Origin of the sequence: Pseudomonas sp. AA-38, assembly GCF_029457475.1 — a bacterium.
Classification (GTDB): domain Bacteria; phylum Pseudomonadota; class Gammaproteobacteria; order Pseudomonadales; family Pseudomonadaceae; genus Aquipseudomonas.
In genome coordinates this window covers 2,747,233-2,860,321 of sequence record NZ_CP120359.1, presented here as the reverse complement: position 1 = coordinate 2,860,321, position 113,089 = coordinate 2,747,233, and the positions used below count along the sequence as shown (strand labels likewise).

At 64.5% G+C, this 113,089-nt stretch carries 101 protein-coding genes, 1 other RNA gene and 2 pseudogenes (2 of these 104 running past the window's edge); 61 read left to right on the top strand and 43 right to left on the bottom strand.

Going from position 1 to position 113,089, the window contains the following annotated elements; all coding sequences use genetic code 11:
- A protein-coding gene (locus PVE35_RS13030; protein WP_277372040.1) for a DTW domain-containing protein crosses the window boundary here: on the top strand, positions 1–303 show its 3' portion. 294 nt of this gene lie to the left of the window's left edge; 303 of the gene's 597 nt are visible here — the last part of the coding sequence; its start codon lies off the left edge, out of view; its stop codon occupies positions 301–303.
- 9 nt (positions 304–312) lie between these two features.
- Here the strand turns inward: PVE35_RS13030 and PVE35_RS13025 are convergent, their stop codons facing one another.
- From PVE35_RS13025 to PVE35_RS13005, 5 genes are all read right to left on the bottom strand, one after another.
- Positions 313–681, bottom strand: coding sequence for a glutathione S-transferase N-terminal domain-containing protein (locus PVE35_RS13025; RefSeq protein ID WP_268183558.1), 369 nt, complete (start codon positions 679–681; stop codon positions 313–315).
- A 56-nt stretch (positions 682–737) separates the two neighbouring features.
- On the bottom strand, positions 738–1,283 hold the full coding sequence (gene folE / locus PVE35_RS13020; RefSeq protein ID WP_268183559.1) for a GTP cyclohydrolase I FolE: 546 nt from the start codon (positions 1,281–1,283) through the stop codon (positions 738–740).
- Between the two features lie 64 nt (positions 1,284–1,347).
- On the bottom strand, positions 1,348–1,908 hold the full coding sequence (locus PVE35_RS13015; protein WP_277372039.1) for a Smr/MutS family protein: 561 nt from the start codon (positions 1,906–1,908) through the stop codon (positions 1,348–1,350).
- A 137-nt stretch (positions 1,909–2,045) separates the two neighbouring features.
- Positions 2,046–2,366 carry a hypothetical protein gene (locus tag PVE35_RS13010; RefSeq protein ID WP_268183564.1) on the bottom strand — a complete coding sequence of 107 codons (321 nt, stop codon included), beginning with the start codon at positions 2,364–2,366 and terminating at the stop codon, positions 2,046–2,048.
- A gap of 266 nt (positions 2,367–2,632) precedes the next feature.
- Positions 2,633–3,229: a cysteine hydrolase family protein gene (locus tag PVE35_RS13005; RefSeq protein WP_268183566.1), complete on the bottom strand. Its 597-nt coding sequence runs from the start codon at positions 3,227–3,229 to the stop codon at positions 2,633–2,635.
- Between the two features lie 153 nt (positions 3,230–3,382).
- On the opposite strand from PVE35_RS13005, the gene PVE35_RS13000 reads away from it, so the two are divergent.
- Complete coding sequence (locus PVE35_RS13000) at positions 3,383–3,508, top strand: hypothetical protein (RefSeq protein WP_268183568.1); 126 nt, start codon at positions 3,383–3,385, stop codon at positions 3,506–3,508.
- A gap of 60 nt (positions 3,509–3,568) precedes the next feature.
- Positions 3,569–4,489, top strand: coding sequence for a 50S ribosomal protein L3 N(5)-glutamine methyltransferase (prmB, locus tag PVE35_RS12995; RefSeq protein ID WP_268183570.1), 921 nt, complete (start codon positions 3,569–3,571; stop codon positions 4,487–4,489).
- Positions 4,490–4,673: 184 nt separating this feature from the next.
- Here the strand turns inward: prmB and PVE35_RS12990 are convergent, their stop codons facing one another.
- Positions 4,674–5,471 carry a hypothetical protein gene (locus tag PVE35_RS12990; protein WP_277372038.1) on the bottom strand — a complete coding sequence of 266 codons (798 nt, stop codon included), beginning with the start codon at positions 5,469–5,471 and terminating at the stop codon, positions 4,674–4,676.
- Positions 5,472–5,505: 34 nt separating this feature from the next.
- Positions 5,506–6,498: an alpha/beta fold hydrolase gene (locus PVE35_RS12985; protein ID WP_277372037.1), complete on the bottom strand. Its 993-nt coding sequence runs from the start codon at positions 6,496–6,498 to the stop codon at positions 5,506–5,508.
- 124 nt (positions 6,499–6,622) lie between these two features.
- On the opposite strand from PVE35_RS12985, the gene aroC reads away from it, so the two are divergent.
- The 5 genes from aroC (at position 6,623) to PVE35_RS12960 (ending at position 10,308) form a co-directional block, all read left to right on the top strand.
- Complete coding sequence (gene aroC / locus PVE35_RS12980; RefSeq protein WP_277372036.1) at positions 6,623–7,714, top strand: chorismate synthase; 1,092 nt, start codon at positions 6,623–6,625, stop codon at positions 7,712–7,714.
- An 80-nt stretch (positions 7,715–7,794) separates the two neighbouring features.
- The gene (locus PVE35_RS12975) at positions 7,795–8,946 is read left to right on the top strand and encodes an MFS transporter (protein ID WP_277372035.1); all 1,152 of its coding nucleotides are present in this window, start codon (positions 7,795–7,797) and stop codon (positions 8,944–8,946) included.
- 16 nt (positions 8,947–8,962) lie between these two features.
- Positions 8,963–9,502 carry an acireductone dioxygenase gene (locus PVE35_RS12970; RefSeq protein ID WP_277372034.1) on the top strand — a complete coding sequence of 180 codons (540 nt, stop codon included), beginning with the start codon at positions 8,963–8,965 and terminating at the stop codon, positions 9,500–9,502.
- 63 nt (positions 9,503–9,565) lie between these two features.
- A complete protein-coding gene (locus PVE35_RS12965; RefSeq protein WP_268183583.1) occupies positions 9,566–9,757 on the top strand; it encodes a PLDc N-terminal domain-containing protein in 192 nt (63 codons plus the stop codon).
- Positions 9,754–10,308, top strand: coding sequence for a histidine phosphatase family protein (locus PVE35_RS12960; RefSeq protein ID WP_277372033.1), 555 nt, complete (start codon positions 9,754–9,756; stop codon positions 10,306–10,308). Before PVE35_RS12965 ends, PVE35_RS12960 begins: the two co-directional genes overlap by 4 nt.
- On the opposite strand, the gene guaD is transcribed toward PVE35_RS12960, so the two are convergent.
- From guaD to PVE35_RS12935, 5 genes are all read right to left on the bottom strand, one after another.
- On the bottom strand, positions 10,305–11,609 hold the full coding sequence (gene guaD / locus PVE35_RS12955) for a guanine deaminase (RefSeq protein WP_277372032.1): 1,305 nt from the start codon (positions 11,607–11,609) through the stop codon (positions 10,305–10,307). The two genes, PVE35_RS12960 and guaD, sit on opposite strands and share 4 nt — an antisense overlap.
- A gap of 87 nt (positions 11,610–11,696) precedes the next feature.
- A complete protein-coding gene (gene xdhC / locus PVE35_RS12950) occupies positions 11,697–12,527 on the bottom strand; it encodes a xanthine dehydrogenase accessory protein XdhC (RefSeq protein ID WP_277372031.1) in 831 nt (276 codons plus the stop codon).
- 34 nt (positions 12,528–12,561) lie between these two features.
- On the bottom strand, positions 12,562–14,955 hold the full coding sequence (gene xdhB, locus PVE35_RS12945) for a xanthine dehydrogenase molybdopterin binding subunit (protein WP_277372030.1): 2,394 nt from the start codon (positions 14,953–14,955) through the stop codon (positions 12,562–12,564).
- Entirely contained in the window at positions 14,948–16,387 is a 1,440-nt protein-coding gene (xdhA, locus tag PVE35_RS12940) for a xanthine dehydrogenase small subunit (RefSeq protein ID WP_277372029.1), read from the bottom strand. Before xdhA ends, xdhB begins: the two co-directional genes overlap by 8 nt.
- A 1,157-nt stretch (positions 16,388–17,544) precedes the next feature.
- The gene (locus tag PVE35_RS12935) at positions 17,545–18,684 is read right to left on the bottom strand and encodes an alkane 1-monooxygenase (RefSeq protein WP_277372028.1); all 1,140 of its coding nucleotides are present in this window, start codon (positions 18,682–18,684) and stop codon (positions 17,545–17,547) included.
- 307 nt (positions 18,685–18,991) lie between these two features.
- On the opposite strand from PVE35_RS12935, the gene PVE35_RS12930 reads away from it, so the two are divergent.
- The 4 genes from PVE35_RS12930 to ligA all read left to right on the top strand — a co-directional run bounded on the left by PVE35_RS12930 (position 18,992) and on the right by ligA (position 26,599).
- Positions 18,992–19,651, top strand: a complete 660-nt coding sequence (locus PVE35_RS12930) for a GntR family transcriptional regulator (protein WP_268183597.1) — start codon at positions 18,992–18,994, stop codon at positions 19,649–19,651.
- A 6-nt stretch (positions 19,652–19,657) separates the two neighbouring features.
- Positions 19,658–23,146, top strand: a complete 3,489-nt coding sequence (gene smc, locus PVE35_RS12925; RefSeq protein ID WP_277372027.1) for a chromosome segregation protein SMC — start codon at positions 19,658–19,660, stop codon at positions 23,144–23,146.
- 170 nt (positions 23,147–23,316) lie between these two features.
- Positions 23,317–24,138, top strand: a complete 822-nt coding sequence (gene zipA, locus PVE35_RS12920; RefSeq protein ID WP_277372026.1) for a cell division protein ZipA — start codon at positions 23,317–23,319, stop codon at positions 24,136–24,138.
- Between the two features lie 100 nt (positions 24,139–24,238).
- Complete coding sequence (gene ligA, locus PVE35_RS12915; RefSeq protein WP_277372025.1) at positions 24,239–26,599, top strand: NAD-dependent DNA ligase LigA; 2,361 nt, start codon at positions 24,239–24,241, stop codon at positions 26,597–26,599.
- Positions 26,600–26,746: 147 nt separating this feature from the next.
- On the opposite strand, the gene PVE35_RS12910 is transcribed toward ligA, so the two are convergent.
- Both PVE35_RS12910 and PVE35_RS12905 read right to left on the bottom strand, forming a co-directional pair.
- The gene (locus PVE35_RS12910) at positions 26,747–27,157 is read right to left on the bottom strand and encodes a YbaN family protein (RefSeq protein ID WP_277372024.1); all 411 of its coding nucleotides are present in this window, start codon (positions 27,155–27,157) and stop codon (positions 26,747–26,749) included.
- A gap of 16 nt (positions 27,158–27,173) precedes the next feature.
- Complete coding sequence (locus tag PVE35_RS12905; RefSeq protein ID WP_277372023.1) at positions 27,174–27,758, bottom strand: YecA family protein; 585 nt, start codon at positions 27,756–27,758, stop codon at positions 27,174–27,176.
- A gap of 151 nt (positions 27,759–27,909) precedes the next feature.
- On the opposite strand from PVE35_RS12905, the gene recQ reads away from it, so the two are divergent.
- From recQ to PVE35_RS12885, 4 genes are all read left to right on the top strand, one after another.
- On the top strand, positions 27,910–30,048 hold the full coding sequence (recQ, locus tag PVE35_RS12900) for a DNA helicase RecQ (RefSeq protein WP_277372022.1): 2,139 nt from the start codon (positions 27,910–27,912) through the stop codon (positions 30,046–30,048).
- A gap of 124 nt (positions 30,049–30,172) precedes the next feature.
- A complete protein-coding gene (locus PVE35_RS12895; protein ID WP_268184273.1) occupies positions 30,173–31,270 on the top strand; it encodes a GGDEF domain-containing protein in 1,098 nt (365 codons plus the stop codon).
- Positions 31,271–31,380: 110 nt separating this feature from the next.
- Positions 31,381–31,815: a MarR family transcriptional regulator gene (locus PVE35_RS12890; protein WP_268183611.1), complete on the top strand. Its 435-nt coding sequence runs from the start codon at positions 31,381–31,383 to the stop codon at positions 31,813–31,815.
- A gap of 305 nt (positions 31,816–32,120) precedes the next feature.
- Positions 32,121–34,274 (top strand): FimV/HubP family polar landmark protein, encoded by a 2,154-nt coding sequence (locus PVE35_RS12885; protein WP_277372021.1) that lies wholly within the window; start codon positions 32,121–32,123, stop codon positions 34,272–34,274.
- A gap of 1,066 nt (positions 34,275–35,340) precedes the next feature.
- On the opposite strand, the gene PVE35_RS12880 is transcribed toward PVE35_RS12885, so the two are convergent.
- Positions 35,341–37,527: a patatin-like phospholipase family protein gene (locus PVE35_RS12880; protein WP_268183615.1), complete on the bottom strand. Its 2,187-nt coding sequence runs from the start codon at positions 37,525–37,527 to the stop codon at positions 35,341–35,343.
- 71 nt (positions 37,528–37,598) lie between these two features.
- Between PVE35_RS12880 and PVE35_RS12875 the strand changes: the two genes are divergently transcribed.
- A complete protein-coding gene (locus PVE35_RS12875) occupies positions 37,599–37,889 on the top strand; it encodes a SelT/SelW/SelH family protein (protein WP_268183617.1) in 291 nt (96 codons plus the stop codon).
- A gap of 321 nt (positions 37,890–38,210) precedes the next feature.
- Here the strand turns inward: PVE35_RS12875 and PVE35_RS12870 are convergent, their stop codons facing one another.
- Genes PVE35_RS12870 through PVE35_RS12855 form a run of 4 tightly spaced genes read right to left on the bottom strand, consistent with a single transcriptional unit; the run spans position 38,211 to position 42,518 of the window.
- Positions 38,211–38,822: a hypothetical protein gene (locus PVE35_RS12870; RefSeq protein WP_277372020.1), complete on the bottom strand. Its 612-nt coding sequence runs from the start codon at positions 38,820–38,822 to the stop codon at positions 38,211–38,213.
- Between the two features lie 2 nt (positions 38,823–38,824).
- Positions 38,825–40,291 carry an aminotransferase class III-fold pyridoxal phosphate-dependent enzyme gene (locus tag PVE35_RS12865; protein ID WP_277372019.1) on the bottom strand — a complete coding sequence of 489 codons (1,467 nt, stop codon included), beginning with the start codon at positions 40,289–40,291 and terminating at the stop codon, positions 38,825–38,827.
- A gap of 15 nt (positions 40,292–40,306) precedes the next feature.
- Positions 40,307–40,936 (bottom strand): class II aldolase/adducin family protein, encoded by a 630-nt coding sequence (locus tag PVE35_RS12860; RefSeq protein ID WP_277372018.1) that lies wholly within the window; start codon positions 40,934–40,936, stop codon positions 40,307–40,309.
- Positions 40,926–42,518, bottom strand: coding sequence for an FGGY-family carbohydrate kinase (locus PVE35_RS12855; protein ID WP_277372017.1), 1,593 nt, complete (start codon positions 42,516–42,518; stop codon positions 40,926–40,928). The genes PVE35_RS12860 and PVE35_RS12855 overlap by 11 nt, the downstream gene beginning before the upstream one ends.
- A gap of 89 nt (positions 42,519–42,607) precedes the next feature.
- On the opposite strand from PVE35_RS12855, the gene PVE35_RS12850 reads away from it, so the two are divergent.
- The 5 genes from PVE35_RS12850 (at position 42,608) to PVE35_RS12830 (ending at position 48,401) form a co-directional block, all read left to right on the top strand.
- Positions 42,608–43,276 carry a TetR/AcrR family transcriptional regulator gene (locus PVE35_RS12850; RefSeq protein ID WP_268183623.1) on the top strand — a complete coding sequence of 223 codons (669 nt, stop codon included), beginning with the start codon at positions 42,608–42,610 and terminating at the stop codon, positions 43,274–43,276.
- An 87-nt stretch (positions 43,277–43,363) separates the two neighbouring features.
- Positions 43,364–45,172 carry a DUF1302 domain-containing protein gene (locus tag PVE35_RS12845; RefSeq protein ID WP_268183626.1) on the top strand — a complete coding sequence of 603 codons (1,809 nt, stop codon included), beginning with the start codon at positions 43,364–43,366 and terminating at the stop codon, positions 45,170–45,172.
- Positions 45,173–45,187: 15 nt separating this feature from the next.
- The gene (locus PVE35_RS12840) at positions 45,188–46,549 is read left to right on the top strand and encodes a DUF1329 domain-containing protein (protein WP_277372016.1); all 1,362 of its coding nucleotides are present in this window, start codon (positions 45,188–45,190) and stop codon (positions 46,547–46,549) included.
- A gap of 248 nt (positions 46,550–46,797) precedes the next feature.
- The gene (locus tag PVE35_RS12835; protein WP_277372015.1) at positions 46,798–47,913 is read left to right on the top strand and encodes an extracellular solute-binding protein; all 1,116 of its coding nucleotides are present in this window, start codon (positions 46,798–46,800) and stop codon (positions 47,911–47,913) included.
- Positions 47,910–48,401, top strand: coding sequence for a DUF3237 domain-containing protein (locus PVE35_RS12830; protein ID WP_277372014.1), 492 nt, complete (start codon positions 47,910–47,912; stop codon positions 48,399–48,401). The genes PVE35_RS12835 and PVE35_RS12830 overlap by 4 nt, the downstream gene beginning before the upstream one ends.
- Before the next feature lie 1,046 nt (positions 48,402–49,447).
- On the opposite strand, the gene PVE35_RS12825 is transcribed toward PVE35_RS12830, so the two are convergent.
- Entirely contained in the window at positions 49,448–50,062 is a 615-nt protein-coding gene (locus tag PVE35_RS12825; protein WP_268183634.1) for a TetR/AcrR family transcriptional regulator, read from the bottom strand.
- A 251-nt stretch (positions 50,063–50,313) separates the two neighbouring features.
- On the opposite strand from PVE35_RS12825, the gene PVE35_RS12820 reads away from it, so the two are divergent.
- The 7 genes from PVE35_RS12820 (at position 50,314) to PVE35_RS12790 (ending at position 60,425) form a co-directional block, all read left to right on the top strand.
- On the top strand, positions 50,314–51,486 hold the full coding sequence (locus PVE35_RS12820; RefSeq protein WP_268184275.1) for a serine hydrolase: 1,173 nt from the start codon (positions 50,314–50,316) through the stop codon (positions 51,484–51,486).
- 135 nt (positions 51,487–51,621) lie between these two features.
- Positions 51,622–52,950 carry an alginate export family protein gene (locus PVE35_RS12815; protein WP_277372013.1) on the top strand — a complete coding sequence of 443 codons (1,329 nt, stop codon included), beginning with the start codon at positions 51,622–51,624 and terminating at the stop codon, positions 52,948–52,950.
- Positions 52,951–52,979: 29 nt separating this feature from the next.
- Positions 52,980–54,068 (top strand): polyamine ABC transporter substrate-binding protein, encoded by a 1,089-nt coding sequence (locus PVE35_RS12810; RefSeq protein ID WP_277374886.1) that lies wholly within the window; start codon positions 52,980–52,982, stop codon positions 54,066–54,068.
- A 61-nt stretch (positions 54,069–54,129) separates the two neighbouring features.
- Positions 54,130–55,080: an aldo/keto reductase gene (locus PVE35_RS12805; protein WP_277372012.1), complete on the top strand. Its 951-nt coding sequence runs from the start codon at positions 54,130–54,132 to the stop codon at positions 55,078–55,080.
- A gap of 217 nt (positions 55,081–55,297) precedes the next feature.
- The gene (locus tag PVE35_RS12800; RefSeq protein ID WP_277372011.1) at positions 55,298–56,482 is read left to right on the top strand and encodes an MFS transporter; all 1,185 of its coding nucleotides are present in this window, start codon (positions 55,298–55,300) and stop codon (positions 56,480–56,482) included.
- Between the two features lie 102 nt (positions 56,483–56,584).
- Entirely contained in the window at positions 56,585–58,963 is a 2,379-nt protein-coding gene (gene pqqF / locus PVE35_RS12795; RefSeq protein ID WP_277372010.1) for a pyrroloquinoline quinone biosynthesis protein PqqF, read from the top strand.
- A gap of 277 nt (positions 58,964–59,240) precedes the next feature.
- A complete protein-coding gene (locus PVE35_RS12790) occupies positions 59,241–60,425 on the top strand; it encodes a porin (protein WP_268183644.1) in 1,185 nt (394 codons plus the stop codon).
- A 55-nt stretch (positions 60,426–60,480) separates the two neighbouring features.
- Here PVE35_RS12790 and PVE35_RS12785 read toward each other — a convergent pair whose 3' ends face one another.
- The 7 genes and pseudogenes from PVE35_RS12785 to PVE35_RS12755 form a co-directional block, all read right to left on the bottom strand.
- Complete coding sequence (locus tag PVE35_RS12785) at positions 60,481–61,305, bottom strand: NAD(P)-dependent oxidoreductase (RefSeq protein ID WP_277372009.1); 825 nt, start codon at positions 61,303–61,305, stop codon at positions 60,481–60,483.
- A gap of 93 nt (positions 61,306–61,398) precedes the next feature.
- Positions 61,399–63,384 carry a geranyl-CoA carboxylase subunit apha gene (gene atuF, locus PVE35_RS12780; RefSeq protein WP_277372008.1) on the bottom strand — a complete coding sequence of 662 codons (1,986 nt, stop codon included), beginning with the start codon at positions 63,382–63,384 and terminating at the stop codon, positions 61,399–61,401.
- Between the two features lie 191 nt (positions 63,385–63,575).
- A pseudogene (locus PVE35_RS12775) lies at positions 63,576–64,371 on the bottom strand (enoyl-CoA hydratase-related protein).
- Positions 64,372–64,426: 55 nt separating this feature from the next.
- Positions 64,427–65,587: a citronellyl-CoA dehydrogenase gene (gene atuD / locus PVE35_RS12770; protein ID WP_277372007.1), complete on the bottom strand. Its 1,161-nt coding sequence runs from the start codon at positions 65,585–65,587 to the stop codon at positions 64,427–64,429.
- Positions 65,588–65,635: 48 nt separating this feature from the next.
- Entirely contained in the window at positions 65,636–67,252 is a 1,617-nt protein-coding gene (gene atuC / locus PVE35_RS12765; RefSeq protein ID WP_277372006.1) for a geranyl-CoA carboxylase subunit beta, read from the bottom strand.
- A gap of 4 nt (positions 67,253–67,256) precedes the next feature.
- Entirely contained in the window at positions 67,257–68,126 is an 870-nt protein-coding gene (locus PVE35_RS12760; protein WP_277372005.1) for an SDR family oxidoreductase, read from the bottom strand.
- A 38-nt stretch (positions 68,127–68,164) separates the two neighbouring features.
- Positions 68,165–69,982 (bottom strand): acyclic terpene utilization AtuA family protein, encoded by a 1,818-nt coding sequence (locus PVE35_RS12755; protein ID WP_277372004.1) that lies wholly within the window; start codon positions 69,980–69,982, stop codon positions 68,165–68,167.
- 220 nt (positions 69,983–70,202) lie between these two features.
- On the opposite strand from PVE35_RS12755, the gene PVE35_RS12750 reads away from it, so the two are divergent.
- The 3 genes from PVE35_RS12750 (at position 70,203) to PVE35_RS12740 (ending at position 72,736) form a co-directional block, all read left to right on the top strand.
- Positions 70,203–70,826, top strand: a complete 624-nt coding sequence (locus PVE35_RS12750; protein ID WP_268183659.1) for a TetR/AcrR family transcriptional regulator — start codon at positions 70,203–70,205, stop codon at positions 70,824–70,826.
- Positions 70,827–71,061: 235 nt separating this feature from the next.
- Positions 71,062–71,844 (top strand): transporter substrate-binding domain-containing protein, encoded by a 783-nt coding sequence (locus tag PVE35_RS12745; RefSeq protein ID WP_277372003.1) that lies wholly within the window; start codon positions 71,062–71,064, stop codon positions 71,842–71,844.
- Between the two features lie 73 nt (positions 71,845–71,917).
- Positions 71,918–72,736 (top strand): transporter substrate-binding domain-containing protein, encoded by an 819-nt coding sequence (locus PVE35_RS12740; protein ID WP_277372002.1) that lies wholly within the window; start codon positions 71,918–71,920, stop codon positions 72,734–72,736.
- On the opposite strand, the gene PVE35_RS12735 is transcribed toward PVE35_RS12740, so the two are convergent.
- Together PVE35_RS12735 and PVE35_RS12730 are read right to left on the bottom strand one after the other, a co-directional pair.
- A complete protein-coding gene (locus PVE35_RS12735) occupies positions 72,687–73,445 on the bottom strand; it encodes a CPBP family intramembrane glutamic endopeptidase (RefSeq protein ID WP_277374885.1) in 759 nt (252 codons plus the stop codon). The two genes, PVE35_RS12740 and PVE35_RS12735, sit on opposite strands and share 50 nt — an antisense overlap.
- A gap of 26 nt (positions 73,446–73,471) precedes the next feature.
- Entirely contained in the window at positions 73,472–73,639 is a 168-nt protein-coding gene (locus PVE35_RS12730; protein ID WP_268183664.1) for a DUF2897 family protein, read from the bottom strand.
- A 143-nt stretch (positions 73,640–73,782) separates the two neighbouring features.
- On the opposite strand from PVE35_RS12730, the gene PVE35_RS12725 reads away from it, so the two are divergent.
- From PVE35_RS12725 to PVE35_RS12710, 4 genes are all read left to right on the top strand, one after another.
- Positions 73,783–75,087 (top strand): ATP-binding protein, encoded by a 1,305-nt coding sequence (locus PVE35_RS12725; protein WP_268183666.1) that lies wholly within the window; start codon positions 73,783–73,785, stop codon positions 75,085–75,087.
- Between the two features lies 1 nt (position 75,088).
- Positions 75,089–76,003 carry a response regulator gene (locus PVE35_RS12720; RefSeq protein ID WP_268183668.1) on the top strand — a complete coding sequence of 305 codons (915 nt, stop codon included), beginning with the start codon at positions 75,089–75,091 and terminating at the stop codon, positions 76,001–76,003.
- A gap of 108 nt (positions 76,004–76,111) precedes the next feature.
- Positions 76,112–76,813 (top strand): orotidine-5'-phosphate decarboxylase, encoded by a 702-nt coding sequence (gene pyrF / locus PVE35_RS12715; protein WP_277372001.1) that lies wholly within the window; start codon positions 76,112–76,114, stop codon positions 76,811–76,813.
- 119 nt (positions 76,814–76,932) lie between these two features.
- Positions 76,933–77,694 (top strand): SDR family oxidoreductase, encoded by a 762-nt coding sequence (locus PVE35_RS12710; protein WP_277372000.1) that lies wholly within the window; start codon positions 76,933–76,935, stop codon positions 77,692–77,694.
- 59 nt (positions 77,695–77,753) lie between these two features.
- On the opposite strand, the gene PVE35_RS12705 is transcribed toward PVE35_RS12710, so the two are convergent.
- Positions 77,754–78,950, bottom strand: coding sequence for a benzoate/H(+) symporter BenE family transporter (locus tag PVE35_RS12705; protein WP_277371999.1), 1,197 nt, complete (start codon positions 78,948–78,950; stop codon positions 77,754–77,756).
- Entirely contained in the window at positions 78,950–79,561 is a 612-nt protein-coding gene (locus tag PVE35_RS12700; protein ID WP_268183675.1) for a LysE family translocator, read from the bottom strand. Before PVE35_RS12700 ends, PVE35_RS12705 begins: the two co-directional genes overlap by 1 nt.
- A gap of 142 nt (positions 79,562–79,703) precedes the next feature.
- Between PVE35_RS12700 and PVE35_RS12695 the strand changes: the two genes are divergently transcribed.
- Positions 79,704–80,339 (top strand): hypothetical protein, encoded by a 636-nt coding sequence (locus PVE35_RS12695; protein WP_277371998.1) that lies wholly within the window; start codon positions 79,704–79,706, stop codon positions 80,337–80,339.
- Between the two features lie 12 nt (positions 80,340–80,351).
- On the opposite strand, the gene PVE35_RS12690 is transcribed toward PVE35_RS12695, so the two are convergent.
- Positions 80,352–80,864 carry a MarR family transcriptional regulator gene (locus tag PVE35_RS12690; RefSeq protein ID WP_268183679.1) on the bottom strand — a complete coding sequence of 171 codons (513 nt, stop codon included), beginning with the start codon at positions 80,862–80,864 and terminating at the stop codon, positions 80,352–80,354.
- Positions 80,865–80,946: 82 nt separating this feature from the next.
- On the opposite strand from PVE35_RS12690, the gene PVE35_RS12685 reads away from it, so the two are divergent.
- The 8 genes from PVE35_RS12685 to PVE35_RS12650 all read left to right on the top strand — a co-directional run bounded on the left by PVE35_RS12685 (position 80,947) and on the right by PVE35_RS12650 (position 87,400).
- Positions 80,947–82,104: a PLP-dependent aminotransferase family protein gene (locus tag PVE35_RS12685; RefSeq protein WP_277371997.1), complete on the top strand. Its 1,158-nt coding sequence runs from the start codon at positions 80,947–80,949 to the stop codon at positions 82,102–82,104.
- 131 nt (positions 82,105–82,235) lie between these two features.
- Positions 82,236–82,838: a glutathione S-transferase family protein gene (locus PVE35_RS12680; RefSeq protein WP_277371996.1), complete on the top strand. Its 603-nt coding sequence runs from the start codon at positions 82,236–82,238 to the stop codon at positions 82,836–82,838.
- A gap of 98 nt (positions 82,839–82,936) precedes the next feature.
- Positions 82,937–83,338 (top strand): hypothetical protein, encoded by a 402-nt coding sequence (locus PVE35_RS12675; RefSeq protein WP_268183683.1) that lies wholly within the window; start codon positions 82,937–82,939, stop codon positions 83,336–83,338.
- Between the two features lie 74 nt (positions 83,339–83,412).
- A complete protein-coding gene (locus tag PVE35_RS12670) occupies positions 83,413–83,712 on the top strand; it encodes a hypothetical protein (protein WP_277371995.1) in 300 nt (99 codons plus the stop codon).
- Positions 83,699–85,099 (top strand): TolC family protein, encoded by a 1,401-nt coding sequence (locus PVE35_RS12665; RefSeq protein ID WP_277371994.1) that lies wholly within the window; start codon positions 83,699–83,701, stop codon positions 85,097–85,099. The genes PVE35_RS12670 and PVE35_RS12665 overlap by 14 nt, the downstream gene beginning before the upstream one ends.
- 16 nt (positions 85,100–85,115) lie before the next feature.
- On the top strand, positions 85,116–86,528 hold the full coding sequence (locus PVE35_RS12660; RefSeq protein ID WP_277374841.1) for a copper oxidase: 1,413 nt from the start codon (positions 85,116–85,118) through the stop codon (positions 86,526–86,528).
- 57 nt (positions 86,529–86,585) lie between these two features.
- Positions 86,586–87,086, top strand: a complete 501-nt coding sequence (locus tag PVE35_RS12655) for a cupredoxin family protein (RefSeq protein WP_277374840.1) — start codon at positions 86,586–86,588, stop codon at positions 87,084–87,086.
- Positions 87,087–87,106: 20 nt separating this feature from the next.
- A complete protein-coding gene (locus tag PVE35_RS12650; RefSeq protein WP_277374839.1) occupies positions 87,107–87,400 on the top strand; it encodes a copper-binding protein in 294 nt (97 codons plus the stop codon).
- A 49-nt stretch (positions 87,401–87,449) separates the two neighbouring features.
- On the opposite strand, the gene PVE35_RS12645 is transcribed toward PVE35_RS12650, so the two are convergent.
- Positions 87,450–87,728, bottom strand: a complete 279-nt coding sequence (locus PVE35_RS12645; protein WP_268183695.1) for an HU family DNA-binding protein — start codon at positions 87,726–87,728, stop codon at positions 87,450–87,452.
- Positions 87,729–87,981: 253 nt separating this feature from the next.
- Here PVE35_RS12645 and PVE35_RS12640 point away from each other — a divergent pair, with 253 nt between their 5' ends.
- Positions 87,982–89,616: a methyl-accepting chemotaxis protein gene (locus PVE35_RS12640; RefSeq protein ID WP_277374838.1), complete on the top strand. Its 1,635-nt coding sequence runs from the start codon at positions 87,982–87,984 to the stop codon at positions 89,614–89,616.
- Between the two features lie 104 nt (positions 89,617–89,720).
- An RNA gene (gene ffs, locus PVE35_RS12635) (signal recognition particle sRNA small type) lies at positions 89,721–89,817 on the top strand.
- Positions 89,818–90,830: 1,013 nt separating this feature from the next.
- On the opposite strand, the gene PVE35_RS12630 is transcribed toward ffs, so the two are convergent.
- The 3 genes from PVE35_RS12630 to PVE35_RS12620 form a co-directional block, all read right to left on the bottom strand.
- Positions 90,831–91,787 carry a fumarylacetoacetate hydrolase family protein gene (locus tag PVE35_RS12630; protein ID WP_277374884.1) on the bottom strand — a complete coding sequence of 319 codons (957 nt, stop codon included), beginning with the start codon at positions 91,785–91,787 and terminating at the stop codon, positions 90,831–90,833.
- 154 nt (positions 91,788–91,941) lie between these two features.
- A complete protein-coding gene (locus PVE35_RS12625) occupies positions 91,942–93,033 on the bottom strand; it encodes a VOC family protein (protein WP_277374837.1) in 1,092 nt (363 codons plus the stop codon).
- Positions 93,034–93,110: 77 nt separating this feature from the next.
- A complete protein-coding gene (locus PVE35_RS12620; RefSeq protein ID WP_277374883.1) occupies positions 93,111–93,725 on the bottom strand; it encodes a TetR/AcrR family transcriptional regulator in 615 nt (204 codons plus the stop codon).
- A gap of 464 nt (positions 93,726–94,189) precedes the next feature.
- Here PVE35_RS12620 and PVE35_RS12615 point away from each other — a divergent pair, with 464 nt between their 5' ends.
- Positions 94,190–95,422: an NADH:flavin oxidoreductase/NADH oxidase family protein gene (locus PVE35_RS12615; protein WP_277374836.1), complete on the top strand. Its 1,233-nt coding sequence runs from the start codon at positions 94,190–94,192 to the stop codon at positions 95,420–95,422.
- Between the two features lie 2 nt (positions 95,423–95,424).
- Here the strand turns inward: PVE35_RS12615 and PVE35_RS12610 are convergent, their stop codons facing one another.
- A complete protein-coding gene (locus tag PVE35_RS12610; protein WP_268183705.1) occupies positions 95,425–96,075 on the bottom strand; it encodes a TetR/AcrR family transcriptional regulator in 651 nt (216 codons plus the stop codon).
- A gap of 57 nt (positions 96,076–96,132) precedes the next feature.
- Complete coding sequence (locus tag PVE35_RS12605) at positions 96,133–97,722, bottom strand: bifunctional 3-(3-hydroxy-phenyl)propionate/3-hydroxycinnamic acid hydroxylase (RefSeq protein WP_277374835.1); 1,590 nt, start codon at positions 97,720–97,722, stop codon at positions 96,133–96,135.
- Positions 97,723–97,859: 137 nt separating this feature from the next.
- Here PVE35_RS12605 and PVE35_RS12600 point away from each other — a divergent pair, with 137 nt between their 5' ends.
- Positions 97,860–98,834 carry a phytanoyl-CoA dioxygenase family protein gene (locus PVE35_RS12600; protein ID WP_268183710.1) on the top strand — a complete coding sequence of 325 codons (975 nt, stop codon included), beginning with the start codon at positions 97,860–97,862 and terminating at the stop codon, positions 98,832–98,834.
- An 81-nt stretch (positions 98,835–98,915) separates the two neighbouring features.
- Here PVE35_RS12600 and PVE35_RS12595 read toward each other — a convergent pair whose 3' ends face one another.
- Together PVE35_RS12595 and PVE35_RS12590 are read right to left on the bottom strand one after the other, a co-directional pair.
- Positions 98,916–99,203 (bottom strand): DUF3509 domain-containing protein, encoded by a 288-nt coding sequence (locus PVE35_RS12595; RefSeq protein WP_268183711.1) that lies wholly within the window; start codon positions 99,201–99,203, stop codon positions 98,916–98,918.
- Between the two features lie 53 nt (positions 99,204–99,256).
- A complete protein-coding gene (locus PVE35_RS12590) occupies positions 99,257–99,478 on the bottom strand; it encodes a hypothetical protein (RefSeq protein WP_268183713.1) in 222 nt (73 codons plus the stop codon).
- A gap of 470 nt (positions 99,479–99,948) precedes the next feature.
- Between PVE35_RS12590 and dnaX the strand changes: the two genes are divergently transcribed.
- The 6 genes and pseudogenes from dnaX to PVE35_RS12560 all read left to right on the top strand — a co-directional run.
- Positions 99,949–102,030: a DNA polymerase III subunit gamma/tau gene (gene dnaX, locus PVE35_RS12585; RefSeq protein ID WP_277374834.1), complete on the top strand. Its 2,082-nt coding sequence runs from the start codon at positions 99,949–99,951 to the stop codon at positions 102,028–102,030.
- A gap of 24 nt (positions 102,031–102,054) precedes the next feature.
- Positions 102,055–102,381 (top strand): YbaB/EbfC family nucleoid-associated protein, encoded by a 327-nt coding sequence (locus tag PVE35_RS12580; protein ID WP_003240957.1) that lies wholly within the window; start codon positions 102,055–102,057, stop codon positions 102,379–102,381.
- A 229-nt stretch (positions 102,382–102,610) separates the two neighbouring features.
- Positions 102,611–103,210 (top strand): recombination mediator RecR, encoded by a 600-nt coding sequence (gene recR, locus PVE35_RS12575; protein WP_277374833.1) that lies wholly within the window; start codon positions 102,611–102,613, stop codon positions 103,208–103,210.
- Positions 103,211–103,237: 27 nt separating this feature from the next.
- Positions 103,238–103,819 carry a DUF4157 domain-containing protein gene (locus PVE35_RS12570; protein WP_268183721.1) on the top strand — a complete coding sequence of 194 codons (582 nt, stop codon included), beginning with the start codon at positions 103,238–103,240 and terminating at the stop codon, positions 103,817–103,819.
- A gap of 66 nt (positions 103,820–103,885) precedes the next feature.
- On the top strand, positions 103,886–105,034 hold the full coding sequence (locus PVE35_RS12565) for an acyl-CoA dehydrogenase family protein (protein WP_277374832.1): 1,149 nt from the start codon (positions 103,886–103,888) through the stop codon (positions 105,032–105,034).
- Between the two features lie 105 nt (positions 105,035–105,139).
- Positions 105,140–105,250, top strand: a pseudogene (locus PVE35_RS12560) (acyl-CoA dehydrogenase family protein); the annotation flags it as partial.
- A 33-nt stretch (positions 105,251–105,283) separates the two neighbouring features.
- On the opposite strand, the gene PVE35_RS12555 reads toward PVE35_RS12560, so the two are convergent.
- Positions 105,284–106,231: an AraC family transcriptional regulator gene (locus tag PVE35_RS12555; RefSeq protein WP_277374831.1), complete on the bottom strand. Its 948-nt coding sequence runs from the start codon at positions 106,229–106,231 to the stop codon at positions 105,284–105,286.
- Positions 106,232–106,550: 319 nt separating this feature from the next.
- Here PVE35_RS12555 and PVE35_RS12550 point away from each other — a divergent pair, with 319 nt between their 5' ends.
- The 6 genes from PVE35_RS12550 to PVE35_RS12525 all read left to right on the top strand — a co-directional run bounded on the left by PVE35_RS12550 (position 106,551) and on the right by PVE35_RS12525 (position 111,768).
- Positions 106,551–106,697, top strand: a complete 147-nt coding sequence (locus tag PVE35_RS12550; protein WP_277374830.1) for a hypothetical protein — start codon at positions 106,551–106,553, stop codon at positions 106,695–106,697.
- 20 nt (positions 106,698–106,717) lie between these two features.
- Positions 106,718–107,017, top strand: coding sequence for an antibiotic biosynthesis monooxygenase (locus PVE35_RS12545; protein WP_277374829.1), 300 nt, complete (start codon positions 106,718–106,720; stop codon positions 107,015–107,017).
- A 111-nt stretch (positions 107,018–107,128) separates the two neighbouring features.
- A complete protein-coding gene (locus tag PVE35_RS12540; protein ID WP_277374828.1) occupies positions 107,129–108,418 on the top strand; it encodes an FAD-binding oxidoreductase in 1,290 nt (429 codons plus the stop codon).
- A 16-nt stretch (positions 108,419–108,434) separates the two neighbouring features.
- Complete coding sequence (locus PVE35_RS12535) at positions 108,435–108,992, top strand: XRE family transcriptional regulator (protein WP_268183733.1); 558 nt, start codon at positions 108,435–108,437, stop codon at positions 108,990–108,992.
- 26 nt (positions 108,993–109,018) lie between these two features.
- Positions 109,019–110,365 (top strand): glutamine synthetase family protein, encoded by a 1,347-nt coding sequence (locus PVE35_RS12530; protein WP_277374827.1) that lies wholly within the window; start codon positions 109,019–109,021, stop codon positions 110,363–110,365.
- A 23-nt stretch (positions 110,366–110,388) separates the two neighbouring features.
- Positions 110,389–111,768: an aspartate aminotransferase family protein gene (locus PVE35_RS12525; protein ID WP_277374826.1), complete on the top strand. Its 1,380-nt coding sequence runs from the start codon at positions 110,389–110,391 to the stop codon at positions 111,766–111,768.
- Positions 111,769–111,901: 133 nt separating this feature from the next.
- On the opposite strand, the gene PVE35_RS12520 is transcribed toward PVE35_RS12525, so the two are convergent.
- Together PVE35_RS12520 and PVE35_RS12515 are read right to left on the bottom strand one after the other, a co-directional pair.
- Positions 111,902–112,918, bottom strand: coding sequence for an alpha/beta hydrolase (locus PVE35_RS12520; protein WP_277374825.1), 1,017 nt, complete (start codon positions 112,916–112,918; stop codon positions 111,902–111,904).
- Between the two features lie 49 nt (positions 112,919–112,967).
- Positions 112,968–113,089, bottom strand: the 3' end of a protein-coding gene (locus PVE35_RS12515; protein WP_268183741.1) for an organic hydroperoxide resistance protein. It continues 304 nt past the right edge of the window; only the last 122 of its 426 coding nucleotides appear in the window; its start codon lies off the right edge, out of view; the stop codon is at positions 112,968–112,970.

Genomic DNA, 113,089 nt, shown 5'->3' with positions numbered 1-113,089 from the left:
CCGTTGCTGTTGGTGGTGCCGGACGGCACCTGGCGCAAGGCGCGCAAGCTCTTGCATCTCAATCCGCTGCTGGCGGCCTTGCCGCGTGTCAGCCTGAGCAATGCGCCGACATCGCGCTACCGCTTGCGCAAGGCACCGCAGGCGGACGCGTTGTCGACCATCGAAGCCATCGTCAGCGCGCTGGAGACGCTCGAAGCGCCGAGCTGCTTCCAGGCGCTGCTACGGCCCTTCGATGCCCTGATCGAAGGGCAGATCGCGGCCATGGGCGAGCAGACCTACAGACGTAATCACGTCAGGGACTGAGCCTGGCGCTCAGGCGGCGAAGCGCTGCTCCAGATAGGCGATGATCGCCTTGGACTCGTACAGCCAGGTGCTCTGGCCGTTTTCCTCGATGCGCAGGCAAGGCACCTTGATGCGACCGCCTTGCTGTTCCAGCGCCTGGCGATGCTGGGCGTCGTGCTTGGCATCGCGCAGCTCTACCGGCAGGTCGAGGCGGTGCAGGGTGCGCCGTACCTTGACGCAGAAGGGGCAGGCGCGGAATTGATACAGCGCCAGGTCGGCCGTGGCGCGTTGCACCTCGGCCTGGGCCTCGGCACTGCGTTTGAGCTTGCGCGGGCGGCTGATCCAGTCGGCGAAGATCACCAACTGACCCAGGCCATTGCGAAGGGCCTTGAGCAACATGTTCGGACTCCTGAAATGCGAACGGCCGCGCGCAGGGCGAGCGGCCGGGGAAGGGCTCAGCGAACCAGATTGAGGAATTCGCCGCGGGTCGCCGGGTTGCTGCGGAACTCGCCGAGCATCACCGAGGTGACCATGGAGGAGTTCTGCTTCTCCACGCCGCGCATCATCATGCACATGTGCTGGGCTTCGATGACCACCGCCACACCCAGGGCGCCGGTGACCTGCTCGATCGCCTCGGCGATCTGCCGGCTGAGATTTTCCTGGATCTGCAGGCGGCGGGCGTACATGTCGACGATACGGGCCACCTTGGACAGGCCGAGCACCTTGCCGTTGGGCAGGTAGGCGACATGAGCCTTGCCGATGAACGGCAGCATGTGATGCTCGCACAGGGAATACAGCTCGATGTTCTTGACCAGCACCATCTCGCTATTGTCGGAGCTGAACAGGGCGCCGTTGGTGACTTCCTCCAGCGTCTGCTGGTAGCCGCGGCAGAGGTACTGCATGGCTTTGGCGGCACGCTTTGGCGTGTCCAGCAGACCCTCGCGGGAGACGTCCTCGCCGAGCTGGCCGAGGATGGCGGTGTAGTGGTTTTCCAGGGACATGGCGCTTCCTGTTGAGTAACGAAGGGCGCAGGGTAGGGTGCCGCTGCGTGCCTGGCAAGGGCGATCAGTATTCGTCGCGGCCATCCATCATGGTGCGCTTGAGGATCACGTACACCGCGCCAGTGCCGCCGTGTTTGGCCTGGCAGGAGGTGAAACCGAGCACCTGTGGATGCTGGCGCAGCCAGGTGTTGACGTGGCTCTTGATCAGCGGTTTGCGCCCGTCCATGCGCGCGGCCTTGCCGTGGGTCACGCGTACGCAGCGCACTTCCAGCTTGGTGGCCTCGGCGATGAACTCCCAGAGGGTGTCTCGCGCTTTCTCCACGCTCATGCCGTGCAGGTCGAGGCTGCCGTCGAAGGGTATCTGGCCGAGCTTGAGTTTACGCATCTGGCCTTCCTGCATGCCGTTGGCGGCCCAGTACAGGGCGTCCTCGGCGCCGACGTCGATGACGAACTGATCGGACAGGCCGTCCACCTTGATCTCGCCCTGGCTGATGGTCGCCGCCTGGCGCAAGGCGCCCAGTTGCTTGCGATCAGCTTTGGGCTTGCCGGTATCGGCGCGGTCGTACTTGATGGGCTTAACGCCACGCAGTTCGGCCTGGAAGAGGGAAAGATCGTCGTCTTGCATGGAAGGGCTCCGCGAATCAGGCGGCCATTTTATGGCCTGCCGCTCCTGGCGGCCAGTCTGAGGGGCTTGGGGGGCAAGACCAATACCCCAGGCATTCCACGAATGAACCCAAAAAAATTCAGGCAATGTCTTGCCTTTCAGTCACGCTTCTTCAGCAAGTGAGGAGACATGTCCAGCCCACCCGGCCGGCGTAGGCGGCGCCGGCAACGGCGCCAGAAGGCGATCCCGGCCCAGAACAACAGCAGACCAAGCCCCAGAACCACCAGTGCTTCGCCAACGGTGTCGTTGAGCGAGCCAAGGCGCGGAGCGCGCCCGGCCAGGGAGGCGACGCCGGCCATCGCCAGGAGCGTGCCGAGCGCGGCGAACAGCGCGCCCAGGGCTGCGCCGATACGCAAGCGCCAAGGCTTGGCATGGCGCGGGCGCAGCCGGCTTGCATCGAAATCGTCGGACAGTTTCATTGCGGCCTTCCTCGCAGACTGTCGGCGGTAAGACCCCACAGGCCTTACCGGGGTTCCGCACTGGTGGGCACCTCTAAAAACTACCTGCGTTGCCATCGCGGCGTTAAAAACAGGCTGGAACGCCAGCCCGGTCAAATGCTCATTTACAACACGTAAACCCGAATGCGGGCCCAGTGCTTTCTTCGCCTGTTTTTTGCGGGGCCGCCATCGGTATTGCGCTGACTGCCTCGCCTACGTTTTTAGAGGTGCCCTGGTGGGCCTGCAGCTCAGACCAGCGACTTGGCGTTTGGCACCAGGGTGGCGAAGTTGTCACCCAGGGCGATCATCTCGATCCGGTGCACTTCGTCAGCGGCGATCACGCTGCCGTCCGGTGCCGGCAGATCACGGGTGGCGCAGGCGGCATCGACCAGAGTACAGCGATAACCATAGTCCTTGGCAGCGCGCACCGTGGTGCTGATGCTCGAATGGGTCATGAAACCGCAGACGATGAGGTTCAGATGGCCGAGGCTCTGCAGGCGGTCATGCAGCTCGGTACCGGCAAAGGCGTTGGGTAGGCGTTTTTCCACCACGATCTCGCCGGGTAGCGGCTCGGCTTCCGGCAGATGGCGGCCGCGTGGGCCGCTGGGGTCGAGCAGGCCGCCGGGAATGCCCAGGTGCTTGACGTGGACGATGGGCGTGCCGGCACTGCGCGCGGCGGCCAGCAGCGTGGCGATCTCCTCCAGGGCGGCATCCAGGCCCGGCAGGGCGAGCACGCCGCTGCGATATTCTTCTTGAGCATCGATGATCACCAGGGTCGCATTGCTCAGGCTGGCCGCTGCATGGCCACGGCCGGTGAGCTGGAACATGGTTTGCGGACGGGACATCTCGGGCTCCTGGTCGATGGTGATGATGTGCCATTGTCCGCTTGCCAGCGCGGGATGTGAACCTCTTGCGCGGCATTACTTGCTGAGGTAAAGAGCAAGGGTGGTTCGGAACCTGCCAGGAAAGCAGGTGGTCACAGGCAAAAGGAGTTGCTCATGTCCTTCATCTCTCATCTATCCCCCTATCTCTGGCTGCTGTTCTCGCTGGCGGTGTCCATAGCGGTGCTGCGTGAGTTGCGGCGCCCGTCGCAGGAGCGACGTTCGTCTTCCGAGCGCGAGTAAGCGGGCACAGTGTGATCCGGTTGGGCTAGACTGCGTGATTTTTTCACCCGGAGGCTGCCCATGACCGCTCCCAACACCCGTTTACGCACCCTGCGCGACTATATCCGCTGGGCTGTCAGCCGCTTCCAGGCCAATCAGTTGTTCTTCGGCCATGGCACCGACAATGCCTGGGACGAGGCGCGTCAACTGGTGCTCGGTGCCCTGCATCTACCCTGGGAAATCAACGATGCCTACCTCGACTGCCGGCTCGAGGATGACGAGCATGCCCATCTGCAGGCCTTGCTCAAACGTCGTATCGAGGAACGTGTGCCCACCGCTTACCTGCTGGGCGAGGCCTGGTTCTGCGGTTTGCCATTCATCGTCGACGAGCGCGTGCTGGTGCCGCGTTCGCCCATTGCCGAACTGATCGACCGGCATTTCGCCCCCTGGTTGCCCACCGAGCCGGCGCGGGTGCTCGACCTGTGCACGGGTTCCGGTTGCATCGGCATCGCTTGCGCCTACGAGTTCCCCGAGGCGGAAGTGGTGCTGGCCGACCTGTCGTTCGACGCGCTGGAGGTGGCCAACCAGAACATCGAGCATCATGGCCTGCAAGAGCGCGTCTATTGCGTGCAGGGCGACGGTTTCGCCGGACTGCCGGGGCAGCGTTTCGACCTGATCGTCTCCAACCCGCCTTATGTCGACGCCGAGGATTTCGCCGACATGCCCGCCGAATACCAGCACGAGCCGGCCATGGGCCTGGCCTGCGGCGACGATGGCCTGGATCTGGTGCGGCGCATGCTGGCCGAGGCGGCCGATCATCTGACCGAACGTGGTGTACTGATCGTCGAGGTGGGCAACAGCCAGGTGCATGTCGAAGCGCTGTACCCGGAGGTGGACTTCACCTGGCTGGACTTCCAGCGCGGTGGTCATGGTGTGTTCCTGCTGGCGGCCAAGCAGTGCCGGGAGCATCAGGCGCTGTTCCGTTCGCGCCTCGCAGGCTGATTCCCCGGTGCGCACGGCGCACCCTACGGTAGAGCGAACACAGAGCGTAGGGTGGATGTCGCTTTTCACATCCACCAAAACGGTGGATCGATAAAGCGCGATCCACCCTACGGTACTTGGTGCGCACGGCGCACCCTACGGGCGTTGCGGATGACGTAGGGTGCGCTGTGCGCACCACGAGTCTCTAACGCGTGGCAATCCAGATCAGCAGCCCGGCCTGAAACAGGCTGAAGGCCACCAGGCAGGTGATGGTGAAGCGCAGGCTGCTGTCTTCACGTTTGAGACGATCCACGTGTGCCTGCAGCTTGCGCAGCGCTTTGTCCTGCTCCTGCAGGTTCTGGTCGGCCTGCTGGAGCATGGCCGCCGCGTCCAATGGTTCGACGATCTGCACCTTCTCGGTGTGCCAGTCGCCGTGCAGCGAGCTGACCCGCGGCGCGCTGTAGAAAGGCTTGAGCTGCAGCGGATCGCTGTACTCGATGGTGAAGCCCTGCGCCTTCAGTGCGTGATCGCGGCGGGCGATGGCGGCTGCGTTGAAGTTGTCCTTGGTTGGCAGGGCGCCGCCTTCGACGCTGTAGTGGGCGAAACGCTTGCGCGCCCAGGTGATGCCCTGAGCCAGCATGAAGCGTCCCAGGCCTCGGTTGGCCGGCTCGACGCTAAGGCCCTTGTCCGGGCCGAAGCGCACTTCCTTGAGCTGGTGGTCGGCCCAGACTTCCAGCAGATTCTGTTCGCCGTGCAGGCGTTGCCCCGGCACCTGCAGGGTCAGACGCAGCAGGCTGATGCTGCGTGAATGGCGCTCGACCCGGCCAAGCTGGACGAAGCGCAGAGGGCGGGCGCCGGTTTCGCGATCCACCGGCAGGGGCGCCAGGCGCAGCAGCTTGAAGTGCTCGGCCGGCAGATTGGCCCAGGGATGAGTGCTGGGCGCTTCGCTGGCGGCTTCTTCAGCAGGCGTGGGTTCGGCCTCTGGGGCTGGGTTTTCGCTCATGGGCGTCCTGCGTGTGATCAATGCGTTCAGCGGGTTATCGGCCGTTTTCCTCCGCGCTGGAGCGAATGAAGGTGACGATGCGTTCACCCAGCGCACGGGCCAAGGGTAGCTGCGGATCGTCGTAGGATGCCAGTTGTTCCTTCCAGGGCGCTGGGGTGATGCGCATGACGTGGTTCATGCCGGGGATCAGTGCCAGCTCGGCATCGGGTTTGGCCTGCTTGAGCAGTTCGGCGTTTTCTGGGCTGACCTGGGCGTCGTGGGTGCCCTGCACGATCAGCGCGGGGATGTGCAGGGCGGCGAAGTTCGCCGCCGGATCCTGGCGCAGCAGGCTGATCAGATAGGGCTGCACGCTGGGGCGATAGATCGCTTGCAGCTCTTTGGGCACCTGCGACTGCAGTTTGCCGCGAATCAGATTGGCGAGGATGTGCCGGCTCTCGTCCAGCAAGGGCGGTGGCAGACGCATGGCCAGTTGCATGTCCAGCACCTGGCCGATGGGCAGGGCAGGGCCGGCGATGGACACCAGGGCATCGGCCTGGCCATCCTGCGCGGCCAGGCTGGCGATCAGCGCGCCTTCGCTGTGGCCGATGAGGATGAGCCGGTCGAAACGCGGATCGTCCTTGAGCAGCCTGGCCCAGCCCTGGGCGTCGGCCACGTAGCGTTCGACGCTGAGGTCGCGCTCGTCCGGCGTGGCGGCGCGGCTGGCGGCCACACCGCGCTTGTCGTAGCGCAGGCTGGCGATGCCATGGCGCGCCAGCACCTGGGCCAGTTTCTTCAAGGCGTCGTTGTGGCCGCCTTCGGGGTTGTTGCCGTTGCGGTCGGTGGGGCCGGAGCCAGCGATCAGCAGCGCCACCGGCACCGGCTTGTCGCTCTGTGGCAACAGCAGGCTGCCGTACAGGGTGCCCTGGTCGGTGTCGAGGCTGATGGGCAATTGCCGGGTGGTGCTGGCCTGGGCCAGGCCGGTGATCAGGGTGAGGGTCAAGAGCAGGGCTCGTAGCATGATGAGGTGGCTGTAGTGGCAGACTGGCATTGGACGTATCCGAACGGCCAAGGTTCGGGATGAACTGCAAGTTCTCGGCAGGTATACTCGCCCACCTTGTGAATCGGGCCTGCGCAGCGCCAGGCCTGAGCTGAATTTCGCGGAGCCTCGTCCCATGTCCGGCAATACCTACGGCAAGCTGTTCACCGTCACCACCGCTGGCGAAAGCCATGGCCCGGCCCTGGTCGCCATCGTCGACGGTTGCCCGCCGGGCCTGGAGCTGTCGCTGGAGGACATGCAGCGTGACCTTGACCGGCGCAAGCCGGGCACCAGCCGCCATACCACGCAGCGCCAGGAAGCCGACGAGGTGGAAATCCTCTCCGGGGTGTTCGAGGGCAAGACCACCGGCTGCGCCATCGGCTTGCTGATCCGCAACACCGACCAGAAGTCCAAGGACTATTCGGCGATCAAGGACCTGTTCCGCCCGGCCCACGCCGACTATACCTACCACCACAAATACGGCATCCGTGACTACCGTGGCGGCGGCCGCAGCTCGGCGCGGGAAACCGCCATGCGCGTGGCGGCCGGCGCCATCGCCAAGAAGTACCTGGCCACCCAGGGCATCGTCGTGCGTGGCTACATGAGCCAGCTCGGCCCCATCGAAATCCCGTTCAAGACCTGGGACAGCGTCGAGGACAACGCCTTCTTCAGCCCTGATCCGGCCAAGGTGCCGGAGCTGGAGGCCTACATGGATCAACTGCGTCGCGACCAGGATTCGGTCGGTGCGAAGATCACCGTGGTCGCCGAAGGGGTGATGCCGGGCCTCGGCGAGCCGATCTTCGACCGCCTCGATGCCGAGTTGGCCCACGCGCTGATGAGCATCAACGCGGTCAAGGGCGTGGAGATCGGTGCCGGTTTCGCCTGCGTCGCCCAGCGCGGTACCGAGCACCGCGACGAGCTGACCCCGGAGGGTTTCCTCTCCAACAACGCCGGCGGCATTCTCGGCGGTATCTCCAGCGGCCAGCCCATCGTCGCCCACCTGGCGCTCAAGCCGACCTCCAGCATCACCACGCCGGGGCGTTCCATCGACGTCGACGGTAACCCGGTGGACGTGATCACCAAGGGCCGTCACGACCCCTGCGTGGGCATCCGCGCCACGCCGATCGCCGAGGCGATGATGGCCATGGTGCTGATGGATCATTTGCTGCGGCACCGCGCGCAGAACGCCGACGTGCGCGTGACCACGCCAGTACTGGGCCAGCTATGAGCAGCAAGCTGCAAGCCACAAGCTGCAAGTTACCAACGGCGGTGCCGATGCTTCTGCTTGCCGCTTGAAGCTTGTCGCTTATGACTGCTTCTCTGCCGTATTGGCGCCTGTCCGGCTTCTATTTCTTCTACTTCGCCCTGCTTGGGGGGACAGCGCCGTTCCTGGCACTGTACTTCGACCACCTGGGTTTTTCCCCGGCGCGCATCGGCGAGCTGATCGCCATTCCCATGCTGATGCGCTGCCTGGCGCCGAATCTGTGGGGCTGGCTGGGCGACCGTAGCGGCCAGCGCCTGTTGATCGTGCGTTTTGGCGCACTGTGCACCCTGGTCTGCTTCGCCGGCATCTTCCTCGATCAGAGCTACGCCTGGCTGGCGCTGATCATGGCCACCCACGCCTTCTTCTGGCACGCGGTACTGCCGCAGTTCGAGGTGATCACCCTGGCCCACCTGCGCGAGCAGGCCGCGCGCTACAGCCAGATCCGCCTGTGGGGCAGCATCGGCTTCATCGTCGCCGTGGTCGGCCTCGGCCTGCTGTTCGAGTGGCTGAGCCTGGATGCCTACCCGGCGGCGCTGGTGGTGATCATGGCGGGTATCGTCGTCAGCAGTTTCTGGGTGCCCAATGCGCAGCCCTTGCAGCGGCCGAACACGCCTGAGCAGGGCGGCTTCCTGCGTCAGTTGCGGCGTCCGGGGATTGCCGCGTTCTACCTCTGCGTCGGCTTGATGCAGTTGAGCAACGGCCCGTATTACACCTTCCTGACCCTGCACCTGGAGGGCGTCGGCTACAGCCGGGGCGCCATCGGCCTGTTCTGGGCGCTGGGGGTGGTGGCGGAGATCGTCCTGTTCCTGCTGATGGCGCGCCTGCTGCAGCGCTATTCGCTGCGCAGCGTATTGCTGGCCAGTTTCCTCATCACCGCCGTGCGCTGGCTGTTGCTGGGCAACCTGGCCCAGTACCTGCCGCTGCTGTTGTTGGCGCAGTGCATGCACGCTGCCACTTTCGGCGCCTTCCATGCTGCCTGCATTCACTTCGTGCAGCGCAGTTTCGCCGACCGCCAGCAGGGCCAGGCTCAGGCGCTCTATGTCAGCCTGGCCGGGATCGGCGGCGCCCTCGGCGCGCTGTACGCTGGTTATAGCTGGAAGGGCCTGGGCCCGGCCTGGACCTTCGCGATCGCCAGTCTGGTAGCCTTGCTCGCAGCCATCATCATCGCCACCCGTCTGCCGCCCGAGCGGCCCTGAACCGAGTGACCCCTTCATGAGCAGCCTCGCCGTCCACCTGCATACTTCACCGGAACTGCCGAACAAGGTACTGAACCACGCCGATGACATCGCCAGCACCCTGGCGGCGGTGGGCATCGACTATCGCCAACTGGAGCTGCCGGCCGCGCTGCGCCCCGGCTGCGAGCAGGCCGAGTTCGACGCGGCCTATGGCCTGTGGCTGCAGGCCTTGATGGGTGAGCAGGGCTATGTGTGGCAGGAGTTGTTCAACCTGCAGCGCAACCACCCGCAGAAGCTGGAGCTGCGCGCCCGTCATCTGGACGAGCAGGTGCAGGGCGCGACCAGCGCCTGGTTGTTCCTCGCCGGCTTCGCCCAGCTCAGCGTGCATCTGGATGGCCATGTGTACGTGCTGCAGGGCGAGCGTGGCGATCTGCTGACCTTGCCGGCCGGCACCCGCCACTGGTTCGACCTGGGTGAGGAGCCGCATGCCCTGGTGCTGCGCCTGAGCGCCAGCGACGAGGCGCCCGCGCTGACGGGCGAGGAAATCGCCAGCCGTTTCCCGCGGCTGGGGGATTGAGGGGGAACCCGGGCCGGGCGCCGGCTATCCTAAGAGGGCAAGCCTTCACACAGGAGTGTTCTCATGGGCTCTACCCTCAGCAGCCTGATCGGCCTGGCCATCTTCGCCCTGGATATCTGGGCCATCATCAACGTGCTGAAAAGCAGCGCCGAAACCGGCATCAAGATTCTCTGGGTGCTGCTGATCCTCCTCCTGCCGGTGCTGGGCCTGATCATCTGGGCACTGGCCGGGCCGCGAGGTAACGTGCGGCTATGAGGTGCCTGTGGCTGCTGGCGTTGCTGTTACCGCTCGGCAGCGCCGCAGCAGGGGCGGACGACGCCTGGCAGGCCCTGCGCGAAGGCCGCGCGCTGTTGCTCATGCGTCATGCCACGGCGCCGGGCACCGGGGACCCGGCGAACTTTCGCCTGGATCAGTGCGCCACCCAACGCAACCTCGATGCCCAGGGGCGCGCCGAAGCACGGCGCTGGGGCGAACTGCTGGCGCGTCAGGGCATCGAACGGCCGCGCATCCTCAGTAGTCGCTGGTGCCGCGCGCGGGATACCGCCAGCGGCCTGCAGCTTGGCCCGGTGCAGCCGCTGGCGGCACTGGATTCCCTCTTTCAGCAGCGTAGCGACGGTGCCGAGCAGACCGCCGAGCTGATCCGCACGATCAATCAATTGCCGGCCGATGCGCCTCTGGTGCTGGTGTCCCATCAGGTCAACATCACCGCCCTGACGGGGATCTTTCCCGCCTCCGGCGAAGGGCTGATTCTCCCCTTGCCGCTAAGTCCGCGCGCCCAGCCGCTGGCACGCATTCCGGCGCCTTAGTCGCGTTGGTGCACGGATACCCCCGCAGCGAAGGTTTCCCGTACCGCGCGGTCGTCGCCGAGCATGGTCAGGGCGAACAGGCGTTCCTCCAGGCTCCTGGCCTGCTGCATGCGGTAACGCAGCAGCGGCGTGGCGTGGTAGTCGAGGACGACGAAGTCGGCATCCTTGCCCGGCAGGAAGTTGCCCAGTCGGTCGTCCAGGTACAACGCATGGGCGCCGCCCAGGGTGGCCAGATACAGCGATTTGAACGGATCGAGTTTCTTGCCCTGTAGTTGCATCACCTTGTAGGCCTCGTTGAGTGACTGCAACTGGCTGAAGCTGGTGCCGGCGCCCACGTCGGTGCCCAGGCCGACGCGCACGCCATGGCGTTCCAGCTTGTTCAGGTCGAACAGACCGCTGCCCAGGAACAGGTTGGAGGTGGGGCAGAAGGCCACCGCCGAGCCGGTCTCGGCCAGGCGCTGGCACTCCTCGTCGCACAGGTGCACGCCATGGGCGAACACCGCGCGCGGGCCGGTCAGGCCGTGGTGGTGGTAAACGTCCAGATAGCCCTGGCGCTCGGGGAACAGCGCTTTCACCCACTCGATCTCCTGGCGGTTTTCCGATAGGTGGGTGTGCATGTACAGGTTCGGGTACTCGCTCAGCAGCTTGCCGGCCAGCTCCAGTTGCTCAGGCGTGCTGGTGGGGGCGAAGCGCGGGGTGACGGCGTAGTGCAGGCGGCCCTTGCCGTGCCAGCGTTCGATCAGCGCCTTGCTCTCGGCGTAGCCGCTTTCAGCGGTGTCGCACAGGTAGTCCGGGGCGTTGCGATCCATCAGCACCTTGCCGGCGATCATGCGCAGGTCGAGCTTTTCGGCCTGCTCGAAGAAGGCGTCCACCGACTGCGGATGCACCGTGCCGAACACCAGGGCGGTGGTGGTGCCGTTGCGCAGCAGCTCGGCGAGGAAGATCGCCGCTACTTCGCTGGCATGGGCCTTGTCCTCGAAGCGGCGCTCGGTGGGGAAGGTGTAGGTGTTGAGCCAGTCCAGCAGTTGTTCGCCGTAGGAGGCGATCATGCCGGTCTGCGGGTAGTGGATATGGGTGTCGATGAAACCGGGGGTGATCAGCGCGTCGTGGTAGTGCCGGATCTCCACGCCGGCCAGCTTCGGCAACAGCACTTGCGCCGCGCCGACCTGGGCGACCTGGCCATCCTCGATCAGCAGGATGCCGTCCTCGAAGTACTGGTAGGAACCCTCGACGCCGATCTGCGCCGGGTCGGCGAGGCTGTGCAGGATGGCAGCGCGATAGGCCTTGCGGGTGTCACTCATGGTTCAAATCTCATGCGTAGGGTGCGCTGCGCGCACCGAAGAATTGGGTGATGGTGCGCACGGCGCACCCTACGGGTTGCGAGTCGATCAGGAGCGGCGCGAGGCCGGCAGCAGCCTGGCGATGCTGGATTCGCCCTTCTTCACGTCCTGACCAAAGGTGGCGTTGTAGTTGGCGATCACCTCGCCGGCGATGGACACGGCGATCTCCATGGGCAGCTTGCCTTTGACCTCGGGCAGGCCCATGGGGCAGCGCATGCGCGCCAGCGTGGCATCGTCCAGGCCGCGTTGGCGCAGGCGGTGCTCGAACTTGACGCGCTTGGTCTTGGAGCCGATCAGCCCGAAGTAGGCGAAGTCACCACGTTTGAGGATGGCGGCGCTCAGTTCCAGATCCAGCCGATGATCGTGGGTCATGACGATGAAGTGGCTGCCAGGGGGCATGTTCGCCACTTCATCGACCACTTCGTCTTCGACGATCTTCTGCACGCCGGGCGGCATCTGCTCGGGAAATTCCTGCTCCCGCGCGTCGATCCAGCGTACCTTGCACGGCAGGCTGGCCAGCAGCGGCACCAGCGCGCGGCCGACGTGGCCGGCGCCGAACACGGCGATCTGCGCTTGCGCTTGGCCCATGGGCTCGAACAGCAGCACGGTGGCGCCGCCACAGCACTGGCCAAGGCTGGCGCCGAGGGCGAAGCGCTCCAGGCGGGTGTCCTGGGTGCGGCTGGCGAGCATCTCGCGAGCCATGGCCATGGCCTTGTATTCCAGATGGCCGCCGCCGATGGTTGCAAAGATGCGCTCGGCGGTGACGATCATCTTCGAGCCGGCATTGCGCGGCGTCGAGCCGCGCTCTTCGATTATGGTCACCAGCACGCAGGGCTCGCCCTTGTCCTGCAGCTCGGCGAGAGCGCTGATCCAGCTCATGAGCGGCAAGCCTCAGGTTGCAAGCACACTTGATTCATGCACTCACCTCGCTGCTTTCTTGAACTTGCGGCTTGAAGCTTGCCGCTTGTAGCTGCTGCACGCCCCATAGCACGCGCTCAGGCGTGGCCGGGGCGTCGATCTGCGGTTGCACCTTGTAATCGGCCAGGCTGGCCACGGCGTCCTTGATCGCGCACCAGGCGGCGATGCCGAGCATGAACGGCGGCTCGCCGACGGCCTTGGAGTGGAACACGGTGTCCTCGGGATTCTTGCGGTTTTCCACCAGCTTCACCCGCAAATCGAGGGGCATGTCGGCGATGGCCGGGATCTTGTAGCTGGCCGGGCCATTGGTGAGCAGCTTGCCCTTGTCGCTCCACACCAGTTCCTCGGTGGTCAGCCAGCCCATGCCCTGGACGAAGGCGCCTTCCACCTGGCCGATGTCGATGGCCGGGTTCAGCGAGTCGCCAACGTCGTGCAGGATGTCGGCGCGCAGCATGCGGTATTCGCCGGTCAGGGTGTCGATCAGCACTTCCACGCAGGCCACGCCGTAGGCGTAGTAGTAGAAGGGCCGGCCGGCGGCCTTGTCGCGGTCGTAGAAGATCTTCGGCGTGCGGTAGAAGCCGGTGGAGGACAGCGACACCTGGCCGAAATATGCCTGCTGGATCACCTGCTCGAACGACAGGTAGCGGTCGCGCACGCGCACCTGGCCACCCTTGAACTCTACATCCTCGGCATACACGCGGTACTCGCGCTGGAGGAACTCCACCAGGCGTTGCTTGATGGTCTCGGCGGCATTCTTCGCCGCCATGCCGTTGAGGTCGGTGCCACTGGAGGCAGCGGTGGGCGAGGTGTTGGGTACCTTGTCGGTGTTGGTGGCGGTGATCTGGATGCGCGCGATGTCCACCTGGAACACCTCGGCGACGATCTGCGCCACCTTGGTGTTGAGCCCCTGGCCCATCTCGGTGCCGCCGTGGTTGAGGTGGATCGAGCCATCGGTGTAGACGTGGATCAGCGCGCCGGCCTGGTTGAGGAAGCTGGAGGTGAAGCTGATGCCGAACTTCACCGGGGTCAGGGCCAGGCCCTTCTTCAGCACCGGGTTGGCGGCATTGAAGGCACGGATGGCTTCGCGCCGCGCGGCGTAGTCGCAGCTCTGCTCCAGCTCGGCGGTCATCTCGTGGATGACGTTGTGCTCGACGGTCTGGTGGTAGTGGGTGAGGTTGCGCTCGCTCTTGCCGTAGTAGTTGAGCTTGCGCACTTCCAATGGGTCCTTGCCCAGGTGGCGAGCCACGGCGTCCATCACTTCCTCGATGGCGAGCATGCCCTGCGGGCCGCCGAAGCCGCGGTAGGCGGTGTTGGAGGCGGTATTGGTCTTGCAACGGTGGCCATTGATGGTGGCGTTGCCGAGGAAGTAGGCGTTGTCAGCATGGAACATGGCGCGGTCGACGATGGCGCCGGACAGGTCGGGTGAGTAGCCGCAGTTGCCGGCCAGGTTCATCTCGATGCCGTGCAGCAGGCCGTCATCGTCGAAGCCCACGTCGTATTCGACGTAGAAGGGGTGGCGCTTGCCGGTCATGCTCATGTCTTCCATACGCGGCAGGCGCATCTTGGTCGGCCGCCCGGTGAGGTGCGCGATCACCGCACAGAGGCAGGCGGGGCCGGCGGCCTGGGTTTCCTTGCCGCCGAAGCCGCCACCCATGCGGCGCATGTCGATGACGATCTTGTTCATCGGCACGCCGAGCACCTCGGCCACCAGCTTCTGCACCTCGGTGGGGTTCTGCGTCGAGCTGTACACCAGCATGCCGCCGTCTTCGCTGGGCATCACCGAGGCCACCTGGGTTTCCAGGTAGAAGTGCTCCTGGCCGCCGATATGCAGCGCGCCTTTGAGGCGATGCTTTGCTCCGGCCAGTTCGCGGGCCGAGTCGCCGATGCGGTGGGTGTGGCTGGCGAGTACGAAGTGCTTTTTGCGCAGGGCTTCGACCACGTCGAGCACCGGCTCCAGGTCTTCGTATTCGACGATGGCGGCCATGGCTGCCTGACGCGCCGCCTCCAGGCTATCGGCGGCCACCGCCAGCACCACCTGGCCGACGTACTCCACCTTGCCATCGGCCAGCAGCGGGTCACCGGCGAACACCGGGCCGATGTCCAGTTGCCCCGGTACGTCGTCCTTGGTGATGGCGATGGCCACGCCGGGAATCTCGTAGCAGGGGCGGGTGTCGATGCGCTGGATGCGTGCATGGGCGCGTTCGGACTGGCGTGCATAGACGTGCAACTGGTTGGGGAACTCCAGGCGGTCGTCGACGTACAGCGCCTCGCCGCAGACGTGCTTGTCCGCGCTCTCGTGCTTGACGCTGCGGCCCACGCCGCTGGTCATGCCGGCGCGGAACAGCTCGGCCAGTTCGTCCTGGGGCTTTTCGGCGGCGTGCTTAGACATGGGCGGTCACTCGGGTGGCAATGGTGGGGGCGCTCAGTTCGAGGAAGCACTTGCGCAGCAGGTTCTGCGCCGTGAGCAGGCGGTATTCGCGGCTGGCGCGAAAGTCCGAGAGCGGGGTGAAGTCTTCCCCCAGTGCGGCGCAGGCGCGCTCGATCAGGGCCTGGTCGAAGCGGGCGCCCTGCAACGCTTTCTCGCAGGCGCTGGCGCGTTTGGGAATGGCCGCCATGCCGCCGAAGGCGATGCGCGCTTCGCGCACCACGCCCTTTTCGAGGGTCAGGTTGAAGGCGGCGCAGACGGCGGAGATATCGTCGTCCAGGCGCTTGGAGACCTTGTAGGCGCGCAGGGTCTGGTTCGGCCGTGCGCGCGGCACGATGATCGTCTCGATGAATTCGGCTTCCTGGCGCGCGGTGACCTTGTAGTCGAGGAAGTAGTCCTGCAGCTCCAGAGTGCGCCGCTGGCCGTTGCGGTTGAGGACGATCCGCGCACCTAGGGCGATCAGCAGCGGCGGGGCGTCGCCGATGGGCGAGGCGTTGCCGATGTTGCCGCCCAGGGTGCCCTGGTTGCGGATCTGCAGGGAAGCGAAACGCTGCAGCAGCTCGCCGAAGTCCGGGTATTCCTCGGCCAGCACCCCATGGCAGTCGGAGAGGGCGGCGGCGGCGCCGATCTCGATGGCGTCGCCCTTCACCTCGATGCGCTTCATTTCTTCTATGTGGCCGACATGGATCATCACCGGCAGCGGGCGGTGGAACTGGGTGACCTCCAGGGCCAGGTCGGTGCCGCCGGCCAGCAGACGGGCCTGTGGGTTGGCGGCGTAGAGCTCGGCCAGGTTGGCCACGGTCAGCGGCAGCAGGCAGCGCTTGTCGGCGCTGGCCAGTTCGGCGGTTTCTCGTGGGGCGATGGCCTTGAGACGGGCCAGGGTGTCGGCTTCGCTGGCATCGAACTGGTCCGGGCGGCGCTGGCTGCAGGCCTGCTCGGCGGCATCGATGATCGGCCGGTAGCCGGTGCAGCGGCAGAGGTTGCCCGCCAGTGCCTCCAGCGTGGCGTGCTTGTCGTAGCTGCTGCCGTTCTTCTGCAGGGCGAACAACGACATGACGAAGCCGGGGGTGCAGAAACCGCACTGCGAGCCATGGCAGTCGACCATCGCCTGCTGCACGTCGTGCAGCTTGCCCTGGTGCTTGAGGTCTTCTACGGTGATCAATTGCTTGCCGTGCAGGCTGGCGACGAAGGTGAGGCAGGAATTGAGGGTGCGATAGCGCAGACGCTCATCGACCACCTCGCCGACCACCACGGTGCAGGCGCCGCAGTCACCGGAGGCGCAGCCTTCCTTGGTGCCGGTCTTGCGCAGGTGCTGGCGCAGGTACTCGAGCACGGTGAGGTTGGGATCCAGGGCGTGCTCGGTGCGCAGCTCCCGGTTCAGTAGAAACTGGATCAAGGTGACCTCCAGGCGTTTTATTCTTCTCGGTCATCGGTTTGCAGATGGCGAGCACGCGGCAAGGCCCGACTGGTTGACCTTGCGGCAATCTAGGGTTTTCTGACTTTTTGGTCAATATTTTTTGACTTTCAGGTCAGCTCCGCGGCGGCGATTCGATTGCAGGAATGCTAGCGGCTTTCGTGCCGGGGTGGTGGTGTGTGGATGTAAATGGAAAGGTCAGGCGTGGTGGGTATTTGGGACTGGACTGGCAAGTTTGTGTGAGTATGCTTTTGTTTTCGGTGTAAAGCTGCTTATCGTGCTCTGCTGATGGCTCCCGTTTCGCCCCCCGGCGACCTTCTTTTGTCAAACGCCACAAAAGAAGGCAAAAAGGCTTGGCCCCGCCATCCGGCCCCGGCTGCGCCGGGGTTCGTTCGTTCCATCGCTGCTCCGAGGGCCCGCCGCGAAGGGCCATCCCTGGCCAGTCGCGGCTCTCGCGGCATCCATGCCGCTCAACCCTCTACACAACGATTCTACTCACCCTCCTGAAGGGGCCACTCGCGCGCCTGAACAACGGGCACTCCATAGGTTGCTCGGCGTGTTCTTGTGGTTATGAAATCGCGATTGGGTCGTCGAGTTAAACCAATAGTTTCATTCGCGTAGGGCGTACTCGCGGAGCAGTACGCCGTTTGTGGGAGTATTGGACGTGAGCCGTGGCGCCGAACTGGGCATGGCCCGGCGGACTGTTCGCTGGCGCTCCTGAGTCCGCCCTACGGCTGCTCCCATCAAGCGCGTAAGAGTCCCATGGAGTAACCGCAGGTTCAGGCGCGTGCAGAGCCCGCCCAGGAGGGTGAGCGGAATCGTTGTGGAAGAGGTTGAGCGACATGGATGTCGCGAGAGCCGCGATGGGCCATGGATGGCCCACCGCGGCGGGCCTCTGGAGCGGCGATGGAGCGAACGAACCCTGGCGCAGCCAGGGCCGGATGAAAGGGCGGAGGTTTTGGTTACTTTTGCCCCAAAAGTGACTCGCCCGGGAGGGCGAAACCAAAAACATCAACAAAAACGCGGCAATTCGGAACGGACACTCCAAAAAGCAACCGTATTGCCAGTCCGCTATCAACAAGCCCCCACGAAAACCCCGGCCGCAAACGCGGCCGGGGTTTCTGGAGGAGTGGAATGCTTCAGGAGCGGCTCAGTTGCGACTCGCTCAACTGATGCTCTTCCCCCGCATAGTAAGCCCGCACCCTAGGATTCATCACCGCGCGCCAGAGCGGCGGGATCAGCGCCAATACCACCATCCCGGCATAGCCGTTGGGCAACTGCGGGCTGTCGTCGAAATGGCGCAGCACCTGATAGCGACGCTTGGCGTAGGCATGGTGGTCGGAGTGACGCTGCAGGTGAAAGAGAAACAGGTTGGTCAGCAGGAAGTTGCTGTTCCACGAGTGACGCACATTGGTGCGCTCGTAGCGACCGTTGTCCAGTTTGCGCCGGTGCAGACCGTAATGTTCGACGTAGTTGACGATCTCCAGCAGGGTGAAGGCCATCGCCGCCTGGCCGAGGAAGAACAGCGCGCCCAGCCAGCCCAGGGCCAGGGTGAAGCCGAGCAGCATCAGCGCACTGAGCGCGTACCACCAGATCAGCTCGTTGCGCCAGTGCAGGGCAGGCAAGCCGCGCCGGCGCAGGCGCTCGGCCTCCAGCTTCCAGGCATTGAGGAAGTTGTGCTTGTAGGCGTGCGGCAGGAAGGCGTACAGGCTCTGGTCGTAACGCGATGACGAGGCGTCTTCCGGTGTCGAGACGTGTACGTGGTGCCCGCGCACGTGCTCGACCTTGAAGCCGGCGTAGCACACCGCGGCCAGCAACAGGCCGCCGGCGTTTTGTTCCAGCGCCGGATCCTTGTGGATCAGCTCGTGCGATACGGTGATACCGATGGCACCCATTACCGTGCCCACCGACATGATCCAGCCAAGCCGGCCGACCCAGCTCCAGGCCTCATAGTTGACGAACACCCAGGCACTCCAGGCCAGCATGCCCAGTAACAGAGGGACGCAAGCCAGAGTCAGTAGACGGTAGTAGCGTTGCGCCTCCAGGGCGGGCACTTCGCTACCTTCTTCGGGGTTCGCCGGGTCGCGGCCGACGATGAAGTCCAGCAGCGGAATCACGCCGAACACCAGGCTGATCACCATCCAGGCCCAGGCATCGGCATGCGCGCTGCCGAGCGAACAGTAGTAGCTGAAGGGGATGCCCAGAACCGGGATCAGCCAGAACCAGTAGCCGATCTTCTTCAGAGTGATCATCCAATGCGAGGGCAGGCGCTCGAACATGGTCGTTTCCTTGCTGTCAGGTTTTTTGTTGTGGCTTTGTAGGATTGTAGGACAAAGATTTTCCGTGACTACCTCTGCAGGCCCGACCTTTAGGAGGGTGATAGCGGTGTCGCGAGGCTTGGCCCGTTACCGCCCTGTGCTACACTCGCCGCCAGCTTTTTCTGGCCCGCCAACCCTGGCGGCCAACCTGTGGGCCGCCGCAGGCAGCGCCAAGCAACGTACCCGGCGTTGTGCGCGTTCGCCCAGCCGTGACAGCGCTCCCAGACTCGAACGACTGCCCCCTGAATCGACGTAAATAAGGAATGTCATGACGTTCAAGGCCCCGGACAGCCTCGCCGAGCAAATTGCCCATCACCTGGCCGAACGCATCATTCGCGGTGAACTCAAGGAGCGTGAGCGCATCCAGGAGCAGAAGGTCACCCAGGCGTTGAACGTCAGCCGGGGGTCGGTGCGTGAAGCGCTGCTGATCCTCGAGCGTCGCCATCTGATCGTGATCCTGCCGCGCCGTGGCGCCCAGGTGACCGAACTTACCCCGCACAAGGTGCAGAGCCTCTACGCGCTGATGATCGAGCTGTACATCCTGCTGGCCCGCGCGGTGATCGAGCGCTGGCAGACGGACAGCGACCTGGCGCCCTTCCTGCAGATCCAGCAGCGTTTGCTGGAAAGCCTGCAGGGCGGCGATATCGACGCCTTCGTCGCGGGCAGCTTCGACGTCATGCGTGCGGCGTTCCCCTTCGCCGACAACCCTTACCTGCAGGAGATTCTGGAAAACCTGTTGCCGGCCATCAGCCGCACCTACCACCTGGCGCTGGAGCGGCGCAAAGGCGAAATGGGCCAGTTCATGGGTACCTTCGCCAGCCTGCTGCAAGCGATCATCGCTCGTGACGAGGTGCGCGCCTGCCAGGTGCTGCGCGCCTATGGCGAGCATAATTGCCGGCTGGTGCTGGCCGCCCTGGCCGAGCGTTGAGCCCAGATGCGCCTCAAGAGCATCAAGCTGGCCGGCTTCAAGTCCTTCGTCGACCCGACGACGGTGAGCTTTCCCAGCAACATGGCGGCGGTAGTCGGGCCCAACGGCTGCGGCAAGTCCAACATCATCGATGCCGTGCGCTGGGTGATGGGCGAAAGCTCGGCGAAGAACCTGCGCGGCGAGTCGATGACCGACGTCATCTTCAACGGTTCCAACACGCGCAAGCCGGTGACCCAGGCCTCCATCGAACTGATCTTCGATAACAGCGACAACTCGCTGGTGGGCGAATACGCTGCCTTCGCGGAAATCTCCATCCGCCGTCGGGTCACCCGCGACGGGCAGAACACCTATTTCCTCAATGGCACCAAGTGCCGCCGCCGCGACATCACCGACATCTTCCTCGGCACCGGCCTGGGGCCGCGCAGCTATTCGATCATCGAGCAGGGCATGATCAGCAAGCTGATCGAGGCCAAGCCCGAGGAGCTGCGCAACTTCATCGAGGAAGCCGCCGGCATCTCCAAGTACAAGGAACGCCGCCGCGAAACCGAGAATCGCATCCGCCGCACCCAGGAGAACCTGGCGCGCCTGACCGACCTGCGCGAGGAGCTGGAACGCCAGCTCGAACGCCTGCACCGTCAGGCCCAGGCAGCGGAGAAATATCAGGAATACAAGGCCGAGGAGCGTCAGCTCAAGGCGCAACTGCTGGCCCTGCGCTGGCAGGGCCTGAACCAGCAGGTGGGCAGCCGCGAGCAGGTGATCGGCGACCAGGAGGTGGCCTTCGAGGCCCTGGTGGCCGAGCAGCGCAGCGCCGATGCCAGCATCGAGCGCCTGCGCGACGGCCATCACGAACTCTCCGAGCGTTTCAACCTGGTGCAGGGTCGCTTCTATTCGGTGGGGGGAGACATCGCCCGCGTCGAGCAGAGCATCCAGCACGGCCAGCAGCGCCTGCGTCAGTTGCAGGACGATCTGCGCGAGGCGGAAAAGGCGCGCCTGGAAACCGAATCGCACCTGGGCCACGACCGCACCCTGCTGGCCACCCTGGGCGAAGAGCTGGAAATGCTCCTGCCCGAGCAGGAGATGACCGCCGCTGCCGCCGAGGAATCCGCCGCCAGCCTGGAAGAGGCCGAGGCCGCCATGCACGGCTGGCAGGAACAGTGGGACGGCTTCAACCAGCGCAGCGCCGAGCCACGCCGCCAGGCCGAGGTGCAGCAGTCGCGCATCGCCCAGTTGGAGCAGAGCCTGGAGCGTCTGAGTGAGCGCCAGCGCCGGCTGAACGAAGAGCTGCAGCAACTGGCGGCCGACCCGGAAGACGCTGCCATTCTCGAACTGAACGAGCAGCTTGCCGCTGGCGAGCTGGAGCAGGAAGCCCTGCACCTGGCCGAAGAGCAGCAGGCCGAGCGCCTGCAGCAACTGCGCGAAGAACTGCAGCAGGCCGGCCAGGCCCAGCAACAGGCGCAAGGCGAACTGCAACGGCTGAACGGCCGCCTGGCTTCGTTGGAAGCGCTGCAACAGGCGGCGCTCGATCCGGGGCAGGGTGCCGGCGAGTGGTTGCGCGAGCAGGGCCTGCAACAGCGCCCGCGCCTGGCCGAAGGGCTGCGCGTCGAGTCCGGCTGGGAGCTGGCGGTGGAAACCGTGTTGGGCGCCGACCTGCAGGCCGTGCTGCTGGACGATTTCGCTGGGCTGGAGTTCTCGACGCTGGAGCAGGGCGAGTTGCGTTTGGCCAGCCCTGCCACGGGCGGTACGCGCCGTGCCGGCAGCCTGCTGGACAAAGTGGAATCGAATCACGACCTGGCGCCTTGGCTGGCCAGCGTGCGCCCGGTGGAGTCGCTGGAGCAGGCCCTGGCCGCCCGTGCCCAACTGGCCGAGGGTGAAAGCCTGATCAGCCGTGACGGTTACTGGGTCGGCCGGCATTTCCTGCGGGTGCGCCGCGCCGCCGAGGCGGACAGTGGCGTGCTGGCCCGTGGTCAGGAGCTGGAGCGTCTGCAACTGGAGCGCGAGGAACGCGAAGCCGCGTTGGCGCAACTGGATGAACGCCTGCTGGGGCTGCGCGACGAACAACGTCTTCAGGAAGAACAGCGTGAGCAGCAGCGTCGCCAAGGCCAGGAGTTGGCGCGGCAACTGAGTGAATTGAAGGCAAAACTCTCCGCCAGCCAGGCCAAGGCCGAGCAACTGGGCCTGCGCCGCCGCCGGCTGCAGGAGGAGTTGCAGGAAGCGGCCGAGCAGCGCGAGATCGAACAGGAACAACTGGGCGAGGCGCGCCTGCAACTGCAGGACGCGCTGGACGCCATGGCCCTGGATAACGAGCAGCGCGAAAGCCTGCTGGCCAGCCGCGACAGCCTGCGCGAGCGCCTCGACCGCGTGCGCCAGGAAGCCCGTCAGCACAAGGATCACGCCCATCAACTGGCGGTGCGCGTCGGTTCGCTCAAGGCCCAGCACGATTCCACCCGCCAGGCTCTGGAACGCCTGCAACTGCAGGCCGAGCGCCTGCACGAGCGGCGCGAGCAACTGTCGCTGAACCTGGAGGAGGGCGAGGCGCCGCTGGAAGAGCTGCGCATCAAGCTCGAAGAGCTGCTCGAACGGCGTATGGCGGTGGACGAGGAGCTACGTCAGGCGCGCTTGGCCCTGGAAGACGCCGACCGTGAACTGCGCGACGCCGAGAAGCGCCGCACCCAGGCCGAGCAGCAGGCGCAACTGCTGCGCAGCCAACTGGAACAGCAGCGCATGGATTGGCAGTCGCTCAACGTACGGCGCAAGGCCCTGGCCGATCAGCTCGCCGAGGACAACTACGATCTACACGGGGTGATCGCCACGTTGCCGGCCGAGGCCACGGAGAGCGCCTGGGAAGAAGAACTGGAGCGCATGGCCGCGCGCATCGCTCGGCTCGGGCCGATCAACCTGGCGGCCATCGACGAATATCAGCAGCAATCCGAACGCAAGCGTTATCTGGACGCTCAGGACGCCGATCTGGTGGAAGCGCTGGAAACCCTGGAAAACGTCATCCGCAAGATCGACAAGGAAACGCGCAACCGTTTCAAGGACACCTTCGATCAGATCAATGGCGGTTTGCAGGCACTCTTTCCAAAAGTTTTCGGTGGCGGCAACGCTTATTTGGAACTCACCGGCGAAGATTTACTCGATACGGGGGTGACCATCATGGCGCGGCCCCCGGGCAAGAAGAACAGCACCATCCATTTGCTCTCCGGTGGAGAGAAAGCGCTGACTGCGTTGGCTCTGGTGTTTTCCATCTTCCAGCTCAATCCGGCGCCGTTCTGCATGCTGGACGAAGTGGATGCGCCGCTGGATGACGCCAACGTCGGTCGCTATGCGCGGCTGGTCAAGGAAATGTCGGCAACGGTGCAGTTCATCTACATCACTCACAACAAGATCGCCATGGAAATGGCCGATCAACTGATGGGGGTCACCATGCACGAGCCGGGCTGCTCGCGTCTGGTGGCAGTGGATGTCGAAGAGGCCTTGGCCATGGTGGAGAGTTGATGCGTCTGCCTGTGTAAAGTTGCCGTTCGTCGTGCTAGTTTATTGCCCACTTTTGTTACACGCGGAAAACGTCAGGCAGAACATGGAGTTGGCACCGCGTTTTATAGTCGAGTTGTGATCCGATTGTCGGGATCTTTTTTTCACCAGAATTATCAAGGGTCAGGTATTACATGGAATTCGGTCTGCGCGAGTGGCTGATCGTTATTGGCATCATCGTCATCGCTGGCATTCTCTTCGACGGCTGGCGCCGCATGCGCGGTGGCAAGGGCAAGCTCAAGTTCAAACTCGATCGCAGCTTCGCCAATATGCCCGATGACGACAGCGACCCGGATCTGCTCAGTCCGCCGCGGGTGGTGCAGCGCGATCACGAGCCGCAACTGGACGAAGACGACCTGCCGTCGATGAGCGCCAGGGATTTGCCGCGCCGCCCGCGCAACGAGCCGCAGCAGGGCGACCTCAATCTGGCCGTCGACGAGCCGGTGCCAACCCTGCTCAACCCGGTCGACGACGAACCCAAGGAACCGAAGAAAGCCACCAAGCCGGCTGCCGAGGCTGCACCGGTGGAAGAGGTGCTGGTGATCAACGTGGTGGCCCGCGACGACTTCGGCTTCAAGGGCCCGGCACTGCTGCAGAATATTCTGGAAAGCGGCCTGCGTTTCGGCGAAATGGACATCTTCCATCGCCACGAGAGCATGGCCGGTAATGGCGAAGTGCTGTTTTCCATGGCCAATGCCCTCAAACCCGGCACCTTCGACCTGGACGACATCGAAGGTTTCAGCACCCGTGCGGTGAGCTTCTTCCTCAGCCTGCCCGGCCCGCGTCATCCCAAGCAGGCCTTCGACGTGATGGTCGCCGCAGCGCGCAAGCTGGCCCATGAACTGGGCGGCGAGCTGAAGGATGACCAGCGCAGCGTGATGACCGCGCAGACCATCGAACATTACCGCCAGCGCATCGTCGAATTCGAGCGTCGGCAGTTGACCCAGAAACGCTGAAGAGCAGCGGCAAGCTGCAAGCCCCAAGTTGCAAGCCGAGCGCTTGGCTTGGGGCTTTTTCGTTCTTGCCGCTGGAAGCTTGTCGCTTGAGGCTTATGTGATGACCGACGCCGCCCAACGTATTTCCGCCCTGCGCCAGGAGCTGGACGCGCACAACTACCGCTATTACGTGCTGGACGAACCGAGCATCCCCGATGCCGAGTACGACCGCCTGTTCCGTGAGTTGCAGGCCCTGGAGGCCGAGCACCCGGAGCTGGTGACACCGGACTCGCCGACCCAGCGCGTCGGTGGCGAGGCCATCAGCGCCTTTGGCGAGGTGCGCCATGAGGTGCCCATGCTCAGCCTGGGCAACGCCTTCGAGGAGGATGACCTGCTCGCCTTCGACCGCAGCGTGCAGAGCGGCCTTGGCCTCTCCGGCGCTGACCTGTTCAGCGGTGGTGCCGAGGTGGAGTATAGCTGCGAGCCCAAGCTCGATGGCCTGGCGGTGAGCCTGCTGTACGAGAACGGCCAACTGGTGCGGGGCGCCACCCGTGGCGATGGCGCCACGGGCGAGGACATCAGCGCCAACGTGCGTACCATCCGCAACGTGCCGCTCAAGCTGCAGGGCGAGGGCTGGCCACGAGTGCTGGAGGTGCGCGGCGAGGTGTTCATGCCCAAGAGTGGTTTCGAGGCGCTCAATGCGCGCCAGGCCGAAAGCGGCGGCAAGACCTTCGCCAACCCGCGCAACGCCGCCGCCGGCAGCCTGCGCCAGCTCGACCCGAAGATCACCGCCAGCCGCCCGCTGGAGTTCTGCTGCTATGGCGTCGGCCAGGTCAGCGGCGAACTGCCCGGCACCCAGGTGGCCATGCTGCAACAGCTCAGGGCCTGGGGCATTCCCATCAGCCGCGAGCTGAAGTTGGCCAAGGGGGTGGCAGCCTGCCTGGACTACTACCGCGATATCGGCGACAGGCGCATGAGTCTGGAATACGACATCGACGGTGTGGTGTTCAAGGTCAACAACATCGAAGACCAGCAGCAACTGGGCTACCGTGCGCGCACGCCGCATTGGGCCATCGCGCACAAGTTCCCGGCGCAGGAAGAACTGACCGAACTGCTCGACGTGGAGTTCCAGGTCGGCCGCACCGGCGCGGTGACCCCCGTGGCGCGCCTCAAACCGGTCAAAGTGGCCGGGGTGATGGTGGCCAACGCCACCCTGCACAACATGGACGAGGTGGCGCGCCTGGGGGTGATGATCGGCGACACGGTGATCATTCGCCGCGCCGGCGACGTGATCCCGCAGGTGATGGCCGTGGTGCCCGAGCGCCGCCCGGAGGATGCGCGGCCCGTGCATATCCCCGAGCAGTGCCCGGTGTGCGGCTCGGCGGTGGAACGCACGCAACTGATCAAGCGCAGCAAGGGCAAGGAGTCGGTCAGCGAGGGTTCGGTGTATCGCTGCGTCGGTCGTCTGAGCTGCCAGGCGCAGCTCAAGCAGGCCATCATCCACTTCGTCTCGCGCCGCGCCATGGATATCGAAGGCCTCGGCGACAAGACCATCGAGCAACTGGTGGACGAGAAGCTGATCGCCTCGCCAGCCGACCTGTACAAGCTGAGCTTCGAGCAGATCATCGGCCTGGAAGGCTTCGCCGAGGTGTCCAGCAACAAGCTGCTGGCGGCCATCGCGGACAGCAAGCGGCCGACCCTGGCGCGTTTCATCTACGCCCTCGGCATTCCCGATGTCGGTGAGGAAACCGCCAAGGTGCTGGCTCGTTCCCTGGGTTCGCTGGCGCGTATCCAGCAGGCTCTGCCCGAAGTGCTCACCTACCTGCCGGATATCGGCCTGGAGGTGGCGCACGAGATTCACAGCTTCTTCGAGGATGGGCACAACCGGCAGGTGATCGAGGCGTTGCTGGGCGAGTGTGGCCTGCAACTGCAGGAAGAGGGCGAGCTGGGTGCCGAATTCAGCGCCGTCGCCACCCTGGGCGGCCTGCTCGACAAGCTGAACATTCCCACCGTTGGCCCGGGTGCGGCGCAAAAGCTGGCCGAGCGTTTCGGTAGCCTGGAAGGTGTGCTCGAGGGCGACTGGCTGGACATGCGCCAGGCTCTGCCGGAGCGGCAGGCCAAGGCCGTGCGGGAATTCTTCGACAACGTCGAGAACGCTCAGCGTGCCCGCGCCATCGAGCAGCAGTTGCGCGACTTCGGCATGCACTGGCAAAGCGAGAAGAAGGTCGCCGAAGGCCTGCCCCTGGCCGGTCAGACCTGGGTGCTGACCGGCACCCTGGAGGTCATGAGCCGCGACGTGGCCAAGGGTAAGCTGGAAAGCCTGGGGGCCAAGGTGGCCGGTTCGGTATCGGCCAAGACCCACTGTGTGGTGGCAGGCCCTGGCGCCGGCTCGAAGCTGGCCAAGGCTAGCGAGCTGGGGGTGAAGGTGCTGGACGAGGCGCAGTTCCTCGACCAGCTCAAGGCCTATGGCATCGAGCCATAGGCTCAGATAAGGCTTTGGCCGAGCGCGAGCCCCCGATAATCCTGTAGGGGCGAGTTCTGCTCGCGAAAAAGCGTTCGCGAGCAGTTCGTTCAATCCGAGCCGTAGCCCGGATGCATCCGGGAAAATAGGCCCCCATGGCCAAGCGGCTCAGCGCTCGCCGCGCGGGTTGGTCAGGGTCTTCTGGCGCAAGATGTAGATGCTCACACAGATAGCGCTGGTGAGCATGAAGGTACGGGCCCAGAAGTGCGGCACCAGGTAGCTGGAGAGGGCGATGCTCGACCACATCAGCACCAGGCTGTAGACCTTGGCCTTGAGTGGAATACCTTCGCCGGCAAGGTAATCGCGAATCCACGGGCCGAGTTTCGGGTGCAGCACCAGCCACAGGTAGAAGCGCCGTGAACTGCGCATGAAGCAGGCAGCGGCCAGTAGCAGGAAGGGGGTGGTCGGCATCACCGGCAGGAAGATGCCGATGACCCCCAGGGCGACACTCAGCCAGCCGACCGCCAGCAGCGCGTAACGCACGCTGCGGTGACGGCTTTCGCGCACTTCGCGAGGCATGGCCGAGCGGGAGGGATCAGTGGCGCGGCTTGAGCAGGGCGGGTTTTTCTTCCGGGGCCTGGCACAGCAGGAAGAGGGCGGTGAGCAGTTCGGGAATCTGCTCGACCATGCTGTCCACTAGGTCGTGGTCACGGGCGATTTCGGCGAATTCCTGCTGCTCGTCGAACAGGCCGGAGCCGACCATGATCGGCAGCAGCAGCTCGCTGACCTCGTCTTCGGCATCCTCGAACCACACCGCTTCACGCAGGAACACCCCTTCCATGAAGCCGATGCACCAGCCGCGCAGGTCGGAGTCGTCCGGCTCGTCGCCGAGGTCGAGGTCGCAAGGCAGCTCCGGCTCCTCTTCGCCGGCCAGTTGGCGGGCGATATGGGCCTTGAGGTGCACCAGCGTGTTTTCGATCTCTTCACGCTCGGCATCGCTGCGATAGTGCGGCGGTTCGGCGAACAGCGCATCGATCCACTCGCGCTCGGGCACCTGCTCGGGGCAGATGGCCAGGGCCGTCAGATAGCCATGGGCGGCCACGTAGTCCAGCGCTTCTTCATGCAGTTCGTCGGCATCGAGGAAGGCTTGCAGGCGGGACAATTGCTCGGCGAAGGACATCGTGGCGTTACCTTGAGGCTGAATGCGAGGCTGGATTCTATCAGGCTGAAGGAAAACTACCTACGCCGCGATGTCGAGGCCATCGGGCAGGGCGTTGCCCTGCACGGGGCCAGAGTACGGCATAATGCGCGGCTGGATTTCGGAGGCCTTCATGCTCGACCACGCCATGCGCATTCTCAAAGACGTTTTCGGCTACGACGCCTTTCGTGGCAACCAGGCCGCGATCATCGAGCGCGTGGCCGCTGGCGGCGATGCCCTGGTGCTGATGCCCACCGGCGGTGGCAAGTCGCTATGCTTCCAGGTGCCGGCGCTGATGCGCGAGGGCCTGGCGGTGGTGGTGTCGCCCTTGATCGCGCTGATGGACGATCAGGTCGCCACCCTCGACGAGCTGGGTGTGGCCGCTGTGGCGCTGAACTCCACCCTGAGCGCAGAGGAGCAGCGCGAGATCGCTGAGCGCATCCGCCGCGGTGAGATCAAGATGCTCTACTTGGCCCCCGAGCGCCTGGTGCAGCCGCGCATGCTGAGCTTCCTGCAGGATCTGCAAATCGCCCTGTTCGCCATCGACGAGGCCCATTGCGTGTCGCAATGGGGCCACGATTTCCGCCCGGAATACCTGCAGCTCGGCCAGCTTGCCGAGCTGTTCCCGCAGGTGCCGCGTATCGCCCTGACCGCCACGGCGGACAAGCGCACCCGCGAGGAGATCGTCCAGCGTCTGCACCTGAACGACGCCGAGCGCTTCCTTTCCAGCTTCGACCGGCCGAACATCTTCTATCGCATCCAACCCAAGGACAATCCGCGCAAGCAGTTGCTGACCTTCCTCACCCCGCGCAAAGGCGATGCCGGCATCGTCTACTGCCTGTCGCGCAAGAAGGTGGAGGAGGTGGCTGAATTCCTCAGTGCCCAGGGCTACCCGGCGTTGCCGTATCACGCCGGCCTGGCCAATGACCTGCGCGCCTATCACCAGAAGCGCTTCCTCAACGAGGAAGGGTTGATCATGGTGGCCACCATCGCCTTCGGCATGGGCATCGACAAGCCCAACGTGCGCTTCGTCTGCCATCTCGATCTGCCCAAGTCGCTGGAGGCCTACTACCAGGAAACCGGCCGCGCTGGCCGTGATGGGCTGCCGGCCGACGCCTGGATGGCCTACGGCCTGCAGGACGTGATCTTTCTCAAGCAGATGCTGGCCAATTCCGAGGGGGACGAGCGCCACAAGCGCATCGAGCAGCACAAGCTTGACGCCATGCTGGCGCTGTGCGAGGAGCCACGCTGTCGGCGTCAGGCGTTGCTGGCCTATTTCGACGAGGAACTGCCGCAGCCCTGTGGGCACTGCGACAACTGCATCGATGACGTACAGACCTGGGATGCTACCGAGGCCGCGCGCCAGGCCTTGTCGACCATCTACCGCAGTGGCCAGCGCTATGGCGTCGGCCATCTGGTGGACATCCTCCTTGGGCGCGACAACGAGAAGATTCGCAGCGCCGGTCATCAGCACCTGGCGGTGTTCGGCATGGGCAAGGCACGCAGCGAGAGCGAATGGCGCACCCTGTTCCGCCAACTGGTGGCGCGCGGCCTGGCCGACGTCGACCTGGAAGGCTTCGGCGGCCTGCGCCTGACCGAGGCCTGCCGGCCCTTGCTGCGTGGCGAGGTGAGCCTGCAACTGCGTCACGATCCCAAGCCGGCGCAGAGCGCCAAGGCCTCGTCCTCCGGTAGTGCTGCCAGCCAACTGGTGCGCAGCCATGAACGCGAGATGTGGGAGGCGCTGCGCAGCCTGCGACGCAAGCTGGCCGAGGAGCACAGCGTGCCGCCCTACGTGATCTTCCCCGATGCCACGCTGCTGGAGATGCTGCGCAGCCAGCCTGGCTCGCTGAGCGAAATGGCCGAGGTCAGCGGTGTCGGTGCGCGCAAGCTGGAGCGCTACGGCCAGGCCTTTCTCGATGTGCTCAACGGCAGCGAAGAAGCGCCTGCGCCCGCGCCGGTCGCCGATCTGCGTCATGAACTGGTCAGCCTGGCCCGTGCCGGCATGACCCCGGCGCAGATCGCCAGTCAGCTGAACTGCAGCGAGCGCAACGTCTACAGCCTGCTGGCCGAAGCCATCGGCGAGCAGCAACTGAGCCTGGAGCAGGCGCTGGATCTGCCCGAGGAACTGCTCGGCGAGATCCAGGACGCCTTCCTCGACGGCGAGGGCGAACTGCCCCCGGTCAGCGCCATCGCGCCGCTGTTCGCCGGGCAGGTGCCGGAGGCCGTTCTGCATTGCGTGCGGGCCGCCTTGCAGGCGGAATTCGAGGGCTGACGTTCTGTCATTGCCCGCACCCTGCTAAGGTATGCTGAAGCTCCCGTAGAGTGAGATACCTGTGCCGACCTATCGCGCTTGGCTCAACGACATCCGCCCCAGTCCCTATGCCGATCAGTTGAACATGGGTTTCCGTGGCCTGCGTTTCGTCCGTGGGCTGGAGGCCGAATATCGAACCCATCTGCTGGAAGAGCTTTTCGAGCTCAAACGTATCGCCCTGAGCATGGGGGTGCTCATCTGGGTGGTACTGGCGGTGCTGGACAGCTTCATGATCCAGGGTGTGCACCTGTGGTGGATGCTCGCTGTGCGTCTGCTGGTGCTGATCATCCTGCTGGTCTGTGGCGCGCTGATCCTGCAGCGCCGACATTTCCATCTGCTGCAGCCGCTCAGCCTGCTGTGCATCCTGGCGCTGGGCATCGGCACTGCGCTGGACATCGGCATCGCACACCGGGTCGACCCGCATTACCCCTATGAAGGCCTGTTTCTGGTGAGCATGGCCGCCTACTTCCTGGTGGGGTTGCGCCTCACCGAGGCGGTGATCTGCGCATCGCTGGTGCTGCTGGTGTACGTCCTGGTCGAGATCTGGGCTGGCTTGCCACCAGCGCGTCTGCTCAACAACCTGTTGCTGCTGGTGGTCGGCAACCTGATGGGGGCGGTCGGCTGCTATCTGCTGGAATACAAGTCGCGCGAGCATTTTCTGGTCAGCAACCTGCTGCAGTTGCTGGCCGATCACGACAGCCTCACCGGCTTGCACAATCGGCGCAGCTTCAACCGCCATTTCGAGCGCATTTGGCGGCAAGCGCAGCGCAATGGCCAGTCCCTGGCCCTGCTGCTCTGCGATATCGACCATTTCAAGGCCTACAACGACCGCTATGGCCATCAGGCCGGCGATCGCGCCTTGCAGCAGGTTGGCGCCCTGATCGAGCAGGCTGCCCGCAGGCCACTGGATATGGCGGTACGCCTGGGGGGTGAGGAGTTCGGCCTGTTGCTGTTCGACATCAACGCCGAGGAAGCCCTGCTGCGCGCCGAGTCCTTGCGCCAGTCCGTTACCGAGGCGGCCATCGAGCACCTGGCTTCGGATACCGCCCAGGTGCTGAGCCTGTCCATCGGCGTCGCGGCCATCACCCCGGGCAGCGGCCAGGAACTCAGTCACCTGTATGCCCATGCTGACCGTGCCCTCTACGAGGCCAAGGCCTTCGGTCGTGACCGGGTAGCGAGCTGATCCGCAGCATCTGAAACGCGCCGCGACAAAAGGCAGGCTTGCTCTGAAGCCGAGGTTATGGCTAGCTGGCTAATAATTAGTTTTTGACCTTTGTAAGAGCCGATTCACTCATGTCCTACCCTGATCAACATCGTTTTGCCATGCAAGTCGCTCAACTGTCACGCGCCTGGCGCTCCGAACTCGACCGCCGTTTGGTTGGCCTTGGCCTGTCCCAGGCACGCTGGCTGGTGCTGTTGCACCTGGCACGTTTCGCGGAAATGCCCACCCAGCGAGAGTTGGCGCAGAGCGTCTGCGTCGAGGGGCCGACCCTGGCGCGCCTGCTCGACAGCCTGGAAGCGCAGGGGCTGGTGAGCCGCGTGGCGGTACCCGAAGATCGCCGAGCGAAGAAGGTGGCATTGCAGCCCAAGGCGCAGCCGTTGATCGAGAAGATCGAGGCGATTTCCACCCAGCTACGTCAGGAGGTCTTTGCTGGTATCGACGAAGAGGATCTGCGTCGTTGCCAGCAGGTGCATGCCCGGGTTCTGGCCAACCTGCAGAAGTCGTGAATGGGCGGCTCGTCGTAACTGAGCAATTGCTCGCCAAACCAAAGAGTAAGCACAACCATTCGGCAGGCCGGTGGTTTTGGTGTCCATTTTTTGACATAAAGCGCTTGATGGTGCCTGGCTTTCGTCGGCAAACTGGTGGCATTGTGCTGTTTTGTGAAGCAGTCGTCACTGGAGTGAGGCGAGGCCAACAGGCTTCTGCGCTCCTGAAGTGCTGTCCTATCGTTTCGTAAGCTACTCTTCTGGCAAGGGAAAGCCATGACAGGAAGTCCGAAGGTGCTGTGCGAAGTGTAAACCGTGGAGGTCAAATGGCTCGGATGCGTCAGTTGGTTTTGGGAGTGGCCTCGGGCTCCGCTCTCTATTCCGGTATGGTGCCGGCATTAGGGTTGGGCGAGATCACCCTGCACTCTGCGCTGAGTCAGCCGCTGGATGCCGAGATCGAGTTGCTGCAGGTCGGTGACCTGAGCACCTCGGACATGAAGGTGCGCTTGGCGCCTGCCGATGTCTTCACGCGTTCTGGGGTCGAGCGTTTCTATTTCCTCAACGACCTGCGTTTCACGCCGATTCTCGATGGTTCGCGCAATGTCATTCGGGTGGTGTCCAGCAAGCCGGTACGCGAGCCATACCTGAACTTCATCGTCGAGGTGGCGCGCCCCAACGGCCAGCTCTATCGCGAGTACACCGTACTGCTCGACCCGCCCGGTTCGACGGCCTACAGCAGCAGCGCAGCCAGCATCGCTGCGGTGCCGCAGGCGTCCGCGCCCAAGGCTGTCGCCGTGGCCACGACGAACAAGACCCCCATGCCGCCAGCCATTCTGGGCCAGCGTTACCGCGTGCAGCGTGGCGATAGCCTCTGGCGCATCGCCTCCAGTCTGGTCAAGGCCGGCAGCCCGGCCAGCCGCGAAGCGCTGATGGAGGATATCTTCGCTCTCAACCAGAGCGCTTTCGTCGGGGGCAATCGAAATCGCCTGCGGGTCGATCAGAACCTGCTGTTGCCGGATTCTGCCGCACCTGCCGCTGCGCCAGTGGGGCAGGCTCCAGTCGCGCAGCCCACTACACCCTCTGCCACGGCTCCAGCGGTGCAGGCGCCAGTCACGCAGCCAGCTACATCATCTGCCACAGAACCAGCGGTGCAGGCCCCTGCGTCGGCTACCGTGACGCCCGAAGCACCTGCCGCAGATACCACCAATGCCGTGCAGGACAGCCCTGCCGAACAGGTGGTGGGAGCCCCGTCTGCCGAGGTCGTTCCCGGTGTGGCGCCGGCCATGCCCAGCGAGGCGGTGGCCCAGGTCAACGAGCAATTGCAGGAAGTATCCGAGCAGAACGCCCAGTTGCAGTCGGCACTGGCGCAGATGCAGAGCCAGTTGGAAGAGCTACGCCAGCAGATGGCGGAAAAGGATCGCCAGTTGCAGGCGATCTCCCAGGAGGTGGCGCAGCGCCCGCCAGCCGAGGCTGCGACGCAGGCAGAAACCGACGCCGCTGCCAACAGCTCGACCCTAGGCTGGAGTTTCTGGCTGGTGGCTGGTTTGCCACTGCTTGGTCTGGCTCTGTTCGGCTTGCTGGTGGCCTATCGGCGCAAGGCCGAAGAACAGCCTTCGGAACCGGTCAAGGAGACACCTGCGGCTGCCGTTGCCGAACCTGTACCCGCGCCGGTCAGCCGCGCGGTGGCCGCTCAGCCGGTGGCTGAGCCCGATCCGCTGGAGGGGGCCAATGTCTACATCGCCTATGGCCGTTTCGCCGAGGCCGCCAGTGCTCTGCGCCGTTCCATCGAACAGCATCCGCAGCGTACCGATCTGCGTCTGCGCCTGTGCGAGGTGTACGGTGAGCTGGCCGATGAGCCGGCTTTCCTTGATCAGCAAAAGGCGCTGCTCGAGTTGGGGGTTCCGGCTGCGCAAATCGAACCGATCCGGGCGCGTTACTTCTCCAACTCTGCCGTCGCATCCGCTTCTGCCGTGGCTGCCGCGAGCCATCAGGCAGTCGCGCCGGAGCCGCTGGTCGACGGCGATTACCAGCTCAACCTCGATGACTTCTCGCTGGATGCCGACTGGGATCTGGTCAGCCCGTTCAAGGCCGAAACCCCTGAACGGCTGAAGAAGAAAGCGCAGCAGGAGGCTCAGGAAGCCGAAGTCGATGAGCATTTCTCCAGCAACCTGCAGGAGTTGCCCCAGGTCTTCGAGATGGACGAAGAACACGCCGCAGCCGAGGCTGCCCCGGTGGACGAATACGTGCTCGACGAGCAGTTCCTCGACGCTTTCGATGAGGGCGAAGAGCCGCCGCTGCATGGCATGGATATCGAAGAGCTGGCCGGTGATCCCGAGCACATGACCAAGCTCAACCAGGCGCTGGCTTACATCAAGCAGGGCGATATCGAGCAGGCCTGCGACATCCTCAACGAGGTGATCGACGAGGGGGACGAGCAGGAAAAGCAGGCCGCGCGCCAGCTACTCGCTGAGATCGCCTGACTCCCGCTGTTCGGGGGCGCCTGACCTGAACGTCTGCGTTCCTCGAGGGCTCTCTCGAAAACCCGATGCAGGTTCTGGCATCGGGTTTTCTTATTGGGCGGCGTATTGGGTGGGGCGTGATACTGGACTGGGAAGTTTGTGTGTGATCATGTGGGCCTATTTTGGTGTTCTGGACGCCGCTGCGGTGCTTGCGGGGACTCCTAGTTTCGCCCCCTCGGGCGACTCACTTTTCTTTGAACTCGGATTGCCGCCCAGCGCAAAGAAAAGTAAGCAAAAGAAACGCACCCCCGCCATCCGGAACTAGGCGTCCCCGTCATGCTTCGCTCGACTTCCCTCACTTCGGCATCGCTCCGGGGTCGGCGTACATGGGCCATCCCTGGCCCATTACGCGGGGCCGCCATCGGTATCTCGCGGCATCCATGCCGCTCGCCCCCTGCGCAATGCCTACGTTCGGCCTCCTGAAGGGGAGTTAGCGCGCCTGAACGTACATCGGTTTCGGGCATGCCCGGCGTGTTCTGGTAACAGCGAAGTCACGACGTGGCCGTCGGTTAAACCAAAACTTTCATTCGCGTGGTTTCATCCGCATGGATAGCTTGCCGGCTTTCAGCCGGCATTCTGGTCAGCCCTAAGGCTGACCCTTGTTCAAGCACTCCATGCTACTTCTGGGTTACCTCGGGTTCAGGCGCGTGCAGAGCCCGCCCAGGAGGGTGAGCGGAATCGTCGTGGAAGAGGTTGAGCGGCATGGATGCCGCGACGACTGCATGGATGCAGGAGGTAGAGCGACGCAGGATGCCAAAGCCGAGAGCCGCGATGGGCCAGGGATGGCCCACCGTCGGTGGGCCGCATCCGGTCGGGCCTCTGGAGCGGCGATGGAGTGAACGAACCCTGGCGCAGCCAGGGCCGGATGATCGGGCGGAGGGTTTTGGTTACTTTTGCCCGTCAAAAGTGACTCGCCTGGGAAGGCGAAACCAAAACTTTCAACAAAAACGCGGCAATTCGGAACAAGCACCCCTAAAAACGACAACCGTATCCCCAGTCCAGTATCAGAACCCTCAACCCTCTGGCATCAGAAACTCTTACCCAAATTCAGATACAACGCCTTCTCCCGCTCATCATTGAACCCATAACTGAAATTCAGCGGGCCGAGTGGCGTGTCGAGGCCGAGGAAGACGCTGGCGGCGTTGATGTAGCCGCTGTCGAAGGCATTGTCGTTGTTCCAGGCGCGGCCACGCTCCAGCGACAGGCCCAGGTACAGCGGGAAGTCCAATGGCAGCAACGAGTGCTGGGTCAGGCGGCGGTAGTAGACCAGGCGCGCCAGCGCTACGTTCTGCCCGCTCAGGGCATCCTGGCGGAAGCCCGACAGCTCCTGGGCACCACCGAGGACGAAGCCGGAGGTGACCACGTCGGCTTCGTCCAGGGTGCGTCCATAGCGGCCGCCGAAGATCCAGGTGTTGCGCTCGTGGCTGAAGGCTTTGTTCAGCTCCAGCTCCCACTGGCGGTAGTCCTGATCGGAGTCCAGGCTCTTGTCGTACTGGCGCAGCAGCAGGCCGATCTCCTCACCCTGGCGGGGGAAGTCGACGTTGTCCAGGGTGTCGAAGGAGTACTTGAGTTCGTAGTAGCCCTCGCTGAAGCTGAAGCTGGGCAGATCGCGCTCACCAACCCGCACGTCCGCTTCGCCCCAGGCCTGGCCGATGCCGAAGCGGATCTCGCCGTTGTTGGCGATCTGCCGGCCCAGATTCAGGCCATAGCCGTAACGTTCCAGACGGTACTCGGCGATGGGGTCGTTATCCAGGATGGATTCGATGTTGCGCGCCTCGGCGGACAGATAAGGCGCGACGAAGTAGCGCGAGCCGGAATCCAGTGGTTGGTAGAACTCGCTGTAGAGCTCCTGGCGATCCCCCAGTTGCACCCGGGTCAGCCACTCGGCGCCCAGTTCGTTGATGCCGTTGATGCGGTAGCTGGCGCCGATGTTGAAGACGCTGTCGCCGCGCATGTCGTCGGCCAGGTTCAGGCCCAGACGCAGGTAGTCGGTGCCGGTGCGCCGGCCGCGGGCGTCGATCACCAGTGCGCTGCCGCGATCCTTGAGCGGGGTGATGCGGTATTGCACGCGCTCGAAGTAGTCCAGGCCGTAGAGCGTGCCCATGTCCTTCTGCAGGCGTTCGAGATCCAGCGGCTGGTTCAGCGGCTGGCGAATGTGGCTGAGGATCACCGCGTCACCCACCTTGGAATCGTTGACCACGCGGATTTCGCGGATCAGCGGGTTGCGTTGCTCGCGCGAACGGGCCACGGCCAGCGCTGGGTTGCCACCTCCCGGGCGGGCGAAGCGCGCCAGGGGTTCGGCCAGGGCCTCGGTGGCGCGGTAGCCGGCATCGATCATCTGCTCGGCGCGGTCGAAGTCGGCCACGCCGAAACCGGCCAGGGGCGGGGTGATCAGCAGGTCGTTGGTGGTCAGGGTCTTGAGCTGCTCTTCGGAGTTCTTGCGGGTCATCAGGGTGATCGACTGGTTCATCACGTCGACCACGGTGACCAGCTCCTTCACCGGGCGCAGGGGCGTGCCGAGATCCACCACTATGACCCGGTCGACGCCCATCTGCCGCGCCACGTCGATGGGGATGTTGTTGACCATGCCGCCGTCCACCAGCAGGTGGCCGTCCAGCTCCACCGGGGCGAACACCGCCGGGATCGACATGCTGGCGCGCATCGCCTGGGGCAGGTGGCCGCTGCGTAGGATCACCTGCTCGCCGGTGGCGATGTCGGTGGCCACGGCGCGGAAGGGTATGGGCAGGCGGTCGAAGTCGCGGGTGTCGCTGCGATGCACCAGCAGGCTCTCCAGGAGCATGGCCAGGTTCTGCCCCTGGATCATGCCCAGCGGCAGGCCGAGGCTACCGTCGTCGCGGAAGCTGAGTTTCTGCTTGATGAGGAAGTCGCGGTCGTCCTGCTTGCGGCGGAAGGGCACGTCTTCCCGTGGCGGCGAGTCGGACAGCGCCTGCTGCCAGTCCAGCTCCAGGGCCAGGCGCTGCAGCTCCTCGACGCTGTAACCCGAGGCGTACAGGCCGCCGATGATGGCGCCCATGCTGGTGCCGGCCACGGCATCGATGCGAATGCCCTGACGCTCCAGCGACTTGAGCACGCCGATGTGCGCCAGGCCACGGGCGGCGCCACCGGAGAGCACCAGGCCGACGCGTTCCTCGGCCATGGCTGGCAGGCCGAGCAGTGTGGAGAGGGTGAGCAACAGGGCAAGCAGACGAGACATGACGAATACCGGATGAGGCGAACGCAAAGGCGGCTATTATAGGCATCCGCTTCGCCATACCGAGCCCGCCCATGTCCGATCACAAGCCGGAAATCGTCATTACCTATTGCACCCAGTGCCAGTGGCTGCTGCGTGCCGCCTGGCTGGCTCAGGAGTTGCTCAGCACCTTCGCCGAGGAGCTGGGCCGAGTCAGCCTGGAGCCGAGCAGCGGTGGCACCTTTCGCATCCTCTGCAATGGCGTGCAGATCTGGGAGCGCAAGGCCGACGGCGGCTTCCCCGAGGCCAAGGTGCTCAAGCAGCGCGTGCGCGACCTGATCGACCCAGGCCGTGATCTGGGCCACAACGACCGCGTCACGCACTAACAGGCCGTTGAAAAACTACCTCGGCTTTGGCTTCCTGCGTCACTCTACCTCCTGCATCCATGCAGTCGTGCGTTGGCAATACTGCGTTAAAAACGGCCTCGCGTGCGAGCTCAGGCTAGGCGCCCCCGTCAAAAATGCTCATTTACAGCACGTAAACCCGAGTGCGGGCCCAGTGCTTTTTTCGGCTGTTTTTGCGGGGCCACCATCGGTATTGTCTTGCCTGCCTCGGCTCGGGCTTCCTGCTTCGCTCTACCTCCTGCATCCATGCAGTCGTCGCCTGCGTTTTTCAACAGCCTGCTGAGCGGCCGTCGTGGCTGTGCCTCAATAACCGCTGGGCTCGGCGCTGCGTTGGCCCAGGCTGTGGCTGAGCGCAGCTCGGGCCTCGTCCTTGAGCAGGCGGTTGCCAGCCACGTAGCGCACGATCCACGGCAGCTTCCGCACCTGGCCACCGCCGAGTCGCGCCAGCACATAGGCCATGGCGCATTTCTCGAACAGCTCGGCATTGAACAGCATGCGGTTGCGGGTCACGCCGAGGATCAGCAGGCGTCCGTCCACCAGGCCGCCGTTGCCGCCCTTGGCCAGGGCCGCCTGCAGGTGCTCGGCACGGGTGGGTTGCCAGCAGTGTCCGAGGTGCCGTGCCTGTTCGTCGAAGATGCCTGGCATGGCTTCGCCCAGGCCTTGCAACTGCAGGCTCCAGCGTGGGCTCAGGGAGGCGATGGCCCCGGCATCCTGGCGCAGGCGATAGGCCTGGGCGTGCAGGGCGGCGGTGCCATTGCCTGGATTGGCCAGCTCCAGCGTGCGAGGTAGCTCGCCAGGTTCGACGAAGAGCATCTGCCCCTGGTCGGGAATGCGCAGCGACAGCGCATCCCCACTGCGGTTGAGCAGGCCCTTGCCGCTCAAGCGTGAGGCGGCCTGGATGATTTCTTCTTGCATGCTCACACCACCAGTTTGAAGACGTCCTCGAAGCGGTTAAGCGCCTCGTCGACGATGTCATCGGTATCCGCCGCGCTGGTGTACAGCCGGCTGCCGGCCAGGGTCACCAGGCCGTGGGCCATGTAGGCGGCGCCCATTTCTTCCATCATGTGCTTGCGCGGGTTGACTTCGCGCATCAGTTGGATCGGGTTACGCACGTTGAGCAGCAACACGCCGGAAGTCTGCAGGTGCACCACCGAGCCCTGGTTGTAGACCACATAGGGCAGGCCGAGGCGGTTTACGATCTCGTTCAGGCCGGCGGTCATGCGGTCACCGGCGCGCCCGGCCACGGCCGGGGCGTTGCGTTTTTCCATCTCCACCAGGCTGTGGTAACCGGCCACGCAGGACAGCGGGTTGGCGGTCAGGGTGCCGCCGACGAAGGCGCGTTTGGTCTGCTTGCCGCCGATACCGCCGGCCAACAGCATCATCACCTCGCGGCGGCCGCCGATGCCGCCGGCCATGGGGTAACCGCCGGTCAGGCATTTGCCGAAGATGGTCAGATCCGGCATGACGCCGAAATACCCCTGGGCCCCGCCCATGCCGACGCGGAAGCCGCTGACCACCTCGTCGAAGATCAGCAGGGCGCCGAACTCGTCGCACAGCTTGCGCAGGTTGGCGTTGAAGTCCTTGCGTGCCGGGCGGGTACCGCTTTCCGGGCCGAGCGGCTCGACGATGATGGCCGCGGTGCCGCCGCGCAGGCGGTTGATCCAGAGGCGACGGCGGATGGCGGCGAGGTCGTTGGGGAAGCTTTCCTGGGTGTAGTGCGTCGCGCCACCAGGGATGCCCACGGCCTCGCGCCGGCCAGTGCCGGGGATGCGCATGCCGTAGACCATCTGGTCGCTCCAGCCGTGGTAGGCGCCGCCGATCTTGATCACCCATTTCTTGCCGGTATAGGCCCGCGCCAGGCGGATCGCGCCCATTACCGACTCGGTGCCGGAGGCGAGCATGCGGAACATCTCCACCGAGGGCACGTGGCGGCAGACCAGCTCCGCCAGCTTGACCTCGTACTCGTGCAGCAGGCCGGTGGAGGGGCCGCATTCGCGCAGGGTCTCGATGACCTTTTCCTGCACCACCGGGTCGTTGCTGCCGAGCAGGGTCGGCCCGCCGGCCTGGAGAAAGTCGATGTAACGGTTACCGTCGACATCTTCCAGATGTGCGCCCTGGGCGCTCTTCATGGCCAGCGGGAAGGGGTAGTTGAAGGCCAGGTTGTGCTGGATGCCGCCAGGGATGAACTGGCCGGCAGCGCTGGCCAGCGCCTTGGAGGTAGCGCATTTGCTGTTGAAATAGTCGTGCACCTTGTCCATATGCTCGCGGCGGATCGGCCGGATTGGCTGCTTGATCAGCGCCTTGAGGCGAGCGTCGACGGCATCGGTGTCCGGCCATTGGGAGATGCCGGAGGCGGTCTGCGGAATCGGGGTGGAAGCGTTCATGGGGATTATCCTCGGTCAATCGGTCAGAGTGGCCAGTGCGAACTGACTGGCGGAGTGCTGGGGGTTGGCGCGCAGGGCGCGGCAGAACCAGGCGTGCGCTTCCTCTTCGAGCAGGCGCATGACCTGGCAGGCCTGATCCATGGTGATGCCCACACCAATGGCGCCGTGGTTGCGCATCAGGTAGGCGTTGAGATGCGGGCGCACACGGCGGCTCACCAGCCAGGACAGCAGGCCGGAGCCGGACGGGCCGTAGGCGCACATCGGCGCTTGCGGGCCGATGACCTGGCGCGCCTGCTGGCCGCTGATCGGCAGTGGGCGGCCGAGCAGGGTGAAGGCGCTGGCGATGGGCTGGTGCGTGTGCACGCTGGCCTGGCAGTCGGGCCGGGCCTTGAACATCCTGGCGTGCAGGCCGCTTTCCACCGAGGGCGAACCTTCGCCGGAAAGTTGCTCGAGGCTGTCCAGGCGCAGGGTGCAGATGTCGGCTGGGCGCATGCTGTAGTAGTCGCTCGCCGAAGGGGTGACGGCGAAGCGCTCGGCGTCAATGCGCAAGGCCAGGTTGCCGCCGATGCCGGCGAGAAAACCCTGGTCGGCCAGGGTCACGGCCGTGCGTACGATGACCTCCCTGGCCCGTTGTTCAAGCGTCATGAGTACCTCGATGCAGGTGTGCGTAGAAGGGCGCCAGCGCCTTGTGCGCGGCGCGGAAATTGGCGTAGCTGCTGGCGTAGCGCTCGGCGTTGAGGCGGTCGGGCTGGAACGAGCGACGGATCTCGACCCGTTCGGGAATGTCGCCGACGGCTATGGCATCGATGCCGATGCCGGCGATGAAGGCCGCGCCGCGGGCATTGGCCTGAATGGGGTGTTCCGGCAGGTGCACCGTGACCCCGAGCACGTCGGCGAAGATCCTGCACCAGACCTCGGACTGGCCACCGCCGCCGACCAGGGTGATTTCCCTGGATGGCTGGCCGATGAAGCCGTCCACCGCCTCCATCATCCAGCGGGTGTTGAGGGCAACGCCCTCGAGAAAGGCACGCACCATGTCTTCGCGGGCGTGTTCCAGGGTCATGTTGACCAGGCCGGCGCGCAGGTTGCCGTCGTCCACCGGGCTGCGCTCGCCCATCAGCCAGGGCAGGTAGAGCAGGCCACGGGCGCCAGCCGGGACGCTGGCGGCCACTTCGTCGAGGATGCGGTAGACGTCCGGGCCGGCTTCGTTCTGCAGCAGCGCGTCCTTGGCGTAGAGGATGCGGTCGCGCAGGAAGCTGAGGTTGGCGCCGGCTGCCGACTGCATGGCGATCATCATGTAGCGATCCGGCAGGGCGCAGGGCAGGGCCGCGATCTGCCGCATGACATCGGTTTTCTTCTTCTGCACATGGGCGCCGATCCAGGACGAAGTGCCGATGTACAGGTGCAGAGCGTTGTCGCCCACGGCGCCAGAGCCCATGGCCGATGCGGTGGTGTCCACGGCGCCGGCCACCACCGGCAGGCCGGCGCGCAGCCCGAGGCGTTCGGCCACCGGTTTGCGCAGCTCGCCGAGCACCTCGCAACAGCGCACCAGCTCGGGAAGCTGCGAGCGTTGCAGGCCGGCCATGCGCAGCAGGCCGTCGTGGTAGCGGATGTTGCCGGGGTCGCGGTTGTCGGTGACCCAGGTGGTCAGCGCCGAGTCGACGGTGGAGGCGATGCGCCCGCTCAGGCGCAGGTTGATGAAGTCGAGGACGTTGAGGAACTTGTCGGTGCGCGCATACAGCTCGGGCATGGCATCGCGGATGAAGGCGATATGGCCGAATGGGTCCTTGCCGGAAAGGGCCGGTGCGCCGCCGGTCAGACGCAGCCAGTGCCACAGCTTGATGGGGTCGTAGCCGGCCACGCGCGGCAGGATACCGCCGACCTGGCGCCTGACCGCGTCCTGGCCGCGCATGTCCATGTACAGCAGGGCGCGGGCCAGGGGCTGGCCATCGCGATCCACCGGCACCGTGCCTTCACCCTGGCAGGAGCAGCAGATGGCGACCACGGCCTTGTGCGCCGAGGTGCTGTCGAGCACTTCGGCGGCGCTGTCGAGCAGCGCCTGCCACCAGTCTTCCGGGCATTGTTCGACGCCTGAGCCGGCCAGCACATGGGTCTGTACCGGGCGAAAGGCAAAGGCCCTGACGCGGCCATCGAGGCCCACCAGTGCGGTCTTGCAGCCTGAGCTGCCGAGGTCTACCGCCAAGACCAATCGCGTGTCGTGAGTCACCGTGGCCGCCTCTTTTTCATTTGCCTCTTCCCATTTCGTGACAGTCGAGTTAAAACATAAGCATTGCTCGTGTTTTAGAGGATGAGGCGATGGATAAATCTTTGTCAAGCACCACCGAAAAGGTAAGGCGACCCCGCGAACCCAAGCAGCAACGCAGCCAGGAGCGCTTCGAGGCGATTCTGAAAGTGGCGTTGGATCTGATTGCCGCCAATGGCTACGAGGGGGTGTCGATGCGTGAGATTGCCCGCGAGGCCGGGCTGCCGATCGCGTCGCTGTACATGTACTTCCCGACCAAGCTGTCGATCGTCAAGGAGGTCTGGCAGCGCTACACCAGCCGCGTCAGCGAGTCACTGGAGCGTGATCTGCAGAAGATCGTCGACCCTGCCAACCAGGCCGACGCCGGACTGCTGATCGAGCGCTTGATCGACCTGATGCTGGATATTCAGACCAGCCACCCGGGCTTCATCGAGGTCTGGGGTTGCGTCGCCGCCGCGCCCGAACTGCGCGAACTGAACCTGGCCGACACCCTGCGCTCGGTGGAGATGATGGCCACGGCGATTCGCAGCGCCAATCCGGCCATCGACATCGAGCAGGCCGAAGGCCTGGCCATGGTGCTGTGCGAGGGGGCGAGCTCGGTGACCAAGCTGATCCTGACCCTGGCGCCGGAGCAGCGCCCGGCCCGGATCAGGCAGCTCAAGCGCAGCCTGCACTTCATCTACAGCGCCACACAGGCGGCGTTCGACAAGCGCGAATCCTGATTCCAGAGGTCCTGCCCTGCCCATGGGCAGAGCCTCGGATTGTTGTACCCAATAAGTGCAATGACCTCATAACCGCTAGGGGGCTGTATGTTGCGCAATAAGAAGAACAAAGTCATAGCAGTCGGTATGGGGCTCTGGAGTATCCAGGCCCCGGCATTCGAGATCGATACCGGGCCGGATGTCACCACCACGCTGGAAAGCGTCGTGGAGTTCAGCTCGGTGTATCGCACGGAGTCGCCCGAACGCATCCAGCGTGACGGCCAGAATCTCTTCATCAACGAGAACGATGGCAGCGAGTACTACAAGGGCTTCGTCTCCAACGAGGTCAAGCTGACCTCGGAGCTGCATGTGCGTACCGATCAGGATGGCCTGCTGCTGCGCGGCACGGCCTGGTACGACACGCAGATCATGGACAACGACCCCAGTGGCGATGACTTCGACACGCACAACGGTGATAGCGGCGAGCGCTTTCCCTCGGATTTGCGCAATCGTGCCGGGCACCGGGCACGCCTGCTCGATGCCTACGTCTACACCAATCGCTCCCTCGGCGACATGCCGCTGAGCCTGCGCCTGGGACGCCAGGTGATCAACTGGGGGGAGGGTATCTTCTATTCCGACGGCATCAACGTCATCAACCCGGTGGATATCGGCCGCATCGTGCTGCCCAACGCCAGCCTCAAGGAAGCGCTGCTGCCCACCAACATGATCTCGGCGCAGCTCGGCCTCACCGACTCGCTGAGCGTGGAGGGCTTCTACGGCCTGGAATGGAAGGGCCATGAGATGATCCCGACCGGGGCCTTCCTCAACGATCAGGACTACTTCGGCAAGGGCAGCAATGGCGTGCTGCTGGATCTGCGTGACGCCCTGCAGGCGCAAGGAGTGCCGGCGGAGCTGGTGCCCGGCCTCAATGGCGTCGACGGCGTAGTGGCCGGGGCACGCTATGGCCGCGAGCACGAGGCGCGTGACGATGGCCAGTTCGGCCTGGCCCTGCGTTATATCGTCGAGGACTGGAACAGTACCGAGTTCAGCCTCTACTACCTCAATTACCACAGCAAGGTGCCGTTCCTGCGTGTGCAGAAGGGGCAGTCATTCGCCTGCAGTGGCGGGGGTGGCGGTGGACGTTTCAGTGACCTGTGCGACCTGACCCAGCTCGTCGATCCCAGCTCGGTGCCATTGGTCGATGGCCTGGCATATCTGGATACCACGCGCTACGACTTCATCTATCCCGAGGACATTCGCCTGTTCGGCTTCAGCGTCTCGGGCACCATCGGCGATACCAGCGTTGCCGGTGAGCTGGCCTATCGGCCCAATGCGCCGCTGGAACCGTCGATGACCTACGAGCTGGGGCTGTTGGCCAATGGCGCGCTGACGGCGGGCGGCGCCAGTGGCGCCAGCATCGACCTGGGCGAGTTCGGCGATGGCTCGGCCAATGATTCGCGCCGCAGCATCGACCTCTACAAGCGTCACGAGCTTTATACCGGCTCGATTTCCACCATCCACAGCTTCGGCCCGGGCCTGGGCCTGGATGACCTCACCCTGCTCGGTGAAGTCGCCTTCAACCATGTGCCGGGCAGTCTGCTGGATTCGCCCAACTACGCCTACCTGGACTCGTTCGCCTGGGGCTACACGGTGAACTTCAGCGGCCTGTGGCGCAATGTGCGGCCCAACCTCAACCTGCGCCCGGGCCTGACCTTCCGCCAGGACGTGTCCGGTACCTCGCCGGCGCTCAACGAGAACTTCATCGAGGGGCGCAAGTCCGCCACCCTGGAGTTGGCCGCCCTGTATGGCCAGACCCTTGGTGCCAAGCTGAGTTACACCTCGTTCTGGGGCGCGCGCAAGGAAAACCCGCTGATCGACCGTGACCATGTCGCACTGAATCTTTCCTACTCCTTCTAACCAGTGGTATTCGCCATGAACAAACATGCTTTCCGTGTAGGCAGCCTGGTGCTCGCTTGCAGCGTGCTGTTGCCCTTGCAGGTTCAGGCCAAGGTGACGGCCGAGCAGGCCGCTCAGCTTGGCAACCAGCTCACCCCCTTCGGGGCCGACCCCAAGGGCGATGCCGCGCAGGGCATTCCCGAGTGGAGCGGCAAGCTCGCCGCGCCGGCCGGTTATGCCGGGCCGGGCAGTTTTCACGTCGACCCCTTCGCGGGTGAGAAGCCCCTGCGCGTGATCGATGCGCAGAACATGGCGGCCGATGCCGAACACCTGAGCCCGGGCGTTCAGGCGCTGCTCAAGGCCTACCCGCAGACCTTCAAGGTGCCGGTCTATCCCAGCCACCGCACGGCTGGTGCGCCTGAGCGGGTCTACGCGAACACCCGCAAGAACGCTCTGCAGGCCACCCTGGCCGAAGGCGGCAATGGCCTGGCCAATGCCTATGGCGGCATCCCTTTTCCGATTCCGGCCGATGGCCGTGAGGCGATCTGGAACCACATCGCACGTTGGCAGGGGGATTACATCAATGAGGTCGCCACCACCGCGCAAGTGGATACCCAGGGCGGCTTCTCCATCATCCGTGAACGCATACGCCTGCTGTCGAACTACTACGACCCGAGCAAGGACGCCAGCAGCCTGAACAACCTGCTGTATTTCTTCGACAGCGAGTTGCTGCCGCCCTCGCGTGAGGCGGGGCGCAAGCTGTTGGTGCGCGAAACCATCGACCAGGTGGCGGAGCCGCGTTCGGCCTGGGTCTACAGCCCAGGGCAACGGCGTGTGCGACGTGCTCCGACGCTGGCCTACGACACTCCCAGCGATGGCATCCTGGCCGACGACACCGACATGTTCAACGGGGCCACCGACCGCTACGACTGGAAGCTGCTGGGCAAGCAGGCTCTGCTGGTGCCCTACCACAACTACGCCATGGAGCAGCCGGGGCTGGCGCTGGAAAAGCTGGTCAAGCCCGGGCACCTCAACCCTGATTTCACCCGTTGGGAAATGCACCGCGTATGGGTAGTGGAAGCGACGCTGCGGCCGGGCCAGCGCCATGTGCATGCCAAGCGCCGCTTCTATCTGGACGAGGACAGTTGGTACGCCCTGATGGTGGAAAACAGCGACGCCCGTGGCGAGCTGTGGCACGTCAACCTGGCCTTCACCAAGAATGCCTATGACGTCCCGACCATCACCCCGGTGAACATCGTCTATCACGACCTGATCGCCCACAGCTACACGGTGATCGGCCTGCGCAACAATGAGAAGGCGCCGCGCGAGTTCCAGCTGACGCCGCCACCGGCCAGCTACTGGACGCCTGCCAATCTGAGGCGTACCGGCACGCAGTGACCTGTTGCAGCACTGCAAACAAGAGGCCCGCAAGGGCCTCTTCGTGTTTATGGGCCTGCCACGATGACGGTCTGAGCGCATGTCGCTGACTGGCGCAAGGGAAGCTGCGTAGCGGACAGATGATTATATTATTGACTTAATATTTTAATTGAATTAAATATTTTATCGCCTTTCGTGCTTTAGTCGCTATGCGACGGCCAAGTCCTCAAGCCGGGCTAACTCTAATAAAGATGAATGGGGAGGGTGGGATGGCTGCTACAGGCTATCGGTTCGGCTACGGCTCGATGCTCTTCCTGCTATTGAGCTGGATACTTACGGCCACACAGGCCTGGGCCAGCGAGGTGCGGATTTACAACTGGCTGCAATACCTGCCCAAGGAAATTCTTGAGGATTTTCAGCGTGAAACCGGCATCCGTCCGCGCTACGTCGAGTTCGAGTCCAGACTGGCCATGGAACACAAGCTGCTGACCGGTAACTCCGGCTACGACGTGGCATTTCCTGGCAGCACCAGCCTGCGCAAGCTGATCATCGCCAATGCCGTGCAACCGCTGCGGCGCGACGCTCTGAGCAACTGGCAGTATCTCGATGAGGCTTTCATGAAGAGCCTCGAGGAGTCCGGCGACCCGCGCAACCGCTATGCCGTGCCTTATCTCTGGGGCGCAACCCTGTTCGGTTATGACGCCGACAAGCTCGATGCGCTCTTCGCCGGTAACGTTCCGGCTTCCTGGGATCTGCTGTTCAAACCGGAGAATGCGCGCAAGCTGGCGGGTTGTGGCATCGGCATCATCGATGCCCCGGATGAGATCCTGCCGATTGCCCTTAACTACCTCGGGCTGGATCCCAACGGCCATGAACGTAGCGACTACCGGGCCGCGCAACAGCTCATGCAGAGGCTCAGGCCAGCCGTGCGCTACTTCGATTCGGAGCGCTATGGGGCTGACCTGGCCAACGGCACGATCTGTTTCGGCGTCGGTTGGTCCGGTGGTTTCGTGCAGGCCCGGCAGATGGCCGCGAGTGCCGGGCGCAAGGTGCGCTTGAATATGGTGGTGCCAAAGGAGGGATCACCTTACTGGTCGGATGTCATGGTGGTGCCCAGCAAGGCGCCGAATCCGGCAGAGGCCCATGCCTTCATCAACTACATCCTGCGCCCCGATGTCATCGCTCGCATCAGCCTGCAGCTTGGCTATCCCGCACCCAGTGTCATGCCATCACACAAGCCGACCGCCGATGATCCACGCGGGCAGCTGATGCAGGCCGCCGAGCAGCAGCGATTCTTCACCATCACGCCTGTTCCGGAGTCCGTCGAGCGGATCAGAGCGAGGGTCTGGCGCAACATGCAAAGCCATCAGGGGGGTGCTGAATGAACATGCTCAACAATGCATCGGGTGTAGCGCTCGAGTGGGTCATGAGCCTCAACGTGCTGATCGCCGAGGGTGAGGTGGTGGGGCATTGCGCCGATGGCTTGCGCGTTAACTACCCGATCATCGGTGGCACCTTCGAGTGTCGTGAAGCGAAGGGCCATGTGCTGCCTGGTGGTGCCGACACCTACCGGCTCAGGCCCGATGGCATCGGCGAGCTGGATGCGCGCTACAGCCTGATGTGCGACGACGGCAGCCTGATCAACGTGCACAACCTCGGGCTGTTGCGGCTGACGGAGGCGGGCAAGGCCATGGAGGCACGTGATATCTGGCCCATTCCCGAGAGCGAATACCTGTGCACCTGCACGCCGCGCTTTCAGGTCGCCGAAGGTGAGCTGGGCTGGCTGACCCAGCAGACCTTCACCGGCCTGGTGCATTACCCCACGGCGGATCGGGTGCAGATTCGCTGTTTCGCGCTTGAGCCGAAACCCTGATCAGGTGCTGGGGTGTTTAGGACATCTCTAAAGACCCAAGCGGCGGCTGCAGGGATGCGGGAGGTTGGGTGTTGATACCGGACTGGCAATACGGTGTTCGTTTCCGGGTGTCTTTTCCGGATTGCCGCGTTTTTGTTGATGTTTTTGGTTTCGCCCTCCCGGGCGAGTCACTTTTGCGGGCAAAAGTAACCAAAACCCTCCGCCCGATCATCCGGCCCCGGCTGCGCCGGGGTTCGCTCACTCCATCGCCGTTCCAGAGGCCCGCCGCGGTGGGCCATCCCTGGCCCATCGCGGCTTTCGCGACATCCATGTCGCTCAACCTCCTCCACGACGATTCCGTTCGCCCTCCTGGGCGGGCTCTGCACGCGCCTGAACCTGCGGTAACCCAGAAGTAGCGCGGAGTGCTTGTACATGGGGCAGCCGTAGGGCGGATCGGGGCGCCGACCGCTCGTAGCGCCAGCGAACAGTCCGCCGGGCCATGCCGAGTTCGGCACCACAACCTACGTCCCGTACTCCCAACGGCGTACTGCTTCGCGAGTACGCGAATGAAAGTTTTGGTTTAACCCGACGGCCACATCGCGACTTCACATCTAGCAGAACACGTCGGGCGTACCTTGGAATGCCAGTTCGCTCAGGCGCGCGAATGCCCCCTTCAGGAGGCCGAACGTAGGCATTGCGCAGGGGGCGAGTGGCATGGATGCCGCGAGATACCGATGGCGGCCCCGCGTAATGGGCCAGGGATGGCCCATGTACGCCGACCCCGGAGCAGTGCCGGAGTGAGGGAAGTCGAGCGAAGCATGACGGGGACGCCTAGTTCCGGATGGCGGGGGTGCGTTTCTTTTGCTTACTTTTCTTTGCGCTGGGCGGCAATCCGAGTTCAAAGAAAAGTGAGTCGCCCGAGGGGGCGAAACCCGGAATATCTGAAAACACCCAAAGCGGCGTCAAGAACACCAAACAAACACACAAACTTGCCAGTCCGGTATCCAGACTGACTTGCCGATATCCCGCAAAGAACCAGTTCGTCCTTCAGTGGCTCAGACCTGCGCTCAGCGGGCGATCATGCCCTGCAGGATCAGGCCGCTGGTCAGGCGTACCTGGCGGCGGTGCGCTTCCAGATCCATCGTCTCGCTGCTGGTCAGGCGCAGCAGTTGCAGGTGCGAGTAATCGTTGAGCAGGAAGGCGGCCAGTTCCACGTCCAGGTCGGCGCGCAGCTTGCCACGCTCCTGCAGGTCGCGCAGCAGGCCGGCGATTTCATGCTGCAGGCTCTCGTTGAGACGCTTGTAGTTCTCCGGCAGGTCGCTGCGGTCACCACCCAGCACGTGCGGCAGTAACTCGCGCCAGATCGGCGCTGGAAGCATGTCGAGGGCGTGATCGACCAGCACTTGTTCCAGGTAGCACAGTGCATCGAGCGGGTCGTCCAGTTCGGCCATGTGCAGACGCGCGTCCTGCAAGGCGCTCTGGTCGGCCTTCTGCAGCATCTCCAGGAGAATTTCCTGCTTGGAGCTGAAGTACTTGAACACCGTGGGCGCCGAGACGCCTGCTTCCCGAGCGATCTGCTCGATGGTGGTGTTGGCGAACCCCTGGCGCTCGAACAGAGCCACCCCCGCTTCACTGATGGCCTTGCGGCGCATGGCTTTCTGACGTTCGCGCAGACCGCTCACTTTCCCTCTCCTTATCCGGGTCGCAGGTGGCGAGCATAACGGAAGTAGGTTTTCATGCGTAAACATTTTATTGACTAAAACTTTTTATTCGGGCAATTATTCTGTCACATCTGCCGCGTGCAGAGCTTCTTACAAGAAAGGACAGAGGTTTCATGACTACCTCCGTAAACACTCAGGCACCCAACCAATTGGCTCGTCATTACGCCGATGCACACGAGGCGCTGCGTCAGGCTCAAGCGCCACAGGCCTTCATGAACGGCTTTCCCCCAGCGCCCGAGCAACTGGTGACCTGGCACAACTGGATGAGCCCGCCGTTCAACAAATGGGGCTTTCGCAACCTGGTGCGCCTGCGCCCGAGCATCACGGTGTCCTGCGGTCGGGGTGAGCAGCCACTGGCAGAAGCGCTGCAGGATCTCGACGGACTTAGCTTCGCCAGTGAGTGTGGGTTGAACGTACGTCTGGACGAACACCTGCTGGCCAGCCATGCCGACGGTTTCATTGTGCTCAAGGCCGGCAAGGTGGTGTACGAGCGCTACTTCAACGGCCACACCGCCAATGATCGCCACATCATGTTCTCGGTGACCAAGTCGCTGATCGGCACCCTGGCCGAACAACTGATTCACGAAGGCAAGCTTGACCCCGAACGACTGGCCGGCGATTACGTAGCGGAGTTCGCCGGTAGTGCTTACGCCGATGCCACCGTGCGCCAGTTGCTGGATATGGCGGTGGGCATTTCCTACACCGAGCAGTACGACGACCCGGCATCGGAAAGTTCGCAGTTTGGTTATGCCTGTGGCTTCCAGCCGGCGCCGGCCGAATTCGCCCAATACGCATCGCTGTATCAGTACCTGCCGACGCTGCGTAAGCGCGGCGAGCATGGCGGCCTGTTCCATTACGTCACCGCTACCACCGAGGCCCTGGCCTGGGTGATGGAACGCGCCTGTGGCGAAGCCTGCCATGAGCTCCTGACCCGGATCTGGAAGGTGATCGGTTGCCAGCGCGACGGCTACTTCATGGCTGATCCCTGGGGCCGTGGCGTGGCCGGCGCCGGTTTCAGCGGCACCCTGCGCGATATGGCGCGTTTTGGTCTGCTGCTGGCCAATGGTGGCCAGCATCAAGGCCAGAGCCTCGTTGCGCCCGAAGCCATCGCAGCCATCGCGGCGGGTGCCGACCCGGCCATCTATGCCCAGGACGAGGATTTCAGTCACTGGATTCCCGGTGCTTCGTACCGCAGCCAGTGGTACGTGATCAACGACCATAGCCGCGCCATCGTCGCCGGCGGCATTCATGGCCAATACCTGTTCGTCGACTTCGAGTCGGATGTGGTCATCGTCAAGCAGTCCTCGCTGCCGGCGGCGGTGGGCATCTTCGATGCAGACAACGTACGAGCGTTGCGTGCCATTGCCGCGCATCTGAAAGCCTGATTCAGCTCAAAGAGACAAGAAATATCGGGCGGCTCACCACAGGTGGGCCTGCCGATTCGCAGCCCGGTGCGTATTGAACCCGAGCTGCTTTGCAACTGCCCTGTGACACAAAAACAACTTACCCAGGAGCATTTCATGACCCGTGTCCCATTCACTCCCGCGCTACTGGCCGTGGCCGTACTGAGCAGTGCCGAGGCCATGGCTGGCTACACCTTCGAGGAGGGCAAGCTCTCCGGCGAAGCCAACCTGACCGTAGGTGGTGCGACCGTCTCCACACGTAACGTCAACTTCGGCGCTGGCGGCGTCGATCAGCGCAATGGCCGCAACATCGGCACCCGTGTCGATTGGCAGGAGTTCTATCTCAAGCCGGGCGTTACCCTCAAATATGCCGTCGACCCCGACTTCGATCTGATCGCCGGTGGCTCGGCGGTGTCGGCCAAGACCCTCGGTGACGGCGATGCCGGTGGTTTCAGCCGCAGTTCGGACGGCTACACCGCGATGGAAGAGGCCTATGCGGGCTTCCGTGCGGGGGAGTGGACCTTCACCGCCGGGCGGCAGAACTACCTGGTAGGCAACGGCTTCATCGTCATGGACGGCAACCTCGACTCCCGTGGCGACGGCGCCTACTGGCTGGGGCCGCGTACCGCCTTCCGCGACTCGGGCATCCTCGCCTGGGATCATGGCGCGCTGCGTGCGCAGGCCTTCAGCCTGCGCACCGATTCGCACCTGGGCGACTTCCGCCTCAATGGTGCCAACCTGGACTACGACCTGGCCGAACAGGTGACCTTGGGCGCCATGGCCATGAAGGTGGACTCGCAGACCAACACCTTCGCCACGCCGCTGCGCCGCGACGGCATGCAGGTCTACAACTTCCGCGCCCTGCGCGGCAGGCTGCCGGGCCTCGACGCGCTGACCTTCAACGGCGAATACGCGGTGCAGCGTGGCAGCGGTGACGGCGTCAAGTACGATGCCAAGGCCTGGTATGCCCAGGCTGACTACAGATTCGAGTCGCTGCCGCTGACTCCGGTGCTGGGTTATCGCTACGCGCTGTTCTCCGGTGACGACAACCTGGCCGACAACACCCAGCAGTCCTGGGATCCGCTGAGCAAGGGCTTCACCGACTGGAGCACCTGGCTGGTCGGCGACGTGATGGGCAACTACGTGCTGTTCAACACCAACCAGCGCGTGCAGCAGTTCTCCATCAAGACCCGCCTGAGCGAGACCCTGACCCTGGGCGCCATCCACTACCAGTTCTGGCTGGACAAGAACAACTACCAGGGTATCGCCGTCGACGACCGGCGCTTCGCCAACGAGAACGTGATCTACCTCGACTGGACCCCCACCGAGCGTCTGTACACCTCGCTGGCCTACAACTGGGTAGACGCCAAGTCGGCGGCCAAGCAGGTGTTCGGTGACGACGACCGCTTCACCGCGCTCGAACTCTACTTCACCTACCGTTACTGAGCCCGCCAGGAGACATCGAGATGAAAGCAATGCGTATCGCGGCTGCCTTGACCCTGGCACTGGCCAGCGCCAGTGGCGTTCAGGCCGAGCAACGTACCGTAAGGGTCTACAACTGGATCGAGTACATGCCGCCTGAGATCCTCAAGGGCTTCGAGGCCGAAACCGGCATCCGTCCGGTGTACGACGTGTTCGACAGTGCCGAGACCCTGCAGTCCAAGCTGCTCACCGGCAACTCCGGTTATGACGTGGCCTTTCCGGGCAGCGCGTCGCTGGGCACCTTCATCGGCGCCGGCACTTTCGAGAAGCTGGATCGCAGCAAGCTGCCCAACTGGAACCGCCTGGATGAAACCTTCATGGCCGAACTGGCCAAGAGCGGCGACCCCGGCAACCAGTACGCGGTGCCCTACATGTGGGGCACCAACCTGATCGGCTACAACATCGACAAGGTGCGCGAGGCGCTGGGCTCGGACGTGAAGCTGGATAGCTGGGACGTGATCTTCAAGCCGGAGAACCTCTCCAAGCTGGCCTCGTGCGGGGTTGGCTTCCTCGACTCGCCGGGGGATATCCTGCCGATCGCCCTGGACTATCTGGGCTTGCCGCCGAACTCGGAGAAGGCCGAGGATTACCGCAAGGCGCAGGATCTGATGATGAAGATTCGCCCCTACATCACCTACTTCAATTCCTCGCGCTACGGCTACGACCTGGCCAATGGCGAGATCTGCGTGGCCGTGGGCTGGTCCGGTGGCATCGAGCTGGCGCGCAAGATGGCCAATGCAGCCGGCAAGGGGGTGAAGATCGACATGTTCCTGCCCAAGGAGGGTGCACCGCTGTGGTCCGATGTGATGGTGATTCCCAAGGGCGCACAGAATGTCGAAGAAGCCCATGCCTTCATCAACTACCTGCTGCGCCCGGAAGTGATCGCCAAGGCCAGTAACGCCATCGGCTATCCCAACCCCAACACGGATGCCACCGCCTTCGTCGATCCCGAGGTGCGCAACAATCCCAACATGTACATTCCGGCTGACAGGATGGGCTCGCTGTACGCACTCAAGGCCCTGCCACTGAAGGCCGAGCGTATCCGCATGCGTACCTGGAACAGCATCCGCACCGGCAAGTGAGCCGGCGGGCACCCGCAGTCATGCTGCGGGTGCCTGTACCACGAACGACGAGGAGGGCGTGATGAAGCGATCCATAGCGTTGGGCGATAGCGGGCTCGAGGTGTCGCCGCTGGTACTGGGCGGCAACGTGTTCGGTTGGACACTCGCTGAGCGCGATTCGCTGTATCTGCTCAGCGCCGCCTACGAGGTGGGCATCACCAGTATCGACACGGCCGACATGTATTCGGTCTGGGTCGAGGGGCATCGCGGCGGCGAGTCCGAGCGCATCATCGGCGCCTGGCTGGCACGCAACCCCGGCCTGCGCGATGGCCTGACCCTGATGACCAAGGTGGGCGCCGAACTGAGCCCGGGTACAGGTGGCCTGTCGCGCGCCTGGATCATCAAGGCGGTGGAGGACTCGCTGCGCCGCCTCAATACCGATTACATCGACCTGTATTTCTCGCACTACCCCGACCCGCACACCCCGCACGAGGAAACCCTCAGCGCGTATCAGACCTTGCTGGAGGCCGGCAAGATCAGGGCCATCGGCGCCTCCAACTTCACCCGGGCGCAACTGCAGGACGCCGAAGCCTGTGCAGAGCAGGGCTTGCCGCATTACGCGGTGCTGCAACTGGAGTACAACCTGCATGACCGTGCCGACTACGAGCAGAACCTGCAGGCCTTCGCCCACGACCGGGGGCTGGGCGTGCTGAGTTATTTCAGCCTGGCGTCCGGCTTTCTCACCGGCAAGTACGCCAGCCTGGCCGATATCCAGGGGCATGCGCGTGCCGAGGATCTGCAGCGCTTCTTCACCCCACGCGGCATGCGCATTCTCGCGGCCTTGCGTGCAGTTGCCGGGCAGCATCAGGTCGAGCCGGCCAGCGTGGCCCTGGCCTGGCTGATGCAGCAGCGAGGACTGACGGCACCGGTGGTCAGCGCCACCAGCCGTGAGCAGTTGCAGCGCTTGCTGCAAGCCTGTGCCTTGCGCCTCGACGACGAAGCGTTACGCCTGCTGGACACGGCCAGCGCGTAATGAGCCGGGGCCGAGGCCGCCGAGCCGCTGAATGAGGAAATGTCTTGATCTGATTGGATGAGCCTGTCCGCAGGGCGGACAGGTGGCAGTCGTTACGCACTTAAAGTTAACTGGATTAACTATTTTGTTCGGATGACGGCTGGTTGCAGGGGCTCCGCTATGGCTCCCGGCAATGTTTGGTTCTTCCACGACAACAATAAAACCGATGGAGCTTCCCATGTCTTGCAGTCAACTCCCCGGCAAGGTCGCTGCCGACCCGACCATGCGCGCCGCCGCCATCTTCATCGCAGCGGTGTCGATTCTCGTGGTCGGTATTCAACCCGTGTTCATCGGCCTGTTGGCCGGGCACCTGGGGCTGTCCCTGGCCCAGCAGGGCTGGATGATCTCGGTGGAAATGTGTGGCTCGGTCTTCGGCACACTGCTGGTGGCTCCGCTGGCACGGCGCTGGGGCTCGCGTCGGCTGTGTGCCATGGCGGCCTTCGCCCTGGGCGGCGTGACCCTGCTGAGCGGCCTGACGGAACAGTACACGACGATGCTGGCGCTGCGCGGCCTGGCCGGTATGGTGGCCGGTGGGCTCTATGCCCAGGCGGTGTACCTGTTGGGAAGGATGCCGGGGCAGGATCGCTCCTACGGTTTCCTGTTGCTGCTGCAGACCAGCATCTTCGCGGTGATGGCGGCGGCGCTGCCGCTGCTTGCGGCAACCCTGGGTTTCATGGCGGCCATGGGCATGCTGGCCGCCTGGTATGCACTGGCCTGCCTGGCTTGCCGCCTGCTGCCGCGTCAGGTCGGTAGCGAGGCAGGGCAGCAGACGCCATCCTCCGAGGTCGGCCCGGCCTCCTTCGGGGTGGCCGCACTGGCCGGAATGCTTTGCCTGCAGGTGGCGATCTATGCCGTGTGGGGCTTTATCGACGGTATCGCCAGTGGCGATGGTCTGAGCGCAGTGGATGTGGGTTGGGCCGTGGGTATCGGCCTGCTCGGCGGCTTGCCGGGCGCGGCGTTGCCCAGCCTGCTGGGCAATCGCTTCGGCCGTCTGCCGATGATCCTGCTCGGCTCGTTCTGTGTGGCACTGGCGGTCTGGTTGCTGGGGCTGGGGGTGAAGAGCGGCGAGCAGCTCGCCGGTGTGGTGTTCCTGATGAACTTCGGCTGGGTGCTGGCGCTGTCGTATTATATGGCCGCGGTGGTCAGCCATGACGCCAGTGGCCGCCTCACTCGCCTGGTCAGCGTGGTACAGGTGACCTCGGCGGCGTTTGCCCCTACGGTGCTGAGCCTGTTTCTCGGCGACGGCGGCAAGACGCTGATCTTCAGCTTCTCGGTGGGCTCGGTACTGCTCGGTTGCCTGCTCGCCGCCCTGGTCGGCCTGGGTGTCGGCCGGCGTCAGCAGTTGCGTGCAGCGCTGTCATGACAGCCTGCCACGACCAAGGAGTGGCCCCATCGAGACCAATTGGGGGTGGCGCACTGGCCTTGCGGCTGAGAACCTAGGGAGGTGTTCAGTCGAGTTGCGATCATGCCTGCTTCCGCTTTGCCCGTGCATACCCGGCATCTGGCCAATGGCGCCGTGCTGCATGCCTGCCAGCAGCCCTGGGCGCGGCAGGCGGGGCTTTGCCTGCGGGTGGCGGTGGGCAGCCATGACGAGCCGCGTGATTATCCCGGCCTGGCGCATTTTCTCGAGCACCTGCTGTTTCTCGGCAGCCGCGGCCATGCCGTCGAGCAGGGCCTGATGGCCTATGTGCGTGGCTGTGGCGGCCAGGTCAACGCCTCGACCCAGGCGCGTCATACCGATTTCGTCTGCCAGTTGCCGGCGGCCGGGCTGCAGCCGGCCCTGCAACGCTTGCAGGACATGCTCAGCCATCCCTTGCTGGAACAGGCGGCGCAACGACGTGAGCGCGAGGTGCTGCATGCCGAGTACCAGGCGCGCAGCCAGGATGCCGATAGCCGCATCGACCATGCATTGGGCCAGGCAGTGGCGGCGGGGCACCGCTGCGCCGACTTCCTTGCTGGGGATCGGCACAGCCTGGCGCTGGAGCAGGCTGCCTTCCAGCAGGCGTTGCAGGGCTATCACCGTCAGCATTACCAGGCACGCTACATGAACCTGGCCCTGGTCGGCCCGCAGCCGCTGGAGGAATTGTTGAGCCTGGGCGAGGCCTGCCTGTTGAGCATGGCAGGCGGGGCGCTTGGGGTGCGCGCGAGCCCATCCCTGCTGCCCTTGCGTGCCTCCCGTCTGGTACTGCAGCACCCCATCCGTGGCGTGACCCTGGGGCTGGCCGTGCAGTTGCCAGAGAAGGCGCTGGAGCCGGCCCTGCAGCTATTCCTGGAGGCGCTGCACGATCCGGCGCCGGGTGGCTTGCAGGCTGGCTTGCGCCAGGCCGGGTTGTGTCAGGCGCTGCAGGTACGGGTGATCTACCGGCATGAGGGGCAGCGCCTGTTGCGCCTCGATTGCCCTGGCGCGGACAGCACGACGGTCGCACGTCTGCAGGCCGAGCTGCGCGGCTGGTTGCAGCGCTTGCCGGGTGATCCTGGCTGGGGCGCGCGCTGGCGTGCCTGGCAGCAGGCCCAGGCCGCACGCCTGGCCGGCTTGTCGCCGCTGGCTCTGGCTCAGCATCTGTTGCAACAACCCGAGGCTATTGCCGAGGTCGAAGTGCTGGCGGCGCTGCAGCCCTTGCTGGTGCAACTGGCCAGTGGTGCCGGCTTGATCCAACTGTGCAGCACGAGCGAGGCGCAACCGCTCTGGCCCGCCCTGGGGCTGGATCTGCAGATGCAGGCCGTGGCGGCGCGCAGCCTGGCCGCGCCTACCCTGGATCTGCACCTGCCACAGGCCTGTACGGCCCTGGCCCCGGCCACCAGCGCGCCGCCAATGCCCATGGCCGCGCTGCGCTGGCATGCGGGGCCGGAGCAGGGCGGTCCGGCGGCGCTGCACTGGCGTGGGCCCTGCAGTGACAACGGTTTGCCAACTCCTGTGCGGCTTGCCACCCTGCAGGCTCGTATCGCCGATCAGGCCAAGCTATGTCAGCGTCATGGTGTTGCTCTGCAACTGCGGGCCGAGCCCGGTGCCTGGACACTGGCGCTGTCCGGCCCGGCGCCGTTATTGTCTGCCAGCAGTGTGCGGCTGTTGCCGCTGCTGCTGGCGCCGCTGGATGAGGCCGTCGCGCCGCCCGCTGCCGGGCTGTTGCTGCGCCAGGTGCTGGAGTATCTGCCGGAGCTGGGGCAGTCAGCCGCGCCGACGATCCTGCAGGGACTGGGCGTCGGCCTGGGCACGGCAGCACAGCAAGAGATCGAGGCATTGTTCGAGGCGGTCGAGCCTTTGCCTGCCACGACACCGCAGCCGCACAGCAGCGGCGGCCTGAGCTGGCATGAAGCGCCGGTGTCGGGGGCGGAGTCGGCCTTGCTGCTGTTCTGCCCCGTGCCTGATGCGAGTGTGCAGGCCGAGGCGGCCTGGCGCCTGCTCGATCAGTGCCTGCAGGAGGCCTTCTATCAGCGTCTGCGCGGCGAATTGCAACTGGGGTATGCGTTGTTTTCCAGCTTTCGCCAGGTACAGGGGCGGCGCGGTCTGTTGTTCGGTGTGCAATCGCCGGTCTGCGATCATGCCACCATCCTCGGCCACATCCGTGCCTTTCTGGCGGCGCAGCCGGCGCGCCTGGCCGGGCTGCCGGCGCAGGCCTTCGAGCAGGCGCGCGAGGCCCTGCAACTGGCGCTGCAGGCACCGCGCAGCCATGTCGAATGGGCCGAGCAGTTCTGCCAGGCGCACCTGGCCGCTCTGGCCGCCGAGCATGACCAGGCCGTTGGCCAGGCCCTGAGCGCGCTCGACTCGCAGGCGCTGTTGCACGCCTGCCGACAACTGCTGGCGGAGTGCGGCTGGCAGGTACTAAGCAGCACGCCAAACCACTGATCCCTTACCCATCTGAGCATGCGCCACCGCGTAGGCCGACGGCTGCCTGTAAGACCTTGGGCGGGGCCAATGGCCGTAAGAAGTAAGACCTGTGCCTATGAACCGGCAGATCGGTCACTGGTAGTGGCCCGGTAGCGCCTCCCACGGCGCAAACCCGGTGACCAGGCCAAAGCACTGCATGACCGCTGCCAAGGCAGCGTATGGCGGGGCCGGGTGCCTTTCGATAATCGCCTCCGACACGACTGCCCAGGCGGTCGCCACTCAAGCGGAGAGCGTTATGAACAACAACAAGATCGCCAACCCCCGATTCCTGCCCCTTGCCTTGACTGCCGCCGTGGCCATGGCCGTTGCCCAGCAGGCTGCCGCCGAGATCGTCCTGTACGACAAGGACGACACCACCTTTTCCACCGACGGCTACGTCAACGCCTTCTACGTCAACAGCGACGTGGATCGCGACGGCGAACGCTTCGACCGCCGCCAGTCGCGGGTGAAGATGGGCTTTCTGCCCAACTGGATCGGCTTCAATTTCGGCAAGCAGGTCGACGACCTCAAGCTGGGGGCGCGTGCCTCGTTCTGGGTGACCATCAACGACAGCGAAACCAACGGTACCGACACCGCCATCGACGTACGCCAGTTCTACGGCACGGTTGCCAACCCCGAGTGGGGCGAGGTGCTGGTGGGTAAGGACTTCGGTCTGTTCTCCCGTTCCAACATCTTCCTCGACGAACTGCTGGCCGGTTACGGCAACGTTTCCGACACCCTCGGCCTGGTGGACGGCACCGGTGTGTCCTTCGGCAATATCGGTACCGGCTATCCGTACCCGTTCCCCACCTCGCAGATCACCTACCGCAACAACAACCTGGCAGAAGGCCTGCGCGTGGCAGTGGGCATCATGGATCCAGTGGACACCAACGACGACAGCGCCACCGGCAAGGCCTACCAGGAAAACCCGCGCTTCGAGTCGGAGGTCAGCTACCAGTTCGATGTCGGCGGCTCGACCATCTACACCTGGGTCAACGGCGCCTACCAGACCTCGGAGAACACCGACGACAGCGTCGACAGCGTCACTTCCAAGGGCCTCGGTTATGGCGTGCAGGCCAAGTTCGGCGGCCTATCGCTGACCGGTTCGGGCTTCCAGGCCAAGGGCATCAACCCTTTCTTCACCAACAACCTGGGCGAGCCGACCCTGCGTGACATCGACAGCGACGGCTACCTGCTGCAGGGCTCCTACACCTGGGGCAAGAACCGCGTGGCGCTGTCCTACGGCAAGACCGAGGACGATGGCAACGGCCTGGGCGTGGCGGCCGACTACGAGACCCGTGGTGTCGCCTATTTCCGCACCATCAACGACAACCTCAAGCTGGTGGCCGAATACAACCAGTACCAGATCGACGCCGCCGAAGGCAGCGGGCTGAACGAGGACACCAATACCCTTGCGGTGGGTGCAGTCGTCAGCTGGTAAGGGCCGTGGCTACGAGCTGGGCAGGGGGGGCCGCTGCCCGGCTCGCATTTGGCTTTCAATCGATAAACAGATCCGGCACCAGGCTGCCACCGGCGGGATCGAAGCGATACTGCTCGAAGTCGCTGAAGCCCCGTTCGCGCAGGATGTCCTCGTCGATCAGCAGGCGCCCAGTGAGGCTGCGGCCTTCGCTGCTGAGGATGGCATGGGCGGCATCGGCCATGATCGCCGGGATACGTGCACGCTTGAAGGCGTCGCGGCTGCCCAGCTCGAATTCGATGGCAGCGGTGGCGATCATGGTCTTCGGCCACAGCGAGTTGACGCTGATGCCGTACTTCTTGAACTCCTCGCTCATGCCCAGGGTGAGCATGCTCATGCCGTACTTGGTGACGGTGTAGGGCCCATGTTGGGCGAACCACTTGGCGTCGAGGTTGAGCGGCGGGGAGAGGTTGAGGATATGCCCGCCCGCGCTTTTTTTCAGATAGGGAAGTGCGGCCTGGCTGCAGACCATCACCGCGCGGGTGTTGATCTGGTACATCAGGTCGAAGCGCTTGGGTTCGAGTGTCTCCACCCCCACCAGCTTGATCGCCCCGGCGTTGTTGACCAGCGCATCGATGCCGCCGAAATGCTCGGCGGCCTGGGCCATGGCCGCTGCCACGGCCTGCTCGTCACGCACGTCCAGTTGCAGCGCCAGGGCCTTGCCGCCAGCGGCCTCCACCTCGGCGGCGACGCTGAAGATGGTGCCTGCCAGTTTCGGGTGCGGCTCGGCGCTCTTGGCCGCGATGACGATGTTGGCGCCGTCGGCGGCGGCCTTGAGCGCTATCTCGCGGCCAATGCCACGGCTGGCGCCAGTGATGAACAGGGTTTTGCCGGAAAGTGACATGGGCGTTCCTTTTGTTGTTGTAGAGAAGCGTAGGGTGCGCCGTGCGCACCGGCGGATTTTTTGGTGCGCACGGCCTAGGCGGCCCCGCGACACCTACGAAGCAGCTTCGATTTCCACCAGCAACTGGCGATTCTTCACCTGGTCGCCCTGGCTCACACCAACGCGGCGGACGATGCCGTCTACGCCGGCCTTGAGTGGGTGTTCCATCTTCATCGCTTCCAGCACCAGCAGCAGTTGCCCCTTGCTCACGCTGGCGCCCTCGGCGACCAGTACCTCGACTATGGCGCCATCCATGGGGGCCTTCACCGCGCCGCTGCTGGCGGCGCTCTGCCCGCCGGCTGGTTCATGGGTCACGTCCAGCAGTTCCAGGTTGCCATGCTCACCGTACAACCATAGACGTTCGCCTTCGCGGTGGTAGGCCTGGCGGCGGCGCACGCCGTCCAGCTCCAGGGTCAGCCAGCGGCCATCGCTGGCCAGCAGGCGCAAGGACACTTGCTCCTCGCCCTGGCGCACGCACAGTTGCGCTTGCGTGCCGCTGGCGAGCACGTCCAGTTCCACGGCGTGCTTGTGCTCGCCCTGCTTGAGGACGAAACGCCAGGGCGCGCTGCCGGCGCTGCGCCAGCCGGACAGGCCGGGTTGGTGCGCACGGGCGTCGGCCGAGGCCTGGTAGAGCAGGGCGGCGGCCATGGCCAGCTCGGCCAGGCTGGCGCTGTGCGGGTGCAGGCTGGGGTCATCGGCGAAGTGCTCGGCAATGAACGCCGTGGTGGCGTTGCCGGCGGCGAACTCGGGATGCTTGAGCAGGTTGGCGAGAAAGCGCTGGTTGCCGTTCACACCGAGCAACACGCATTGCTCGACGGCGCGCACCAGCTTGCGCCGGGCTTCGTCGCGGGTTTCCCCAAAGGCGATGACCTTGGCCAGCATCGGGTCGTAGAAGGGGGTGACGGCCTGGCCTTCGACCAGGCCGTGGTCGATGCGCACGCCGGCCAGCAGTTCGGGTTCCCAGCGCAGCACCTGGCCGGTTTGCGGCAGGAAGCCGGCGGCCGAGTCCTCGGCGTACAGGCGCACTTCCATGGCGTGGCCGCTGAGGCGAATGCCGTCCTGTTGTAGCGGGAGAGGCTGGCCTTCGGCAACGCGAATCTGCCAGGCCACCAGATCCTGACCGGTGATCAGCTCGGTGACCGGGTGCTCGACCTGCAGACGGGTGTTCATTTCCAGGAAGAAGAATTCGCCGCTGGCGTCGAGTAGGAACTCCACGGTGCCGGCGCCGACGTAGTTGACCGAGGCCGCCGCCTTCACCGCGGCCTCGCCCATGGCGCGGCGCAGCTCCGGCGTCATGACCGGGCAGGGCGCTTCCTCGACCACCTTCTGGTGGCGACGTTGCACCGAGCAATCGCGCTCGCCAAGGTAGAGGATATTGCCGTGCTGGTCGCCGAAGACCTGAATCTCCACATGGCGTGGGCGGATCACCGCGCGTTCGAGGATCAGCTCGCCAGATCCGAAGGCGTTCTGCGCCTCCGAGCGGGCGGTGCGGATCTGCCCCAGCAGTTCGGAAGATTCGTGCACCAGGCGCATGCCACGGCCGCCGCCACCGGCGCTGGCCTTGATCATCAGCGGGTAGCCGATGCGTTCGGCTTCGCTGGCCAGGGTGTCGTCATCCTGGGCGGCGCCTTCATAGCCGGGGATGCAGGGCACGCCGGCCTCCAGCATGGCGATCTTGGACAGGCGCTTGCTGCCCATCAGGTGGATGGCGTCTACGGTCGGGCCGATAAAGACGATGCCGGCCGCCTCGCAGGCGCGGGCGAAGTCGGCGTTCTCGGAGAGGAAGCCATAGCCGGGGTGGATGGCGTCGGCGCCGGTCTTGCGCGCGGCCTCGATGATGGCGTCGATGCGCAGGTAGGACTGGCTGACCTGAGCCGGGCCGATGCATACGGCTTCGTCGGCGATCTGTACATGGCGGGCATCGGCATCGGCCTCGGAGTACACCGCCACGGTGCGATAGCCGAGCTCGATGGCGGTGCGCATCACCCGGCAGGCGATCTCGCCACGGTTGGCGATCAGGATCTTGTTGAATGCGGGCATCTTCGTGCTCCTGTGGGGCGATCCCCGGATTGCATCCGGGCTACGTTCTATTTGTTCCCTCTCCCCTTGGGGAGAGGGTTAGGGAGAGGGGGCAACAGCACCCTCTCCCCCAGTCCCTCGGCTTTAGCGTCCTGCGTCGCTCTATCTCCTGCATCCATGCAGTCGTCTCCCGCAAGCGGGAGAGGGGAGTTTTACTGTGCCCACTTCGGCTTGCGCTTCTGCACGAAAGCCATGGTGCCTTCGACGCCCTCGGCGCTGGTCACGGCGGCGGCGAACTGTTCGGCGGCGCGGTCGAGCAGCGGGCCGATTGCTTCGCGTTCGCTGGCCAGCAGCAGGGCCTTGGTCTGGGCGTTGGCCTGGGGGCGCACTGGCGAATCTGTTCCAGGGTTTCGTCCAGGCGCTGTTGCAGGGCGGCGTCATCGTGCTCGCAGTAGTGCACCAGGCCCAGGCGCAGGGCATCAAAGCCGTCGAAGCGGGCGGCGGTCAGGGCCAGGCGGCGTGCCTGGGTCAGGCCGATGCGGTGCACGACGAAGGGGCGATCTGCGCCGGCAGGATGCCCAGCGTGGTTTCCGGCAGGCCGAACTTGGCGCCGCTGGCAGCGATGGCCACGTCGGATACGCAGGCCAGGCCAAAGCCGCCACCGAGCACGGCGCCTTCCAGCACGGCCACCAGTACCTGCGGCGCGGCCTGGGCCTCTTCCAGCAGCGCCCCGAAGGCGCGGTTCAGCTCGCGGTAGGCGTCGCCTCCCTTGGCACGCGCTCCGGCCATGTCTTTGATATCGCCACCGGCGCAGAAGTGGCCGCCGGCGCCGCGCAGGACGAGAGCGCGCACGTTCGGCTCATGGCGCACGGCTTCCAGGGTCGCGCGCAGTTCGCCGACCATGGCCAGGCTCATGGCGTTGCGGCTGTCCGGGCGGTTGAGGGTGACGTGCAGCACGCCAGCGTCGAGGTTCAGCAGCAGGGTTTCGCAGTGGGGCAGATCGTTCATCGCGTAGCCTCGGTGTAGGGTGGGTGAAACCCGCCGCAACGGTATGAGTGGCAGGTCAGCCTTTCTTTTTCCCCGGCAGAATGCCCATCAGCTTGCAGATGATGCCGAGCATGATTTCGTCGGCGCCGCCGCCGATGCTGACCAGGCGCACGTCGCGGTAGGCGCGCGACACCGGGTTGTCCCACATGAAGCCCATGCCGCCCCAGTACTGCAGGCAGGCGTCGGACACCTCGCGGCCCAGGCGCCCGGCCTTGAGCTTGGCCATGGACGCCAGCTTCGTCACGTCGCGGCCCTTCACGTACTGTTCGGTGGCCTGGTAGACCAGCGCGCGCAGGCACTCGATCTCGGTCTGTAGCTCGGCCATGCGGAAGTGGATGACCTGGTTGTCGATCAGCGGTTGGCCGAAGGTGTGGCGCTGCTTGCAGTAGTCGATGGTGCTGTCGATGCAGTGCTCCAGGCCCTTGATCATGTTGGCCGCGCCGAACAGGCGCTCTTCCTGGAACTGCAGCATCTGCATCATAAAGCCAGACCCTTCCGCCCCTATGCGATAGCGCTGCGGCACGCGCACGTTGTCGAAGAACACCTGGGCGGTTTCCGAGCTGCGCATGCCCAGCTTGTCCAGATGCGGGCTGACGCTGATGCCCGGAGTCTTCATCGGCACCATGATCAGCGACTTGTTGACGTGCGGCTTGTCGTCGCTGGTGTTGGCCAACAGGCAGATGAAGTCGGCCGACGGCGAGTTGGTGATCCACATCTTGCTGCCGTTGATCAGGTAGTCGTCGCCGTCCTTGCGCGCGGTGGTCTTCAGGCCCGCCACGTCGGAGCCGGCGCCGACTTCGGAGACGCCGATGCAGCCGACCATCTCGCCGCTGATGGCCGGGCGCAGGAACTCTTCGCGCAGCTCGTCGGAGCCGAAGCGCGCCAGGGCCGGGGTGCACATGTCGGTCTGCACGCCGATGGACATGGGGATGCCGCCGCAATGGATGGTGCCGAACTCCTCGGCAGCGACGATCGAGTAGCTGTAGTCCAGACCCATGCCACCGAATTTCTCCGGCTTGGAGATGCCCAGCAGGCCCAGCTCGCCGGCCTTCTTGAAGATGTCATGGATCGGGAAGCGGCCTTCCTTCTCCCAGGCGTCGACGTGCGGATTGATTTCCTTGTCGACGAAGTTACGGACGGTGCGGCGGAGTTCTTCGTGTTCCTGGGTAAAGATCATTGTTGTTCTCCGTAGGGTGCGCTGTGCGCACCGGATCTTGTATTGAGGTCAGAAACGCGCGACGCCGAAGCTGTTCTTGTTCAGCGGTCGCAGGTTGGCCTCGGCGCAGATGTCCAGCAAGAAGCCCAGCAGCTTGCGCGTATCGCGCGGGTCGATCAGGCCGTCGTCCCACAGGCTGGCGGTGCCGTACAGCGCCGTGGACTGGCTGTCGAGTTTTTGCGCGGTCACGCTTTCCAGCATGTCGAGCATCTTGGGGTCAGCTTCCTTGCCTTCTTTGGCGTGCTTTTCCTCGGTGACGATGCGCAGCACCTTGCCGGCCTGGGCGCCGCCCATCACAGCGGTGCGGCTGTTGGGCCAGGCGAAGATAAAGCGCGGATCCAGGCCTCTCCCGCACATGGCGTAGTTGCCGGCCCCATACGAGCCGCCGACCACTATGGTCAGCTTGGGTACCGTGGCGTTGGCCACGGCCTGGATCATCTTCGAGCCGTGCTTGATCACGCCGCTGCGCTCGGACTCGGTGCCGACCATGAAACCGGTGGTGTTGTGGAAGAACAGGATCGGCGTGTTGCTCTGCTCGCAGAGCTGGATGAACTGCGCCGCCTTGGCCGCACCCTGCGGGGTAATCGGGCCGTTGTTGCCGATGAAGCCGCAGGCCTGGCCTTCGATCTGCAGGTGGCCGCAGACGGTCTGGCTGTCGAACTCGTTCTTGAAGTCGAGAAACGCCGAGCCATCGGCGATGCGCGCGATGATCTCGCGCACGTCGTAGGGTTTCTTGGCATCGGCCGGCACCAGGCCGAGCAGTTCCTCGGCCGGGTACAGCGGCTCGCGCCAGGTGCGTTTCTCACGTGCCGGTAGCTGCTGGTTCCACGGCAGCATGCCGACTATTTCGCGCGCCAAACGCACGCCATCGGCATCGTTCTCCGCCAGGTACTCGGCGGTGCCGGCGACCTGGGCGTGCATCTCGGCACCGCCGAGTTGCTCGTCGGTGGCGATCTCGCCGGTAGCGGCCTTGAGCAGAGGCGGGCCGGCGAGGAACATCTTGGCCTTGCCGCGTACCACCACCACATAGTCCGACAGGCCCGGCTGATAGGCCCCGCCGGCGGTGCTGGAGCCGTGCACCACGGTGATCTGCGGCAGGCCCATGGCGGACATGCGCGCCTGGTTGGCGAAGCCGCGCGCGCCCTCGACGAAGATGTCGGCGGCGTAGTTGAGGTTGGCGCCACCGCTCTCGGCCAGGGTCACCACCGGCAGCTTGTTCTCGAAGGCGATCTGCTGCAGACGCAGCGATTTCTTCAGTCCCGTGGGGGAGATGGTGCCGCCCTTGATCGCGCTGTTGTTGGCGATCACCAGGCAACGCACCCCGGCGATGTAACCGATACCGGCGATCAGGCCGCCGCCGGCCTGGCTGCCGTCCTTGTCGTCGTGCAGCTTGTAGCCGGCCAGCGAAGCCAGTTCGAGAAAGGGCGCGCCGGCATCGAGCAACAGGTTGAGGCGTTCGCGCGGCAGCAACTGGCCACGCTTGTCGAACTTGGCCTTGGCCTCCTGAGCCTTGTCGAGCACCTTCTGCTCTACATCGCGGAAGGCTGTGATGGCCGCCAGCATGGCCTCGCGGTTCTGCGCGAAGGCTTCGCCATGCACGTTGATTTCCGATTGGATCACGGGCATCGCCTTACTCCTGATCTTTCAGTACATCGGGCAGGTAGGCCCGGTGGAAACCGTTGTAGGACTCGCTGTTTTTCGCCTTGCCCAGGGTCCAGGCACGGGTGCCCTGGCTGGCGGCGCCATCGATGCGGATGGTGTTGCCGCTGATGAAGTTGGCGCCGGGGCTGAGCAGGAAGACGATGGCCGCCGCCACCTCGGACTCGCTGCCGATACGCTGCAGCGGCACGTGATCCTTGAGGTTGCGGATCATGTTCTTCATCGACTCGGGGTAGGTGTCCATGCCGCTGGAGGCGATCCAGCCCGGCGCCACGGCGTTGACTCGCACGCCAGCATGGCCCCACTCGTAGGCGGCAGTCTTGGTGAAGTTCTCCATTCCCGCTCGCGCGGCGCCGGAATGGCCCATGCCGGGCATGCCGCCCCACATGTCGGCGAGCATGTTGACGATGGCGCCGCCGTGCTTGCTCATGCTCTGCAGGAAGACTTCCTTGGCCACCAGAAAACCGCCCACCAGATTGGTGCGCACCACGGTCTCGAAGCCTTTCTGGTTGATGCCGATCAGTGGCGCGGGAAACTGGCCACCGGCGTTGTTGACCAGGTGATGAATGCGCCCGCGTTCTTTGATCACCGTGCCGACCAGGGCTTTCACCGCGTCTTCGTCACGGATATCGCAGACCTGGAAGCTGGCGCTACCGCCGTCTTCGATGATCTCGGCGCAGGTCTTTTCCAGTTTTTCCTGCTTGCGCCCGACCAGCACCACATGGGCGCCCAGGTGGGCCAGCTCGTGGGCCACGCAGCGGCCGATACCGCTGCCACCGCCGGTGACCAGGATGGTCTGGTCATTGAACAGGCCGGGTTTGAAGACAGAGTCATATGGCATTTTTATTGTTGTCCTGATGCCGGTGCGCACAGCGCACCCTACGGGGTGTAGGGTGCGCTGTGCGCACCATTCAAGGTTTGCGCCAGCGCGCTGGGCACCGGCACCGGGAACTCCAGCAGTTGCTGGGCGAAAGCTTTGCCCTGCGGGTCGATACGCAGGCTGGCGACGCCGCCACCACCCAGCGCGTTCTCCAGCAGGAAGTTGAGGCTTTGGCTGCCCGGCAGGTACCAGCGGCTGACGCGGCCCTGCTCGGTGTCCAGGGTATGCGCCATCCAGTTGGCCACGGCTTCGGGTGTCAACGCAGCGGCTATCCACGCCAGGTATTCGGGCTTTCTCGCCATCACGCCGATGTTGCTGTGGTTGCCCTTGTCGCCGGAGCGGGCCACGGCAAGACTGATCAACGGCACGGTGGCGTCGGCGTCGCCCATGGGGACGGGCAGAGCGGCTGGGGCATGAAGCTGCGCCGGGTCGAAGGCCTCGATCTGGGGCAGGGCGACCGGTTGGCGTTCGCCATCGATCTCGACGCTCAGGGCGCAGCTATTCTTGTCCACCAGGAAGCTGAACAGGCGGATCACCGGGTAGACGGTGGGGCGGCCGCCGACGATGCCGGTCAGGCCCGGTGCCATGCCGGTGGCGGCCTGGGCGATCTCGCGGGAGAAGAGGATCAGCGCCTCCTTCCTGGCATGCCGTGCGGCGATCTTCACCACCACCTCGCGGCTGTCCCGGCGCAGGCCTTGAGCGCCGTAAGTGGCCTCACTGCCGAGCAGCTCGACGCTGACTTCCTGGTAACGACCCCAGCCGCGCTCGGCGAACAGCTCTTCGGTCTTGTTGATGATCGCCTCGCTGACTCGTTCGGCCTTGGCCACGGCATCGATGCCGGCGAGCAGGAAACTGGCGGTGCAGCGGAAACCGTCCGGGTGCGTGGCGCTGACCTTGTACTGATCGGTGGGCGGCAGGCCGCGTGCGCCCTGGAGCTGCACGCGGTTGTCGCCGACCTGGCTCAGCTCGACCTGGGTGAAATCGCAGATCACGTCCGGCAGCAGATAGGCGCGCGGGTCACCGATCTCGTAGAGCATCTGCTCGCCAACGGTAAAAGGCGTGACCAAGCCGCCGGAACCCTCCGGCTTGGTCACGACGAAACGGCCATCGTCTTCGACTTCGACGATGGGGAAACCGATGTGCTCGTAATCCGGCACGTCGCGCCAGTCGGTGAAGTTGCCGCCGGTGCACTGCGCGCCGCACTCGATGATGTGCCCGGCCAGCGCAGCCTGGGCCAGCTTGTCGTAGTCGCTCCAGGCCCAGCCGAACTCGTGCACCAGGGCGGCGCTGACCACCGCGCTGTCGACTACGCGACCGGTGATGACGATGTCGGCGCCTTGCTCGAGCGCGGCGACGATGCCAGGCGCGCCCAGGTAGGCGTTGACCGACACGCAGAAGGGCAGCAGCGGCGCGCCTGTGAACATCTCGCGGGTGCCGGCCTTGACCAGCTCGCCGAGCTTGGGCTGCAGGTTGTCGCCGTGCAGCACGGCGATCTTCAGTTGTACCCCGACCTGTTCGCAGGCGGCGCTCAGGGCGGCGGCGCAGGCCATCGGGTTGACCCCGCCGGCATTGCTGATGACGCGGATCTTCTTCGCCGCCAGTTCGCCCAGCAGCGGCGTGAGCATCTCGACGAAATCGCGGGCGTAGCCGTCGTCAGGCTTCTTCATGCGGGCGCCGGCCATGATCGACATGGTGATCTCGGCCAGGTAGTCGAATACCAGGTAATCCAGGTCGGCGCCGCGAACCAGTTGAGCGGCAGCGGTGGAGGTGTCGCCCCAGAAGGCTGAGGCGCAGCCGATGCGTACGGTTTTACTCATTGGAATTGGCCCGTGACACATTGAGAAGGTGAGACGACATTACCAAGCAAGCGCTTGGTTGAAAAGTGGTGAAAGAGGGCAGATCAGCCAAAAATGCGCCCAAGCGCTTGCTTGGTCGACTGGTGGCGCATACATTTCATCAATGCAGACAAGCAGTTGCCGGCAGCATGAAGAATTCATCAGAACAATCGCCGGCAGGTTCATCAGGGGAGAAGTCAGCGTGGACGAACACAGCGCCCAGGCCGTGATGCAGGAGTTGGTTACCAGCGGCCAGGTCACCGACCCGGACAGTGCCCGTGGCAAGCTGTTGCAGATGGCCGCCCACCTGTTCCGCAGCAAGGGTTACGAGCGCACCACGGTACGTGATCTGGCCAGTGCCATTGGCATCCAGTCGGGTAGCATCTTTCACCACTTCAAGAGCAAGGACGAAATCCTGCGCGCCGTGATGGAGGAGACCATCGTCTACAACACGGCGCTGATGCGCGCTGCGCTGGCCTCGGCGCAGGGCACCCGCGAGCGCCTGCTGGCGCTGATCCGCTGCGAGCTGCAGTCGATCATGGGCGGCACCGGTGAGGCCATGGCGGTGCTGGTGTACGAGTGGCGCTCGCTGTCCGAGCAGGGGCAGGCACAGATTCTGGCCCTGCGCGACACTTATGAGCAGCTCTGGTTGCAGGTGCTGGGCGAGGCGCGTGAGGCTGGCTATTTCAAGGGCGACCCTTTCATCCAGCGGCGGTTCCTCACTGGCGCCTTGAGTTGGACCAATACCTGGTTCCGTCCGCAGGGGCCGATGAGCCTGGATCAGTTGGCCGAAGAGGCGCTGTCGCTGGTGTGCAAGGGCGGCTAGCCAGAGCGCGCCCAAAGACGCCTCGCCCAGGGGCCGAGCTGCGCTCGACGACTTGGCGCGCAGGTGCCTGATTGCGGAATTTGCACGCAACACGACTCAAGATATTCGTCCTCGGCCGATATACCCATCATCTTGGGGCGGACGTACGGTCGGATCACAGGTGCAAACGGAGGATGCGAGGCAAGGGAGTCTGCTGTGGCTGTACCTGTATCCGCTCGTGAGTAAGGGGGCGGGGTTGCGTGCATTGCTCGCGGTGGTCGTATGTGCCTGTCTGGCGCTGCCTTCCTGGCTCGAAGCCAGCCAGGAAGTGCGGGTGGGCGGCTACGACTTCCCTCCCTACCTGTTCCGGCCCGAGCGCAACGAACCGCAAGGCCTCACGGTAGAGGTGCTGGAGTTGCTCAATCGCCTGCAGGGGGAATACCACTTCGTGCTGGTGCCCACGGCGGCGGGCCGACGCTATCGTGACCTGGCCGCTGGCCGCTTCGATCTGATGCTGTTCGAGTCCAGCCGCTGGGGCTGGCAGGATACGCCGCACATCACCCTGGAGCTGCCGGTATGGGAGGCCGAGGTCTATGTGGCCTTGCGCGTTCCCGGGCGGGGCCAGGACTACTTCGCGGATTTGTCGGACAAGCGCATGGCGTTGCACCGTGGCTTCCATTACGGTTTCGCCGGGTTCAATGCCGATCCGGATATCCTGCGCAGCCATTTCGATGCGCAGATGACCTATTCCCATGACAGCAATCTGCGCATGCTGCTCTTGCGACGTGCCGATGTGGCCGTCGTCACGCGTTCCTACCTGCAGCTATTTGCCGAGCGCAACCCGGGCGACATGGAGCGCCTGTTGGTTGCCACGCACCCCGATCAGCGTTATCGACATCAGGTGCTGCTGCGCCCTGGCGGGCTGCCCGGCGAAGCACGCACGCGAGTACTGCTGGGGCAGTTGGTGGCCGAACCCGCTTTCGCGAAACTCTTGCATCGCTATCACCTGCAACTCGCCAGCAAGGTCGATAAAGAATGATGAATTCATCGGGTTGGTCAGGTTTCTCGACTAGGCTATTTGCCATGGCCATAAGGCTTTAAGGGGAGAGGGAATGTTCTATTCAGGGCATTACAAGCGGTTGCTGGGGGGGCTGCTGGGCCTGCTGTTTGCTGCTTGTCTGAGCGCGGCTGAAACCATTCGAGTGGGCGCTGCACATTTCCCGCCTTACGTAACCAAGGTTGATTTGCAGGAGGCCAGCGGTTTGCTCCCGCAATTGCTGGAAGCGCTGAACCGTGAGCAGGCCGATTACCGATTCATCATGCTGCCGACCGCCATCGTGCGGCGTTTTGGCGATCTGCAGCGTGGGCGTATCGACATGGCGATCTTCGAGAATCCCGAATGGGGTTGGCAGGGTATCGAGGCGGATGTGGTGGACATGGGCCTGGAGGACGCGGAGTTGTTCGTGGCGCGGCAAGAAGCCGAGCGTGGCCAGGCGTATTTCGCGCAACTGGCCGGCAAGCGCCTGGCGCTCTACCGGGGTTACCACTACGGTTTTGCCGATTTCAATAGCGACCCGGAGTACCTCAGCCGCACCTTCAATGCCAATCTCGGCCATTCCCATGACAGCAACCTGCTGATGGTGCTGCGGGGGCGAGCCGATATCGCTCTGGTCACTCGATCCAACCTCTATGACTTCATCGCGCGTAACGGTGACAAGCTCGATCAGTTGCTGATATCGGAGCGGGTCGATCAGGTCTATCGCCATCACGCGCTGATTCGTCGGGGCGCGCCGATCAGCGCGGTGCAGTTCGCCGAATTGCTCGAACGGCTCCGACAGAAGGGAGAGCTGGCACGTATCTTCGACCCCTACCAGATTGCCGTCAGGCCAGTCGCAGAGGATAGCTCAGCAGCAGGAACTGGGTCAGATTGAGCGCCCCGTGCAGGGCGATGGCCGCGCTCAGGCGACCCGTGCAATGGAAGGCCAGGCCATAACCCAGCCCGGCCACGGTGGCCACCAGGGCGAAGGCCGGGCTGAATGGCAGGTGCGCGGCACCGAACAGCCCGGCCGTGAGCAGCAGCCCCGGCCATTGCCCCAGGCGCTGGATCAGCATGGGCTGCAGCAGGCCGCGAAACAGCAGCTCTTCGGCCAGCACCGCGACGCCCAGATTGACTGCCAGCCAGAGCAGCAGGTCTTGCGGCCATTTGGGCTGCCAGGCCACCACGCCCAATAACCAGGCCAGGCTAGGCGCCAGCAACAGCGTTGCCATGGCTATCGGCCAAGCGTGCAGCCTGCCAGCCGCTTTCCGTTCGTCGCGCCCAGCCCACCAGGCCAGCAGCGCCGCACCGACCAGTGCCTTGTCCCAGGACAGACGCAAGGCATAGGGCGGTGCGTCCGGGCTGATCTGCCGGGCGGGCCAGAGCTCGGTAGGGCGGAAACCGGGGAGCAGGTGGGCGGCAAGGGCAATGCCCAGGGCCAGTACCAGCAGTTGCCAGAAGGGGGCGGGCAGCAGGCGTTGACCGGCAAGCACCAGGGCGGTGAAGGCGGCCCCCAGTAGCAGGCCGGGGAGGGTGATGGCCTCGATGGCGTAACCGAATGCCAGCACCAGAGCCGGCAGCAGCAGGCGCAGGTGCAAGGCCATGCCGCCGGCCGGCGTCGTCGGGCGGTTCAACGTTCGCGGGCGTCCTTGGCGTCTTGCTCGGCATTGCGTTCATGGATGCGCTTGAGCTGCTCCTCGCTCAACGGCAACTTCTTCGCCGTGTCGCGCAGCATCAGCAGGCTGCCGAGGATGGAGCCCAAGGCCAGGATCAGGATGAGCCAGGCGTACCAGGGCATGATGGCGTCCTCTTGTCGGTGGAGTGTTCACCATACCTGCTGGACGCGGCCTTGTCAGGCGCGGCAGATCCAGATGTTTGTCACATGGTAGCAACTTGATGCTGCTTGAATGACGGCTTCCGCATTCAGGGAGAGACCGCCCCATGAGCCATGCCAGCGCTCTGCAGTCCCTGCTTCGCAGGGTGACGCCACTGGCGCCGCAGATGAGCATCAACGAAGTGGCCGACCGCCTGCTCACACCCGAACACAAGGCGTTTCTGTCGCTGCCGGTGGTGGCCGAGGATGGCCGGCCGCTGGGCCTGGTCAGCCGTACCCGGCTGCAGGACATCTTCATGCAGCGCTTCGGCCGCGACCTGCGCGGGCGCCACCCGGTCAGCGAGGTGATGAATCTCGAACCGCTGGTGGTCAGCCTGACGGACGATCTGGAAGCGGCTGCAAAGCAGGTCACCGGGCAACTGCAATACCCCATTACCGAGGATTTCATTCTGGTCGACGAGCAGGGCGCTTACTGCGGTCTGGGCACCGTGCTCGACCTGCTCAAGGCCATGGAGGCGCGTATCGCCCAGCGCAACCGGGTGCTGCGCCAGGCGTTGGTCGACCTCAAGGAATCCCAGGCACAACTGCTGCAGTCGGAGAAGATGGCGTCGCTCGGGCAGATGGTCGCCGGTGTCGCCCATGAGCTGAACACACCGCTGGGCTATGTGAAGAACAACGTGCAACTGCTGCGCGAGCTGAGCGAGCCGCTGTTCGACCTGGCGGCGGCGCAGGCCCATCTGGGGCAGTGCCTGAACGACCCCGCCTGCGACGAAGCGACCCTGGCCGAAGCCCTGCAGGCGGCCGAGCGAGCTCGCCAGCAGGCTGCCCCGGAGATGCTCGTCGAGGATCTGCAGCAGCTTTATGGCGATACGCTCTACGGCCTGGAGCAGATCGCCGAGCTGGTGGTGGGCTTGAAGGATTTCGCCCGCGTCGACCGCGCCATGAGCGAGGAAATCGACCTCAACGACTGCATCCGCAGCGCCCTGCTGATCGCCCGCAACCACCTCAAGGACAAGGTCGAAGTGGTGCAACAGCTCGGCGAGTTGCCGCGCATCGCCTGCGCGCCGTCGCAGATCAACCAGGTGCTGCTCAACCTGCTGACCAACGCTGCGCAGGCCATCGATGGCATGGGGCGCATCCAGATTCGCAGTTGGGCGGACGAGCAGGGCATCCACGTCTCCTTGCAGGACAACGGGCGCGGTATGCCGCCGGAGGTCATGGCGAAGATCTTCGATCCCTTCTTCACCACCAAGCCGGTCGGCCAGGGCACCGGCCTGGGCCTGTCCATCAGCTACAAGATCGTGCGTGACCACGGCGGGCAGATTCGCGTGGCGTCCGAGCCTGGCCGGGGCACGCGTTTCCTCATCAGCTTGCCGCTGCCCACCGCTGCCACCCTGAAAAGGAGTGCCTGAGATGACCGCACCCGTTCGTATCCTGTTCGTCGATGACGAGGAGCGCATTCTGCGCAGCCTCGCCATGCAATTTCGCCGTCACTACGAGGTACTCACCGAGAGCGACCCGCAACGCGCCTTGCAGCGTCTGCGCGAGGAGCCCGTGCACGTGCTGGTGAGCGACCAGCGCATGCCGCAGATGACCGGGGCACAACTGCTGGCCGAGGCGCGTGAGATCGCGCCGAACACCTTGCGCATCCTGCTCACCGGATACTCCGACCTGGACGCTGCCGTCGAGGCGCTGAACGACGGTGGCATCTTCCGTTACCTGACCAAGCCCTGGGATCAGCAGGAAATGGCCTTCACCCTTCGCCAGGCTGCCGAGCTGGCCATGCGTCAGGGCCAACCAACGCTGTTGCCGCTCGACAACCAGCTATCGGCGCCCCTGACCTTGCTGTCGCTGGATGACGACCTCGATACCCTGGCCGTGGTCGACGAGTTCTGCATCGCTGGCGGCCATCGTCTGCTGCGTGCTCGTAACCTGGCCGAGGCCATGCTGCAACTCAATAGCGAAACGGTGGACATCCTGGTCAGCGATCTGAAACTGGCCGGCGAAGACACCGCGCCACTGCTCAAGACCCTGGCCCAGGCCCATCCGCGCCTGCTCAGCCTGGTGGTCACCCCGTTCCAGGACACCCAGGCCCTGCTGCGCCTGGTCAACGAGGCGCAGATCTTCCGTTACCTGCCCAAGCCGGTACGCCGTGGTCTGTTCGAGAAGGGGCTCAAGGCCGCTGCCGAGCAGGTGCTGATCTGGCGCACGCAGCCGCAACAGACGGTCACCCGCCTGGCTGAGGTGCCGCGCGACGAGCGTGAGCAGGAGAAGGTGGGCAGCCTGATGGGCATGCTCGGGCGTTTGCGCGAGCGTCTGATCGCCTGAATCGCGCATTTCATTGGGGCTACGAGCAGGCGGGGCTTCTGCCGCGACCAGTGCCAGGATGCTTTGCGCTACAATGCGCGGCGTTTTTGTCCTGTCCGAGACCCGCCCATGCCTGCCTGCCAGACCCCGATCATCGTTGCCCTCGACTTTCCCAGCTCCGACGCCGCCCTGGCCCTGGCCGACCGGCTCGATCCGGCGCTGTGCCGGGTCAAGGTGGGCAAGGAACTGTTCACCCGCAGCGGCCCGCAGGTGGTCGAGGCCTTGCAGGCCAAGGGCTTCGAGCTGTTCCTCGACCTGAAATTCCACGACATTCCCAACACCACCGCCATGGCGGTCAAGGCCGCGGCCGAGCTGGGGGTGTGGATGGTCAACGTGCACTGCTCCGGCGGCCTGCGCATGATGGCCGCCTGCCGTAACGAGCTGGACAAGCTGGCCGGCGCCAAGCCGCTGTTGATCGGCGTGACGGTGCTGACCAGTATGGAGCAGCAGGATCTGGCCGGCATCGGCCTGGACGTGCCGCCACAGGAGCAAGTGCTGCGCCTGGCCGGCCTGGCCGCCGAGGCCGGGCTCGATGGCCTGGTCTGCTCGGCGCAGGAGGCCTGTGCGCTCAAGGTGGCGCAGCCGCGCCTGCAACTGGTCACCCCCGGCATCCGCCCGGCTGGTAGCAGCGCTGATGACCAGAAGCGCATCCTGACCCCACGTCAGGCGCTGGAGGCCGGCTCCGACTACCTGGTGATCGGTCGCCCGATCAGCCAGGCCGCCGACCCGGCGCAGGCGCTGGCGGAGGTGGTCGCCGAACTACAGGGCTGAGCCGCCCCATCAGTCTGCTGCATGACCCGTCACTCCAACGCCTGATAGTGCTGCTCGCGGCCTGGCTTGCTGGCTAGACTCCTTGCCTGTTCAACAAGAATCGCTGCGAGGAAGCACAGATGAGCATGAGGTTCTCCGGCCAGGTTGCTCTGGTCACCGGCGGTGCCGCTGGTATCGGTCGCGCCACGGCCCAGGCCTTCGCCGCCGAAGGGCTCAAGGTGGTGGTGTCCGATGTCGATGTGAGTGGCGGCGAAGGCACCGTCGCGCTGATTCGCGCAGCCGGTGGTGACGCCTGCTTCGTGCGCTGCGACGTGAGCCGTGACGCCGAGGTCAAGGCGCTGATGGACGCCACCGTGGCGCAGTACGGTCGCCTGGACTACGCCTTCAACAATGCCGGCATCGAGATCGAGCAAGGCAAGCTGGCCGACGGCAGCGAGGCCGAGTTCGACGCCATCATGGGCGTCAACGTCAAGGGCGTCTGGCTATGCATGAAGCACCAGATTCCGCTGCTGCTGGCCCAGGGTGGTGGTGCCATCGTCAACACCTCCTCGGTGGCGGGCCTGGGCGCCGCGCCGAAGATGAGCATCTACGCCGCCTCCAAGCATGCGGTGATCGGCCTGACCAAGTCGGCGGCGATCGAGTACGCGAAGAAGAAAATCCGTGTCAACGCCGTGTGCCCGGCCGTGATCGACACCGACATGTTCCGCCGCGCTTACGAGGCCGACCCGAAGAAGGGCGAGTTCGCGGCCGCCATGCACCCGGTCGGGCGCATCGGCAAGGTGGAGGAAATCGCCGCCGCCGTGCTCTACCTGTGCAGCGACCACGCGGCCTTCACTACCGGCCATGCCCTGGCGGTGGATGGTGGGGCCACGGCGATCTGAGCGGCTCGCGGCAACAACGACAAAGGCGCCCAAGGGCGCCTTTGTCGTGCATGGACAACTCAGACCGCGCGCTTGCCTGCAGTGAGAACCGCCAGGGTCAGCAGCCCGGCGACTATGCCCCAGAACGCCGAGCCCACGCCAAGCAGGGTCATGCCCGAGGCCGTGACCAAAAAGGTCACCAACGCCGCTTCGCGCTCGTTCGGTTCGCTCATGGCCTGGGTCAGGCCACCGATGATCGAGGCGAACAGCGCCAGCGCGGCGATGGACAGGATCAGCGCCGCCGGTAGCGCGGCGAACAGCGCCGCCAGCGTGGCGCCGAAGATGCCGGCGATACCGTAGAACACCCCGCACCAGACCGCTGCGGTATAGCGCTTGCGTGGGTCTTCATGAGCCTCGGGGCCTGCGCAGATCGCCGCGCTGATCGCCGCCATATGGATGCCGTGGCTGCCGAACGGCGCCATCAGCACCGACACCAGGCCGGTGCTGGTCAGCAGCGGCGAGGCCGGCACGTCATAACCATTGGCACGCAGCACGGCCATGCCCGGCAGGTTCTGCGAGGCCATGGCGACGATGAACAGCGGGATGCCAATGCTGATGGCGGCCGACAGCGAGAAACTCGGCGTGGTCCACTGCGGCGTGGCCAGCTCCAGATGGAAGCCGGTGAAATCCAGCAGGCCCAGCACGCCAGCCAGCACGCTGCCGACGATCAGCGCGGCGAGCACCGCATAGCGCGGCCACAGGCGCTTGCCGAACAGGTAGGCGAGCAGCATCGCCAGTACCAGCCAGGGCTGCTGCTCGGCGGCGTTGCAGATTTCCAGGCCGATCTTGAACAGCACACCAGCCAGCAACGCAGCCGCTATGGAGGCGGGGATGCGGCGCATCAGGCGGTCGAAGGTGCCGGTCAGGCCGATGAGCACGATCAGTCCGGAGGCCAGGATGTAGGCACCGATGGCCTCGCCGTAGGACACCTGCGGCAGGCTGGTGATCAGCAGCGCGGCACCTGGGGTCGACCAGGCGATCATCACCGGCGCGCGGTAACGCAGCGACAGGACGATGCAGCACAACGCCATGCCGATCGACAGTGCCCAGATCCATGAAGAAATCTGCCCATTGCTCAGCCCGGCGGCCTGGCCGGCCTGGAACATCAGCACCAGCGAGCTGGTGTAGCCGGTGAGCATGGCGATGAAACCCGCCACGACCGACGAAGTGGAGCTATCGGCCAGCGGGCGCAGGCGGGGGAGTGTTGCGTCTTGCATCAGAACAGTCCTGTTTCGATGACGATGGGATACAGCGAGGCGACCAAGAGTAACGCCATTGCGATATTGAATGCGCGCAGGGCTCGCGGGTTGTCCAGCCAGTTGCGCAACAGGCTGCCGGCTACCGTCCACAGGCCGACGCTGGGGCAGTTGACCAAGGCGAACAGAGCAGCAATCAGCAGCACGTTGGTGAAGAACCCCTCATGCGGCGTGTAGGTGGTGATGGCGCCGATGGCCATGATCCAGGCCTTGGGATTGACCCACTGGAAGGCAGCCGCCTGGAGGAAGGTAAAGGGCTTGGCGCCTGGCGTATCACGGCCTTGCGGCGCGCCGGCCTGGGCGATCTTCCAGGCCAGGTACAGCAGGTAGGCGGCGCCGCCATAGCGCAGCACCTCGTGCAGCAGGGGCAGGCGCTCGAATAGCTGGCCCAGGCCCATGCCCACGGCGATCACCAGGAGCATGAAGCCCAGGCTGATGCCGAGCATGTGCGGCAGGCTGCGGCGAATGCCGAAGTTCACCCCGGAGGCCAGCAACATCATGTTGTTCGGGCCGGGGGTGATGGAGGTGACGAGGGCGAAGGCGACGAAAGCCAGCAGCAGTTCAGGGGTCATGGTGCTTCTCCGTTGAGCGAGCATCAGCCTATTGCGCCGGCTGGGCGCCGTCCCGGTACAGCAAGCAGCGTGATTGGCCGTACAGTCTGGCCAACTGCCTGCTGGCTGGTTAGCCTCGGCTTTTCTGCCGTGAGGCGTGCTCATGCAACCGGACAATCCTTTCAGTACACCGCAGGTCGAATTGCTCGAGCCGCCAGCGCAGCCTGTCTTGCCTGGCTGGAGCCGGCGCCAGTTGCAGGTGCTGGGCATGTTGGCGCTGGTGGCGACGCTGGGCGACGCGCTGCAGATGCTGCTGATGCTCGCCAGCACCTGGCTCAGTGATAGCCAGGCGGCACAACTGGTGCGCTACACCGACTGGATGAGTGCCGTGCTGTTATTGATCGGCTGCTACCTGCTGATGCGCTTCAAGGCGCTGGCCGAGCAGCGTTTCGCCGCCAGTGGCCTGGGTGCGCCGGTTTGGCTGCTGGTCGGGCTGAGTCTGCTGATGGGCGTGATGGATTTCTGGCTGGGGGCGCGGCTGTTTGCTGGCCTCAACCCCGTCACCCTGTTGTATATCACCCTGTTGGTGCTGATGGGCAGCACCATGGTCTGGCTGGGGATACGGCTGCTGCGCGTGAGCCTGCCGTATCCTTCATTGCGGGTGATGGCCTGGATGAACGTCATCGGCGGCGTGCTGCTGGCCAGCGTGGTGTTGATCATGCTGTCAACGCTGCCATTGCTGGCCAGCGGCGTGGCAATGGCGTTGGTGTTTCTGCGCGCCGCCAATGAGTTGGACTGACGCGCGCCGCCACTACTGACGGCCGCGTGCCAGTGCTCGGTTGACTTCCAGCCAGCCAGCCACTGCTTCTTCACCCATCTCGTCGAATACCCGCTGCAGCAGGCGCGCCTGTTCGCGGCGCAGGGCCTGTTCCAGCTTGGCACCCTCGGGTGTGAAACCCAGCAGGCGCTTGCGCTTGTCGTCCGGCGCGGCCTCGCTGCGTACCAGGTTCATCTCGATCAGTTGTCGCAGCGGGGTGTTCAGTGCCTGCTTGCTGACACCCAGATAGCCGAGCAGCTCGGTCATGTTCAGGCCCGGGTACTTGGCGATGAAGAACAGAATACGGTGGTGCACGCGTGACAGGCCGCGCTTGGCGAGCATTTCGTCCGGCTTGGCGGTGAAGGCCTGGTAGCCGAAGAAAAAGGCCTCCATGGCCGCCTGCTGCACGGCTGCGTGCCTCATCGTCGGTGTTGCCTGTCGACCATCCTGCTGGCTGTCGCTGGCTGTCGTGGCAAATTTCCCAGGAAAACTTTTTAGGTCAGCCATATTGACGTATCTCTGGGTGGCGGCGTAATTTCGGTCAAGAAGTTTGACTCAATTTTCCGACTTTGGCACCCCAGGACATCCCATGGCCTTCTCCGAACGCATCGCCCGCCTGAAAAGCTCCCTGATCCGTGAAATCCTTGCCGCGGCGCAGCGCCCCGAGGTGATGTCCTTCGCCGGTGGGCTGCCGGCCGAGCCAATGCTGCCGAAGGTAGACTGGGCCGAGATGCCGGCGAGCATGGGTCAGTACGGCATGAGCGAGGGGGAACCGGCGCTGCGTGAAGCCATCGCTGCCGAGGCGCGTGCCCTGGGCGTGCCCTGCGAAGCCAGCCAGGTGCTGATCGTCAGTGGTTCGCAGCAAACCCTGGATCTGGCCGCCAAGCTGTTCATCGATCCGGGCACTGAAGTGCTGCTCGAGGCGCCGACCTACCTGGCTGCGCTGCAAGCCTTCCAGCTATTCGGCGCCGCTTGCATCAGCGTGCCGCAGGAGGCCGACGGCCCCGAACTGGCGGCGCTGCGTCAGCGCCTGGAAAACCACAAGCCGGCCTTCGCCTACCTGATCCCGACCTTCCAGAACCCGTCCGGTACCCGCTACAGTGAGGCCAAGCGCGATGCCGTGGCGGCGCTGCTCGACGAGTTCGGCGTCACCCTGATCGAAGACGAGCCATACCGCGAACTGGTGTTTGACGCCGGCAGCGCCACGCCCATCGTCAGCCGTTTGCAGAAGGCTAGCTGGATCTACACCGGCACCGTGTCCAAGACCCTGCTGCCAGGCCTGCGCGTGGGCTACCTGATTGCCACGCCTGATCTGTTCCCGCACCTGCTGCGCCTGAAGCAGTCGGCGGATCTGCACACCAACCGCATCGGCCAGTGGCAGGCGCTGCAATGGCTGGGCAGCGAGCAGTATCGCGGCCATCTGGCCGAACTGCGCGACTTCTACCGTGTGCGCCGTGATGCCATGCAGGCCGCGCTGGTCGAGCACTTCGGCGAGCTGGCCGACTGGCAGATTCCGCAGGGTGGGCTGTTCTTCTGGCTGACCCTCAAGCAGCCGCTGGATACCCGCACGCTGCTGGACGCGGCGCTGGCGCAGAACGTCGCCTTCATGCCGGGCGAGCCGTTCTTCATCGACCCGGACGCCAACCCCGGTCATCTGCGACTGAACTTCAGCCATGTGGCGCCGGAGCGCCTGGGTGAGGGGCTGCGCCGGTTGGCGACGGTGATTCGTGATGCGCAGAGCGCATGATTGATTGGTTTCTGTAGGAGCGGCTGGGCGGTATTCCGCTTCAGCCGCGAATTTCCCGGACGTGGTAGTTCCTACAGAAGCGGGGCGATTGGCGGCGAACCCGCCGCGACGATTGTTAGGGAGGGCACGCGATGTTCAAGGTCTACGGTGATTACCGCTCGGGCAACTGCTACAAGGTCAAGCTGATGCTGCATCTGCTGGGCAAGGAGTATCAGTGGATTCCCATCGATATCCTCAAGGGCGAGACGCAGAGCGAAGCCTTCCTGGCCAAGAACCCCAACGGCAAGATTCCGGTGCTGGAGCTGGAGGACGGTACCTGCCTGTGGGAGTCCAACGCCATTCTCAACTTCCTCGCCGATGGCAGCGAGTTCCTGCCGACAGAGCCGCGTCTGCGCACCCAGGTGCTGCAGTGGCAGTTCTTCGAGCAGTACAGCCATGAGCCCTATGTCGCGGTGGCGCGTTTCATCCAGCTTTATCAGGGCATGCCGGAGTCTCGCCGTGAGGAGCACGCTCGCTGCCTGGCGCTGGGCTACAAGGCGCTGAAAGTGATGGAAAAGCAACTGGAGCGCACGCCCTATCTGGTCGGCGAGCAGTACTCCATCGCCGATATCGCCCTGTATGCCTACACCCACGTGGCGGACGAGGGCGGCTTCAGCCTGGAGGCTTTCCCTGCCATTCGTGCCTGGCTCGACCGGGCTGCCAGCCATCCACGGCATGTGACCATGCTCGGCTGAAGCGCGCCGCTGGCCGTGCTTTCGTGATGGGGCTGGACAAAGCCCCATCAGCACGGATAATCCGGTTCATCGCCCTCTGACTCTGGCTTCGCGACTCCATGCGCCAATCCCTGCGTACCGCCCTGATCTGGATGCTGATGCTGGCCCTGCCGGCACAGGCCATGGCGGCGCTCGGCATGCAGTTGTGCGAGCAGGTGCATCGCAGCAGCACCCTGCAGATCAGCGCCAGTCAGCATGACGAGCATGGCATGCACCACGAGATGGCGGCTGGCAGCTCACATGGCGTGCAGCAAGACGCCCCGGTTGCCGGCAGCGATGCTCCAGCCGATACGGGGTTCTGTTCCCTGTGCGCCTTCTGCGTCGGTATCGCCGCGCCTAGCCAGCCGTTTCTGAACGACTCCGCCCTGCAAGCCGTCGAGCCGGCTGCCGCCTGGCCCGACCGCCTTATCGTCGGCGTGGCCGACACCCCCGAACGCCCCCCGCGTCTTTCTCTCGCCTGAGCCTTTTAGGTAGCGCCGTTCTGCGGCGCCTGTAGCTCACGCGGCCGCCTGGCCGCTGCATGCGAGAACACATCATGACTTTGCATTCCCTTGCCGGAAGGCTGCTGGGCATCGCTGCCCTGGCGCTGCCCGGCATCCTGATGGCGGCCCAGCCCGACCCGCTGGACGCCAATGCCGCCGTGCCGGCGCAGGATTACCGTTCCCCCCTGCACGACTACCGCGCCCAGGCCGACGAGCCTTTGCAGGACTGGCGCGCGGCCAACGATCTGGTCGGCCGTATCGGCGGCTGGCGCAGTTACAGCATGGAAAGCTGGGAGCAGCCGGCCGAGCAGGGCGCCGAACCCGCCGCGGGAGGTGGCCATGACCACCATTAAACTTGCCGTGATGCTCTGCGCCACACTGTTGCTGGTCGGCTGTGTCGGTTTCAGCCAGGACGGCGGTTTCGGCCCGGTGCAGCAGGTCGCCGAAAAGCGCCTGGACAAGCAGCTACTCTGGGCGCGCGACGAGGCCGGGCGTAGCCAGATCGAGGCCCGTGTCGCCGAATTGCTGGGCGAACCCCTGAGCCTGGACGCCGCCATCCAGTTGGCGCTGCTCAATAACCGTGGCCTGCAGGCGTCCTTCGACGAGCTGGGCATCGGTGAGGCCGAGCGGGTGCAGGCCGGGCGCCTGCCCAATCCCGGTTTCTCCTACGGGCGTTTGCAGAAGGGCAGCGAGGTGGAATACGAGCGCGGTCTGCACCTCAACCTGGCGCGCTTGATCGCTCTGCCGCTGAGCTCGCGCATGGAGGGCCGTCGCTTCGAGCAGTTGCAGCGGCAGACCAGCCTGGCGGTGGTCGAGCTGGCCAGCGAGACACGCAAGGCCTGGTATCAGGCGGTTGCCGCCGAGGAGAGCCGCGTCTATGCGCAGCAGGTGCTGGAGGCCGCCGAGGCCAGCGCCGAGCTGGCGCGCAGGCTGGCGGCAGTCGGCAACTTCAGCAAGCTGCAGCAGGCCGAGCAGCAGAACTTCTATGCCGAGGCTGGCATCGCGCTGCTGCGCGCCGAGCAGGCGCGGGTCTCCAGCCGCGAACGGTTGACCCGGTTGCTGGGCCTGTGGGGTGAGCAACTCGCCTATCGCTTGCCCGAGCGCTTGCCGACGCTGCCTGAACAGGCCGAGGAACTGCCGGACGTGGAGCGTTTGGCCATGAGTCAGCGCCAGGACATCCAGGCCATGCGTCTGGACACCGAGCGTCTGGCGCAGAACCTCGGTCTGACCCGCACCACGCGCTTCATCAACGTGCTGGAGCTGGGCGTAGTGAACAACCGCTCCAACGAGGAGCCGACCCAGCGCGGCTACGAGATCAGCGTCGAACTGCCGCTGTTCGATTGGAGCGGCGCCAAGGTGGCGCGGGCCGAGGCGCAGTATCGCCAGGCGCTCAACCGCGCCGCCGAGACGGCGATCAACGCCCGCTCGCAGGTGCGCGAGGCCTACCAGGCCTACCGCAACGCCTTTGAACTGGCGCAGCACTATCGCACCGAAGTGCTGCCGCTGCGCCAGCGCATCGCCGAGGAGAACCTGCTGCGCTACAACGGCATGTTCATCAGCACCTTCGAGCTGCTCGCCGACGCGCGCCGCCAGGTGCAAGCGGTGGATGGCTACCTGCAGGCGCAGCGTGATTTCTGGCTGGCTCGCGCCGATCTCGACATGGCCCTGCTGGGCGCCCCCAATCCTTCGCTCGCCGCGGCGCCTGCCGCCAGTGCCGAGCCGGCCGCTGGCGGCCACTGAACAAGGAACTGCTGACATGGTTTCACGACGTGATTTCTTTCTCGGCGCCAGTGCCATCGGCGCCGCCGTGGCCACCTCGGCGGTCAGCCGGGTATCCATGGCCGCTCTGCCCGAGCCGGTACTGCAGGCCAGCGCCGACACCCAACCGCCGCTGCAACCGAACAGCGGGCGGCCCTACAACCCGGTGGTCACCCTCAATGGCTGGACCCTGCCGTGGCGCATGAACGATGGCGTCAAGGAGTTCCACCTGGTCGCCGAGCCGGTGGTACGCGAACTGGCGCCTGGCTACAAGGCCCACCTGTGGGGTTACAACGGCCAGTCGCCGGGGCCGACCATCGAGGTAGTGGAGGGCGACCGGGTGCGCATCTTCGTCACCAACAAGCTGCCCGAGCACACCAGCATCCACTGGCACGGCCAGCGCCTGCCCAACGGCATGGATGGCGTCTCGGGCCTGACCCAGCCGGCGATTCCAGTGGGCAAGACCTTCGTCTACGAGTTCGTCGCGCGGCGCCCCGGCACCTTCATGTACCACCCGCACGCCGACGAGATGGTACAGATGGCCATGGGCATGATGGGTTTCTGGGTCACCCACCCCAAGGAGCATCACCCGCTGATCAGCGAGGTGGATCGCGACTACTGCTTCCTGCTCAATGCCTACGACATCGAGCCCGGCGCCTATACGCCGAAGATCATGCAGATGCTCGACTTCAACCTGTGGACCTTCAACAGCCGCGTGTTCCCTGGCATCGACCCGCTGGTGGCGCGCCAGGGCGAACGGGTGCGCCTGCGGGTCGGCAACCTGACCATGACCAATCACCCGATCCACCTGCATGGTCACGAGTTCGAGGTCACCGGTACCGACGGTGGGCCGACACCGCTCGGATCGCGCTGGCCGGAGGTGACCACCGACGTGGCAGTGGGGCAGATGCGCCAGGTCGAATTCATCGCTGACGAGGAAGGCGACTGGGCGCTGCACTGCCACAAGAGTCACCACACCATGAATGCCATGGGCCACGACCTGCCGACGCTGGTCGGCGTCGATCACCGCGACATGACCGGCAAGATCGCCAAGCTGGTGCCCGATTACATGGTCATGGGCGAGCGCGGCATGGCCGACATGGCCGAGATGCAGATGCCGCTGCCGGACAACACCGTGCCGATGATGACCGGCGACGGCCCCTTCGGCTCGGTGGAGATGGGTGGCATGTTCACCGTACTCAAGGTGCGCAAGGAGCAGGCTGCTGGTGACTACCGTGATCCTGGCTGGTTCAAGCACCCGGCCGGCACGGTGGCTTATGAGTGGAAGGGCGCACTGCTCAGCCCGAGTCGCTCGCACGAAGGCGGTGGCCAGTCGATGCCCCTCAAGCAGCCGGTCGAGGCGCCGGTTGAAGTACAGGTACGCAAACCCGGCGGGCATGCCGGGCATTGAATGACGGGCGGGCTGCCGTGAGTGGCCCGTTGACCACGTGAGATGGAGAACGACGCGATGAAAAGACTACCGCTATTGGTGCTGACCCTGAGCGGGCTGCTCGCCAGCCCCCTGATTCATGCTCACGGTGAAGAGCACATGAAGCATCAGGCGATGGACATGTCGATGCCCATGGAGCAGATGCCCTGGGGCATCGCTGGCGAGGCCGGGAAGGTCGATCGCAGCATCGATATTCGCATGAGCGACCAGATGCGTTTCACCCCGGATCGGCTACAGGTCAGGCAAGGGGAGAGCATTCGCCTGGTCATTCACAATGATGGACAAACGCAGCACGAGTTCGTGCTCGGCACCCGCGCCGATCTGGACAAGCATGCCGAGATGATGGCCAGGTTTCCCGGCATGGAGCACGACGAGCCCTATATGGCACATGTTGCGCCAGGGCAGACCGGCGAGATCATCTGGACATTCAACCGCGCGGGGGAATTCGATTTCGCCTGCCTGATCGCTGGCCATTATCAGGCTGGTATGACCGGAAGCATTGAGGTGCTGGCCAAATGACCGACAAGAGGAAAACCCTGATGAAACACACCATGATCGCCGTCTTGACCGCCCTGCTCAGTTTCAACCTGCAAGCCGCCGAACCTGCGCCATTGAGCCAGGGCGAGGTGCGCAAGGTGGACAGCAACACAAACAAGATCACCCTGCGCCATGGCCCCATCGCCAGCGTGGGCATGCCACCGATGACCATGGTGTTCGAGGTCGATCCGCCCAGCCTGCTGGAGCAGGTGGCGGTGGGGGACAAGGTGAGGTTTCAGGTAGAGCAGCGCGGCAGCCGCTACGTGGTGACCAAATTGCAACCTGGGGAGAAATAAGCGCGGGGTCGCAGCGGTCGCCCCCTGACGGAGGCGACCGCGTGACAGATCAGTTCAGGCTGTCGCTCAGGGCCTTGGCCGGCACCAGCTTGACCACCTTCTTGGCGGCGATCTCGATGCTCTTGCCGGTCTGCGGGTTGCGGCCGGTACGGGCCGGGCGCTCGCTCACCTTCAGCTTGCCGATGCCAGGCAGGGTGATCTCACCATCGTTTTCCAGTGCGTCACCGACGATCTCGGCCAACTGGTCGATCAGGCCACGCACGCTGGCCTTGGGCAGGGAGGTGGCCTCGGCCAGGTCGCTGATCAGTTGGTCTTTGGTCATTGCCATGATGTAACTCCATATGCGGGTGAGAGATTCGGTGCGCCGAAGGCCGCTATGGCAGGCGGCGCCGAAAACCAGAAGAAGCTAGCACAAACGTACTTTAACGCCAGTGTCAGGGCTTTCTTTCCGATAGGGCTTAGTGTCGCAGGACGTGCCGGGGTTCCAGGCGGCGGATGAAAACATCGGCTGGAGATTGGCTGATGCAGCTCGCCAGCCTCGACTATGCTAAGGCATATCCGTCTGGTACTGAGGTGCAATCATGTTGCGTATCTTCGCCGACCTTGGTTTCCGCTGGAAAATCGCCCTGCCAATTCTGCTGCTGGCCACGTTGCTGGTGATCATGGGGGCGCTGGGCATGCGTGGCATCACCCAGGTCGCTACCTCCAGTACCATCCTCACGCAGCAACACCTGCCTGCCATCAGCCTCCTGCTCAATGCGGATCGAGACCTGTACCAGGCCTTCGTGGCTGAGCGCAGCCTGCTTGACGAGGATGCCGCCGGCAATGCCGAGGATCTGCGTGCATTCCATGCCGAAAACCTGCAGCAAGCCCATGAGCGCGTGCACAAGTTCGCCGATCTGCAGCCTGGTGCCGAGGCGCTCGCCCTGGTCGCCGAGTTCGACCGAGGCTTCGAGCGCTGGAAGGCCACTTCCGCGCAGGTCATGCAGTTGGCGACGAGCGATGCCCAGGCGGCCAGCAGGCTCAGCTTCGGTGAAAGCGAAGAGCAATTCCAGACGGCGCGTTCTGCCCTCGACAAGCTTGGTGAACTGGAGGACGAGGCCGCCAACGCCGAGGGTGCTGCTGCCATCGCCACAGGGCAGGCCCTGTCCTGGCAGCAGGGCATGCTGATCGCCGTTGGCGTGTCCCTGTGCCTGCTGCTGGTGCTGGGCTTTCCCTTTCTGGTGACGCGCCCCTTGCACAATCTGTTGCACCGCATCGAGCAGATCGCCGATGGCGACGGCGACCTGCGCGTGCGTCTCGACGTATTGTCCAAAGATGAGCTGGGCCAGCTCAGCCATGCCTTCAACCGCTTTCTCGACAAGCTGCAACCCTTGATCAAGGAAGTCGGACGAGTGACCGACGAAGTGGCTGATTCGGCCAGGAGCCTGGCCGGCCTGGCGGCTGCCAATGACCGTCTGATCAGCAGCGAGCATGCGGCGGTCGACCAGGTCAGCACCGCAGCGACGCAAATGAGTGCGGCGGTGCATGAGGTGGCCCGTAATGCCCAGAATGCGGCAGATGCCGCGCGCAGTGCCGAACAGCAGTCACGGGACGGGGCCCAGGTAGTCGGTGTCACCATCAGCTCCATCCGCCAACTGGCACAGGAGGTGGAGAGCGCCTCCTCGAGCATTCAGACCCTGGAGCAGGACGCGGCCAACATCGGTGCCGTGCTGGCGGTGATCAAGGGCATTGCCGATCAGACCAACCTGCTGGCGCTCAATGCCGCCATCGAGGCAGCACGTGCCGGTGAGCAGGGCCGGGGCTTCGCCGTGGTGGCGGACGAGGTGCGTGCACTGGCGGCTCGCACCCAGGAGTCCACCAAGGACATCCAGGGCATGATCGAGCGGCTGCAGATCGGCGTGCAGAATGCCGTCAAGGCGACGCACATGGGCAGCGAACGGGCCCGGCAGAGCGTGGAGCAGGCCGCGGGCGTCGATCAGGCCCTGAGCGCCACCGGCGACTCGGTGCAGCGCATCAACGACATGGCGGCGCAGATCGCCACGGCCTGCGAGGAGCAGAGCAGCGTGACCGAAGAGATCGCGCGTAACATCAGCGACATTCGCGAGTTGTCCAACGAAGCTTCGCAAACCGCCGAGCAGAGCACCATGGCCAGTCGGCATCTGTCCGACCTGTCCTATGGTCTTGCCCAGTTGGTGGGGCGTTTTCGGGTCTGATAACTCGCCTGGTGCTTCTAAGTGCTTGAGGCGGTTGTAAGTTTGCATTTAGTCGTTACAATGGCGCGGCCCGTCGCAATGACGGGCTTCGTTATGGTGGGCCCTGCCGGTCCCCTCGCAATGATTACCCGTGAACCTGGTCAGGCCCGGAAGGGAGCAGCCACAGCGGGAACATCGTGTGCCGGGGTGTGGCTGGTAGGGTTCACCTCCAATTACTTCTCCCTGTTTTCGATGATTTCTTTCTGCATGCCTGTGCTGCAGCGGGCGAGCTTGTTTGCCTGCATTTCTGGTTCTTCGCATTATGCTGGGCTTGATTGATACCGGGCTGGCGAGTTTGTGTGTTGGCTCGGTTGTTTTGAGTGTTCAAGTTGCTTATCGGTGTTTAGCTGATGTTTCCCGTTTCGCCCCCCGGCGACCTTCTTTTGTCAAACGCCACAAAAGAAGGCAAAAAGGCTTGGCCCCGCCATTCGGCCCCGGCTGCGCCGGGGTTCGTTCGCTCCATCGCTGCTCCGAGGGCCCGCCGCGAAGGGCCATCCCTGGCCAGTCGCGGCTCTCGCGGCATCCATGCCGCTCAACCCTCTACGCAACGATTCCACTCACCCTTCTGAAGGGGCCATTCGCGCGCCTGAACGAACCGGCATTCCACAGGTTGCTCGGCGTGCTCTAGTAGCGATGAAATCGCGATTGGGTCGTCGAGTTAAACCAATACTTTCATTCGCGCAGTTTCATGCGGTGAACAGTTTGCCGGCTTGCAGCCGGCATTCTGGTCAGCCCTAAGGCTGACCTCATGTTCAACCACTCCGTGCTACTTCTGGGTTACCGCAGGTTCAGGCGCGTGCAGAGCCCGCCCAGGAGGGCGAACGGAATCGTCGTGGAAGAGGTTGAGCGACAGGGATGTCGCGAGAGCCGCGATGGGCCATGGATGGCCCACCGCGGCGGGCCTCTGGAGCGGCGATGGAGCGAACGAACCCTGGCGCAGCCAGGGCCGGATGAAAGGGCGGAGGTTTTGGTTACTTTTGCCCCAAAAGTGACTCGCCCGGGAGGGCGAAACCAAAAACATCAGCAAAAACGCGGCAATCCGGAACGGACTCCCGGATAACCAGCAATCCACACAAACTTGCCAGTCCGGTATCAAGACTGATTGTCCCGAAGGTCCTCATTTTTTAGACGCCTGCTGCGGCAATCGCGCCCTGGGCGGGCAGGGCGAGACGAACTCAGGCCTGCTCAGCCACAACATTACGCTGCATGCCCAGGTCGATCCGGCCATCGGCGCTGCGGATGCTGGCTTCGACGACATCGCCTGGCTTCAGGTAATACTCGCTACGGCTTTCCTGGGTCTTCAGAAAGGCCTTCCATTTCACCGCTTCCGGCAGCAGGGCGCCGATGCGCTGTTTCATGGGGGAGGGAACGCTCAGGGCGCAACCCGCCGGGGTGCCGGTGGCGATCAGGTCGCCGGCGGCCATGTCCTGCACGCCCGACAGTTCGCTCAGTGTCTCGGCCGGGCCATGGACGAGGTTGGCGCTGCTGTCTTCCTGACGTACCTGGCCGTTCACGCTCAGGCGTAACTGCAGCTTTCTCAGGTAGGGCATGTCCTGGGCGTCGAGCAGGCAGAGATAGGGGCCGACCGGGCCGAAGGTGCGGTAGCTCTTGCCCTTGTAGAACTGCATCTGCGGAATCTGAATGTCGCGCGCCGAATAGTCGTTGACGATCACCACGCCGGCGATGAACTCGTGCAGGTTGGCATCGGTCACCTCCTGCCGGCTGTCGATATCACGCTTGAGCACCAGGCCGAGCTCGATCTCGTAGTCGAGAAAGCGCACTTCACGGGGTTTGATCAGGTCGCTGTCCGCCGCGACGATGCAGCTCGTCGCCTTGGTGAAGATCATGTTGAAGTGCTTGTCGTCCGGGTTCATGCCGGATTCGATCATGTGCTGCCGATAGTTGGCGCCCTGGCAGATGAACTGCTGATCGCGGGTCACGGGGGAGAGCAGTTTCACCGCGCCGAGCGGCAGGTTGCCCTCGGGCAGCGCCGCCAGTTCGCTCAACTGGGTCTGGCGGATCAGATCCCCGGTGCTGGCGTACTGGCCGGGAATGGGGGTGATGAGTCCCTGACGGATGACCCCCCACTGGATGAGATTCTGATGCTCGAAGCGGACGATGTGCACAGGCATGGCAAGGGCTCCCGAGGAGGTGGTCGTGTGCGAGGTGGCAAGGGGCTTGGGTTGTTCGTCGGCATGGCTGGTGGCGGGCAGCATCGCTGTGCCGGCCAGCAGCAGGCCGCTCTTGAGCAGGGTGCGACGTTTCAATCCGGTCATGGGCATGCTCCTAGCCGAACATCCGCGCCAGGGTGATCAGCTTGCGCAGGGTGAGGTCGGGGCTGCGCCGCAGGTTGCGCAGCAGCGCTGCGATGGCGGCCAGGTTGAGTACGGGCTTGGTGAAGCTTCTGGGCATGCGCTGCCCCCATTGCGCCATGGCTTCGGGGCTGACCGCGTGCACGCCGGTGGGGTGCTCGGCGGTGAACAGGTCGCCGTCGCAGTAGTGTTCGTGCTTGTCACCCCAGGGGTCCTGCCAGTAGTCGAAGATCTGGCTGCCGAGGATGTGCCGGCCGATGCCCCAGGCATGCTTCCAGCCTCGTTCGCGCAGCACGCGCTGGCCCATGCCGACGGCGTCGGCGTCCACCAGCTCATAGGCGCTATGGCTGTAGGTCGCCATGAAACCCTGGGCGATCGCCAGGGTGTGATGGTCGGCCGGGGCGTCACCCAGATCCAGGCGCAGGAAGGTGACCGCTGGCGAGCCGTCCGGCAGCACCTGCACATCGCTGGGGATGAAGCCGAAATGCTCGGTGTACCAGGCGCAGGTGGCCTGGTAGTCGGCCACTTCCAGCACCAGATGGCCCAGCCGGATCACCTCGGGCGGCGCGACGGGGGGGCGCTGGGTGGCGTTGATGCGCGGCGTCTCGTCCACCCCGTTGAACGGCAGCGGCGCGCGATGCGTCATGGGCTCGGCAGGCTGCTGGCCATGAATGGCTTCCAGCAGAAAACCCGAGGGGTCGACCAGGCGTACCCGTTCGCCCCCTCCGGGCCCAGGCAGCGGCTCGATGGGCGAGGCCCCCGGCAGCTCTGCGATGCGTTGCAGGTCGTCGCGGCTGGCGAGGGTCAGGCCGAAACCGAGAAAGCGCGGGCGTTTGGCCAGGTGTATCCGGTAGCAGTAGGGGGCAGGGCCGGTGCCGCGCAGGTACAGGGTGGTGGCATCTTTTCCGGCAGGCTGCAAGCCGAAGTCCGCAAGAAAGCGCTCGGCCTGCTGGAGATCCGGGCGCTCGAAGATCAGGTGGGCCAGCGCCTGAGCCTTGACGGTAGGTTGCCGATGGCGTGCGGGTTGAGCGGTGGCGAGCGTGGCTGTTGGGGTAGTTGTTGCCATTGTCGTTCTCCATGGCTTTTTCGGGCCAAGCCAGGCCGGCGACCCACGTGGCCGGGCCGTTGCATATCTAGCGATGATCAGTCCAGAGCAGGCAGTGGCGGCAGGTCGGCGCTCGCCAGTCGTCGTGCTTCGTCTACGGTTATGCCCAGGGCGCACAGCACCAGTTCGGCGGTTTCGCTGCCTGCATCGCGCCAGGTCTTGATGCCTTCGCGCACCAGCAGCATGGCCCCGAGGGTGGCGCTGGCGATCAGCGAGATGGCGCTGGCCAGGTGGCTCTGCGGGAAGCGGTAGCGACCCGTGCTCAGGCCTTTCAGAACATCGGCCGTGGCCTGGCTGTAGATCATCTCGCGCAGCGAGGCGTCGCTCAGTGCGAAGCGGCTGAGGAAAGCGCCCCAGTGCGGTTCTTCGTGGGCACGCCGGATGAACAGGCGGATACCAGTGGCCAGGCGCGCGGCAGGGTCTTCCAGGCCGGCGAAGCTGTCGTTGACGCGCTGGTGCATTTCCTTGCTCAACTGGCTGGCGACCTGCTGAAACAACTGATCGATGTTTTCCACATTGTTGTAGATGGTGCCGCGCGCCACGCCGGCTTCCTGCGCGAGGTCGCTGACGTTCAATTGGGCGGCGCCTTTTTCTGCGAACAGACGGATGGCCGCCATGTGGATGCGGCGCTGGGCGGGGCTGAGCTCTGTCAATGCAGGCATCTCCGGTTGGTGCATGGGAGCGATTGAACAGTGGTGTTCAGTATTGGTCAAGCACGAATGATAAATAATGGACACGAGTGTTCAATTTTGCTTTTATCTGCGCTGTTTCGCTGGCATCCCGCCTGTGGTTCAGGAGGGGCCTGCCCGTACTAGGGTCTGTTGACGTTTCGTACGCGGCCGCGACGGAGCCAGTTTTTGCGTGGAGCTAGGCGCGAGACGCGAAGTTTGGTCGCCCAAATGAGTCGTCGAGCAACGACGCACCACGCAAAAACTGGCCCGTCCCTTCGGGTTGCGCGGCAAATTGCGCCATGCGTCGTTGCGGGATTTGGCAAGGGAACGACCATTACCTGCATCCCGCGCCTAGCCTGGCGCAATATGGCGCAGCAACGCGGCTCGCGCCGAAACGTCAACAGACCCTAGGGTTCATGCTGTCTTTCGCAGAGGATGCTTAATCGATGAGCAAGCTGTTCCAGCCCCTGTACCTGCCCAATGGCACCGTCATTCCCAATCGCATCGCCAAGGCCGCCATGGAGGAAAACCTTGCCGACGCCGACCATGCGCCCGGGCCGGTGCTGACCCGGCTCTATCGAAGCTGGGCCGAAGGCGGCGCCGGGCTGATCATCACCGGCAACGTGATGGTGGATCGGCATGCCCTGACCGGCCCGGCCGGCGTGGTGCTGGAGGATGACGCGCACCTGCCGCGCTTCGAGGCCTGGGCCGCGGCTTGCCGCAGCCAGGGCGCTCAGGCCTGGCTGCAGATCAATCATCCCGGGCGCCAGTTGATGGCCAGCATGGGCCAGCCGGCTCTGGGGCCATCGGCGATCCCGGTGAATATCCCTGGGCTTTCCAAGCTGTTCGCCCAGCCCGTGGCATTGGAGGCGGGGCAGATAGAGCAGCTCATCCAGCGTTACCTCAACACCGCACTGCTGGCCGAGCGCGCCGGTTTTTCCGGGGTGCAGATCCACGCGGCCCATGGTTATTTGTTCAGCCAGTTTCTTTCCCCGCTCAGCAATCGCCGCAGCGATGACTGGGGTGGCAGCCTGGAAAACCGTGCGCGCATCCTGCTGCGCACCGTCGAGGCGGTGCGCGCCCAGGTCGCCCCGCAGTTCAGCGTGGCGGTCAAGCTCAACTCGGCGGACTTCCAGCGTGGCGGCTTCGAGGCCGGCGATGCGGCAGAGGTGGTGCGGATGCTGGGATCGCGGGGTGTGGATCTGGTCGAACTCTCCGGCGGCAGCTACGAGAGCCCGGCGATGCAGGGGCAGACCCGCGATGGCAGCACCTTGGCGCGCGAGGCCTATTTTCTGGAGTTCGCCGAGCGTATCGCCGAGGTTGCCTCAATGCCCATCATGGTCACCGGTGGGGTGCGGCGCAGGGCCGTGGCCGAGCGGGCCGTGGAGCAGGGGGTGGCGATGGTCGGCATGGCCACCGCCCTGGCCATCGAGCCCAGCTTGCCGGCACGCTGGCGGGCGGGCGAGGACATCGCGGTGCAGCCGGTGGTGGTGAGCTGGAAGAACAAGGCCCTGGCCGCTGCCGCTACCCAGGCGGTGATGAAGAAGCAACTGCTGCTGCTCGGCAGGGGCAAGCCAACCCATGCGGGTACCTCGCCCTTGCTGGCGTTGCTGGGTAGCCAGATCAAGCTCAGGCTGCAGGCCCGGCGTTATCGCCGCTGGGTCGCGAGCAAGGGCTGATCCTAGAGGGCGGGTTCCGGCAGTACCTGCCGGGCCAGCTTGCGCGCCCGTGCCGCCGTCGCGCCCAGCGCCCTGAGGATCATCTCGGCGACCAGCACGTCGTGTTCGCTGACACCGCGACCTTCCACCACGCTGCGCATGGCACCGAGCGTGCTGGAAACCAGCAGGTCGAGGGCGATGCCCTCGTGCTCGTAGCTGAGGATGCCTTCCGCCTTGCCCGCGCGCAGGTCGGCCAGCACGTAGCCGGTGACCTTCGAGCGCATTGCCTGATCGGAGTGCACCACCCGCACCACGGCACTGGCCCAGTCCGGGTCGGCCATGGCCCGGCGGATGAACATGCGCACGCCAATGGCCATGCGCTGCGCGCCGCTGTCGATACCCGCGCTGTATTGCGCGATCGATTCGGAGAACTCGTCGGCCATGGCCAGGCCGACCGCCTCGACGACTTCGTCGCGCGAGCGGAAATAGTTGTAGATGGTGCCGCTGGCCACTTCCGCCTCGGTGGCCAGGTCGAGCAGGGCGATATCGCCCAGTTCCTTGCGGGCGAGCAGGCGCACGGCGGCATCGATGAGGCCACGGCGGGTGCGCTCGCGCTTCTTGTGCCCACGGCTTGGCGCGGCGGGTTCGCTATCGGCTGTCTTGGCTCTGCTCATGGTGGTGCTCTGCGAAGGAGCGTTCGATGATAATGGAGTGCCGGGCGGCTGGGCCATTCACTTTCTCAGCAATTGCAGGCAGTCGGCAACGAGCTCGGCAGCCTGCTGCGCCGGGCCGTCGTGCATCAGGATGCGATCCGGGCGAACCACCAGCAATGAGCCGGTGGGCGCGATCTGGGTCAGACGCTGGCCCAGGTCCTCGACGAAGGGGGTGGCGGCGTTGCTGCGTTGCCCTTGCTGGCCGATCTGCAGAAAGCGCCCACCGGCCGTTTCCCAGCGCTGCTTCAGTGGCTCCGGCAGCAACGTGCAGGGGTCGATGCCCATGCCCAGCAGGGTCAGGCCGTCTCCCAGCACCTCGTCGCTCAGCAGCAGACGACCTTCGCGGGTGCGCACCAGCCCTTGTGGCAGCAGGCCGCCTCGGCGGACTTTCACGCAGCCGCGCCTGTTGATGAACAGACCTCGGCGGAAAATGTTCTTGGGCTTTATCTCCAGCTCCTCGAACTGCCGCCGTGCCGCCGGTATCAGGCTGAGCGTGCGCATCATGCCGTGGCCCAGTACGGCCAGCAGAACGTTGCGCGGCATGATCAGGCGCCCCATGAGCTTGGCCATGTTGATCATGGCCTGGGCATGGGGGCGGCGCTCCTGCTCGTAAGTGTCGAGAATCGCCGGGCTTGCCAGGCCCTGCACAACCCAGCTCAGCTTCCAGGCCAGGTTGGCGGCGTCGCGTAGCCCGGCGACCAGGCCCTGACCGACGAACGGCGGGGTGATATGGGCCGCATCGCCGACGAGGAACACGCGGCCTTGCTGGAAGTGCTTGCAGCAGCGCGCGTGGAAGCGATACACGGCCTTGCGTTCGATCTGCAGTTGGCTGGGGTCGATCCAGCGCTGCAGCAAATTGGCGATGTAGCCGTTGTCTTCCACCTGCTCGCGGGTTTCCCCGGCGCGCAGCATGAACTCCCAACGCTCGCGGCCGCCCGGGGCGGGCATGTGCGGGATGGGGCGGCGGTGATCGCAGATGAACTCGACGTGGTCGATGGCCTTGCCCTCGCGTTGGCAGGCATCGACGATCAGCCAGTCCTCACTGTAGCTCTGGCCCTCGAAATCCTGGCCGATCAGGCTGCGCACCTTCGAGCTGGCGCCATCGGCGCCTACCAGATAACGGGCACGCAGACGATGCAGACCGCCGTCCTCGGCGCGCAGCATGGCGGTGACGCCTTCGTCGTCCTGGGCCAGATCCTCCAGCTCCAGCCCACCGCAGCAACTCACATTGTCGAAGCGCTGGTACTGGGCACGCATCGCGCGCTCCAGATCCGGCTGATAGAAGGTCACCAGCTTGGGGTGCCCATCCACACTGCCGCGGGTATTGGCACGGCCGAACTGACCGATGATCGGGCAATGCATGCGCACTTCGGGGATCACCACCTTGTCGAAGGCTTCTTCGGCGAGGCCGGCCTGCTGGAGGATGCGCAGCGCCTCGTTGTCCAGCGCGATGGCGCGCGGCATCAAGAGGATGTCGTGAGTCCTGTCGATCACTAGAGTCTGGGTGCCATGGCGGCCGAGCAGGGCGGCCAGCGTGGCACCGACCGGGCCGTTGCCGATGATCAAAACGTCGACGCTGTCTGGCAGTGCTTTGTTGTTGTTATGCATGTCGGGCTCTTGTAATGGCGCGGGGTTGTGATTATTTTTGGGCAGGTTATTCAAAAATGAATAATTTCTCAATATTGAGATTGGCCCTTAAAACCTATTACAACAAGCCGCGCACCTTGGTGCCGAGGGAGCTCTCCATGTCCTTTCCTGCATACCCGACTCGCACCCTGACTGCCGAGGAGATTCAGCGTTACCACGACGATGGCGTCATCATGATCAAGGGGGCCATCGACCCCAACTGGATGAAGCTGCTGGAAGAGGGTGTCGAGGCAGCCAGGGGCGATGCCTCGCTGCTGGGGCGCTTCATGTCGCGCAAGGTGGAGGGCTACCAGATGGACATTTTCCTGTGGAAGCGCATCGATGCCCTGCGTGACCTGATCTACTACGGGCCTTTCGCGCGCTGGGCGCAGCAGTTGATGGGCTCGCAGCAGGTGCGCTTCTTCTACGATCAGATGTTCGTCAAGGAACCCGGAACGGACGCACCGACGCCCTGGCATCAGGATCTGAGCTTCTGGCCCATCCGTGGCGAGCAGATCTGCTCCTTCTGGATTCCATGCGATCCGGTCAACCGCGAGAACAGCGGGCTGCTGTACGTGAAGGGCTCGCACAAGTGGCCGCAACGTTTCAAGGCCATCTCGCCGGATTACGTGGCGACCATCATCGACGAGCGGATGGACGACATTCCCGATATCAACGCGCATCCCGAACGCTACGAGTTGCTCGACTGGGACATGGAGCCGGGCGACATCCTGATGTTCCACCCCCTGACCCTGCATGGCTCCCATGGCAATCAGTCACGCACGCGGCGGCGGCGCGCGCTGGCTTTGCGCTGGGTGGGGGACGACGTGGTCTACGCGCCTTCGGCCAAGCGCATGCCGATTCACTTCAGGCATGCCTCGGTGCCCGGTGGGCCGCTGCAGGGCGCCGCGTTCCCACGCATCCTGCCGGAGATGGATCCGCAGGAGCGGGCTGCGCGCGCCAGGCCGGAGCGCGCCGCGGCGAGCAAGCTGCTGGGCTCCTTGCTGGACAACGCCATGGCGGCAACGCGGCTGGCGTTCAAACCCGGCAGAAGCAAGTCGTTCAAGCAGACCTGGACGAAGCCCGGTAGCTGAGTGAGGGGTGGTCTCGAATATCGTGGTCAACGCAAAACGCCCGAATGACATCGGGCGTTGTTCATTGCGGGCGAGAAGGGCTCAGGCCGTGCGATAGCTCAGCACGCTGTCCTGCTCTTTGAGCGTCTTGCGCAGATCGGCGGGGATGTTGCCGGCGCGTACCGCGAGCTCCAGGCGGATTTCTTCCAGGCTCTGGGCGAAGGCGTCCTGATCGTCAAGCTGGGGCTTGGCCAGTACGCGGCTGTAAACGGTACTGTCACTCTCGTCGAGCAAGGCGAGGATGATGCTGCCATCAGGCCGTGGCGAACTGAAGTTGGCACGCAGCGGAGTGAACAGATGATCGACGAGTTGCTGGTTGGTGAGTTCCATAACCTACTCCATCCTGAGATTGGCAATTTTTGACATCAGGATGATAGATAGGTTCAAGCGACGAGCGACTGGCGGGTACGTTCGATCACCTGTTGCAACGATTCGTCATTGTACTGACCCGGATAAAGACGCTGGCTGTACTGGGCGATACCGGTCTTGTCGACGAGGGTAAAGCTGAAGCTGCCCTTGCGCGCTGCCTGGATGCGGCAATCGAACGGGGCGAAGGCGTGGGTCAGGGTGCTGATGGCTTTCTGGATCTGATGTTGAGTATTCATTTTTCTAAGTATTTCCTTTAACGCAGGTGCGCATCGATGCGCGTTGTGTTGCTCCGTGAGGTCGGCCGAAAAGCGGCCTTAGCAAGTAAACCAATAGGAGCTTTATATGCACGATAAAGTTCCATTGTTACGGTTCTTCGGCGTGGTCGGTACGTCGGAGGCAGGCAAATGAACAACGCCAGCAGTGGTCGATGGCGAGTTGGCCTGAACAGTCAGCAGGGTGGGATCGGGGAGGGCGGCAGCGCAGGGAGCGCTAGACGTTGAACCGGGAAACCAGCGGGGAGGCGCTAGGGCCTTGATGACTTGCAGCGTGGTACGAACGGCGCGGATGATAAAGCCTTGCTCAAGAAATGAACAGCATTATTTTTCGCCGCTGCGGCGTAACACTGCGAGCATGCCGTTGCGGATGCAATTTGCTGGTTGCTCCGCTAGCATTAGCCCACTTTGCTTTCCTTACATGACGGTTTTCCATGAGTTATCAGGTTCTTGCACGTAAATGGCGTCCGCGCTCGTTCCGCGAAATGGTCGGCCAGACGCATGTGCTCAAAGCCTTGATCAACGCCCTGGACAGCCAGCGTCTGCACCACGCCTATCTGTTCACCGGCACCCGTGGGGTGGGCAAGACCACCATCGCGCGGATCATCGCCAAGTGCCTGAACTGCGAAACCGGTATCAGCTCCACCCCCTGCGGCACCTGTTCGGTATGCCGGGAGATCGACGAAGGCCGTTTCGTCGACCTGATCGAAGTGGACGCCGCCAGCCGCACCAAGGTCGAAGACACCCGCGAACTGCTCGACAACGTGCAGTATTCGCCAAGCCGTGGCCGCTTCAAGGTCTACCTGATCGACGAAGTGCACATGCTTTCCACCAGCTCCTTCAACGCCCTGTTGAAGACGCTGGAAGAGCCGCCGCCCCACGTCAAATTCCTCCTCGCCACCACCGACCCGCAAAAGCTGCCGGTCACCGTGCTGTCGCGCTGCCTGCAGTTCTCCCTGAAGAACATGCCACCGGAGCGGGTGGTCGAGCACCTGACCCACGTGCTGACCGCCGAGAACGTGCCGTTCGAGAACGATGCCCTGTGGCTGCTCGGCCGCGCCGCCGACGGCTCCATGCGCGATGCCATGAGCCTGACCGACCAGGCCATCGCCTTCGGCGAGGGCAAGGTGCTGGCGGCCGATGTGCGTGCCATGCTCGGCACCCTCGATCACGGCCAGGTGTATGGCGTGCTGCATGCGCTGATCGAAGGCGATGCACGGGCGTTGATCGAGGCGGTGCGCCACCTGGCCGAGCAGGGGCCAGACTGGAATGGCGTGCTCTCGGAAATGCTCAACGTGCTGCACCGCGTGGCCATCGCTCAAGCGCTGCCGGATGCCGTGGACAACGGCCAGGGTGACCGTGAGCGCGTGCTGCAACTGGCTCAGGCGTTGCCGGCCGAGGATGTGCAGTTCTATTACCAGATGGGCCTGATCGGGCGGCGCGATCTACCGCTGGCGCCGGATCCACGCAGCGGCTTCGAGATGGTGCTGTTGCGCATGCTGGCGTTTCGTCCTGCTGGCGGTGACGATGCGCCGAGGGTCACGCTAAAGCCCTTGGGGATCAGCCAGGCCACTGCTGATTCCCAGCCCAACCCAGTGGCCGGTGCTGCCGTGGTGGCACCGGCTGTCGTTGCGCCGGCCGCCCCTGTCGTCACCGCGCCTGAGCCCGAGCCGGTCGTGGTGGCGGAAGCGCCCGTCGCGACGCCGCAACCTGTTGCGCCGGCCGAGCCCGTCGCTCCGATAATCGCTGCTGAGCCTGAGCCTGAGCCTGAGCCTGAGCCTGAGCCTGAGCCTGAGCCTGAGCCTGAGCCGGTTGTCGTGGCGCAGGCCACTGCGGCCGTCGATCTGCCCTGGGAGCCCGTGCCTGCGGCTGAGCCCATGGTCGAAGCGCCAGCCGAGGCTGCGCCTGCTGTGTCGGTAGAGCCGGTGGTGGACGCTGCGCCCGTGGCCGAGGCGGCTATCCCGCTGGAAGGCATCGCGCCCGCCGACGACGAAGAGCCGCCACCCGGCGATTATGATTACGTCGAGCTGGACAATGGCGCGCTGGACTACGATTTCGACCTGCCGAGTGAAGCCGAACCCGAGGCCGAGCCCGAGCCTCTGCCCGCCGTGGCGCCGGCCACCGGCCTGGCCGCGGAATGGCTGGCGCTGTTCCCGTTGCTCGGCCTCGGGGGCATGACCGGCAGCATCGCGGCCAACTGCACCCTGGTCGAAGCCAATGGCGACGACTGGCTGCTGCACCTGGACCCGGCGCACAGCGCGCTGTTCAACCCGACCCAGCAGCGCCGTCTCAACGACGCCCTGAACCAGCAGCAGGGGCGCAGCATCAAACTGCGCATCGAACTGCGCAAACCCGAACAGGAAACCCCGGCGCAAGCCGCGGCGCGCAAGCGTGCCGAGCGGCAGCGCAGCGCCGAGGCCTCGATCCATGCCGATCCGCTGGTGCAGCAGATGATCCAGCAATTCGCCGCCAAAGTGCGCGACGGCAGCATCGAGCCTATCGACACTCCCAGTTAAACCCCGAACACCGAGGATAGCGACATGATGAAAGGTGGCATGGCAGGCCTGATGAAGCAGGCCCAGCAGATGCAGGAAAAGATGCAGAAGATGCAGGAAGAGCTGGCCAATGCCGAAGTCACCGGCCAGTCCGGTGCCGGCCTGGTCAGCGTGGTGATGACCGGTCGCCATGACGTCAAGCGCATCACCCTGGACGACAGCCTGATGCAGGAAGACAAGGAAGTGCTCGAAGACCTGATCGCCGCCGCCGTCAACGACGCCGTGCGCAAGGTCGAGCAGAACAGCCAGGAGAAGATGGCCGGCATGACCGCCGGGATGCAGCTACCCCCCGGCTTCAAAATGCCTTTTTGAGTAGGTGACGCCCAGTCGGCGCACATGGCAGCGTTGCCGACGAACTCGGAATCCTCATGTGCTACAGCACACTGCGGTTCCTCGCTCGTCGGCGCCTTGCCCTGCACGCCGCCTGAGCGCCACTCTGGCCCCGTCGTCAAGGGCGGGCCTGTAGCCCGGATGCAATCCGGGGAAACACGGCATACACGATTTCCCGGATTGCATCCGGACTACACCCTGTAGGAATTTCATGAGCTTCAGCCCTCTGATTCGCCAACTGATCGATTCGCTGCGCATCCTGCCCGGTGTCGGGCAGAAGACCGCACAGCGCATGGCCCTGCAATTGCTCGAGCGTGATCGCAGCGGCGGTCAGCGCCTGGCACAGGCGCTCGAGGCGGCCATGGCGGGTGTGGGGCACTGCAAGCGCTGTCGCAGCCTGAGCGAGGACGAAGTCTGCCAGCTATGCCTGGACGAGCGCCGTGACGACAGCCTGCTGTGCGTGGTCGAAGGGCCGATGGACGTGCATGCGGTGGAGCAGACGGGCTATCGCGGCCGCTACTTCGTGCTCAAGGGCCACCTGTCGCCGCTCGATGGCCTGGGGCCGGAGGCCATTGGCATTCCCGAGCTGCTGGAGCGCATCGAGGCTGGAGGCTTCAGCGAGGTTATCCTGGCTACCAACCCCACGGTGGAAGGTGAAGCCACAGCGCACTACATCGCGCAGATTCTCGCCGGCAAGGGCCTGGTCGCCTCGCGTATCGCCCACGGCATGCCGTTGGGTGGCGAGCTGGAGCTGGTCGACGGCGGCACCCTGGCCCATGCCCTGGCAGGGCGGCGGCCGATCAGTCTCTAGGTTCCTTCCTCCCGTTACGGAGCGCCTGTGATCGCTGCCTTTCTGCGCTGGTTCTCCGCGCTGTGCATGCTTGCTTCGCCTATTGCCGTGCAGGCTGAGCAGTGCCCAAGCGGGCAGATCCAGGTGTGCCTGGGTGGCTCCTGCCTCTGCGTGCCCGACCCGGTTCGAGTACGTGAGGGTGGCCTGAACATGGCCGCCGTCCGCCTCGAGGCCTGGCTGCTGCAATCCCGCCAGGCCGCGCTGCGCGCCGGCACCGAGCCCATTCCCCTGATGATTCGTGCGCAGCTCGCGCCGTTCTATGACGAGGCATTACTCGATGCCGTGCGCTTTCGCATCGGTATCACCGACGAGATGGACGCCGCCACCGTCATGCTGCAGAACCCGGACGTGCAGGCCGTGACCCTGGTGGACGTGGTGGTGTTTCGCGATGCCGGCGCCGCTGCCAACGACGCCGCGCTATGGGCGCACGAGCTTTGGCACGTGCAGCAGTATCGCGACTGGGGCAGCGCCGAGTTCGCCCGCCGTTACACCCGTGATTTCCAGTCAGTGGAAGGGCCTGCCTACGCGATGCAGGCGCGGGTGAGAAGGGCACTGCGCGAGGAGAAATGAAACGCTCGCTTGAAAACCAAGCAAGCGCTAGGTTAGGGTGGCTGAAACGATAACGGGAGTACCCGCATGGCCGCCGCTCAGCCTTATTTCGATGAGTCCCACCAACTGGTTCGCGACAGCGTTCGGCGCTTCGTCGAACGCGAGATACTGCCGCATATCGACGAATGGGAGGAGGCCGAGGAGTTCCCCCGTGAGCTCTACCTCAAGGCCGGTGCGGCGGGCATCCTCGGCATTGGCTATCCCGAGCAGTCTGGCGGCAGCCATGAGGGTGACGTGTTCGCCAAGGTGGCGGCCAGCGAGGAGCTGATGCGTAGTGGCTCGGGCGGCCTGGTGGCCGGGCTCGGCTCGCTGGATATCGGCCTGCCGCCCATCGTCAAGTGGGCCAAGCCAGCGGTGCGCCAGCGCGTGGTGCCGCAGGTGCTGGCTGGTGAGAAAATCATGGCACTGGCGGTAACCGAGCCCTCCGGCGGCTCCGACGTGGCCAATCTCAAGACCCGTGCCGTGCGCGACGGTGACCATTACCGCGTCAGTGGCAGCAAGACCTTCATCACCAGTGGCGTGCGTGCCGATTACTACACCGTGGCGGTGCGCACCGGCGGTGAGGGCTTCGGCGGCGTCAGCTTGCTGCTGGTGGAGAAGGGCACGCCGGGTTTCAGCGTCGGCCGCAAGCTGAAGAAGATGGGCTGGTGGGCGTCCGATACTGCCGAGCTGTTCTTCGACGACTGCAAGGTGCCGGTGGAGAACCTGATCGGCGGGGAGAATGCCGGCTTCGCCTGCATCATGGCTAACTTCCAGAGCGAACGCCTGAGTCTGGCGATCATGGCCAACATGACCGCGCAACTGGCGCTGGAGGAATCCCTGAGGTGGGCGCGCGAGCGTCAGGCCTTCGGCAAGCCGGTGGGCAAGTTCCAGGTGCTCAAGCATCGCCTGGCGGAGATGGCCACGCAGCTCGAGGTGTCTCGCGAGTTCACCTATCGCCAGGCTGCACAGATGGCTGCCGGCAAGAGCGTGATCAAGGAAATCTCCATGGCCAAGAACTTCGCCACGGATATCGCCGATCGTCTGACTTACGACGCGGTGCAGATCATGGGCGGCATGGGTTATATGCGCGAATCCCTGGTCGAGCGCCTGTACCGCGACAACCGCATCCTCTCCATCGGCGGCGGCACGCGGGAAATCATGAACGAGATCATTGCCAAGCAGATGGGGTTGTAGCCAGTGCGGTGGGAGGGGGTAGCCGCGATCAGCCTAACCAGGGCGGAAAAGCTCGCCGCTGAAGCGCCTCCCACAGAAGCCGGCGGTGCGGAATCTGGGCCTTCATGGCGCGAATCCCTGGTCGAGCGGCTGTACCGCGACAACCGCATTCTTTCCATCGGCGGCGGCACGCGGGAAATCATGAACGAGATCATTGCCAAGCAGATGGGGTTGTAGGGAGCGCTGTTCGCACCTCCTGCCTGGCCGCTCTCAGGACGCTACCTGACCCTGCCCCGCCTGCCGCAGGCGGGCAATGTCGCGCTGCGGTGGCGCGCCGAACAGGCGGCTGTACTCGCGGCTGAACTGCGAGGGGCTTTCATAACCCACGCGATAGCTTGCCGCGGCCGCTTCGAGGTTGTCGCACAGCATCAGGCGGCGAGCCTCCTGCAGGCGCAGTTGCTTCTGATATTGCAGCGGGCTGAAAGCCGTGACGGCCTTGAAGCGGTGATGCAGGGTCGACGGGCTCAGGTTCACCTCGCGGGCCAACTCCTCGATGCGCAACGGCTGGTCGAAATTGCTGCGTAGCCATTCGATGGCGCGGGAGATGCGTTGACTCTGGCTGTCGGCTATCACCACTTCATGCAGGCGATGGCCCTGCGGGCTGAGCAGCATCCGATAGAAGATCTCGCGTAGCGCCAGTGGTGCCAGCATGGCGATGTCGCGTGGGGTTTCCAGCAGGCGCAGCAGGCGGATCACCGCATCCAGCAGGCGCGGATCGAGACGGTCGAGAAACAGGGCGCGTTGCGAGGCCGCATCAGGCGCCGGGATGGGTGGCATTTCGGTGAGCAGGCTGCTGATCAGGGCCGGGTCGATCTCCAGTGCGATGCTCAGGTAGGGTGCCTCCGGGCTGGCTTCGATCACCCGGCCGGTAACCGGTAGCATCACCGACGCCACCAGGTAATTGAGCGGGTCGTAGATATAGAGCTCGTCGCCCAGGCGTATCTCCTTGCGGCCCTGGGCGATGATGCACAGGCAGGGGTCGTAGACCGTCTGCATCGGCAGGCTTGGCGAGGTGGCGCGCGCCAGTTTGAGGCCGGGAATGGCCGTGAGGTGCAAGCCATCGTCAGGCACGAAGCGCTCGACGAGGCGCGCCATTTCATGGCTGAGTTCGGCCAGAGGGGTGTCGAGATTCGTGGCGGTGTGAATGGGTGATGGCATGGCGCGCCTCCGTAAAGTCAGCGAAGCCTAGCCAGGTTTTTCAGGCAAGTCATGAGGGGTGGCAGGATTAGGCAATTATTTGCCAGTAATGGGCAAATAGCCCGTGATACGGAGTCTCTCCATGAGTTCGTCTGCTCTGCGTTCCTTGCTGCTGCAATTTTCATGACTGCAGTTTTAGGCAAGAATTTGCCAGTAATCGACTAACGCCGCGATGAGTCCATCACTAATCTCTGTAGTCATCGCGCCGGTCTCGGCTCGAACGCATGCATCAGCCATCTCACCCGCGAGCGGTGCCAATAAGTCAATCAAGGAGCGAGTGATGTCGAGCAAATGGCTGATCGCGCCGCTGACGTTTTTGTTACTCGCCACGGCCTGGCTCGACTGCAGAAGCGGTGGCGGCGCGGCGTTCTACGGGCCGCAAGCAGCGCCCCATGTATTGCAGCGAAATGCTGCCGGTCTGTACTGATTCAATTCCAGGAGGTTGCCATGAGCATCATTCATCGTATGACCGTTCGCGCCCGTCACGATCGTTCGACCCGGCTGGGGCAGTGCCTGGCTCGGCTGGACGAGGTAGGCCGAAGCATTCCCGGTTGTCAGCACCTGCGGATTTTCTCGCTGCGCAGTGATCCGCTGACCTGGCAGGTCGAGGGGCAATGGCGCTCGGCCGCCGCGCGAGACGCCTTTCTCGGCAGCGAAGGTCTGCGTCTGGTGTTGGCACAAGCGATAGACGAAGCGCTGTTCACCCATCTCGAATGTGCCGTGGAGCTGCACCGGCAGGTCGCCTGAGGTTGCCTCCGGAGAGTGTTTCAGGGGCTTTCAAGCCGCTCAGCTTGCCTTTGTGAATTTATCTCTATAGATTTTCATGAAATTAATTTTAAATAATTTCATGAGTCGTTCATGTTCCATCAGGCCAATCAGCACGTCGACAGTTACTACGCCGCCACCTGTGCGGCGCAACTGACGAACTACCCGACGCTGCAAGGCGAGCGGCGCTGCGATGTGGTGGTGATTGGCGCTGGCTTCAGCGGCTTGCATACGGCCCTGCGCCTGGCAGAGGCAGGCAAGCGGGTTATCCTGCTGGAAGCCAGTCGGGTGGCCTGGGCGGCTTCCGGTCGCAATGGCGGGCAGGCGATTCTGGGCTGGTCCTGCGACATGCCGCCGTTGGAGAAGAACGTCGGCCTCGAAGGTGCCCGCCGTCTGTGGGATGGTATGGCCTGGGCCGCGCGGGAGTTGCGCGAGTTGCCGCAGCGCCATGGCTTCGATTGCGACTACCGCCGCGGTCATCTGTGGACGGCGGTACTGCCAAGGCGGGTGGCGCTGCTGCATGAGTGGCAAGAAGAGGCTGCCTACAAATGGGGGCACCGCGCACTGCAGTTCGTCTCCCGTGAACAGATGCCGCAATGGGTCGCCAGCGAGCGCTACCAGGCCGGGCTTTACGATCCCGAGGCCGGGCACCTCAACCCGCTCAAATTGGCGCTCGGCCTGGCCGAGGCCTTCGTCCGCGGCGGAGGGCAGATCTTCGAGCAGAGCCGCGCGCTGAGCCAGGAAGCTCATGGCGCCGGCTACCGCGTGCGTACCGGGCAGGGCAGCGTGCAGGCCGACAACCTGGTGCTGGCCTGCAATACCTATATCGACGATCTGGAACCACGCCTGGCACGACGCATCCTGCCGGTCGGCACCTACCAGATCGCCACCGCACCGCTGGGCGCTGAGCGCGCCGAGGCGTTGCTGCCGCGCAATGCCTGCGTTACCGACAACCAGTTCGTGCTCGATTATTTCCGTCGCACGCCGGATCACCGCTTGCTGTTCGGCGGCGGCTGCACCTACCTGGGCGGTTTGCCCAAGGACATGGCGGCGGCCACGCGTCCCTTCCTCCAAAGGGTCTTCCCACAATTGTCCGGTGTAGCCATCGACTTCGCCTGGGGTGGGCATATCGACATCACCCGTGCGCGCACCCCGGATATTGGTGGCGAACACGGCCGTTACTGGCTGCAGGGCTTTTCTGGCCATGGCGTGTTGCCGACCCTGGCCGCAGCCCGCGCGGTGAGCGACGCCATCCTCGGCGATGACGAGGAATTGTCCCTGTACCGGCAACTGCGCAACCCCGACTTCCCCTTCAACGAACGCCTGGCTGCGCCCCTGGAGGCCATCGGCAAGGCCTGGTATCGACTGCGAGACAGCTTCTGACATGGACAGCGCCGAGATGAACCAGAACCTGGAGATGGCGGCCTTGGCCGTGCTCATCCACGATCTGCGCAAGCACAAGAAGGTCACCTTGAACGAGCTGGCCGAGCGTATCGGCCGCTCGGTGGGGTTTCTCTCGCAGGTCGAACGGGGGCTGTCGCGGCCGACGGTGGCGGATCTGACTGCCATCGCCGAGGCGCTCGACGTGCCCACCACCTATTTCTACAGCCTGCCCAAGCCCAAGGCGCTGGACTGGGTCACCCGGCCTGACGAGCGCCGCACCCTGTACCTGGCCGGGGGCATCACCGACATCATGGCCTCGCCGACGCTGCAGGGCGCCTTCATGGTGGTCGACAGTCTGCTCGAGCCCGGTGCCAGCAGTGGCGAGCGGCAGATGAGCGACCGCTCGGAGCAGGCCGGCTACGTGCTCGAAGGCCAATTGACGCTGTGGCTGGGAGAGGACGAAGAGAGCGCCACCCTCTACCCCGGCGATGTTTTCCAGGTGCCCAGCTATGCGCGCCTGCGTTATGCCAACCAAGGCGACACCCCTGCGCGGGTGTTGTGGATCTACACCTGACCTCCCGTGAACCGGAAATAACCACAATGAACGCCACCCGAGTCGAGCTGCTCGACGAAGTCCGCCAATTCCGCCAGACCCACCCCGAGGTGCGCTTCGTCGACCTGATCTGCCTGGACATTCCCGGGCATTTCTATGGCAAGCGCTACCCCATCGAGATGTTGGAGAAGGTCGCCGCCGGCAGCGCCCTGAAACTGCCGCAGAACTGCGTGCTGCTCGGCGCCCAGGGCGGGCTCTACGAGATCGGCGACTACTGTTTCCATGACGGCGACCCGGACGCGCCACGGCGGCTGATCCCCGGCACGCTCAAGCTGGTGAACTGGGAGCGCCAGCCGCTGGGGCAGATGCTGATCAGCTCCGATGGCACCGAGGCGCCCATCGAGTTCGAGCCACGCGAGGTGCTGGCACGGGTGGTGAAGCGCCTGGCAGCGCGTGGCATTCGTCCGGTGGTGGCCTTCGAGCTGGAGTTCTACCTGTTCGACAAGGCGCTCAAGGACGGCCTGCCGCAGTACCCGCGCGATGACCTGAGTGGCGATGCCGACGACCAGCCGAACATGCATATCGAGCGGCTCTCGCGCTTTGCCGAGGTGCTCGACGACATCAGCGAGACCGCGCGCCTGCAGGGTATCGATACCACGGTGATCACCGCCGAGATCGGCCCGGGGCAGTTCGAGATCAACTTCAGTCACAACGCCGATCCCATGCAGGCGGCCGACTGGTCGGCGCTGTTCTGCCGGGTGACCCGTGGCGTGGCGCTCAAGTACGGCCATCGTGCCAGCTTTATGGCCAAGCCGTATCTGCAGTACCCGGGTAGCGGCATGCATATCCACGTCAGCCTGTACGACGAGGCTGGCGAAAACCTGTTGGCGCGTGACGAGCAGCGCCCGTTGCGCCATGCCGTGGCCGGTTGCCTGGAGCTGCTGCCGGAACTGATGCCGATCTACGCGCCGAACCACAACAGTTACCGCCGCTTCGGCGCCCAGGTGAACTCGGCGAGCAAGGCCAGTTGGGGCTTCGAGGATCGCGACGCCTGCGTGCGCATTCCCGAGTCGGACGCGCGCAACCTGCGCCTGGAGTTCCGTCTGCCGGGTGCCGATGCCAACCCCTATCTGGTGCTGGCGGCATTGCTGACCAGCATCGAGCAGGGCCTCGATGCCAAGGTCGAGCCCATCGCACCGCTGAATGACGACCGTGCCAGCGGCGTCGACTTTCCCAAGGACATGCTCGACGCCGTGCGCTGCATGCAGGCCAGCGAGCGCGTTGCCGCCGGCCTCGGCAGCGAGTTCGTCATGGTCTATTGCGAGAACAAACGCCAGGATCACCTGGCCTTCATGCACGACATCAGCCCGCGGGAATACCGCTGGTACCTGTGATGTCACGGATAGAAGGAGGCGACATGAACAACGCCGTAAACAACCCCAAGACCGCCCATTGGCAGGCCCTGAGCCAGGCCCATCATCTGGCGCCGTTCAGTGATTACAGGCAACTGGCCGAGAAGGGCCCGCGCATCATCACCGAGGCAAAGGGCGTGCACCTGTGGGACAGCGAGGGCCACAAGATCCTCGACGGCATGGCCGGCCTGTGGTGCGTGGCGGTCGGCTATGGCCGCGAGGAGCTGGTCGAGGCCGCTGCTCGGCAGATGCGCCAGTTGCCGTTCTACAACACCTTCTTCCAGACCGCCCACCCGCCGGTGCTGGAGCTGGCGCATGCCATCTCGCAACTGGCGCCGGCCGGCATGAACCATGTGTTTTTTACTGGCTCGGGCTCGGAAGGCAACGACACCATGCTGCGCCTGGTGCGCCACTACTGGGCGTGCAAGGGCCAACCGAGCAAGAAGATCATCATTGGCCGTGAGAACGGTTACCACGGCTCCACCGTGGCCGGTGCCAGCCTCGGCGGAATGAAGTTCATGCACGAGCAGGGCGACCTGCCGATCCCCGGCATTGCCCATATCCCGCAGCCCTACTGGTTTGGCGAGGGCGGCGACAAATCGCCCGAGGAATTCGGCATCTGGGCTGCCGACCAGTTGGAGAAGAAGATTCTCGAACTGGGCGAGGACAATGTGGCGGCCTTTATTGCCGAGCCGGTGCAGGGCGCTGGCGGCGTGATCATCCCGCCCGAAACCTACTGGCCGCGTATCAAGGAAATCCTCGGCAAGTACGACATCCTGTTCGTGGCCGACGAGGTGATCTGTGGCTTTGGTCGTACCGGCGAGTGGTTCGGCAGCCAGTACTACGATCTGAAACCCGACCTGATGACCATTGCCAAGGGCCTGACCAGCGGCTACGTGCCCATGGGCGGGCTGATCGTCAGCGACAAGGTGTTCGAGGTGATCGAGGCGCACGGCGACTTCAACCACGGCTTCACCTACTCCGGTCACCCGGTGGCAGCGGCGGTGGGCTTGGAGAACCTGCGCATTCTCAAGGAAGAAGGCACCGTCGAGCGGGTCAAGGCCGAAACTGCGCCCTACCTGCAAAAGCGCCTGCGTGAGCTGGCCGATCACCCTCTGGTGGGTGAAGTGCGCGGCCTGGGCATGCTCGGCGCCATCGAACTGGTGCAGGACAAGGCCACGCGCAAGCGCTTCTCCGGTGATGTGGGCGTGGGCATGGTCTGTCGCGGCCACTGCTTCAACAACGGTCTGATCATGCGCGCCGTGGGCGACACCATGATCATCGCACCGCCCTTGGTGATCAGCCAGGCAGAAGTGGATGAGCTGGTCGAGAAAGCGCGCAAGTGCCTGGATCTGACCTGGGAGCAGGTGCGTAGCCAGGCGTAAGCTCACGGGCTAGTGGGAGGGGCTTTAGCCGCGACAGAAACAACCCGCAGCTTAAGTGCAATGTGGCCCAGCAGCTCCTACAAGAATGAAACCCCGCGACCGTTACGGTGGCGGGGTTTCGTTTTTCAGCCGCTTACTTGAGGCTGTTCTTCAGCGTCTGCGCAGCCTGATCCAGGGCAGTACGTACGGCCGGGACTTCAGCCACGACATTGAGCAGGCCGTAGTCGTGAATCATGCCGTTGTAGCGCACGGCGGTCACCGATACGCCAGCGGCGTTCAGGCGGCGAGCGTAGGCTTCGCCTTCGTCACGTAGCACATCCATCTCGGCGGTCTGCACCAGTGCTGGCGGCAGACCTTTGAGCTGTTCCAGGCTGGCACGCAGCGGTGATGCATGGATCTCGTTACGCTGTTTCGGGTCGGTGGTGTAGTTGTCCCAGAACCATTCCATCATGCCTCGGGTCAGGAAGTGGCCTTCGGCGAACTGGTTGTACGACGCATTGTTGAAGTTGGCGTCGGTCACCGGCCACAGCAGCACCTGAGCGCGAAGTTTCGGCGTGCCAGCCTCCTTGGCCTTGATGGCCACCACAGCCGCCATGTTGCCGCCGACACTGTTGCCGGCCACCGCCAGGCGCGAACCGTCGACACCGATCTGGCTGCCGTTGTCGGCTACCCACTTGGTTGCGGCATAAGCCTGGTTGATCGCGGTCGGGTACTTGGCCTCCGGCGACGGCGTGTAGTCGACGTAGATCGCTGCGGCGCCGGAGCCCACTACCAGATCACGGATCAGGCGTGCGTGGGTCGGATAGTCACCCAGTACCCAGCCACCGCCGTGGAAGAACATGAAACCCGGCAGAATGCCGCGCGCACCTTCGGGACGTACCACCTTGAGGGTGAGCGACTGGCCATTCACCTGGATCACCTTGGTGTCGACCACGATACCTGACAAATCCACCTTGACCCCGGCCTGAGCGCCGACCAGCACGGCACGAGCATCTTTCGGCGAAAGGGTTTCCAGCGGCTGACCGCCGCCTGCTGCCAGGGTATCGAGGAAGCCCTGAGTGGTACGTTCCACGCCGGGGCTGCCGGCGGCAAAACTGCTGTTGATGGCCAGGGCGAGCAAGCCAGCGGTCAGGGTGCGCGAGATGTTCATGTTCCTGTTCCTTTTAGTGGGGGCGCCGGGGAGCCCGGCGCAGGATCGGTCAGACGATGGTCAGGGTGACGTCGATGTTGCCGCGGGTGGCGTTGGAGTACGGGCAGACGATGTGCGCGCGATCCACCAGGGTTTGCGCAGCGTCGCGATCCAGGCCCGGCAGGCTGATAC

Coding starts and splice junctions, on each gene's coding strand:
- PVE35_RS12710 (WP_277372000.1), top strand. CDS start 76,933: ATGAGCATGAGGTTCTCCGGCCAGGTTGCTCTGGTCACCGGCGGTGCC.
- PVE35_RS12540 (WP_277374828.1), top strand. CDS start 107,129: ATGTTCCATCAGGCCAATCAGCACGTCGACAGTTACTACGCCGCCACC.
- PVE35_RS12800 (WP_277372011.1), top strand. CDS start 55,298: ATGTCTTGCAGTCAACTCCCCGGCAAGGTCGCTGCCGACCCGACCATG.
- smc (WP_277372027.1), top strand. CDS start 19,658: ATGCGCCTCAAGAGCATCAAGCTGGCCGGCTTCAAGTCCTTCGTCGAC.
- PVE35_RS12625 (WP_277374837.1), bottom strand. CDS start 93,033: ATGGCAACAACTACCCCAACAGCCACGCTCGCCACCGCTCAACCCGCA.
- PVE35_RS12970 (WP_277372034.1), top strand. CDS start 8,963: ATGAGCAGCCTCGCCGTCCACCTGCATACTTCACCGGAACTGCCGAAC.
- PVE35_RS12930 (WP_268183597.1), top strand. CDS start 18,992: ATGACGTTCAAGGCCCCGGACAGCCTCGCCGAGCAAATTGCCCATCAC.
- PVE35_RS12815 (WP_277372013.1), top strand. CDS start 51,622: ATGACCCGTGTCCCATTCACTCCCGCGCTACTGGCCGTGGCCGTACTG.
- PVE35_RS12755 (WP_277372004.1), bottom strand. CDS start 69,982: ATGAGTAAAACCGTACGCATCGGCTGCGCCTCAGCCTTCTGGGGCGAC.
- PVE35_RS12605 (WP_277374835.1), bottom strand. CDS start 97,722: ATGCATAACAACAACAAAGCACTGCCAGACAGCGTCGACGTTTTGATC.
- PVE35_RS12550 (WP_277374830.1), top strand. CDS start 106,551: ATGTCGAGCAAATGGCTGATCGCGCCGCTGACGTTTTTGTTACTCGCC.
- PVE35_RS12725 (WP_268183666.1), top strand. CDS start 73,783: ATGAGCCATGCCAGCGCTCTGCAGTCCCTGCTTCGCAGGGTGACGCCA.
- PVE35_RS12580 (WP_003240957.1), top strand. CDS start 102,055: ATGATGAAAGGTGGCATGGCAGGCCTGATGAAGCAGGCCCAGCAGATG.
- pqqF (WP_277372010.1), top strand. CDS start 56,585: ATGCCTGCTTCCGCTTTGCCCGTGCATACCCGGCATCTGGCCAATGGC.
- pyrF (WP_277372001.1), top strand. CDS start 76,112: ATGCCTGCCTGCCAGACCCCGATCATCGTTGCCCTCGACTTTCCCAGC.
- PVE35_RS12535 (WP_268183733.1), top strand. CDS start 108,435: ATGAACCAGAACCTGGAGATGGCGGCCTTGGCCGTGCTCATCCACGAT.
- PVE35_RS12590 (WP_268183713.1), bottom strand. CDS start 99,478: ATGAATACTCAACATCAGATCCAGAAAGCCATCAGCACCCTGACCCAC.
- PVE35_RS12870 (WP_277372020.1), bottom strand. CDS start 38,822: ATGCAAGAAGAAATCATCCAGGCCGCCTCACGCTTGAGCGGCAAGGGC.
- PVE35_RS13015 (WP_277372039.1), bottom strand. CDS start 1,908: ATGCAAGACGACGATCTTTCCCTCTTCCAGGCCGAACTGCGTGGCGTT.
- PVE35_RS12905 (WP_277372023.1), bottom strand. CDS start 27,758: ATGTCCTTCGCCGAGCAATTGTCCCGCCTGCAAGCCTTCCTCGATGCC.
- PVE35_RS12545 (WP_277374829.1), top strand. CDS start 106,718: ATGAGCATCATTCATCGTATGACCGTTCGCGCCCGTCACGATCGTTCG.
- PVE35_RS12700 (WP_268183675.1), bottom strand. CDS start 79,561: ATGACCCCTGAACTGCTGCTGGCTTTCGTCGCCTTCGCCCTCGTCACC.
- PVE35_RS12850 (WP_268183623.1), top strand. CDS start 42,608: ATGGATAAATCTTTGTCAAGCACCACCGAAAAGGTAAGGCGACCCCGC.
- PVE35_RS12640 (WP_277374838.1), top strand. CDS start 87,982: ATGTTGCGTATCTTCGCCGACCTTGGTTTCCGCTGGAAAATCGCCCTG.
- PVE35_RS12860 (WP_277372018.1), bottom strand. CDS start 40,936: ATGACGCTTGAACAACGGGCCAGGGAGGTCATCGTACGCACGGCCGTG.
- PVE35_RS12830 (WP_277372014.1), top strand. CDS start 47,910: ATGAACATGCTCAACAATGCATCGGGTGTAGCGCTCGAGTGGGTCATG.
- PVE35_RS12985 (WP_277372037.1), bottom strand. CDS start 6,498: ATGCCAGTCTGCCACTACAGCCACCTCATCATGCTACGAGCCCTGCTC.
- PVE35_RS12865 (WP_277372019.1), bottom strand. CDS start 40,291: ATGAACGCTTCCACCCCGATTCCGCAGACCGCCTCCGGCATCTCCCAA.
- xdhB (WP_277372030.1), bottom strand. CDS start 14,955: ATGTCTAAGCACGCCGCCGAAAAGCCCCAGGACGAACTGGCCGAGCTG.
- atuC (WP_277372006.1), bottom strand. CDS start 67,252: ATGCCCGTGATCCAATCGGAAATCAACGTGCATGGCGAAGCCTTCGCG.
- PVE35_RS12645 (WP_268183695.1), bottom strand. CDS start 87,728: ATGGCAATGACCAAAGACCAACTGATCAGCGACCTGGCCGAGGCCACC.
- PVE35_RS13025 (WP_268183558.1), bottom strand. CDS start 681: ATGTTGCTCAAGGCCCTTCGCAATGGCCTGGGTCAGTTGGTGATCTTC.
- PVE35_RS12845 (WP_268183626.1), top strand. CDS start 43,364: ATGTTGCGCAATAAGAAGAACAAAGTCATAGCAGTCGGTATGGGGCTC.
- PVE35_RS12675 (WP_268183683.1), top strand. CDS start 82,937: ATGCGCCAATCCCTGCGTACCGCCCTGATCTGGATGCTGATGCTGGCC.
- atuF (WP_277372008.1), bottom strand. CDS start 63,384: ATGCCCGCATTCAACAAGATCCTGATCGCCAACCGTGGCGAGATCGCC.
- PVE35_RS12965 (WP_268183583.1), top strand. CDS start 9,566: ATGGGCTCTACCCTCAGCAGCCTGATCGGCCTGGCCATCTTCGCCCTG.
- PVE35_RS12720 (WP_268183668.1), top strand. CDS start 75,089: ATGACCGCACCCGTTCGTATCCTGTTCGTCGATGACGAGGAGCGCATT.
- PVE35_RS12810 (WP_277374886.1), top strand. CDS start 52,980: ATGCGTATCGCGGCTGCCTTGACCCTGGCACTGGCCAGCGCCAGTGGC.
- atuD (WP_277372007.1), bottom strand. CDS start 65,587: ATGATCTTTACCCAGGAACACGAAGAACTCCGCCGCACCGTCCGTAAC.
- PVE35_RS12670 (WP_277371995.1), top strand. CDS start 83,413: ATGACTTTGCATTCCCTTGCCGGAAGGCTGCTGGGCATCGCTGCCCTG.
- PVE35_RS12520 (WP_277374825.1), bottom strand. CDS start 112,918: ATGAACATCTCGCGCACCCTGACCGCTGGCTTGCTCGCCCTGGCCATC.
- PVE35_RS12565 (WP_277374832.1), top strand. CDS start 103,886: ATGGCCGCCGCTCAGCCTTATTTCGATGAGTCCCACCAACTGGTTCGC.
- PVE35_RS12880 (WP_268183615.1), bottom strand. CDS start 37,527: ATGTCTCGTCTGCTTGCCCTGTTGCTCACCCTCTCCACACTGCTCGGC.
- recR (WP_277374833.1), top strand. CDS start 102,611: ATGAGCTTCAGCCCTCTGATTCGCCAACTGATCGATTCGCTGCGCATC.
- PVE35_RS13010 (WP_268183564.1), bottom strand. CDS start 2,366: ATGAAACTGTCCGACGATTTCGATGCAAGCCGGCTGCGCCCGCGCCAT.
- PVE35_RS12820 (WP_268184275.1), top strand. CDS start 50,314: ATGAACGGCTTTCCCCCAGCGCCCGAGCAACTGGTGACCTGGCACAAC.
- PVE35_RS12695 (WP_277371998.1), top strand. CDS start 79,704: ATGCAACCGGACAATCCTTTCAGTACACCGCAGGTCGAATTGCTCGAG.
- PVE35_RS12630 (WP_277374884.1), bottom strand. CDS start 91,787: ATGCCTGTGCACATCGTCCGCTTCGAGCATCAGAATCTCATCCAGTGG.
- PVE35_RS12785 (WP_277372009.1), bottom strand. CDS start 61,305: ATGTCACTTTCCGGCAAAACCCTGTTCATCACTGGCGCCAGCCGTGGC.
- xdhC (WP_277372031.1), bottom strand. CDS start 12,527: ATGAGCTGGATCAGCGCTCTCGCCGAGCTGCAGGACAAGGGCGAGCCC.
- PVE35_RS12740 (WP_277372002.1), top strand. CDS start 71,918: ATGTTCTATTCAGGGCATTACAAGCGGTTGCTGGGGGGGCTGCTGGGC.
- PVE35_RS12875 (WP_268183617.1), top strand. CDS start 37,599: ATGTCCGATCACAAGCCGGAAATCGTCATTACCTATTGCACCCAGTGC.
- PVE35_RS12665 (WP_277371994.1), top strand. CDS start 83,699: ATGACCACCATTAAACTTGCCGTGATGCTCTGCGCCACACTGTTGCTG.
- PVE35_RS12835 (WP_277372015.1), top strand. CDS start 46,798: ATGGCTGCTACAGGCTATCGGTTCGGCTACGGCTCGATGCTCTTCCTG.
- PVE35_RS12840 (WP_277372016.1), top strand. CDS start 45,188: ATGAACAAACATGCTTTCCGTGTAGGCAGCCTGGTGCTCGCTTGCAGC.
- ligA (WP_277372025.1), top strand. CDS start 24,239: ATGACCGACGCCGCCCAACGTATTTCCGCCCTGCGCCAGGAGCTGGAC.
- PVE35_RS12730 (WP_268183664.1), bottom strand. CDS start 73,639: ATGCCCTGGTACGCCTGGCTCATCCTGATCCTGGCCTTGGGCTCCATC.
- PVE35_RS12975 (WP_277372035.1), top strand. CDS start 7,795: ATGACTGCTTCTCTGCCGTATTGGCGCCTGTCCGGCTTCTATTTCTTC.
- PVE35_RS12805 (WP_277372012.1), top strand. CDS start 54,130: ATGAAGCGATCCATAGCGTTGGGCGATAGCGGGCTCGAGGTGTCGCCG.
- PVE35_RS12530 (WP_277374827.1), top strand. CDS start 109,019: ATGAACGCCACCCGAGTCGAGCTGCTCGACGAAGTCCGCCAATTCCGC.
- aroC (WP_277372036.1), top strand. CDS start 6,623: ATGTCCGGCAATACCTACGGCAAGCTGTTCACCGTCACCACCGCTGGC.
- PVE35_RS12790 (WP_268183644.1), top strand. CDS start 59,241: ATGAACAACAACAAGATCGCCAACCCCCGATTCCTGCCCCTTGCCTTG.
- zipA (WP_277372026.1), top strand. CDS start 23,317: ATGGAATTCGGTCTGCGCGAGTGGCTGATCGTTATTGGCATCATCGTC.
- PVE35_RS13000 (WP_268183568.1), top strand. CDS start 3,383: ATGTCCTTCATCTCTCATCTATCCCCCTATCTCTGGCTGCTGTTCTCG.
- dnaX (WP_277374834.1), top strand. CDS start 99,949: ATGAGTTATCAGGTTCTTGCACGTAAATGGCGTCCGCGCTCGTTCCGC.
- PVE35_RS12610 (WP_268183705.1), bottom strand. CDS start 96,075: ATGAGCAGAGCCAAGACAGCCGATAGCGAACCCGCCGCGCCAAGCCGT.
- guaD (WP_277372032.1), bottom strand. CDS start 11,609: ATGAGTGACACCCGCAAGGCCTATCGCGCTGCCATCCTGCACAGCCTC.
- PVE35_RS12885 (WP_277372021.1), top strand. CDS start 32,121: ATGGCTCGGATGCGTCAGTTGGTTTTGGGAGTGGCCTCGGGCTCCGCT.
- prmB (WP_268183570.1), top strand. CDS start 3,569: ATGACCGCTCCCAACACCCGTTTACGCACCCTGCGCGACTATATCCGC.
- PVE35_RS12615 (WP_277374836.1), top strand. CDS start 94,190: ATGAGCAAGCTGTTCCAGCCCCTGTACCTGCCCAATGGCACCGTCATT.
- PVE35_RS12655 (WP_277374840.1), top strand. CDS start 86,586: ATGAAAAGACTACCGCTATTGGTGCTGACCCTGAGCGGGCTGCTCGCC.
- PVE35_RS12680 (WP_277371996.1), top strand. CDS start 82,236: ATGTTCAAGGTCTACGGTGATTACCGCTCGGGCAACTGCTACAAGGTC.
- PVE35_RS12895 (WP_268184273.1), top strand. CDS start 30,173: ATGGGTTTCCGTGGCCTGCGTTTCGTCCGTGGGCTGGAGGCCGAATAT.
- PVE35_RS12760 (WP_277372005.1), bottom strand. CDS start 68,126: ATGCCATATGACTCTGTCTTCAAACCCGGCCTGTTCAATGACCAGACC.
- recQ (WP_277372022.1), top strand. CDS start 27,910: ATGCTCGACCACGCCATGCGCATTCTCAAAGACGTTTTCGGCTACGAC.
- PVE35_RS12650 (WP_277374839.1), top strand. CDS start 87,107: ATGAAACACACCATGATCGCCGTCTTGACCGCCCTGCTCAGTTTCAAC.
- PVE35_RS12685 (WP_277371997.1), top strand. CDS start 80,947: ATGGCCTTCTCCGAACGCATCGCCCGCCTGAAAAGCTCCCTGATCCGT.
- PVE35_RS12735 (WP_277374885.1), bottom strand. CDS start 73,445: ATGGCCTTGCACCTGCGCCTGCTGCTGCCGGCTCTGGTGCTGGCATTC.
- PVE35_RS12660 (WP_277374841.1), top strand. CDS start 85,116: ATGGTTTCACGACGTGATTTCTTTCTCGGCGCCAGTGCCATCGGCGCC.
- PVE35_RS12890 (WP_268183611.1), top strand. CDS start 31,381: ATGTCCTACCCTGATCAACATCGTTTTGCCATGCAAGTCGCTCAACTG.
- PVE35_RS13005 (WP_268183566.1), bottom strand. CDS start 3,229: ATGTCCCGTCCGCAAACCATGTTCCAGCTCACCGGCCGTGGCCATGCA.
- PVE35_RS12990 (WP_277372038.1), bottom strand. CDS start 5,471: ATGAGCGAAAACCCAGCCCCAGAGGCCGAACCCACGCCTGCTGAAGAA.
- PVE35_RS12525 (WP_277374826.1), top strand. CDS start 110,389: ATGAACAACGCCGTAAACAACCCCAAGACCGCCCATTGGCAGGCCCTG.
- PVE35_RS12705 (WP_277371999.1), bottom strand. CDS start 78,950: ATGCAAGACGCAACACTCCCCCGCCTGCGCCCGCTGGCCGATAGCTCC.
- folE (WP_268183559.1), bottom strand. CDS start 1,283: ATGTCCCTGGAAAACCACTACACCGCCATCCTCGGCCAGCTCGGCGAG.
- PVE35_RS12690 (WP_268183679.1), bottom strand. CDS start 80,864: ATGGCTGACCTAAAAAGTTTTCCTGGGAAATTTGCCACGACAGCCAGC.
- PVE35_RS12960 (WP_277372033.1), top strand. CDS start 9,754: ATGAGGTGCCTGTGGCTGCTGGCGTTGCTGTTACCGCTCGGCAGCGCC.
- PVE35_RS12600 (WP_268183710.1), top strand. CDS start 97,860: ATGTCCTTTCCTGCATACCCGACTCGCACCCTGACTGCCGAGGAGATT.
- PVE35_RS12910 (WP_277372024.1), bottom strand. CDS start 27,157: ATGCCTCGCGAAGTGCGCGAAAGCCGTCACCGCAGCGTGCGTTACGCG.
- PVE35_RS12555 (WP_277374831.1), bottom strand. CDS start 106,231: ATGCCATCACCCATTCACACCGCCACGAATCTCGACACCCCTCTGGCC.
- PVE35_RS12935 (WP_277372028.1), bottom strand. CDS start 18,684: ATGTTCGAGCGCCTGCCCTCGCATTGGATGATCACTCTGAAGAAGATC.
- PVE35_RS12595 (WP_268183711.1), bottom strand. CDS start 99,203: ATGGAACTCACCAACCAGCAACTCGTCGATCATCTGTTCACTCCGCTG.